At 47.7% G+C, this 98,403-nt stretch carries 94 protein-coding genes and 1 rRNA gene (1 of these 95 cut by a window edge); 28 read left to right on the plus strand and 67 right to left on the minus strand.

Translation table 11 applies throughout. From position 1 onward, the window contains the following. The 5 genes from pheS to thrS form a co-directional block, all read right to left on the minus strand. A protein-coding gene (gene pheS, locus XMD579_RS06695; RefSeq protein WP_173483500.1) for a phenylalanine--tRNA ligase subunit alpha crosses the window boundary here: on the minus strand, positions 1 to 505 show its 5' portion. 479 nt of this gene lie to the left of the window's left edge; the window shows 505 of its 984 coding nt (coding positions 1-505); it begins with the start codon at positions 503 to 505; its stop codon lies beyond the left edge, outside the window. 102 nt (positions 506 to 607) lie between these two features. Next, a complete protein-coding gene (gene rplT / locus XMD579_RS06700; RefSeq protein WP_173482054.1) occupies positions 608 to 964 on the minus strand; it encodes a 50S ribosomal protein L20 in 357 nt (118 codons plus the stop codon). A gap of 32 nt (positions 965 to 996) precedes the next feature. Next, positions 997 to 1,191, minus strand: a complete 195-nt coding sequence (gene rpmI, locus XMD579_RS06705) for a 50S ribosomal protein L35 (RefSeq protein ID WP_173482055.1) — start codon at positions 1,189 to 1,191, stop codon at positions 997 to 999. A gap of 94 nt (positions 1,192 to 1,285) precedes the next feature. After that, complete coding sequence (infC, locus tag XMD579_RS06710) at positions 1,286 to 1,786, minus strand: translation initiation factor IF-3 (protein ID WP_173482056.1); 501 nt, start codon at positions 1,784 to 1,786, stop codon at positions 1,286 to 1,288. Positions 1,787 to 1,842: 56 nt separating this feature from the next. Continuing rightward, positions 1,843 to 3,759 carry a threonine--tRNA ligase gene (thrS, locus tag XMD579_RS06715; RefSeq protein WP_173483499.1) on the minus strand — a complete coding sequence of 639 codons (1,917 nt, stop codon included), beginning with the start codon at positions 3,757 to 3,759 and terminating at the stop codon, positions 1,843 to 1,845. Positions 3,760 to 3,983: 224 nt separating this feature from the next. Here thrS and XMD579_RS06720 point away from each other — a divergent pair, with 224 nt between their 5' ends. Then, positions 3,984 to 5,573, plus strand: a complete 1,590-nt coding sequence (locus XMD579_RS06720; RefSeq protein WP_173506112.1) for a sensor histidine kinase — start codon at positions 3,984 to 3,986, stop codon at positions 5,571 to 5,573. Further along, positions 5,566 to 6,261 carry a response regulator gene (locus XMD579_RS06725; protein WP_173482059.1) on the plus strand — a complete coding sequence of 232 codons (696 nt, stop codon included), beginning with the start codon at positions 5,566 to 5,568 and terminating at the stop codon, positions 6,259 to 6,261. Before XMD579_RS06720 ends, XMD579_RS06725 begins: the two co-directional genes overlap by 8 nt. Positions 6,262 to 6,321: 60 nt before the next feature. Here XMD579_RS06725 and XMD579_RS06730 read toward each other — a convergent pair whose 3' ends face one another. The 4 genes from XMD579_RS06730 to XMD579_RS06745 form a co-directional block, all read right to left on the minus strand. Beyond that, the gene (locus tag XMD579_RS06730; RefSeq protein WP_173482060.1) at positions 6,322 to 7,824 is read right to left on the minus strand and encodes a tripartite tricarboxylate transporter permease; all 1,503 of its coding nucleotides are present in this window, start codon (positions 7,822 to 7,824) and stop codon (positions 6,322 to 6,324) included. A gap of 3 nt (positions 7,825 to 7,827) precedes the next feature. Next, positions 7,828 to 8,265 (minus strand): tripartite tricarboxylate transporter TctB family protein, encoded by a 438-nt coding sequence (locus XMD579_RS06735; RefSeq protein ID WP_173482061.1) that lies wholly within the window; start codon positions 8,263 to 8,265, stop codon positions 7,828 to 7,830. After that, positions 8,265 to 9,236 carry a tripartite tricarboxylate transporter substrate binding protein gene (locus XMD579_RS06740; protein ID WP_217363566.1) on the minus strand — a complete coding sequence of 324 codons (972 nt, stop codon included), beginning with the start codon at positions 9,234 to 9,236 and terminating at the stop codon, positions 8,265 to 8,267. Before XMD579_RS06740 ends, XMD579_RS06735 begins: the two co-directional genes overlap by 1 nt. A gap of 174 nt (positions 9,237 to 9,410) precedes the next feature. After that, entirely contained in the window at positions 9,411 to 10,085 is a 675-nt protein-coding gene (locus XMD579_RS06745) for a FadR/GntR family transcriptional regulator (RefSeq protein ID WP_173483497.1), read from the minus strand. A gap of 83 nt (positions 10,086 to 10,168) precedes the next feature. On the opposite strand from XMD579_RS06745, the gene XMD579_RS06750 reads away from it, so the two are divergent. Further along, positions 10,169 to 11,317 (plus strand): alpha-hydroxy acid oxidase, encoded by a 1,149-nt coding sequence (locus tag XMD579_RS06750; RefSeq protein ID WP_173495475.1) that lies wholly within the window; start codon positions 10,169 to 10,171, stop codon positions 11,315 to 11,317. A gap of 127 nt (positions 11,318 to 11,444) precedes the next feature. On the opposite strand, the gene XMD579_RS06755 is transcribed toward XMD579_RS06750, so the two are convergent. Next, entirely contained in the window at positions 11,445 to 12,860 is a 1,416-nt protein-coding gene (locus XMD579_RS06755; protein WP_173506113.1) for a TolC family outer membrane protein, read from the minus strand. A 203-nt stretch (positions 12,861 to 13,063) separates the two neighbouring features. Between XMD579_RS06755 and XMD579_RS06760 the strand changes: the two genes are divergently transcribed. Next, the gene (locus tag XMD579_RS06760) at positions 13,064 to 13,720 is read left to right on the plus strand and encodes a transglutaminase-like cysteine peptidase (RefSeq protein WP_217364091.1); all 657 of its coding nucleotides are present in this window, start codon (positions 13,064 to 13,066) and stop codon (positions 13,718 to 13,720) included. Between the two features lie 30 nt (positions 13,721 to 13,750). Beyond that, positions 13,751 to 15,676, plus strand: coding sequence for an EAL domain-containing protein (locus XMD579_RS06765; protein WP_173506115.1), 1,926 nt, complete (start codon positions 13,751 to 13,753; stop codon positions 15,674 to 15,676). Positions 15,677 to 15,743: 67 nt separating this feature from the next. On the opposite strand, the gene XMD579_RS06770 is transcribed toward XMD579_RS06765, so the two are convergent. From XMD579_RS06770 to XMD579_RS06920, 31 genes are all read right to left on the minus strand, one after another. Then, on the minus strand, positions 15,744 to 16,082 hold the full coding sequence (locus XMD579_RS06770; RefSeq protein ID WP_173506116.1) for a hypothetical protein: 339 nt from the start codon (positions 16,080 to 16,082) through the stop codon (positions 15,744 to 15,746). Positions 16,083 to 16,093: 11 nt separating this feature from the next. Then, a complete protein-coding gene (locus XMD579_RS06775; RefSeq protein ID WP_173506117.1) occupies positions 16,094 to 21,970 on the minus strand; it encodes a retention module-containing protein in 5,877 nt (1,958 codons plus the stop codon). A 161-nt stretch (positions 21,971 to 22,131) separates the two neighbouring features. Beyond that, a complete protein-coding gene (locus XMD579_RS06780) occupies positions 22,132 to 22,758 on the minus strand; it encodes a response regulator transcription factor (protein WP_173506118.1) in 627 nt (208 codons plus the stop codon). Next, positions 22,758 to 24,095, minus strand: a complete 1,338-nt coding sequence (locus XMD579_RS06785) for an HlyD family type I secretion periplasmic adaptor subunit (protein WP_173506119.1) — start codon at positions 24,093 to 24,095, stop codon at positions 22,758 to 22,760. The genes XMD579_RS06780 and XMD579_RS06785 overlap by 1 nt, the downstream gene beginning before the upstream one ends. Beyond that, positions 24,095 to 26,227 (minus strand): type I secretion system permease/ATPase, encoded by a 2,133-nt coding sequence (locus XMD579_RS06790; protein WP_173506120.1) that lies wholly within the window; start codon positions 26,225 to 26,227, stop codon positions 24,095 to 24,097. The genes XMD579_RS06785 and XMD579_RS06790 overlap by 1 nt, the downstream gene beginning before the upstream one ends. Before the next feature lie 169 nt (positions 26,228 to 26,396). Next, entirely contained in the window at positions 26,397 to 27,728 is a 1,332-nt protein-coding gene (locus XMD579_RS06795) for a hypothetical protein (RefSeq protein ID WP_173506121.1), read from the minus strand. Next, entirely contained in the window at positions 27,722 to 28,453 is a 732-nt protein-coding gene (locus tag XMD579_RS06800) for a hypothetical protein (RefSeq protein ID WP_173482065.1), read from the minus strand. Before XMD579_RS06800 ends, XMD579_RS06795 begins: the two co-directional genes overlap by 7 nt. After that, positions 28,446 to 29,432, minus strand: a complete 987-nt coding sequence (locus tag XMD579_RS06805; protein WP_173482066.1) for a VWA domain-containing protein — start codon at positions 29,430 to 29,432, stop codon at positions 28,446 to 28,448. The genes XMD579_RS06800 and XMD579_RS06805 overlap by 8 nt, the downstream gene beginning before the upstream one ends. Continuing rightward, a complete protein-coding gene (locus XMD579_RS06810) occupies positions 29,432 to 30,406 on the minus strand; it encodes a VWA domain-containing protein (protein WP_173494504.1) in 975 nt (324 codons plus the stop codon). Before XMD579_RS06810 ends, XMD579_RS06805 begins: the two co-directional genes overlap by 1 nt. 7 nt (positions 30,407 to 30,413) lie before the next feature. Continuing rightward, complete coding sequence (locus XMD579_RS06815) at positions 30,414 to 30,740, minus strand: hypothetical protein (protein WP_173483491.1); 327 nt, start codon at positions 30,738 to 30,740, stop codon at positions 30,414 to 30,416. Continuing rightward, positions 30,733 to 31,635: a DUF58 domain-containing protein gene (locus tag XMD579_RS06820; RefSeq protein WP_173482069.1), complete on the minus strand. Its 903-nt coding sequence runs from the start codon at positions 31,633 to 31,635 to the stop codon at positions 30,733 to 30,735. The genes XMD579_RS06815 and XMD579_RS06820 overlap by 8 nt, the downstream gene beginning before the upstream one ends. Before the next feature lie 10 nt (positions 31,636 to 31,645). Then, positions 31,646 to 32,608 (minus strand): MoxR family ATPase, encoded by a 963-nt coding sequence (locus XMD579_RS06825; protein ID WP_173484065.1) that lies wholly within the window; start codon positions 32,606 to 32,608, stop codon positions 31,646 to 31,648. A gap of 118 nt (positions 32,609 to 32,726) precedes the next feature. Next, positions 32,727 to 34,127, minus strand: a complete 1,401-nt coding sequence (gene sthA, locus XMD579_RS06830) for a Si-specific NAD(P)(+) transhydrogenase (protein WP_173482071.1) — start codon at positions 34,125 to 34,127, stop codon at positions 32,727 to 32,729. 39 nt (positions 34,128 to 34,166) lie between these two features. Beyond that, a complete protein-coding gene (gene nqrM, locus XMD579_RS06835; protein WP_173482072.1) occupies positions 34,167 to 34,400 on the minus strand; it encodes a (Na+)-NQR maturation NqrM in 234 nt (77 codons plus the stop codon). A 3-nt stretch (positions 34,401 to 34,403) separates the two neighbouring features. Then, the gene (locus XMD579_RS06840; protein ID WP_173506122.1) at positions 34,404 to 35,450 is read right to left on the minus strand and encodes an FAD:protein FMN transferase; all 1,047 of its coding nucleotides are present in this window, start codon (positions 35,448 to 35,450) and stop codon (positions 34,404 to 34,406) included. Between the two features lie 3 nt (positions 35,451 to 35,453). Continuing rightward, complete coding sequence (nqrF, locus tag XMD579_RS06845; protein ID WP_173482074.1) at positions 35,454 to 36,683, minus strand: NADH:ubiquinone reductase (Na(+)-transporting) subunit F; 1,230 nt, start codon at positions 36,681 to 36,683, stop codon at positions 35,454 to 35,456. A 30-nt stretch (positions 36,684 to 36,713) separates the two neighbouring features. Then, complete coding sequence (gene nqrE / locus XMD579_RS06850) at positions 36,714 to 37,322, minus strand: NADH:ubiquinone reductase (Na(+)-transporting) subunit E (RefSeq protein WP_173483484.1); 609 nt, start codon at positions 37,320 to 37,322, stop codon at positions 36,714 to 36,716. Then, positions 37,322 to 37,981 carry an NADH:ubiquinone reductase (Na(+)-transporting) subunit D gene (locus XMD579_RS06855; RefSeq protein ID WP_173482076.1) on the minus strand — a complete coding sequence of 220 codons (660 nt, stop codon included), beginning with the start codon at positions 37,979 to 37,981 and terminating at the stop codon, positions 37,322 to 37,324. Before XMD579_RS06855 ends, nqrE begins: the two co-directional genes overlap by 1 nt. Positions 37,982 to 37,983: 2 nt before the next feature. Beyond that, the gene (locus tag XMD579_RS06860) at positions 37,984 to 38,766 is read right to left on the minus strand and encodes a Na(+)-translocating NADH-quinone reductase subunit C (protein ID WP_173482077.1); all 783 of its coding nucleotides are present in this window, start codon (positions 38,764 to 38,766) and stop codon (positions 37,984 to 37,986) included. After that, a complete protein-coding gene (locus XMD579_RS06865) occupies positions 38,756 to 39,964 on the minus strand; it encodes an NADH:ubiquinone reductase (Na(+)-transporting) subunit B (protein WP_173482078.1) in 1,209 nt (402 codons plus the stop codon). Before XMD579_RS06865 ends, XMD579_RS06860 begins: the two co-directional genes overlap by 11 nt. Positions 39,965 to 39,977: 13 nt before the next feature. Then, complete coding sequence (locus XMD579_RS06870; protein WP_173482079.1) at positions 39,978 to 41,318, minus strand: Na(+)-translocating NADH-quinone reductase subunit A; 1,341 nt, start codon at positions 41,316 to 41,318, stop codon at positions 39,978 to 39,980. 308 nt (positions 41,319 to 41,626) lie between these two features. Further along, entirely contained in the window at positions 41,627 to 42,937 is a 1,311-nt protein-coding gene (gene tolB / locus XMD579_RS06875; protein ID WP_173482080.1) for a Tol-Pal system beta propeller repeat protein TolB, read from the minus strand. Beyond that, complete coding sequence (gene tolA, locus XMD579_RS06880) at positions 42,931 to 43,878, minus strand: cell envelope integrity protein TolA (RefSeq protein WP_173483482.1); 948 nt, start codon at positions 43,876 to 43,878, stop codon at positions 42,931 to 42,933. The genes tolB and tolA overlap by 7 nt, the downstream gene beginning before the upstream one ends. A gap of 4 nt (positions 43,879 to 43,882) precedes the next feature. Next, positions 43,883 to 44,299 carry a protein TolR gene (gene tolR / locus XMD579_RS06885; protein ID WP_173482082.1) on the minus strand — a complete coding sequence of 139 codons (417 nt, stop codon included), beginning with the start codon at positions 44,297 to 44,299 and terminating at the stop codon, positions 43,883 to 43,885. A gap of 9 nt (positions 44,300 to 44,308) precedes the next feature. Continuing rightward, entirely contained in the window at positions 44,309 to 44,986 is a 678-nt protein-coding gene (gene tolQ / locus XMD579_RS06890) for a protein TolQ (protein WP_173482083.1), read from the minus strand. A gap of 12 nt (positions 44,987 to 44,998) precedes the next feature. Beyond that, the gene (gene ybgC / locus XMD579_RS06895; RefSeq protein ID WP_173482084.1) at positions 44,999 to 45,415 is read right to left on the minus strand and encodes a tol-pal system-associated acyl-CoA thioesterase; all 417 of its coding nucleotides are present in this window, start codon (positions 45,413 to 45,415) and stop codon (positions 44,999 to 45,001) included. 6 nt (positions 45,416 to 45,421) lie between these two features. Continuing rightward, positions 45,422 to 46,435, minus strand: coding sequence for a Holliday junction branch migration DNA helicase RuvB (ruvB, locus tag XMD579_RS06900; protein ID WP_173482085.1), 1,014 nt, complete (start codon positions 46,433 to 46,435; stop codon positions 45,422 to 45,424). 1 nt (position 46,436) lies between these two features. Beyond that, positions 46,437 to 47,069 carry a Holliday junction branch migration protein RuvA gene (gene ruvA / locus XMD579_RS06905; protein ID WP_173482086.1) on the minus strand — a complete coding sequence of 211 codons (633 nt, stop codon included), beginning with the start codon at positions 47,067 to 47,069 and terminating at the stop codon, positions 46,437 to 46,439. Between the two features lie 45 nt (positions 47,070 to 47,114). Next, positions 47,115 to 47,633, minus strand: coding sequence for a crossover junction endodeoxyribonuclease RuvC (ruvC, locus tag XMD579_RS06910; protein ID WP_173484071.1), 519 nt, complete (start codon positions 47,631 to 47,633; stop codon positions 47,115 to 47,117). Positions 47,634 to 47,974: 341 nt separating this feature from the next. Beyond that, positions 47,975 to 49,738 (minus strand): aspartate--tRNA ligase, encoded by a 1,764-nt coding sequence (aspS, locus tag XMD579_RS06915; protein WP_173506123.1) that lies wholly within the window; start codon positions 49,736 to 49,738, stop codon positions 47,975 to 47,977. A gap of 238 nt (positions 49,739 to 49,976) precedes the next feature. After that, positions 49,977 to 50,420 carry an HIT domain-containing protein gene (locus XMD579_RS06920; RefSeq protein WP_173482089.1) on the minus strand — a complete coding sequence of 148 codons (444 nt, stop codon included), beginning with the start codon at positions 50,418 to 50,420 and terminating at the stop codon, positions 49,977 to 49,979. Positions 50,421 to 50,473: 53 nt separating this feature from the next. On the opposite strand from XMD579_RS06920, the gene XMD579_RS06925 reads away from it, so the two are divergent. Both XMD579_RS06925 and XMD579_RS06930 read left to right on the plus strand, forming a co-directional pair. Then, a complete protein-coding gene (locus XMD579_RS06925) occupies positions 50,474 to 51,601 on the plus strand; it encodes a GNAT family N-acetyltransferase (RefSeq protein ID WP_173482090.1) in 1,128 nt (375 codons plus the stop codon). 47 nt (positions 51,602 to 51,648) lie between these two features. Further along, a complete protein-coding gene (locus tag XMD579_RS06930; RefSeq protein ID WP_173482091.1) occupies positions 51,649 to 52,017 on the plus strand; it encodes a hypothetical protein in 369 nt (122 codons plus the stop codon). 8 nt (positions 52,018 to 52,025) lie between these two features. Here XMD579_RS06930 and XMD579_RS06935 read toward each other — a convergent pair whose 3' ends face one another. The 3 genes from XMD579_RS06935 to fabV form a co-directional block, all read right to left on the minus strand. Continuing rightward, on the minus strand, positions 52,026 to 52,211 hold the full coding sequence (locus tag XMD579_RS06935) for a hypothetical protein (protein WP_173482092.1): 186 nt from the start codon (positions 52,209 to 52,211) through the stop codon (positions 52,026 to 52,028). An 85-nt stretch (positions 52,212 to 52,296) separates the two neighbouring features. Then, a complete protein-coding gene (gene hemH, locus XMD579_RS06940; RefSeq protein ID WP_173482093.1) occupies positions 52,297 to 53,382 on the minus strand; it encodes a ferrochelatase in 1,086 nt (361 codons plus the stop codon). Positions 53,383 to 53,550: 168 nt separating this feature from the next. Beyond that, entirely contained in the window at positions 53,551 to 54,744 is a 1,194-nt protein-coding gene (fabV, locus tag XMD579_RS06945) for an enoyl-ACP reductase FabV (RefSeq protein ID WP_173484072.1), read from the minus strand. Between the two features lie 146 nt (positions 54,745 to 54,890). Here fabV and XMD579_RS06950 point away from each other — a divergent pair, with 146 nt between their 5' ends. The 7 genes from XMD579_RS06950 (at position 54,891) to XMD579_RS06980 (ending at position 60,691) form a co-directional block, all read left to right on the plus strand. Continuing rightward, positions 54,891 to 55,325 (plus strand): MaoC family dehydratase, encoded by a 435-nt coding sequence (locus tag XMD579_RS06950; RefSeq protein ID WP_173483480.1) that lies wholly within the window; start codon positions 54,891 to 54,893, stop codon positions 55,323 to 55,325. A 141-nt stretch (positions 55,326 to 55,466) separates the two neighbouring features. Next, positions 55,467 to 55,952: a DUF523 domain-containing protein gene (locus XMD579_RS06955; RefSeq protein WP_173482096.1), complete on the plus strand. Its 486-nt coding sequence runs from the start codon at positions 55,467 to 55,469 to the stop codon at positions 55,950 to 55,952. A gap of 79 nt (positions 55,953 to 56,031) precedes the next feature. Continuing rightward, a complete protein-coding gene (locus XMD579_RS06960; RefSeq protein WP_173482097.1) occupies positions 56,032 to 57,750 on the plus strand; it encodes a proline--tRNA ligase in 1,719 nt (572 codons plus the stop codon). A 12-nt stretch (positions 57,751 to 57,762) separates the two neighbouring features. Then, positions 57,763 to 58,107, plus strand: a complete 345-nt coding sequence (gene arsC / locus XMD579_RS06965; protein ID WP_173482098.1) for an arsenate reductase (glutaredoxin) — start codon at positions 57,763 to 57,765, stop codon at positions 58,105 to 58,107. 1 nt (position 58,108) lies between these two features. After that, positions 58,109 to 58,687, plus strand: coding sequence for an NAD(P)H:quinone oxidoreductase (gene wrbA / locus XMD579_RS06970; protein ID WP_173498708.1), 579 nt, complete (start codon positions 58,109 to 58,111; stop codon positions 58,685 to 58,687). 10 nt (positions 58,688 to 58,697) lie between these two features. Continuing rightward, positions 58,698 to 59,072, plus strand: coding sequence for a DUF2069 domain-containing protein (locus XMD579_RS06975; protein WP_173506124.1), 375 nt, complete (start codon positions 58,698 to 58,700; stop codon positions 59,070 to 59,072). Beyond that, positions 59,072 to 60,691: a SufS family cysteine desulfurase gene (locus XMD579_RS06980; RefSeq protein ID WP_173482101.1), complete on the plus strand. Its 1,620-nt coding sequence runs from the start codon at positions 59,072 to 59,074 to the stop codon at positions 60,689 to 60,691. The genes XMD579_RS06975 and XMD579_RS06980 overlap by 1 nt, the downstream gene beginning before the upstream one ends. Here the strand turns inward: XMD579_RS06980 and dnaQ are convergent. Genes dnaQ through XMD579_RS06995 form a run of 3 tightly spaced genes read right to left on the minus strand, consistent with a single transcriptional unit; the run spans position 60,679 to position 62,596 of the window. Then, positions 60,679 to 61,398, minus strand: a complete 720-nt coding sequence (dnaQ, locus tag XMD579_RS06985; RefSeq protein WP_173482102.1) for a DNA polymerase III subunit epsilon — start codon at positions 61,396 to 61,398, stop codon at positions 60,679 to 60,681. The two genes, XMD579_RS06980 and dnaQ, sit on opposite strands and share 13 nt — an antisense overlap. Beyond that, positions 61,398 to 61,832, minus strand: a complete 435-nt coding sequence (rnhA, locus tag XMD579_RS06990) for a ribonuclease HI (RefSeq protein WP_173483475.1) — start codon at positions 61,830 to 61,832, stop codon at positions 61,398 to 61,400. Before rnhA ends, dnaQ begins: the two co-directional genes overlap by 1 nt. Then, positions 61,829 to 62,596: a class I SAM-dependent methyltransferase gene (locus tag XMD579_RS06995; RefSeq protein WP_173482104.1), complete on the minus strand. Its 768-nt coding sequence runs from the start codon at positions 62,594 to 62,596 to the stop codon at positions 61,829 to 61,831. The genes rnhA and XMD579_RS06995 overlap by 4 nt, the downstream gene beginning before the upstream one ends. A gap of 79 nt (positions 62,597 to 62,675) precedes the next feature. On the opposite strand from XMD579_RS06995, the gene gloB reads away from it, so the two are divergent. The 9 genes from gloB to ahpF all read left to right on the plus strand — a co-directional run bounded on the left by gloB (position 62,676) and on the right by ahpF (position 73,317). Further along, a complete protein-coding gene (gene gloB, locus XMD579_RS07000; RefSeq protein WP_173484074.1) occupies positions 62,676 to 63,449 on the plus strand; it encodes a hydroxyacylglutathione hydrolase in 774 nt (257 codons plus the stop codon). 121 nt (positions 63,450 to 63,570) lie between these two features. Then, complete coding sequence (locus XMD579_RS07005) at positions 63,571 to 65,172, plus strand: LysM peptidoglycan-binding domain-containing protein (protein ID WP_173506125.1); 1,602 nt, start codon at positions 63,571 to 63,573, stop codon at positions 65,170 to 65,172. Further along, positions 65,172 to 65,420, plus strand: a complete 249-nt coding sequence (locus tag XMD579_RS07010; RefSeq protein ID WP_173484076.1) for a hypothetical protein — start codon at positions 65,172 to 65,174, stop codon at positions 65,418 to 65,420. Before XMD579_RS07005 ends, XMD579_RS07010 begins: the two co-directional genes overlap by 1 nt. Before the next feature lie 69 nt (positions 65,421 to 65,489). Then, positions 65,490 to 67,292 carry an extracellular solute-binding protein gene (locus XMD579_RS07015; RefSeq protein WP_371731515.1) on the plus strand — a complete coding sequence of 601 codons (1,803 nt, stop codon included), beginning with the start codon at positions 65,490 to 65,492 and terminating at the stop codon, positions 67,290 to 67,292. Further along, a complete protein-coding gene (locus XMD579_RS07020) occupies positions 67,292 to 68,383 on the plus strand; it encodes a microcin C ABC transporter permease YejB (protein ID WP_173484077.1) in 1,092 nt (363 codons plus the stop codon). The genes XMD579_RS07015 and XMD579_RS07020 overlap by 1 nt, the downstream gene beginning before the upstream one ends. A gap of 3 nt (positions 68,384 to 68,386) precedes the next feature. Continuing rightward, the gene (locus XMD579_RS07025; RefSeq protein WP_173482109.1) at positions 68,387 to 69,412 is read left to right on the plus strand and encodes an ABC transporter permease; all 1,026 of its coding nucleotides are present in this window, start codon (positions 68,387 to 68,389) and stop codon (positions 69,410 to 69,412) included. Beyond that, positions 69,409 to 71,004 (plus strand): ABC transporter ATP-binding protein, encoded by a 1,596-nt coding sequence (locus XMD579_RS07030; RefSeq protein ID WP_173482110.1) that lies wholly within the window; start codon positions 69,409 to 69,411, stop codon positions 71,002 to 71,004. Before XMD579_RS07025 ends, XMD579_RS07030 begins: the two co-directional genes overlap by 4 nt. Before the next feature lie 115 nt (positions 71,005 to 71,119). Beyond that, the gene (gene ahpC, locus XMD579_RS07035) at positions 71,120 to 71,686 is read left to right on the plus strand and encodes an alkyl hydroperoxide reductase subunit C (protein ID WP_173482111.1); all 567 of its coding nucleotides are present in this window, start codon (positions 71,120 to 71,122) and stop codon (positions 71,684 to 71,686) included. Positions 71,687 to 71,769: 83 nt separating this feature from the next. Next, positions 71,770 to 73,317, plus strand: coding sequence for an alkyl hydroperoxide reductase subunit F (gene ahpF, locus XMD579_RS07040; protein WP_173494515.1), 1,548 nt, complete (start codon positions 71,770 to 71,772; stop codon positions 73,315 to 73,317). Positions 73,318 to 73,408: 91 nt separating this feature from the next. Here ahpF and XMD579_RS07045 read toward each other — a convergent pair whose 3' ends face one another. Next, positions 73,409 to 73,993 (minus strand): TetR/AcrR family transcriptional regulator, encoded by a 585-nt coding sequence (locus XMD579_RS07045; RefSeq protein ID WP_173481759.1) that lies wholly within the window; start codon positions 73,991 to 73,993, stop codon positions 73,409 to 73,411. Positions 73,994 to 74,082: 89 nt separating this feature from the next. Between XMD579_RS07045 and XMD579_RS07050 the strand changes: the two genes are divergently transcribed. Genes XMD579_RS07050 through XMD579_RS07065 form a run of 4 tightly spaced genes read left to right on the plus strand, consistent with a single transcriptional unit; the run spans position 74,083 to position 80,161 of the window. After that, on the plus strand, positions 74,083 to 74,565 hold the full coding sequence (locus XMD579_RS07050) for a cytochrome b (RefSeq protein WP_173484099.1): 483 nt from the start codon (positions 74,083 to 74,085) through the stop codon (positions 74,563 to 74,565). 4 nt (positions 74,566 to 74,569) lie between these two features. Continuing rightward, complete coding sequence (locus tag XMD579_RS07055; protein WP_173484098.1) at positions 74,570 to 75,874, plus strand: efflux RND transporter periplasmic adaptor subunit; 1,305 nt, start codon at positions 74,570 to 74,572, stop codon at positions 75,872 to 75,874. Continuing rightward, positions 75,871 to 78,957 (plus strand): efflux RND transporter permease subunit, encoded by a 3,087-nt coding sequence (locus tag XMD579_RS07060; protein ID WP_173495324.1) that lies wholly within the window; start codon positions 75,871 to 75,873, stop codon positions 78,955 to 78,957. The genes XMD579_RS07055 and XMD579_RS07060 overlap by 4 nt, the downstream gene beginning before the upstream one ends. A gap of 10 nt (positions 78,958 to 78,967) precedes the next feature. After that, positions 78,968 to 80,161 carry an NnrS family protein gene (locus tag XMD579_RS07065; RefSeq protein ID WP_217364092.1) on the plus strand — a complete coding sequence of 398 codons (1,194 nt, stop codon included), beginning with the start codon at positions 78,968 to 78,970 and terminating at the stop codon, positions 80,159 to 80,161. Between the two features lie 177 nt (positions 80,162 to 80,338). On the opposite strand, the gene adk is transcribed toward XMD579_RS07065, so the two are convergent. The 16 genes from adk to rpoE all read right to left on the minus strand — a co-directional run bounded on the left by adk (position 80,339) and on the right by rpoE (position 95,176). Beyond that, positions 80,339 to 80,992, minus strand: coding sequence for an adenylate kinase (gene adk / locus XMD579_RS07070; RefSeq protein WP_173482113.1), 654 nt, complete (start codon positions 80,990 to 80,992; stop codon positions 80,339 to 80,341). 260 nt (positions 80,993 to 81,252) lie between these two features. After that, positions 81,253 to 82,074: a nucleoside triphosphate pyrophosphohydrolase gene (gene mazG, locus XMD579_RS07075; protein ID WP_173506126.1), complete on the minus strand. Its 822-nt coding sequence runs from the start codon at positions 82,072 to 82,074 to the stop codon at positions 81,253 to 81,255. Further along, a complete protein-coding gene (relA, locus tag XMD579_RS07080; protein ID WP_173506127.1) occupies positions 82,074 to 84,338 on the minus strand; it encodes a GTP diphosphokinase in 2,265 nt (754 codons plus the stop codon). The genes mazG and relA overlap by 1 nt, the downstream gene beginning before the upstream one ends. Before the next feature lie 90 nt (positions 84,339 to 84,428). After that, complete coding sequence (cysM, locus tag XMD579_RS07085; protein ID WP_173482116.1) at positions 84,429 to 85,334, minus strand: cysteine synthase CysM; 906 nt, start codon at positions 85,332 to 85,334, stop codon at positions 84,429 to 84,431. 71 nt (positions 85,335 to 85,405) lie between these two features. Further along, complete coding sequence (gene acpS / locus XMD579_RS07090) at positions 85,406 to 85,780, minus strand: holo-ACP synthase (protein ID WP_173482117.1); 375 nt, start codon at positions 85,778 to 85,780, stop codon at positions 85,406 to 85,408. Further along, complete coding sequence (pdxJ, locus tag XMD579_RS07095; protein WP_371731474.1) at positions 85,781 to 86,524, minus strand: pyridoxine 5'-phosphate synthase; 744 nt, start codon at positions 86,522 to 86,524, stop codon at positions 85,781 to 85,783. It lies immediately after the preceding gene. Continuing rightward, on the minus strand, positions 86,524 to 87,228 hold the full coding sequence (gene recO / locus XMD579_RS07100; protein WP_173484079.1) for a DNA repair protein RecO: 705 nt from the start codon (positions 87,226 to 87,228) through the stop codon (positions 86,524 to 86,526). Before recO ends, pdxJ begins: the two co-directional genes overlap by 1 nt. Continuing rightward, entirely contained in the window at positions 87,229 to 88,131 is a 903-nt protein-coding gene (gene era, locus XMD579_RS07105; protein ID WP_173482120.1) for a GTPase Era, read from the minus strand. It abuts the gene before it with no gap. A 2-nt stretch (positions 88,132 to 88,133) separates the two neighbouring features. Next, complete coding sequence (gene rnc, locus XMD579_RS07110) at positions 88,134 to 88,811, minus strand: ribonuclease III (protein ID WP_173482121.1); 678 nt, start codon at positions 88,809 to 88,811, stop codon at positions 88,134 to 88,136. Beyond that, positions 88,808 to 89,182, minus strand: a complete 375-nt coding sequence (locus XMD579_RS07115) for a DUF4845 domain-containing protein (protein ID WP_173482122.1) — start codon at positions 89,180 to 89,182, stop codon at positions 88,808 to 88,810. Before XMD579_RS07115 ends, rnc begins: the two co-directional genes overlap by 4 nt. An 18-nt stretch (positions 89,183 to 89,200) precedes the next feature. Continuing rightward, on the minus strand, positions 89,201 to 89,992 hold the full coding sequence (gene lepB / locus XMD579_RS07120) for a signal peptidase I (protein WP_173482123.1): 792 nt from the start codon (positions 89,990 to 89,992) through the stop codon (positions 89,201 to 89,203). Positions 89,993 to 89,999: 7 nt separating this feature from the next. Next, positions 90,000 to 91,799 carry a translation elongation factor 4 gene (gene lepA, locus XMD579_RS07125; protein WP_173482124.1) on the minus strand — a complete coding sequence of 600 codons (1,800 nt, stop codon included), beginning with the start codon at positions 91,797 to 91,799 and terminating at the stop codon, positions 90,000 to 90,002. A 133-nt stretch (positions 91,800 to 91,932) separates the two neighbouring features. Further along, complete coding sequence (locus XMD579_RS07130; RefSeq protein ID WP_173489137.1) at positions 91,933 to 93,330, minus strand: DegQ family serine endoprotease; 1,398 nt, start codon at positions 93,328 to 93,330, stop codon at positions 91,933 to 91,935. Positions 93,331 to 93,352: 22 nt separating this feature from the next. Continuing rightward, positions 93,353 to 93,781: a SoxR reducing system RseC family protein gene (locus XMD579_RS07135; protein ID WP_173482126.1), complete on the minus strand. Its 429-nt coding sequence runs from the start codon at positions 93,779 to 93,781 to the stop codon at positions 93,353 to 93,355. A 3-nt stretch (positions 93,782 to 93,784) separates the two neighbouring features. Further along, positions 93,785 to 94,579, minus strand: a complete 795-nt coding sequence (locus tag XMD579_RS07140; RefSeq protein ID WP_173506128.1) for a MucB/RseB C-terminal domain-containing protein — start codon at positions 94,577 to 94,579, stop codon at positions 93,785 to 93,787. A gap of 18 nt (positions 94,580 to 94,597) precedes the next feature. After that, entirely contained in the window at positions 94,598 to 95,176 is a 579-nt protein-coding gene (rpoE, locus tag XMD579_RS07145; protein WP_371731473.1) for an RNA polymerase sigma factor RpoE, read from the minus strand. Between the two features lie 215 nt (positions 95,177 to 95,391). Here rpoE and nadB point away from each other — a divergent pair, with 215 nt between their 5' ends. Further along, positions 95,392 to 96,999, plus strand: a complete 1,608-nt coding sequence (nadB, locus tag XMD579_RS07150; protein ID WP_173498713.1) for an L-aspartate oxidase — start codon at positions 95,392 to 95,394, stop codon at positions 96,997 to 96,999. Here the strand turns inward: nadB and XMD579_RS07155 are convergent. The 3 genes from XMD579_RS07155 to rrf all read right to left on the minus strand — a co-directional run bounded on the left by XMD579_RS07155 (position 96,989) and on the right by rrf (position 98,398). Further along, on the minus strand, positions 96,989 to 97,408 hold the full coding sequence (locus XMD579_RS07155) for a hypothetical protein (protein ID WP_173506129.1): 420 nt from the start codon (positions 97,406 to 97,408) through the stop codon (positions 96,989 to 96,991). The two genes, nadB and XMD579_RS07155, sit on opposite strands and share 11 nt — an antisense overlap. Continuing rightward, positions 97,386 to 97,646, minus strand: coding sequence for a succinate dehydrogenase assembly factor 2 (locus XMD579_RS07160; RefSeq protein ID WP_173506130.1), 261 nt, complete (start codon positions 97,644 to 97,646; stop codon positions 97,386 to 97,388). The genes XMD579_RS07155 and XMD579_RS07160 overlap by 23 nt, the downstream gene beginning before the upstream one ends. Before the next feature lie 636 nt (positions 97,647 to 98,282). After that, positions 98,283 to 98,398 (minus strand): 5S ribosomal RNA (rrf, locus tag XMD579_RS07165). Positions 98,399 to 98,403 lie beyond the last annotated feature (5 nt).

Consider the following 98,403-nt stretch of genomic DNA (forward strand, 5'->3'; position numbering starts at 1 on the left):
GGGTTCTTAACAGACGGTGAGCGTCAAAATAGAAGGTATCGTGCATCGCACGCGCTGGGTGGTGCGATGGAATGTTGAGCGCTTCGAAGTTGTGGTAATCATCTTCGATCTCAGGCCCCTCTTCTACCGAGTAACCGATGCGACTGAAGAAAGCTTCAATACGATCCATCGTTTTTGTCACTGGGTGCAGGCCACCCAACTCTGGCTGACGACCAGGAAGCGTGACATCCACCTTCTCTGCAGCCAACTTCGCTTCAAGTGCAGCATTTTCGAGTAGGCTCTTACGCGCATTCAGCACATCGGACAGCGCCTCTTTGGCCACGTTGATGCGTGCACCTGCAGCAGGACGCTCTTCGTTAGATAGTTTACCAAGCCCTTTCAATAGCTGGGTAAGGTGCCCCTTCTTACCTAGGTACTGAACACGAACTTCGTCTAAAGTTTTTACATCGCTCGCTGCTTCAGCAGCGGCTTTTCCTTCCGCCAACAGGGCGTCAAGATTTTCCATTTACGGCTCCACTCTCTGGGTCCAAATACAAAAATAGGGGAAGAGCGAGCACCCTTCCCCTATCTGAGTCGATCAATTCATCACCCTAGGGTGACGATTGTCTTAGGCTAGTGCTGCTTTTGCTTTTTCAACAACAGCGGTAAACGCTGTTTGCTGATGCACTGCCAGATCAGCCAGTACCTTACGGTCGATCTCAACGTTAGCCTTTTTAAGGCCAGCGATCAGACGGCTGTACGACAAACCATTGATGCGAGCTGCTGCGTTAATACGAGCAATCCACAGAGCACGGAACTGACGTTTGCGCTGACGGCGGTCACGGTAAGCGTACTGACCCGCTTTGATGACAGCTTGTTTGGCTACGCGGAATACACGACTACGAGCGCCGTAGTAACCTTTAGCCTGTTTCAATACTTTTTTATGACGTGCACGAGCTTGTACACCACGTTTTACGCGAGGCATGGTAACTCCTTCTTAATCCTATTCGTAACCAATTAAATGTATGGAAGCATGCGCTTAACCAGAGCCTGGTCAGCTGCATGTACCTGAAGCATTGGGCGTAGCTGACGCTTACGCTTAGTAGTCTTCTTGGTCAGAATGTGACTTTTGAAGGCTTGCTTGTGCTTGAAGCCATTAGCAGTCTTCTTGAAACGCTTTGCCGCACCGCGGACAGATTTAATCTTTGGCATTTACTTTCTCCACGCATTCGTTAGTTATCTGTTGGAACGAACAAAACCTGCAACACCATACTGGATGGCACGGCAGGTCTTAGTTTGGAACCAACTACTTTTTCTTAGGAGCTATGACCATGACCATCTGACGACCTTCAAGTTTAGGACGAGCTTCAACAGTACCGTAGTCTGCCAAATCCGTTTCAACTCGATTAAGAAGCTCCATTCCGAGCTCTTGGTGCGCCATCTCACGACCGCGGAAGCGAATCGTAATCTTGGTCTTATCTCCACCTTCTAGGAAACGTATCAGGTTGCGTAGTTTTACCTGATAATCCCCCACATCAGTCCCTGGACGGAACTTAATCTCTTTAACCTGCATCTGAGTCTGTTTCTTCTTAGCCTCATTTGCACGTTTTTTCTGGTCGTAAAGGTGTTTACCGTAGTCCATCACCTTACAGACGATTGGGTCGGAATCGGAGATCTGTACTAGATCCAATCCTGCCTCTTCAGCCGCACGAAGCGCTTCATTAAGGCTTACAACACCAACCTGCTCTCCGTCAGCGCCGATTAAACGACACTCACGAGCTCGAATATTTTCATTAATTGGCGGCAAATTCTTTTGACCGCGCTTGTTATCACGCTTGATAGCTAGTTTCTCCTAAAGCGTTTTTATTCGCTGCGACCTTTGCGATTATTCTCTTGAATCAACAAGTTAGCAAAGTCTTCAACACTAAATACACCCATATCTTCACCTGTGCGTGTGCGTACAGCAACGCTGCCAGATTCAACTTCTTTATCGCCGATTACTAGAAGATAAGGGATTTTCTGTAGAGTGCGCTCGCGGATTTTAAAGCCGATCTTCTCATTTCTCAAGTCCGAAATTGCTCTAATGCCGCTATTTTGCAGCTTAGACACCACTTCATTGACAAAATCTGACTGTTTATCGGTGATATTCATGACGGCAACCTGCACTGGAGACAACCAAGTCGGCAGCGCCCCCGCGTAGTGCTCAATCAAAATACCGATAAATCGCTCAAACGAACCTAGAATCGCACGGTGCAACATAACCGGTGTTTCACGATCGCCCTTCTCGTTAACAAACTGAGCATCGAGTCGACCCGGCATCGAGAAGTCGACCTGAATCGTTCCACACTGCCAAACACGACCCAGACAGTCACGTAGTGAGAATTCAATCTTAGGACCGTAGAAGGCACCTTCACCAGGAAGCTCTTCCCAATCCAGACCCGCTGCATCCAATGCGTCAGCCAACGCCTTTTCGGCTTTATCCCATACTTCATCAGAACCTACGCGCTGCTCAGGGCGAGTAGAGAGCTTGTAGATAATGTCGCTGAATCCAAAATCAGTGTAGACCTCATGAAGGAAGTCGATGAATTCAGCCACCTCAGATTGAATAGAGTCCTCAGCACAGAAAGTGTGACCATCATCTTGAACGAAGCCACGAACACGCATGATACCGTGCAGTGCACCAGATGGCTCATTGCGGTGACACGAGCCAAATTCAGCCATACGCAAAGGTAGGTCACGGTATGAACGCAATCCCTGGTTGAATACTTGAATGTGACATGGGCAGTTCATCGGCTTAACGGCAAAGTCACGGCTCTCAGAGTGGGTCGTGAACATCTGCTCTTGGAACTTATCCCAGTGACCTGATTTTTCCCACAGAGTACGTTCAACCACCTGCGGTGTCTTGATCTCTTGGTAGCCACGTTTGCGCTGCTGTTCACGCATGTACTGTTCCACTGCCTGCCAAAGAGTCCAGCCATTCGGATGCCAAAACACCATACCTGGTGCTTCTTCCTGAAGATGGAACAGATTCAACTGCTTACCGAGTTTACGGTGGTCACGCTTCTCTGCCTCTTCAAGGCGGTGCAAGTAGGCTTTAAGGTCTTTCTTGTCACCCCAAGCTGTGCCGTAGATACGAGTTAGCTGCTCGTTTTTAACGTCACCGCGCCAGTAAGCGCCAGCCACTTTCATCAGTTTGAAAACTTTTAGGTGGCCCGTATTAGGCACGTGTGGGCCACGACATAGATCGATGAAATCACCCTGCTTGTAGAACGAGAGATCCTCTTCACCAGGAATCGATTCAATGATCTCAACCTTGTACTTCTCGCCCATCGCTTCAAACATTTTCACTGCGTCAGGACGGCTCATAACTGAGCGCTCAACAGGAAGATTCGACTTAGCCAGTTCCGCCATGCGCTTTTCGATCTTCTCTAGATCTTCTGGCGTAAATGGACGCTCATAAGCAAAATCGTAGTAGAAACCGTCATCGATCGTTGGACCAATCGTCACTTGAGCACCAGGAAAAAGATCTTGAACGGCCATCGCCATCAAGTGCGCAGTTGAGTGACGAATGATATCGACACCCTCTTCATCGCGCGCCGTGATAAGAGAGACGTCTGCATCCGCCTCGATGACAAAAGAGGTATCAACCAATTCACCATTCACTCGACCAGCAAGGGTAGCTTTCGCTAGACCTGGGCCGATATCAGACGCCAGATCAAAGACAGACAGTGGCTGATCGAATTCACGTTTACTTGAATCAGGAAGAGTAATAACAGGCATTTATAGATCCTAGTGCTCAGTGGTGACCCATACGACAGGCCACGTAAGTTATGTGCGAACGACTCAGTCGAAGCGCGTTTCAATTGAAGGGCAGTATTATACAGATCTAACCAACCAGTCTCCACCCTGATCCGGCTTAAAACCCAATGGTTAGCCACGAAGTGACTGATTTTTATCAAGCATCGTGGCATCATTGCGACAACAAAAATGATAAGAGCACAGGGATGAAAGCACCTCGCCTTAAAATCAGCACCCGCTTAACACTACTGGTCAGTCTATTGATCCTGACGCAGGCGATTGTGTTGGGAATTTTCACCCTAAGATATCTAGCGGATTCACTCGAAGATCAGATCGGTCAACGCGCCCTGCAGCTCTCGTCAATGATCTCTCAAACCCCCTCTATTCGCGACGCTGTCAGTCGCAGTGATAGTGACGCTGTCCAAGCCATTGTAGCGGACCTCAGATTAGCAACCGACGCCAGTTTCATCTCTATTGGCGACATTGACGGCATACGTCTCGTTCACCCAAAACCAGAACGCATCGGAAAACCGATGGTGGGTGGTGATAACTATCGCGCACTGGAACTCGGTGAGAGCTACATCTCTAAAGCCGTTGGCAGCCTTGGGGAGTCAATCCGAGGCAAGACACCGGTGCTGGATGATCAGGGTAAGATCGTCGGCGTGGTTTCGGTCGGTTATTTAACCAAAACCATCGACCAGACCATCTTTAACTATCAAGGCACCGTCATCGTAGGCACCTTTGCCCTACTCTTGGTATCGATTATGTTGGCCATGTGGATTGCACGCCGTTTTAGGTCTGCCATTTTTGACCTTGAACCTCACGAGATCGCTGCCCTATTCCTAGAGCGAAACGCCACGCTAGAGTCGGTTCGAGAAGGGATCATCTCCATTAACTCAAAAGGTGAAATCACCACCTTTAACCGAGCAGCCTTGAGAACACTGGGGATTGATGATCAAGATGTTTCAGGACGCCCACTCAGTGAGGTGCTTCCCGATTCAAGAATGCCCATGCTGCTTGAGACCGGTGAAGCCGAGTACGACCGAGAGACTCTCGTCAACGGCCGACAGCTGATCATTAACCGATTACCCATCGTTAAAGAGGACCAGGTGGTGGGTGTGGTTGCCAGCTTCCGCCCGAAAGATGAGTTGACGGAGGTGAGCCGAAAGCTAACCCGCATTCGCCAGTATGCTGAAGCACTTCGTTCACAAGCACATGAATACGCCAATAAACTGCACACCATTGCAGGTCTTATCAGCTTAGATGCCAAGCAGGAAGCGCTCGATCTTATTGGGCAGGAGACTAAGGAGCACCAGGAGCTATTAACCTGGCTAAAAGAGTCGGTGGCAGATCCGGTCGTAGCAGGCTGTATACTCGGAAAATTCAATCGCGCGAATGAACTAGGGCTGACACTTGAGATTGATGAGGGTTCACAGCTTCACCAACTTCCGTCTCATATTGAATCACAGCAGATGGTGACGTTAATCGGCAACCTCATTGATAACGCTTTTGATGCCTCACTTTCGGCCCACTCCGGAGAGGTACGTCTATCAATGACCGATATGGGCTCGGATATCATTATTGAGGTCGAAGATGACGGTGAGGGTATTGATCCCAACAAGATCAACAACCTATTTACCTCAGGCGTCAGCAGCAAAGGCGAAGGTCGCGGCATAGGACTATTTTTAGTGCAAGAGACCATAGAGGCCCTAGGTGGCCACATTACTGTTGAGGCCTCACACTCAGGCGGAAGCCGTTTTACCCTCTATCTACCAAGGAGTGGCAAGGATGTCTGATACATTGAAAATACTGATCGCTGAAGATGATCCACAGATTGCTGAAATTCAACGACGTTTTGTGGAGCGCATCGATGGCTTTGACGTCATAGGCATTAGCCACTCAACCCGAGACGCACAAGATATGCTCGACGTTTTCCAGCCGGATCTTGTGCTGTTAGACATCCACTTCCCTGACGGAAGCGGTTTAGATCTTCTTAAAACCCTGCGTTCAGGGGACTCACAAACCGACGTCATCATGATTACAGCCGCTAAAGAGGTCGATAGCCTATCCGAGGCTCTGCGCCTGGGTGTGTTTGACTATGTTCTGAAACCCTTAGTTTTTGATCGACTCTCTGGCGCCTTAAACCAGTACAGATCACATAAAACCACCCTTACCAATCAAGCTAACGAGCTGTCTCAGCAAGATGTTGATCAACTGCTCTCGCGTCACAGAGAGAGCAAAAACAGCAGCCTTAAACTTGAAGCTCTACCCAAGGGGATCGACCAGATTACACTGGATAAAATCGTTGCGGTGTTCAGGGAGAGTCATGACTCTTTAAGTGCAGAACAGGTAGGCGAGCGCATTGGCTCTAGCCGCACCACCGCGAGACGCTATTTGGAATATCTAGTGGGACAAGAGCGACTCAATGCCGATATTAACTATGGCACGGTCGGCCGACCTGAACGGCGCTACAAAGGGCTATAAACAAAAAAACGCTGAGTCTTATCAGCGTTTTTTATTAGAGCATCTACCAACCTGTCGTGGTTAGCTACTCTGCGTAGGTGGTTTCAATTTGCCACGGAAGATGAACGGCGCTAGGAAGCCAAGAACAGCAGCAATCCATAGACCGACTGAGATGTTACTGCTGAACAGATAGGTCCAGTCACCATCAGAAAGCACCATCGCACGGCGCAGGTTCACTTCCATGTGACCACCCAACAGGATACCCAGAATCACCGGTACTGAAGGAATGTCCATCTTGCGAAGCAGGTAACCCAGCACACCAAAGCCAATCATCAATAGTAGATCGAAGTAGCTACCGGTCAGTGAGTAGATACCGACAAAGGCAACCAGGGTCACACCTGGCAGCAGAATCGCAGGGGATACCTGTAGCACTCGGCTGAACATCTTCACCATTGGGACGTTAAGCACCAACAGTACAACGTTGGCAATCAGTAGTGAGGCGATCAAACCCCAAACCACCTCAGGTCGATCGTTAAACAACGTGGGACCTGGGGTGATATTCAACGTCATCAACAGTGCTAGCAGAACGGCTGTTGTACCTGAACCCGGAACACCTAGCGTCAACATAGGTACTAACGCACCCCCTGCCGCCGCATTGTTACCGGCCTCTGGTGCAGCGATACCACGTGGATCACCTTTACCGAACTGCGAGTTGTCACGTACCGATGACTTCTCTTGCATATACGCCAAGAAACTACCCAAGGAAGCACCTGCACCCGGCAATAGACCTGCAATAAAGCCGATCACTGTTGCCTTTAGCATGGTCCATTTAGTGCGAGCAATGTCAGCCCAAGGAATACGTACTTTCTCTAGTTTCACGCCTATGGCAGAGTCTTTACCGTGTGACTCAATAAACACCAGTACTTCAGAGACCGCAAAAAGACCAACGATGGCTACCAAGAAGTCGATACCATCAAACAGGTGCATGTTATCGCCGGTAAAGCGAGTCATACCCGTTGAAGCATCCACACCAATAGTCGCGATTCCCAGACCGATACAGACGGCTAATGCTGCCTTAGCCTGGTTGTTAGAACCGATACCACCTAAGGTGGCAAAGGCCAGCATGTAGAGCGCAAAGTACTCGGCCGGGCCGAACTGGTAAGCCACACGAGCCAACAACGGCGCAAGCAGCATTAAACCAATGGTCGCCAACAGTGCACCGACAAACGAAGCGACACCTGAGAGTACCAACGCATCTCCGGCGCGACCTGCTTTGGCCATTGGATACCCATCAAGACAGGTCATCATAGCCGGCTCATCACCCGGGATATTCAGAAGAATCGAAGAGATACGACCGCCGTACATGGCGCCGTAGTAAACACTCGTCATTAACACCAGTGCCTGAGTTGCATCTAGACCAAATGAGAATGTTAAAGGAATTAGTATCGCAACACCGTTCGATGGACCTAGACCCGGCAGAGAGCCGATCATCGTTCCAAGGATACAGCCTGCTATAGCAAGGGCCAGGGTAAATGGCGAGAGCGCCACATCAAAACCAATGGCCAAATTTGCAAAGATATCCATACCCTACCCCATCAACCAGCGCGGTAGCGCGAAAAGACTTAAACCGAAGATGAACTTAAAGATCAGGAACAGCGCTCCTGAGAAAAGCACTCCAGTCACCACAGCATTTTTTGCTCTAGCTTCAATCAGATAGGATACAGCGGTACCGGCTATCGCGGTTGAAACTAAGAAACCCAGCGGTTTAAGTGTGTAGGCATAGAAAACCAGCGCTACAACTGCAAAGCCAATGTGCATAAAGGTTGTTAAACCTGGCCACTCTGGCTCTTGATCCGGTTTCATGATCATCACAAGACCACAGATTACCGCTACCGACGCAATCATCATCGGGAAGGCTTTTGGGCCGAGAGGATCAGAGAAAAAAGGCTCTTGCAGTTGAGTGGCGCCCGCGAAATACGCGAGCGCCAGCACAACGACGATCAACCCCGTTATGCGATCTGTCATTACTTGATTACACCAAGCTCTTTAGACATATCTTGTACTTCCTGCATCACACCGTTTAGGTAGTTCTGGAAGTCTGGGCCCACTTTCGTGAACTTAACAAGACCGTTTGCTTCCATAGCGTCCGCCCACTCTTTAGAGGCTGCAACCTGAGCTAGCGCATCAGACCACTGCTTGTAAGAAGCTTCAGACGCACCTTTTGGAGTGTACAGACCACGCCAGTTAACCGCGACAACATCGATACCCTGCTCTTTAGCCGTTGGAATCACAGCATCTAGACCTGGAATTTCGATACGCTCGTCAGTGAATGAAGCCAGTACGCGAACGTCGCCGTTTTTGATGAAGCTTACAACACCTGAGATGTCACCTGTCATTGCTGACGTAAAGCCACCAACTGTCTGAGTGATCGCATCAGCGTCACCATCAACAGCAATGTACTTAACCTTACGGATATCCGTGAAGCCTTTACGTTTCAGTGCCATTAGGACTTTAAGGTGATCGTAACCGCCTGCAGCTGATCCACCGGCAAAGGCGTGCTTACCTGGGTTCGCAATAACATCATCAAGAAGCTCATTCAGAGTCTGGTATGGCGAGTCTTTAGCAACCACGATAACGCCAGGGTCAGCACCGATAGCACCTAGGAAACGAACCTGATCAGACGTCATACCTGAGTAAGCGTTTTGAGCTAGACGCGTTGCAGTAGCTGTTGAAGCAGCAACAATAAGATCACCGTCGTCGTTACGCTCGTTAACCACGTGCGCGTACGCTAGACCACCGCCTGCACCGGCCATGTTAGTGACTTGAACGGGATCTTTAACGGCACCGATGTCATGCATGATTTTGCCGATTTGACGACAAGTGAAGTCCCAACCACCGCCTGGGTTAGCAGGTGCAATACACTCAGCCGCCATTGCAGAAGAGGCAACGCTCATTGCAACGCCTGCTGCTAGAAATTTAATTTTTGCTAGTTTCATTTTCTTCTCCTTGTTATGAACACTGACATCGCAGTTTGATGAACAGTTAACGGGAATTTAAAAAAATCAACTCTTAAGAAAAAGCTTGTGGCGATAAGGATTATTAATTCTATAAACAGCATTTTGTTCATAAAGTTCACAAGAAAGCTTAACAGTATGGAATAAAAGAATTGTCTATTGACGGGCGAACGCTAACAAAGAGCGTGTGTAAAGCACATGCTCTCTTGCCGCCTCCTGCGCGGCTAACCGATCCCCTTGTTCAAGAGCCGAGAATATCTGCTGATGCTGTGGATTAATCCTCTCAGGATATCGCCCATATCGTTTAAGTGTTAGATCTAAGGCCTTGTAAATAGAAGAAAAATAACGGTTGTAGAAGAGCTCGCTTAAACTAGCGACTACGAGGTTGTGGCTGTATTTAGCGATCAGCATATGAAACTGAAGATCCGCTTTTGCACGAATCAATGTCGTGTTCTTTTGACTCCGCAGCTGCATCTTCTCGAACTCAGATCGAATGATTGCAATCTGCTTTTTCGAAGCGTTTTCAGCACAACATCCAGCGGCCACAGATTCAATAAAAGCTCTTAACTCAAGCACATCCCTAACGTCATTCAATGTCGGCTCCGCTTTCACCGGTAAATTAAGAACCACACTCTCTAAGGGGTTAACCAGACGAGTAAGACGTCCCTGCTGTTTAATGAGCAGACCGGCGGCAAGCAACTCTGACATAGCCTCCCTGATCGCACTTCGTGATACTGAAAAGTGAGCGGCCAACCTTGACTCAGACGGAAGGGTTTCGCCTGCTCGAGTGGTATCCATCAATAGCGATAACAGAGAAGAAGTGATCGACATAACTGGTCTGACAAGTGGTGTTTATTTTCTGCAAGAGTACTCTGCAACAGGATAGAGTGCAAAAAAAGTTAAGGAGCCCTTCAATGAGTATCATTTGCGAACTATCTGATCTACGTCGTCTCTACCACAAACGTGTCCCTAAAATGTTCCAAGGCTACTGTGAGTCTGGATCATGGACGCAACAGACGTTGGCAATGAACGACTCTGACTTTAACAAAATTCTGTTCCGTCAACGGGTGGCGCGTGATCTTGCACCCCGCACTCTAGCGACTCAGATGGTAGGACAAGATGTCTCCATGCCGGTTGCGATGGCTCCGGTTGGACTTCTGGGTATGCAGCACGCTGATGGTGAGATCAAAGCGGCACAAGCTGCCGAGGCATTTGGTGTCCCTTTTACTCTGTCTACCATGAGCATCTGTTCTATTGAAAAGGTCGCTGAAGCAACCACCAAGCCTTTCTGGTTCCAGCTCTACGTTCAGAAAGATCGTGAATTCACTAAGAAGCTGATCGAACGTGCCAAAGCGGCAGGCTGCTCCGCTCTGGTTGTTACACTGGATCTGCAGATGATAGGTAAGCGCCACGCAGACCACCGCAACGGTATGACCGCACCTCCCCGCCTGACTATCCCTAACATTTTAGATATTTCACGTCGTCCACGCTGGGCATTCGGCATGTTGGGGACTAAAAATCGTGAGTTTGGCAACATCCAAGGCTGTGCGACCGGCGTTGATGACATGAACGATCTAATGAAATGGACCGCTGGATCCTTTGATCCCAACCTAGATTGGGACGACTTGAAGTTCTTCCGTGAACTTTGGGATGGCCCTTTGATCATCAAAGGCATTCTAGAAGCTGAAGATGCGAAGAAGTGTATCGAACTAGGTGCCGACGCCATTGTCGTCTCTAACCACGGTGGCCGTCAGCTTGACGGTGCTCGCTCATCGATCAGCGTACTACCTGAGATCGTTGATGCTGTAGGCGATCAAATTGAGGTCTGGATGGATGGTGGTATTCGCTCTGGCCAAGATGTGATACGTGCTCGCGCACTGGGCGCTAAAGGCGTATTGGTCGGTCGTCCTATGGTCTATGGCCTTGGTGCTATGGGTAAAGCCGGTGTGACAAGGATGTTAGAGATTTTCCATGAAGAGGCAGAATTGACCATGGCCTTTATGGGGCATCGTGACATTGCCTCCGTTTCAAAAGATGACATTGTCATCAAAGGCGAACTTTAAGCGTTTTCAATCGCATCCTAGAGGCTAGGATAGCCGCGTTAACCTAACCTCTTTTACCAATCAAAAGCAGCCCTTGGGCTGCTTTTCTGCATTTTTAGTGATAAAAGAGCCTCTTCACTTTTTAAAGCTATTGGCCACTCATAACCTCCGTTAGAAGCGCTTCACGATCGATCGAATATTGTCGTGAAGGCTGTTCAGGGCAAAGGCTATAACCCTCATTGGACGGCGCCTGAACATCATCTGCAACACGTAAAAAAGATCGGTCATCAAACGATCTTACCAGCAAACCCATTGCAGAAAGTGTTCTTGCCTTAGCAATCGTCAGGTCGCTCTGTGCATTAACTAATGCTCGACGCGTTTCGAAGTACTCATTCTCAGTATCAAGAAGGTCAAGCAATGTGCGCTGACCAATATCAAACTGCCCTCGATAGGCGACGCGTGCTTTGCTTATGGACAGGGTGTTCTGCTCTAGCAGGCTTATCTGGCTTTGCAAATTATTAACTGCATTGAAGGCAACCATTGCTTCCTGACGAATGTCATAACAGGCGGCAAGACGTTCAGTCTCTGCACTGACCGCTGCCTTTTGGTACTGGCGAATAGCTGCTGCATCGCCCCCACCGTTGTATAAGTTGAAGCTGAGTACAAGCTCAACCGCCATATCCCGATAATTTCCAGAGTTCCCGGAGCGGTTTCTCTCGTGCTGATCGCGTACGCGCAGATCCAATTTAGGTTGGTTTGCCGCTTCACGCACTCGCTTATCAGCCTGAGCCGCCATGACTGATTCAGTACTGGCCATTAAGAAGGGGTGTTCTTGATAGGCCGTTTTTAGGACGCTATTAGCATCCGAACCTATCAGATCTGTATTCAGGGTAATATCTTCAAGGTTATCCTCTGGCTGTAGGTTAGTCATGCGCTGGTAACGAGCAGACACATCATGCAAATTAGCAACTTCTGTCAATAAGTTAGTCTCTGCCAAAGCTAATCGACCATTGGCTTGCTCTAAATCCACGCCACGACCAACGCCCTGCTCTACGCGCTCTAAGATCTGATCGTAAATCTTACGGTGCTCTACGTAGTTCTCTTTGGTTAGCGCTAAGAGTTTTTGTTCGCGTGCGACATCAACATAAGCATTAACCGCCTGAAAAGCCGCTTGCTCAGTTTCATATTTGAATTCAAAGTAACGGGCGCGGCGTTCATGACTTAAACGAGCCACCTGATTACGTGTCTCGTTACCGTCATATATCATCTGTGTCAGCGTAAGCGTTGCTGTTGAATGATGGTAATCATCCAAATCCGCTCCAGGACTTTTCGACCAGCGAGTACCCGCATCCATATCTAAATCGATACTAGGGTAGTAACCACCCTCAGCCGAACGTTGCTCTTCTGCTGCTGCTTCAAAGTTATACCAAGCGGCGTTCACACTTGGATTATTTAACAGTGCTTCACTGATTACTTTGTCAAAAGTGCTGTTCGCATTAGCGGTTAAGGCAAAGGATAAGGATAAGGAGCTAAATAATAAGGAGATCGCTATTATTTGACGCATTCTAGGTACCTGTTCAATTAATGGTCTTGCTGCATTGGTATAAATGTCACACAGCGTCTATATTGGATGTATAGAAGTCTTGTAATACCAATGCAAATTACAGGCCAACTTTTAGCAAATTGCTAACATTTATACTAAAGGGCATCAGACCAAGTTTTATGACTCTTACGCGCCCAATTTTCTATTCGAACTGGACAAGCAATTTGCTTAAGCAATTTGCAGGCGTGTTATGTGCAGTAACACTTACCACCGCTCTGGCCAATACAGACTATGATGGGATTCTAACTATCGCCAAAGTGCGCTACGGCGACCAAGCCGTTGCAACGGTCCAAGACTGGCAGGATCTCATTAATGAGTTAACCCCTCTAAAAAATGAAGCAAAGCTAGAGGCGGTCAACGACTTTTTTAACGAACGCGTGCTGTTTGTTGATGACATCTATAACTGGAAAGAGAGTGATTACTGGGCTACCCCTTTAGAAACCATGGGAGTTTTAAAAGGTGATTGCGAAGATTTTACGATTGCTAAATACATCACGCTTTTATTAGCTGGGATGCCCATGGAGCATCTACGCTTGTTCTACGTAAAAGCCAAAATAGGCGGCACCAATAGCCCAATTAGCCAAGCTCACATGGTGTTGAGCTATTACGAGAAATCCACTTCAGAGCCACTGATTCTGGATAACTTAATACCCGATATAAAAGCGGCCAGTAACCGCTCAGACCTCACTCCTGTGTTTAGTTTTAATTCTGCGGGCATTTGGGTCGGCACCTCTACTTCGGCCGCGTCAAATGATCCAGCCTCTAAATTATCGCGCTGGAGCGATTTAATTGAACGAATGCAAAAAGAGGGAATTCAGTAATGCCCTCTTATAACCCAATGGAGCTTGGCTATGTCATTAGTTAAACAGTTATGGATTGGCATCATCCTGCTTATGGCCATAGCATTTGGCGGCAGTTTTGTGGTGAGTAGTATGTCTGCAAAAAACTATTTAGAGAAACAACTCACGATTAAAAACTCAGACAACGCCAACGCCCTTGCGCTGTCTTTGAGCCGATCACAAGCGGATCCTGTCATGCTTGAGCTGACTTTGGCTGCGCAGTTCGATACCGGCTTTTATAGGGAAATTAAAATAACAGGAGCAGATGGCATTACTCTGCTAGAGCGCACAGATAACTCCAGCGTAACGGAAGCGCCTGAATGGTTTATTGAATTTTTTCCCATTAATGCACAGCCAGGGGTAGCAGCGATTCAAGATGGATGGACACAAATAGGCATGTTGACGTTAGAGAGTCATAACCGCTTTGCGTACACTGAACTCTGGTCTAGCACCCAAAAACTGATTGGCTATTTTGTCATTGCCGCTGCGGTCGCTGGAATCTTAGGCAGCCTATTATTGCGCGTTATTACTCAACCGTTAACAAGCGTTGTCAACCAAGCAAAAGCCATAAGCGAACGTCGTTTCATCACAACGCCCGAGCCTAAAACGCGTGAATTCAAGTCCGTAGTTTCATCAATGAATAGCCTATCTCAACGTATTCAAGAGATGCTAAGACAAGAGACAGAACGCTTGGAACAGTGGCGTAAACATGCACAGTTAGATGGCGTCACCAAGACACTCAATCGCGAGCCGTTTATGAACAAATTATCGGCAGCATTAAGCCATGATGACGAAACGTCTAACGGGGCAGTAATACTGTTCCGAATAGCAAAACTACAAGAGATAAACCACGAAGTCGGTCGCATACAGGCTGACAAACTGCTTGCTAACATCGGTGAGGTTCTTGGTGATTATGTTGTGAAAAATAACCAATGGGCTGCAGGCCGACTAAACGGGTCCGACTTTGCATTCTTAGCCACTGGTAATGAAAACCTGGGCCATTTAGCCACTGAGCTAAAGCAAAAACTTGAAGATTTAGTACGTAAACTTGATCTACGTAGCCTAGACACTATTCCCATGAGCGCTGCACAGTACTCGCCTAGGAACACACTAGCGGAACTTATGACTTTACTGGATACCAAACTCCAAGAGGCACAAATAAAATCCCTTCAAGACCCCTTAATCATAGAGGCGTTTAGTCACAGCGATGAACAGAGTAATAACAGTGTTGGGCACTGGAGTGAACTGATAAACGATGCCTTCAATAAGAATTCATTTAGTCTAGCTCAGTTCCCTGTCGTATCAGTGCATGGCAATTTAGTACATCACGAGACCGCCGCTCGCCTTAACGTACAAGGTTCACTTATCCAAGCCGGTGAATTTATTCCATGGCTACAACGATTAAAACGTACCACTGAATTTGACCGAGCACTCATTGAGCAAGCCATCAAAACACTTGAAAGCAGCGACCATACTTTGGCTGTAAATTTGATGCCCACATCCATAGATGATACTCATTTCAGACAATGGCTTACCAATACACTCAAAGCATCCCCCAAAGCAGCTAGTCGATTGTCTATTGAGATACCAGAACGCGGGGCTCATCAACGAATGGCCGCTTTTAAAGAGTTTATTAACACACTAAAACCCATGGGTGTTCGTGTAGGTATAAAACAAGCAGGACAAGATATAGAGCGGATCAGTGCACTTCATGATCTAGGTCTAGATTATGTGAAGATAGATGCCTCTTTGATTCATAATATCGATAAAGACACCCAGAACCAGACACTGATTCGCGCCCTATGTTTGGTAGTTCATTCAATAGGCTTAACGGCCATAGCTGCTATGGTTGAAACAGCTGAGGAGTGGAATATCCTTAACGAACTCGGGCTTGATGCAGGTGCAGGTCCAGAAGCAAAAAACCACCTTAGCGAATAAGCTAAGGTGGCTATCATAAGCGTTTAGATTGAAGATTCCCTTCTCACGTAAACTCGCAAAATGCGAATCATTTTAGAAACAGTTTTTCATCAGCCGGTAAGATGTCTAGCGTGTTATCTAAACCATCACGCAAGCGACGACGCATCAACATCTTCGCTTGGGACGCATCAGGCAACTCTGTAAACTGAATCACATTCTTCGCCATCAATAGCTCAATCACGTCATCCAACACACGAACAAAGTCTAGATCCGAGCGGCTAAGCTCAACATGCTCTTGCCCTGCGATAGAGGAGCTGAATGCCAAAACCTCACTGTCATCCGACGCAGTAGACTCGATAAACCCAGGCAGTACCTCTTGAGACACAGCCACCAGGTCACCACGTTCATTTCGCTTAATGTAGGGCATTATCGGGTTCCTTAATCGATGATGAGTTTGCCGGAATTCACTAGATCATTAATGACATTTTCCAGATCGTTAGATTCATTGTAAGAACCAAAATTACCGGAAGTTATGTCATCAACAGACAGCCCAGATAGGACAATATCTTGAGTATTACCATTAGAAGCACTAACGGAAATAACAGCATCCCCATCACTATTTTCAGAGATAGAAAGATCATTGTTACCATCTCCATTCAGAAGTTCGGCCAACGATGAGCTGTTATCGCTATCAAACAGATCTGCAATATTGATGACGTCACTACCTGTACCGAAGTCAGTAATGGTGTCAGTGCTACCATCAGCATCGGCTAAATTCCAAGCAAAGACATCGTCGCCAATACCGCCAGTTAAAGTATCTTCGCCTTTGCCGCCAATGATAGTGTCATTACCTGCACCACCATCAATATTGTCACCATTATCAGAGCCCACAAATGTTGAGTTACCCGTGCCGCCAAGTATTGAGCGCGCATCAGTAACGCCACTTTCTGAAGTAGAGACAATGAAATCTGGAATGAAATTAGGATCTAATGCTTCAGGGGTATTAATGAAAAGCTTGTCTGCAAATGAATCACTAACTGCGTCAAATGAGTTATCCAAAATAGCATCGTAGACAGTAGAATCAATCAAGAACTCTTCACCCGTATTACCAGTAGATGCTATTTCTACTGCTACATCGTTTGTATCAAGGTAATAAAGAATACTACCTTCAGGGAAGCCACTTAAGATAACCGGACCCGTCCAACTCTCATCCACTGATTCAACCAATTGTGCACTGATATCAATCGCATAGGTTTTACTGTAATAAGTACCCGGGCTGAATATCAAGTCATCAATCTGATAGCCATCGCCTGAATTTCCAAACTCATCGGTATTAGTAATAACCATAGTAGCTAGAGTCTGATCATCGAAATTTAGACCGAAGTTATCACCCCCCTGATTTAATTTCACATTAGTGCCATCAATATCAATGCTTACGACAACGCTGGTTATAGTGCCGACAGTGGCTGAAATATCTCGTGTACTCAGTGACCACGAATTATCACTGTGATCAAAAACCAACTCCTCATCTGCCTGATCGACACCAAAGCCAGCATCAAAGGTTACTTCACCTGAGGATCCGGTTACAGTCACTTCTATTTTAAAATATTCGGTATTTCCGTTCGAAGAAAGAAAATCTAACGTCTGGGGAGCCATTGAGCCTGATAAACTAAAGTCACTCGAATCCATATCTGTCGTATTTAAACCTACATCAAATGACAAAGTGTCTTTGTTAGTGTTCTTAGTGAATACCGTGAATGAACTCATTGGCGCTTGAACATTATCAAAATTCACATGAACGGTTTCGCCAATATCTATCCTGTTTTTGTCCGCGCTGCCGTTACTAGAATCAACACCCACACCTAGTCCACCACTGATATTGAGAGATGTTCCATCACCCGGCGAGAAAATAACACCTGAATCGGTCACATAATCCGATCCGTCAAATTCGCCTGTAATATCGTAAGTTAGCTCACTGCCTATCTTGACCTGCATTGAACCCGTGACATAGTCAGCAACAGGATCAACAGTGATATCCAAGATAGAGCTAATGCCCGTATTAGTTGTATACGTGACTTGTGGAACTGAACCATTCCAGTTGGTTGAAGGAGTGAAAATGTAACTACCGTCTGCAGCAAGATTTAATACACCAATACCAGAAATAGAATAATCTGAGCCGAGGGTAAACGTACCGCTTTCACCCGAAATTGAGAAAGAAGCGACAGATAATACGTCGTCTTCATCAGAGTCATTTTCTAGAACATTTCCAGATACGGCGACGTCTTCTTTGGTTGTGGCTGTGTCTGCAGTAAGTACGGATGGATCATTCTGTGCTGTGTACGTTGGTGTCGCATTAGCATTGGCTGTCTTACTGCCGCTGTCCGTCGCCGTTAGATCAACCGCTGGTAGCGTCGTGCCTGCATTGATTGCATTCACACCCGCCTGGGTTAGAACAACGTTCTCACCATCGAACGCGTAGTAACCTGCACTGTTCGTCGTACCGGTGAACGTCACGTCTCCAGCAGCAACCGTCAACGTGCCATCTTCTTCATCGCTCGCACTGAACGTCGCAACCGTTTGACCTACAACCGCATCGTTTTCGTTGAACGTCGCTTCAGCTGTCACGGTGATGGTTGGACCATCGTTCTGTGCTGTGTACGTTGGTGTCGCATTAGCATTGGCTGTCTTACTGCCGCTGTCCGTCGCCGTTAGATCAACCGCTGGTAGCGTCGTGCCTGCATTGATTGCATTCACACCCGCCTGGGTTAGAACAACGTTCTCACCATCGAACGCGTAGTAACCTGCACTGTTCGTCGTACCGGTGAACGTCACGTCTCCAGCAGCAACCGTCAACGTGCCATCTTCTTCATCGCTCGCACTGAACGTCGCAACCGTTTGACCTACAACCGCATCGTTTTCGTTGAACGTCGCAGCCGCTGTTACGTCGATTGTAGGACGATCATTGACTGGCGTGACCTTGATCGTTGCCGTTGCTGGTTCTGAATCCAACTCACCATCATTTGCGGTGAAATTAAAGTTAGTTTCGCCGTTCCAATTCTCATCTGGTACAAAATATAGAGTTAGCTCATCATCACTCGCAGCGTAGCTCGTATCTGCAACAGCTAATGTGGTCAGTGTTGCATCAGTATACAAAGTACCGTTTGCAGGCAAGTTGTCTAGAGTGAAGGTTTCAATACTGTCATTGAGGTCGATATCGCTGCCGACGAGTGTGATGGTGATGAAAGAATCATCTTCGCCCCCTGTCACTTCAACCGAATCTGCTTCAGGTGAATTAGCATCCAAAATAGTAGCTTCACCCAGCCCAGTGACTGTTAATGTTTCAGGGCCACTTTGGTATTCAACTTGCACTTGTAAACGTGCGAACTCATCGCGAGGTGTGTCAGCGCCACCATCGGGTGTGTTATCAAAAACCGTTGAGTAAGATGCTTGAAAAGTAGTCACCGCGTCAGGGAGAGTAAATGAACCATCACTGTTGGCTGAGATGGTTTGGGTATTCAGATCGCCATCTGTATAGGTGACAGACACTGGGGTTAACGAATAGTCGTCATGTACGGAGGCGGTTGCACCTGAATTGGTTGGGGTTAGGGTGATGGTCTTTTCACCCGATGGTAGCTCTGATGGTAGAACGACCGTGTAGGTAATGTTTGTACCTTCTTGTTGCGCATCACCTGTGATGGTCATGCCATCATTATCGTAAATACGGACTGAGGCTTCAGGATCACCCAGTACGGCATTGTCTGAAACCGATAGAACGTCAATTTTGAAAAACTCGGTTTGCTCAATTATTGAATCGTCAATAATTGGCACTTGAATAGTAACCGTCGATTCTCCCGCAATGATCAACGCTGTTCCTGTGTCGCCATCATTCGGAATAGCGGTGTAATCCAATCCTGCTTTGGCACTCAAATCAGCTGTTTGATAGGTGATCGTCGTATCGGATGTATCGGTTACTAAATTACCGTCTTGATCGACTAGGCTGAACGTTAGGGTCGCGTAACCGTCATCTTCATTGACCACTGCAAAGTTTACTTCAACGATAGGTGTTGTGTTGGCCGTATCGTTATCTATGATTTTTGCTTGGATGTTCTCTGAATAGAAGTTGTCACCCTCTACCAACATATCGATAATTTCAGTGCTTTCGATGTAGGGATCATCGAAGACGGGAATTCGAATTTCTACAGCGGTTGAGCCTGCAGCCAGTTCAAATTCAAAGATTGGTAGTGGTTTATCATAGTCTGCACGAGTGTAGGTTTCGTCCAGAACCTGCATATCCACCCACTCGCCATCACCATTACGATATTGAATAGGGACTGAGAAGTCGTCTGAGTACTCTGCAAAATCAGTCCCACTCCCTTCTGGAGAGAACTTAACCGTCAGTTTTTGCGCCTCATCAAAAGCGAGTGTGCTATTCACCACAAATTGACTGTAAACACCATCCTCTACAATATCAGCAGGATTAGCTGATAGGTGTGACTTGTAAGCGTCTATAGCGCCAGCGCCTTCAACTTTTACGGGTACTGTCCAATCCCATATGGTGTAATCAAAGGCTAGGTTCTCTAGGAGACCGTCTTCCACTTCAGCCGCTAAGTCATCAAGGCTCGTCTCATCATCTGCGGAAAGTGTAACGACACCTGTTTTGGTTTCGGCATCAAACTCAATTGACAGGCTTCTGTTTGCGATGGGAGCACCATCGTTATCGAGCAGGCGAACACTAACATCAGACAGCTCCATGTTATTCATCATGGAGTCGTCGTTAATCTGTTTAGGTACGTAGCCATAAGCGAGCATTGAAGCATCTACAACGAACTTGATTCCAGAGTCATCAATCTCAAGTGTTTCAGGCGCTGTGCTGTAATTTACAACCCGGTCAGACTCTGTGCCTTCCTCAAACCATCCCCAGGTATCTTCGGTACGAGCGTCCATGGTTTCGGGATCGCGTTCACCGGCTAGTTCGCTGATAGTGTCCACTACGTGCTGCATGGCAAGCGTCTCGAAGCTGTTCATGCGCACACTGCCTGTTAATGTATCTGTGTCAGATAGATTAACTACTCGCGTCATCTCGAAAGTATCCCCCGAGTTGTTAGTGACGGTATAAGCGAATGCCTGCTCGCCGCTTAATTCACCATTTGGCGTGAAAGTGAAGTTTCCATCTTCGTCGATTACAACCGTTCCGCCATTGGCGCTGTTTACTTCATAAGAGACGCCTTCCATCTCTGACTTAGCAGTAAATTCGACACCGGCTTTGGATAGCGCATCTGAAACCTGCCCCTTACCTGAGTTCATCAAGTTGAGTGCCTGACCTGTTGCTGGATCGACATAGTTTTCGAACAGGGTGCGAATCGCGGCGGTAATCTCAATATAATTAGAGAAAGCAACTGAAGCTTCTTCAGCACTAATGTCTTGAGTCTGAAGCCCATCTATGTTGTTGCCATCATCAAGGTCTGAATCTAATGCCTGAAGAAAAATAGCGACGTTCTCGACAAACTGATCATTAGTTTCTGAAAGCGATAGACCTTTTAAGTCCTGAATAAACAGGTAGGGTCCTTGAATGAGGTCTGCTGAGAATTCAGCAATGATGACAGCACCTATTGAGAAGGTAATGGTATCGCCATCGTTGTAACGAAACGAACCAGGTTCACCCGCATCACCCGTTAATCCCGTTAGTCCAGACGAGGTAGTGTAGCTCACGCCATTGACAAAATTGTCGGTAAATTGAGCAATGTTCGGCGCAACATCACTCTCAGTGGTTAGATTAAAGCTTGCGCTTTGCACTCCTTCGAACGGCTCTTGCTCTTCTGTGACAATAAAAGGAGTGGTTGTGGTGAGTGCTAACTCTATTTGCTCATCAATTCGATCTAAGATGACGAAAGAGTGGCCTTCCCCTTCGCCCTCACCTGTCAAACCTGCTGCGGTCTCTTCGAGCAAGTCATCTAAGGGTCCATCCCCTTGCAGCGCGGCTAGGATTTGATCCGCTTCTGGCGTGTTAGTAGCTACTTGATCGCGAACCTCGTTAATGAGCTGATCTAGGCTAGCTTCGCTAATAACAGCCTCTTCCGCAGAACTCGCTGTGGTTGCCATAAGATCATTTGAAACGAGTGTCTCTTTAGCACCCGTTAAGGTGACAACCGTGCCATCGGTCATTAGCAAATTAGCTGCCTGTCCACTTTCAGTGAGCACTAAATCACCAAGGCGAAGTTGATCACCGACACTCAGTTGACGAAGAGAACCCGCCTCATCGCGAACAGAAATAGGCGCTGTAACTGATTGAACGGTAGCAATAACTGGGTTGGCCATAATGTAATCCTACTAAGAGAGCTATATAGAGTTCTTTAAGCTCATACTAGGTTGAGCAGGGATTCTCTACATCGTACTTTTGGGCAGAAATAAACTTCTGATTTGAGTAGGGCTAGCAGGAAACGTGCCAATGTATTGTTTGGATGATTAGTTCTAAAACACTAACTGGCGTGCTCTGTTTTAAAAGGCAAGCCATTCATGAGCAAGGCGAGCTGAACGCGGTCGCGCAGGTTGAGCTTGTGAAATATTGACGTAAGATGAGACTTCACAGTTCGTTCTGACATAAAGCGCTTTTCAGCGACCTCTTTATTGTTTAACCCTACAGCCACATCTGCCGCCACTTCTAGCTCTTTAGGGGTTAAAACCGATAAAGCCGGGTGAAGCGATGGTTTATTTGATCTTAGTGAGGCTACTTTATTAGAAACACCTATGATGCGTTGTAAAACGCCTGGTCCAACCCAAAGACCATCTTTTCTAACGACATCAGCGACCTCTTGTAACTGACTAGCCGCTGCCAGTGCATGACAATATCCAGAAGCTCCGATACTCATCATACTATAGGCCTGTTGATCGTTGGGTGAAGAGCTCAGCACGATAACTTTACGACCTTCACCAACAAACGAAGCTACCCAGGGGGCTGCATCTTGGTTTTCAAAGGCGCTAATATCCAACCAAACCAAGGCTGATGGCAAACTAACCGTCGTATCGATTCCAAATTGAGCATTCGGAAAAGCGGTTTTCCAATTTTCACGAAGGCCATTGCGGTAGCCGAAAAAAAGACTATCCATTAGCGCTCCGTAAGGGCGTACTGTTTGGCACGCAAAATAGGTTTAGCAAGGTAGTTAAGTACTGACTTTTTGCCCGTTAACACGTCCACTTCAGCCACCATGCCCGGAATGATTGGCATGTCATCTCGGTTAAACGACTCTGTTGTTCTAACCGTTACGTTGTAAAAGGCGTTACCCTCCTCATCGATAATGCTGTCGGCACCTATCTGATCAACGACCCCTTTTAGACCGCCGTAAATAACGAAATCATAAGCGGTAAACTTAACGATCGTCTCTTGGCCGGGGCGTAAGAAGGCGATATCACGTGGCTGAATTTTGACCTCCAGCAACATGCGATCATCCAACGGTACAATCTCTGCTATCTCTTGGCCCGGGCTAATAACACCCCCTCGCGTATTGAAATAGAGTTGTTTTACCGTACCGGCAACAGGTGAATAGATCTGAGTCTGGTTGACTCGGTCTGACAGTGCGTTATCGGTTTCAGTAAGGGCATTTACTCGGGCAGTTGTCCTTGCCAGCTCTTCTTGAATTTCATTGAAGAACGAGAGTTCAACATCACGTAAATTGTTTTCAGATTCAGTAATGGCATATTGAGAACGTTGAATCTGTGATTTTGTTTGTTCTAATTCACCACTGAACTGATTTACCTCACGCTGCAAACGAAGTAACTCCACTTCTGACACTGCACCGGTTTTGACTAGGGGGCGCGTTACTTCTAATTCACGCTTAGCCAGTTTTAGCGATTCTACTAACTGATTACGGCGTGCTGTCAGCTCATCAACTTCCTGCCGACGTTGATTCAGCTGCTCACTCGCAATTGTCTTTATCGTCTCTAAACGATTGATATTCGATGTGAATAACTGTTTTTCTTGTTGAACGATGGTTGGCACTTGTTTGATTAACGTTTCGGTCGGCGAAAAATCTGTACCGTTCGCAACAGCCGTTAAACGCTCAGCTTTTACAAGCAGTGCTAGGAGTTCTGCGCGACTTTCACGTAACTGAGATCCGGTGCGGGTTTGATCTAAGCTGATTAAAAGCTGACCTTTTTCAACCACATCCCCCTCTTTAATGTGAATGTCTTGTACTAAACCGCCATCTTGCGATTGGATAATCTGAACTTGTTGAGCGGGGATGACTCGAGCTTCCCCCCTCGTTACTTCGTCTACTTTTGCATAGTGCGCCCAAGTAACTAACACAATCACAATCAGCATCAATAGGTATAGCAAACCACGTAACCGTAAAGGAGACTGATCAGCATAGGCTCGGGTTACATCAGCTCCCCAGTTAAACTGTTCATCTATCGCTTCAAGTTGGCTTTCCGTTTTTCGATCATTCATTAAGAAGCCCTCCCGACTTTGCCTTGTCTCAGTGCTTCGATCACGTTGTCGCGCGGACCATTCGCAACCACTTTGCCGCTGTCTAACACAACGATTCGATCAGCCAAGTCGAGTAGTGAAGTTCGGTGAGTAATCAGGAAAAGTGTTCTACCTTTACGATACTCCGTTAGATTTTTCACCACAGTGGCTTCTGTTGAATGATCCATTGAACCTGTCGGTTCATCCATGAACAGGACATTAGGCCGATGGACGAGAGCACGGGCCAAAACAACGCCTTTTCGTTGACCACCGGATAACGCTTCACCGCGCTCACCAACCTCCATATCGAGGCCCTTGGGATGGTGTTTTATAAACTCATCAATACCGGCCATTTCAGCCGCCTGCATGAGGTCTGCATCGGTTACATGCAACTGAGCGAGCATCAAGTTTTCTCGCAGGGTGCCACGAAATAACACGGCGTCTTGCGGAACATACCCAACACGAGTTCGAAGATCGGCGGGATCTAGCTGGCGAAGGTCAATACCATCGATAGTGACAGCCCCCTCACTTGGGGTGTAGAGGCCCATCGCCATTTTAAGCAGGGTTGATTTGCCGCTACCAACGCGCCCTAACAAAACAACCGTTTCACCCTGATTGACGCTGAATGAAGCATCCCTCAAAGCACCAACCTCTGAATCTGGATAAGCAAAACTCACATGGCTGAATACCAAGTCACCCTTAAGGTGATCACGCGTAAGCAGTTGACGATCTTCCGTTCGTTCAACCGGTTTCGACATAATCTCTTCTAGCGAATCCAGAGCAGTCGCTGCATTGTGGTATTGCAGTATGAGACCTGCCATCTGCGCGAATGGGGCCAGAGCACGGGACGCAAGCATATTAACTGCAATTAACCCCCCCATACTCAGCTCTGCAGCCGTTATTAAATAGACACCATAAACGATGACAGCTACGACACAGGCCTGTTGTGCCCACTGAGTAAATGAGATGCTAGAGGTGGACAGTTTGCGCAGCTGAATACCCACTCGTGCAATATAAGAGGTGGTGCTTTCCCATTTTCGCTGCATACGCCCCTCTGCACCCATTGATTTTAGGGTCTCCAGGCCGACCAGGGATTCAACCAGTGTCGAGTTCCGCATGGCGCTGGCTACGTGCATGGTTTCAGTTAAACGGCGTAAACGTGATTGCGTGATTAACGCATACAGAACAACTAAACCAATCGCGACTACGACAGGAATAACAATAGGCGGTGCAATCCAGGCAATGACCATTAGAAATATAATCGAAAATGGCAGATCTATTAGGGTATTTACTGAAGCAGAGGTAATGAATTCTCGCACCGATTCAAATGAGCGCAAGTTAGAGGCAAAAGAGCCCACTGAGTTGGGTTTAGCGTCTAAGCGTAAGCCTAAAACACGTTCCATTATCAGTGCGGATAGGCGCACATCAACACGCCTAGATGCCAAATCCAAGAAGTGAGAGCGGATCGTTTTCAAAAAGGCATCAGCAACCAATACAACCCCTACTCCGGCCGCCAACATCCACAGCGTCTCAACGGCGTGGTTTGGTACAACGCGGTCGTAGACGTTCATGGTAAATATTGGAACAACTAATGCGAAGAGATTAATAAACAGGGCTGCCAACAGGACATCACGGTAGACTGCTCTATTTTCGCGAATAGCTGACCAGAACCAGTGTCCTTTTTGCTGTTTAAGACGATTTGATTTTAGATTGTTATCTATTTGAAACACGGGACGCGCCAAAATGGCGTGGCCCGTGTAAATGGCATTTAGTTCAGATCGGCTGATCGTCGATTTGGCATGACCTAGTTCAGGAAGGATCACCTCTACTTCATCTTCATCCTGACTCCAACCAAGCAATACGAGTGCTTTATTATCTTTTGTTAACAGAATAGCCGGCAAAAGATGGTTAGTTGTCATCTCCTCCAAGGTTTTATTAACGATACGTGTCGTCAATTTGGCACGTTCAGCTGCACGAGGGAAAACTGACGGTGTTAACCGATCATCCACTAGAGGTAGACCCGCTGTTAGAGTCTCTTCAGTCGCGGTGATGCCATAAATACGCGCTAAAGCCAGTAAAGACTCTAGTAGTGGATCAACATCATTTGGATGCATTTAAAAACCTCAATTGCTATTTCAGTCATAAATCTCGAAATTGAAGACTGTTTGTAATTAACAATGCAGGTTTTGTGCCAATTGATATGGCAATTTAGAAATAAATTGGGATATAGAAATGCTAAGAGCAGAGGGTGAACTTTAAAATTGTGATCAACCGGTTAACAAACTAGAGAGTTAATCGATTGATCAATGTTCGTTTTATCTCTTCAAGAGGCGCTTGATCGCTTTTAGAAAAAGCCAATTGGTTAATGCTGTGAGCTAGCCAAGTCGCCTCTTGATCACCTTGCGCATCGGCCCAGTGTTGAAGGGTTTTATAACGCTCGCTACGCTCTGCCCCAGCACAACCACAGGCTAACACGAGTGATCTAAGCTGATCAGCCGTCGTTGCTGAGTAGATCGCACGTTTAAACGCCTGCACTCTTTCTCTTCTTTGCCTAAATGCTCCCGCTAAAAGAGTCACTTTAATGAGGATAGCGACAGCGACTAACGATAAGAGCACAATGGCGGTCATTGGTAATTTCCAGGGCGCTTTAAGCAGCAGATCAACTGTGTCTAATCGCCCCGTTAGTGTATTAAAAAAAGGGAGTTTTACTGTGACAATCTGGCCAAACGACCAGCGCTTATATGGGACAAAAAATTCACCCTCAGAATCTATGATTTGATCTGTAGAAATAGCCATCGCTCTGGCTAGCGCACTTCTTACACCCCATAAGGTTTGCGCCGAAGACCCTGCAACCACCTGGACACTGATTCGCCAACCAAGCTCACCCTGCTGTACCTCAATATTCGGCTTGCCGATACTGATGCTGTTTGGCAGATAGCTTGGCAGAGGTAAGACTTCAATAACCTGAGCTGGTAGATAGAAAGTCCACCGGCCACGCCCTCGTTGGATAATGGGTGGTAACTCAATGAGGTAATTTCCAGACTGTTGGGCAGAGAAGCGCCAACACCGTTTTGCGATGAGCTGCTCCTCAAATAAACCTGTTCTGGATAGTGTCTGCACTGTAGAGATTCCCGGAATTTCCAGCGACTCAATCTTAATACGGTTGCGTTGCTCAGATAACGGCATACTCACACAACTCTCAATGGATTCGCCTTGCCAGATCTGTTCCGGCAGTGTGTCCCAGATAGGTGTAATGTCTACATTATTAACCACCGCAGGTGTCACCATCAGATTAAAACGCTGCGATTTAGCCCCACCCAATGCTAGGGGGCCCAAGGTTAGCAGACCTGATTGTCTTGGAAAGAGTGTAAGGCGCTGCTTTACTTCTACCTGCCCATCGGGCAATTCTCTCTCTTTACGATAACCTTTTTCTGTAAACACCTGAGTTTGCCAACGCTTAACATTCAACTCATCTGGCGAGGTGGGGCCAACATAGAGGATATTGACTATCACAGAGCGGCCCTGCTCGATCTGATCTTTTTCAGGCAGGATAGACAAGTTGGCAGCATGAAGCTGCCCGATGCTGAAGACGAGCATCAATAACAGTTTTACCACGGCCGTTCCCCCTCCACTTTGATAGGAGTTGGATCGATGCTATTAGGTAAATCTAACTCAAGGCGCATCACACGACTCAATAACTCTGCAGTCGTTCCGGAGTCGGTCGATTCAGTTCTGATCCAGCGTGGCTGGTACTCCAGCTCGCTCTGCCTGCCTAAATGCTGATCGATGGAGGCCATTAACAGGGGTTTGACCTGATCGGCCGATAGGTTAAGTATATTTTCCGGAAGCTCCTGACTGACACCAAGGTAGACACCTTCGGCCACCTGATCCAAAAGGTCGATCGGTAGGTTACCTGAAGCGTTATGCCAATCGGCTTTATCGGCACTCTTTTGAATATCCAATAACAGCTGCTTCATTGATGCTTCGAGTGAACGCGCAAAGGCTAGGTTCACCGCTATTTTTTTCGCATCCACCCCAAACTCTTCTGCCTCTTGGTAGAGCAACTTAGCTTGTGTGTATTCGCCTCGGTAGAAGTGAGTATTCGCCAGGTTAAACAGTGCAATCCCACGATCAATATTCGATTCAGAGGACCAGACAGCCGACGCAAAATTGAGCTGCGCGCACTCCCAATCTTGCTGACGATAGCAGGCTTCTGCTTGCTGAAACTGTGATTCATATTTCGAAGGTTCAATAAACTGCGGAACCACCCAATAGGTCAGCATCACTAACAGCAAAAGTAAGCCATAACCGAATAGCGCAGCTCGTTTTAGACTAACCATTCGACCACCTCGTTGGTGAACGATGAATGAGAACGACTATGAGCAGAAGTGCTATCAATAGCGGTATCGAAAACCACTCAGACCAGACAACTCGGGCGTAGTTCTCTGGAGTGATACGCCTAGACTCAATATTTAGCCACTTTAGCAAGGGCTGCCCTAACAAGGATTCCGGTGTCCTGTAGCTAAAATCAGGATGCAGTGACGCCAGCGATTTAAGAAAGGTGATGTTCATTTGAGTGTTTGCCGAAGGGTGACCGGGTACTTGAGTAGGCTCTCCACCGCCCAACCCGATTAGATTCAGTGTCATCGGCATAGAGGCATGCAGGGATACTAGAGCGGACTCTATGCTCTCGCTGTTTTCCAGAGCCACATCTCCATCCGTTAAAAGCACTATATGGCTTTTTGTATCAGGCCCCCTTGGCAGAGACCGAATGGCCGACAATGCCTCAACTAGGTTACTCCCAAGAGTGGGCAGATAAAACTCATCACCTTGAGCTAGAAAATGTTGGATTAGATGACTGTCCATGGTCGGTTTTAATAGCCAGTGTGCACTGCCAGAAAAAGCTAATAGACCTGTCTCAACGATCTGTACATCAGGGTCCAGCCAAGAGTTTGCCAGCTCGGTGGCTGCAGTTATGCGAGGCACCACACCCTGAAGACCTCGCGCATCTATCGCTCGCATGGAGTCTGAATAATCCAACAGGATAATGACTCGATCCTGCGCTGATGTAAGATCATTTGGTATGAATTGGGGGGTTCTAGGTCCCGCTAATGAGAGGATCAAAAGCGCCCAAACCGATGACAATAAGAGCGGCTTTAACCCCTCCTGTCCAGAGCGACTGGGTGGCTGAACCCAAGGGAGCAGCTCATCATCGACCAGCTGTGTCAGTCTCCTTTTTTCTCTAACAGTAGAGATAACGAGAATCGCCAATGGCAATAGCATTAGCCATAGCAGAAGAGGTTCGCGCCAATAAACCATCAGACGCTCCTCCTAACAAAGATCAGTATCAGCAGCGTGAGTCCAGACAGAATAAACCAGGGGTAGAGCGGCTCCACCAAGGGCAATGTATTAATCGATCGATTCTGAGTCGTCTGCTCACGTGAAATGGTTTGCAGAGCCTCTTCAAAAGCATCGATGTTCAGAGCGTGAAACATCTTGCCGGCGCCCGCTTTAGCCACTTCATCCAACAGAGCGAGGTCCACGGGATCATAGACAAATCCGGCACGCGCTTTCTGTTCCTGAGAGAGCTCAGTCGAGCCTATCGCAATGACATAGAGAGTATAGCCGGCATCAGCTAGGGCTTTCGCAGCAGCTTGTGGAGAGGTTTCACCCAACTGCATACCGCTGTCGGTCACCATCACAACGACAGGATTAAGATCCGTTGGATAGTTGTCACTGACCAGCTTGAGTGAAGCCGACATGTCGCTTAAACGCCCGCCGAGTGTCACCCTAATACGAGCAATGGCTTGTGTCACGGCGTCTCGATCATCGGTAAACGGCAACCAATGATAGGGAGGGTTACCCATAATACTTAGGCCAATACGATTACCCTGAAAGCCATTAACGAACTCTGATAAGAGCTCTTTGGTAAGGCTCATTCTTTCAATCGACTGTTGACCGTCAAAATAGTCTTTCAGCACCATCGTGATGTTAGTATCCACCAATAGCACTAGGTCTACAGGATCTTTCTGATCTGGTAGCTCAATGGTGTCACGGTAGACAACGGGTTGCGCCAAAGCCAATACGAATAATGTCATCGACATCAACAATAGCCGTTCACGACGAGGCTGGTATTGCGATGCTTCCGGCTGTTCATTAGTCAGTTCGCCATAAAGAGGGTAACGAACTCTCTCTCTTTGCAGTAGGTCTGGCCAGGGCGCATCAGAGTCTCTTCGACGCCAAAAGAGAATCAAAATCAGAGGCGTTAGTAACAACCAAAGAGGTTGTAACATTCCCCAATCAGAGAACATGTCGCGCCCTCTTGATCAATGTTTGAACTTCATCAAGTGTCGGTTCAACAGGTTGAAACCGCAACCTGTTCAGTTCCTGTAGTAAGGCAGTGTCAATGACCATGATTCCCGCTAATTGATGACAGCCCTGACGCGGCGTCATTGACTGATTTGATAGTGCGCGCTGCAACTTTGCCAGCGGTGTAAAAAAGCGGTACCAAATTGCAATAAATAGGGTAAATAGTACTGTCAGAGAGAGTATAGCCGTCAGTGCCAGATTGGATGAGTGGTCAACCATTGGCAAAATATCGAACAGCCTTAACGGTGCTTCATTCATGATACTCACCACCTAACAGGCTCAGGGTAAACTGATCGAGCGAACTACAGACCTCAATCAGTGGGATGCCTGATTGTGACATTAGATCCTGAATCTCTAACAACCGATTCAAGTAGGCTTGATGAATACGAGCGATGGACTCTTGGTCATCGACACAGAACCTCTTAGGACCCCAGATCAAATCACGACCTAACAGCGCCTTTGGATCTCTCTCCATGGGGTCTGAAATGAGGAACGCGCTCAATGATCTCTTTTCTGATAGTTCAGTTAAAAGCGCTCGGTGATCTGAGTTCAACGATCTAAAATCTGAAATCAAAATGACTTTAGCACCGGTGGGTGTATCAGAAACAAGTTGCGTTAAAACAGCATCCCAGTTGATCGCTGAATTCTGCGAAGGCGGTGCAGGCGAGACCAAAGCCTCACAGAGAAGGTTGAGCCAGTCATCCCCCACCCTAGAGTCAAACACAGTGGCATTCTGCTCTAATAAAAACGCACCCAGTGCATAATCTTGCTGATGGTAAATACCTGCTAACCAGAGTGACAATCTAGCCGCTTGAGTGACTTTCAGACGCTTCTTTGTGCCAAACCGCATGGTTGAGTTGCGATCAACGACCAACTGAAGAGGTTGCTGAAATTCACTGCGGTAGGATCTAACTAACCACTCTTGAGATCGAGCAGAGGCGCGCCAATCGATCTTTCGAGGGTCATCCCCAAACTGAAACACCCTTAGGTCATCAAATTCCGTACCACTGCCTAATAATGCTGCTTTATTAGCACCACTGTTTAGACGTTGATTAATCTGACCTACTACCTGTGAAGCCAAGGCAGCGCCAGAGGCAATCAGTTGTGCTATCTCATCAGGAGTCAGCAGTGGTTGGTCAACTAAGCTGTTCACAACAGACCTGTTAAACCGCGGGGAGCGTCTCTAAAAGACGATGAATCACTGCCTCTTCAGTTACCCCGTCGGCCTTAGCCGAGAAGCTGAGTACCAAGCGATGACGAAGTACATCAACGGCAAGCGCATGAATATCCTCAGGTAACACAAAATCACGCTGATTCAGTAGTGCTCTTGCGGTCGCCGCCTGAAGCAGAGCAATCGACGCGCGGGGCGACGCACCCGCTTTCACATAACCACACCACTCTGGGATGTATTGATTTAATCGACGAGTGGCAGAGACCAACTCTATCGCAAACCGCTCTACCCTTTCTTCAATAAAGACACTGTTTAACGACTCTCTCAGGGCAAGAAGCTCACTGGGTGTCAGTAGGGCCTGCATGTCGGCCTCGACATGCCCCTCCTGGGCGGCACGAGCTCGACGAGTGATCTCGATCTCTTCATCGATGCTTGGGTAGTCCAATACGATCTTGAATAGGAAACGATCCAGTTGAGCTTCAGGCAGAGGGTAGGTACCCGATTGTTCTAGGGGGTTTTGAGTTGCCAACACCATAAAGACAGGAGGCAGAGGATAGGTTTTACCGGCCACCGTGATTTGATGCTCGGCCATGGCTTCCAACAGTGCAGATTGCACCTTAGGTGGCGCACGGTTGATCTCATCAGCCAGTAACACCTCATGAAACAGTGGTCCTTCGATAAAACGGAAGCTGCCACTATTGGCATCGAACACTTCACTGCCAGTCAAATCGGCTGGCATAAGATCCGGTGTAAATTGAACACGCTGAAAACGGGCATTCATTCCCGCGGCGAGAGAATGAACCAGAGTTGTCTTAGCTAGACCCGGTGGGCCTTCAAGGAGCACGTGCCCGCCACTGAGTAACGCAATAAGAAGACGATCGATCACAGACTCTTGGCCGACGATGATCTCTTCGATTTTAGACCTTAACTCATGCAGTGGTGTCAGCTCGCTCACGGTTCAAACCCCTTCGGTGAAGTAATGAACCATTGTAGCTAATTTAGTTATACCGTTATAGATCTTTGGCTTAAACAAAAAGAGCGCCCTAAGGCGCTCTTAACAACCATAGAATAGTTTATTTACTCTCTAATCGGTTTAGGCCCGCAAGAGCAGCAACACGGTAGGCTTCAGCCATGGTTGGGTAGTTGAAGGTGGTGTTTACAAAGTACTTCACAGTATTCGCTTCACCCTCTTGTGCCATGATCGCTTGGCCGATGTGGATGATCTCGGATGCTTGGTCACCAAAGCAGTGGATACCCAGAATTTCCAGAGATTCACGGTGGAACAAGATTTTCAGCATACCAACGGGTTCACCGGAAATCTGAGCACGCGCAGTATCTTTAAAGAAGGCTTGACCCACTTCGTAGGGTACCGCTGCCGAGGTAAGCTCCTCTTCGGTTTTACCGATCGAGCTGATCTCTGGAATGGTATAGATACCTGAAGGCACTTCACTGACAAAACGAAAATCATCGGCATCCAACATATCTTCTGAAGCGGCACGCCCTTGATCAAGCGCTGCTGATGCCAGGCCAGGCCAGCCGATCACATCACCTACAGCGTAGATACCATCGACTTCCGTACGGTAGTGATCATCAACATCCAACTGTCCGCGACCGTTGGCTTTCAAACCGACCTTATCAAGATCAAGTTGTGCGGTATTGCCGGTACGACCGTTACACCATAGGAAGGCATCCGTACGAAGGACCTTACCAGACTTCATGGTGATTACGACACCGTTCTCTGTCCCTTCAATCTTGTCATACTCTTCGTTGTGACGAATCATGACGCCGTTGTTGCGTAGGTGGTAACTCAACGCATCAGAGATCTCGCCATCTAGAAAAGATAGAAGACGATCACGATTGTCGATCAAATCCACTTTCACCCCTAACCCACTGAAGATAGAGGCGTATTCACAACCGATAACACCGGCACCGTAGATCACCATATTGCGTGGTGTATGGCAGAGTTTAAGCACAGTGTCTGAGTTGTAGATACGTGGGTGGTTAAAATCAACATCCGGTGGACAGTATGGGCTGGAGCCCGTTGCGATGATGATGTTTTTCGCTTTGAGCGTATCAGCACTGCCGTTATTACCTACAATACTGACTTCACTGTTTGAAACCAGCTTGGCTTCACCAAAGAAGAGATCAACACGATTGCGCGCATAGAAGTTAGTGCGTAGCATGACCTGATTAGAGATCACCTTCTCGGCACGACTTAACACTTTAGGAAATGAGAACCAGCGTGGTTCACCGATATCACGGAACATTGGGTTGGTGTTGAACTCGATGATCTGTTTAACGGAGTGACGCAGCGCTTTAGAAGGGATGGTACCTTTATGAGTACAGTTACCGCCGACTGTGGACTGCTCTTCGATCACCGCTACACGGCGACCTTTTTTAGCTGCATTCATTGCAGCACCCTCACCCGCAGGACCCGAGCCAATTACCACTACATCGTATTCGTAGGCTGCCATTTAGTACCTCAACTTTCCTTGTCGTTATCGTCGATCGATCTACTTAACTTCGTAAGCTAGATCGTCTTTATTAATCTCTTTCTTTTGGACCGCGTCTTGCTCGCCATCACAATCTTCGGGACGACCGCCACAGATATCACAAACTGTATCCATGCCAAGTGCACTCATGCCACCACAAGAGCCCTTAATTGGCTTATTCGAGAAGATCACGCCTACTGACATACCAACGATGACAACCAGTAGAACAATAAATGTAATGACCATAATTTCCATGGCTTACTCTCCTTCTTGAACAAAGGCTTCAAACTCTGCTGTTGCCTGTTCGATAAATGTATCACCCTGCTCTGACTTATATAAGAAGTAGGCTGCTATCCCCTCTTCTTTGGCGAACTCAAAGCCTCTGTTTTCGCCCATGACCATCAGGGTCGTTGCTAATGCATCCGCCTCAGCACAGGTCGGCATTAATACGGTTACTGACGCTAAGCGGTGAGTAATCGGTTTACCCGTCTCAGGATTAATGGTGTGCGAAAAACGGACACCGCCTTCCTCAAAGTAGTTTCGGTAATCACCGGATGTAGCAATCGCCGTATCCTTAACATTAATGATTCGTCCGATACTGCGCTCCATCGATGCCGGTGACTCAATGGCAATGCGCCAGTGTGAACCATCTGGCTTCAAGCCTTTAGCGCGAAGCTCACCGCCGATCTCAACCAAATAGTTGTAAATACCTTCGGCTTCGAGAGTCTCAGCCAGTTGATCAACGCCGTAGCCTTTAGCGATGGCCGACAGATCAACATACTGCTGTCCTAATTTTCGCAAACGAGTGGGGTCTTTTAAAACCTCGACTTTTTGGTAACCAATACGTTCCTTCAACGAAGCGATCTCTGCCTCGGTAGGTGCCTTTTCGATACGGCCATTGGGCCCAAAGCCCCAAAGGTTAACCAACGGACCCACTGTGACATCAAACGCCCCGCCGGATCGTTCACTGATCGTCAATGACTGCTCTACAACCGCTGCCAGCGCGTCTGAGACTTCCATCTCACTGCCTGCAGGAAGCTTATTAAAGGTCGAGAGTTCACTATTAGGAATGTAGGTCGACATCTGCTGATTAACGGTTGCTAGAACCTTACCGGCACGATTGCGAATATCGTTGATTCGATCTTCATTAAGGTCAACCCAGCGCATACTGAAGGTAGTGCCCATGGTTTGACCATCAATGCCAACCACCTTCTCATTTTCAAAAAAGTTACAGCCCGTTAGAACAAAAACGGCCAGTAGCATAGCTACCGGCCATTTAATAAGGCTTTGAAAACCTGAAATCATCTATTAGCCACCGAAGTCGTCAAGCATGATGTTCTCACGTTCAACACCTAGGTTGAGTAGCATGTCGATCACCGCTGCGTTCATCATTGGTGGCCCACACATGTAGTACTCACAATCCTCTGGTGCTTCATGATCCTTCAAGTAGTTCTCTAGAAGGACGTTGTGGATGAAGCCAGTCAGACCTTCCCAGTTATCTTCTGGAAGTGGATCAGACAGTGCTAGGTGCCATTCGAAGTTCTCATTCTCTTCAGCCAACTTATCGAACTCTTCTGTGTAGAACGCTTCACGAACAGAGCGTGCACCGTACCAGAAAGAGATCTTACGCTTAGAGTTTAGACGCTTAAGCTGATCGAAGATGTGTGAGCGCATTGGCGCCATACCTGCACCACCGCCGATGAAGACCATCTCATTGTCAGTCTCGCGAGCGAAGAACTCACCGAATGGTCCGTAAACATCAATAGTATCACCTGGTTTCAGGCTAAATACGTACGATGACATGATGCCTGGTGGCACATCGTCACGACCTGGAGGTGGCGTTGCAATACGGATATTGAACTTAACCACACCGCGCTCTTCAGGGTAGTTCGCCATCGAGTAAGCACGAATCGTTGTCTCGTCGACTTTAGAGACGTAACGCCAAATATCGAACTTATCCCAATCTGGGTGATACTCTTCCTCGATTGCGAAGTCTTTGTAGTTTACGGTGTGTGGTGGACACTCTAGCTGAACGTAACCCCCTGCGCGGAAGTCGACGTTCTCGCCTTCAGGCAGACGCAACGTCAGCTCTTTGATGAAGGTAGCAACGTTCGGGTTAGAGTCAACCGTACAGGTCCACTTCTTAACGCCGAAGACATCATCTTCAACATGAATCTTCATATCCTGTTTAACAGGCACCTGACAGCTTAGACGCCAGCCCTCTTTTGCTTCACGCATTGTGAAGTGTGACTCTTCAGTAGGCAACATAGAACCGCCACCTTCATGAACTTCACACTTACACTGGGCACAGGTACCGCCACCACCACAAGCAGAGGCAAGGAATACACCCTTGTCCGCTAGAGTCTGCAGCAATTTACCGCCTGCAGGCACTGTGATTGTTTTTTCAGGATCACCGTTAATTTCAATTGTTACGTTGCCGGAGCTAACCAGCTTAGCGCGGGCAGCCAAGATAATAGCAACCAGTGCTAATACCACGACTGTAAACATCACCACGCCTAGGATGATTTCTGCATTCATAGCTAATTCATTCCTCTCCTAGAAGACCACTTACAGCTGTACGCCAGAGAACGACATGAAGCCCAGTGACATCAGACCTACAGTGATGAAGGTGATACCTAGACCACGTAGACCCTCTGGTACATCTGAGTACTTCAGCTTCTCACGAATACCAGCCAAGGCTGTGATCGCAAGTGCCCAACCGATACCTGCGCTCGTGCCGTAAACAACACTCTCACCAAAGGTGTAGTCACGCTCAACCATGAACAGCGCAGCACCCATGATTGCACAGTTAACTGTGATCAGTGGTAGGAAGACACCCAACGCGTTGTAAAGCGCTGGAACGAATTTATCTAGGAACATCTCTAGGATCTGAACGATCGCAGCGATAACGCCGATGTAAGAGATGTAACCTAGGAAGCTAAGGTCAACTTCTGGGTAACCCGCCCAAGCCAATGCCCCTTCACGAAGCAATAGGTTGAAGATCAGGTTGTTTACTGGAGTCGTAATCGCCAATACAACGATAACGGCTACACCTAAACCAAAGGCTGTTTGAACCTTCTTAGAGATCGCCAAGAAGGTACACATTCCCAAGAAGAATGCGAGCGCCATGTTCTCAACGAAGATCGCCTTAACGGCAAGACTGATCATCTGTTCCATTAGTGAGAACCTCCTTTAGTGTTAGCCGCCATTTCAAAATCTGGCGCCTCAACTTGTTTTGGATCCCAAGAGCGGATGATCCAGATGAAGATACCGATTAGGAAGAAGGCACTTGGAGGAAGCAACAATAGACCGTTGCTCTGGTACCAACCACCATTAGTGACTAGCGGAAGAATCTCGATACCGAACAGTGAACCTGCACCAAAGAGTTCGCGGAAGAAACCGACAAACATCAATACAGCGCCGTAACCAAGACCGTTACCAATACCATCTAAGAAGCTTGGTAGTGGTGGGTTCTTCATCGCGAAGGCTTCTGCACGACCCATTACGATACAGTTAGTGATGATCAAACCAACGAATACCGAAAGCTGCTTAGAGATATCGTAAGCGTAGGCTTTCAGGAACTGGTCAACAACGATTACCAAGGATGCAATGATCGTCATCTGAACGATGATACGGATGTTACCCGGGATATGGTTACGAATAATCGACACGAACATGTTCGAGAATGCGGTAACCACAATAACAGCCAACGACATAACCAGTGCCGTTGCCATGTTTGACGTAACCGCTAGTGCAGAACATACACCCAAGATTTGCAGTGCAATTGGGTTGTCCTTAAAGATAGGGGTCGTCAAGATCTCTTTTGACTTAGCCATGATTAAGCGTCTCCTGCACGAAGGTTAGCCAAGAACGGAGCGTAGCCGTTTTTGCCCATCCAGAATTGAACAAGGTTAGTGACACCGTTACCCGTCAACGTTGCACCTGAAAGGCCGTCAACTTTGTACTCAGCGTTAACTGTCGATGCATCAACCTTACCTTTGATCAGCTGAAGCTCTGGCTTCTGCATGTCATTGGCGTAGACTTTTTTGCCCGGCCAGATCGCTTTCCAAGCTGGGTTGTCCACCTCACCACCAAGACCCGGAGTCTCTGCGTGTGAGTAGAAGCCTAGACCGACCACTGTATTTAGATCACCTTCCAATGCTAGGAAGCCGTACAGCGTTGACCAAAGACCGTATCCGTGAACAGGCAGGATGATCTTATCCAGTGCACCGTTATTGCCTTCTACAACGTAGACTGGCATGAAGTTAGGCTGACGCTTGATCGACGCTTTATCATCTTCACGCGACAGTGATTTTGATAGAGCAGGGTCTTTAGCCGCCTTCTGGATATCGAACTTAGCACCGTCTACTGCATCAGTGAACTTGCCTGTTTCCATATCAACAACTTTGGTTGTGATCTGTGCGAACAGCTCATCAACCGATTTGCCTGGTTGAAGAAGACCCGCTGCCGCAAGAATGTTTGTCTTACGGTCAAGATCTTTGTTAGCAACCTGTTTGGGTTTAAGGATGACAGCTGCTGCTGACACCACTACCGAACAGATTACACATAGCAGAACGGTTACCGTAACCGTTTTGCTAATCGTATCGTTATTAGCCGACATTACGTGCGATCCTCCGTTTGATGTTCGCTTGCACCACGAAATTATCGATGAGCGGCGCAAAGAGGTTCGCGAATAGGATCGCGAGCATCATACCTTCTGGGAATGCTGGGTTAACCACGCGGATAAGAACAACCATCACGCCGATTAGAGCACCAAAAACCCACTTACCTTTATCCGTCATTGAGCCAGAAACTGGGTCGGTCGCCATAAAGAACATACCGAACGCGAATCCACCCATAACAAGATGCCAGTAGAAAGGAACGCTGAACATTGGATTGGTTTCAGAACCGATCGCATTGAACAGTAACGTGGTCGCAACCATGCCGAGGAAAACACCGGCAACAATTCGCCACGCGGCAACACGAGCAAACAGCAACACTGCACCACCAATCATGATCGCCAATGTTGAGGTTTCACCCACTGAACCTTGAATCGAGCCTAGGAAAGCATCCATCCAAGTCACGTTTGCAGCAAGAACGCCCTCGATACCACCGGCAGCGGCTAGACCAAGCGGTGTTGCACCTGAGAAGCCATCAACTGCGGTCCAGATCGCATCACCTGACATCTGTGCTGGGTAAGCAAAGAATAGGAATGCACGGCCTGTCAGTGCTGGGTTAAGGAAGTTTTTACCAGTACCACCGAACACCTCTTTACCGATAACAACACCAAAGCTGATGCCCAGTGCGACCTGCCATAGCGGAACAGTCGGAGGAAGAATCAGTGAGAAAAGGATCGAAGTTACGAAGAAACCTTCGTTCACTTCATGGCCACGCTTCATTGCAAATAGGACTTCCCAGAAGCCACCTACAATAAAGGTCGTTGCATAGATGGGTAGCCAGTACATGGCACCATGTAGGATGTTATCCCAGGCGCTTGTTGCGTCGTAACCTGCAAGAGCAGAAATTACAGCACCCCGCCAGCCTTCCGCTTCGGTCAGGCCAAGCACTTCCATTGCGCTGTTTGCTTGGAAGCCAACATTGTACAGGCCAGCAAATACCGCAGGGAAGGTACACATCCAAACCAGGATCATCATACGTTTTAGGTCAACCGCATCACGAACGTGTGAGGCTGTCTTAGTCACGGCACCTGGCGTGTAGAAAATGGTATCTACCGCTTCGTAGAGTGCGTACCAGTTCTCGTACTTACCACCTTTGTGGAAGTGAGGTTCTAAAGAATCAAAAAAACCACGTAAGCTCATAATCTTCTCCTCCTTAGGCTTCTTTCTCTATACGAGAAAGGTTGTCACGAAGGATCTCGCCGTACTCATATTTACCTGGGCAGGCAAAAGTACAGAGCGCCAGATCTTCCTCTTCCAGCTCAAGACAACCAAGGTCCATAGCAACAGCGATATCGCCGACAACCAGTGAACGAAGCAGTTGAGTTGGAAGAATATCTAGGGGCATCAAACGTTCAAACTGACCAGTAGGAACCATGGCACGTTCTGAACCGTTTGTTGTTGTAGTAAAGGCAAACTTTTTACCCGGCTTGAACATAGATACAAACATGTTCATCACAGAGAATTTCTCTGTGCCTGGTGCTACCCAACCCATGAATTCACGTTCTGTGCCTTCACGAAGAACGCTTACCTGGTTGGCGTAACGCGCAAGGTAAGCGGTTGGACCAGACGCTTTAGCACCATTCCAAACAGAGCCATTGATCACACGGTTATCGCCAGCTTTAAGCTGACCAGCCGTCAACTCATCAAGTGACGCACCAACACGTGTTTTAAGCAGCGTAGGCACCTCAACTTGGGGACCCGCTAAAGATAGGTAACGCTCAGTGCTCAAACGACCCGTTGTAAATAACTTACCGATCGCGATCACATCTTGGTAACCCAAGTACCATACCTGCTTGTTACGGTGAACAGGATCAAGGAAGTGAATGTGTGTACCTACGTTGCCGGCAGGGTGAGTACCTTCAAAGGTTTCTGTTGTAACACCAGATACGGAAGGTAGCTCTGTACCTGGAGCTGCACAGAGATAAACGTTGTTGGCTTGGATGCGAGTCAGAACGGTTAGACCCTGTTCAAACGCCTCTTTTTCGGCACTTAGAACAACGCTAGGGTCCATCGCTAATGGATTGGTGTCCATCGCAGTCACAAAGATCGAACTTGGTACCGCATCGACTGCTGGTACCTTACCGAAAGGACGAGTTCTTAGAGAAGCCCACAACCCTGAAGCAATTAGGTTTTCACGAACCTGAGACTCTTCCAAAGAGGCAAGCTCAGAAGCTGCGTAACTAGAAAACTCAACTGCGTCTTCGTCTGAATCCAATTCAATGACGACTGACTGTAGCACTCGACGTTCACCGCGATTAATCGCAGTAACAACCCCTGCACCAGGAGCTGTGAATTGAACGCCATCATTCTTCTTATCAGTAAAGATCACCTGACCGAGTTTTACTCGATCCCCTTCCCGAACCATCATTGTTGGTTTTAGACCAACGTAATCGGCTCCTAGAAGCGCCACAGTTTTAACATCAGCTGAAGGGGATACCTTCTGTTCTGGTGCACCTGTGATAGGCAGATCTAGACCCTTTCTGATCTTGATCATTCGCTTTATTCCAATCCGCTAAAAATTTTTAAAGCCTCGTACTGAAACCATCTCGCTCTTTTGAAGCTCAATCGTACAGACGGACCTTTCCCAAAATCGCGCAAATTATACCTGACAGAGGTTTATTGCCGCTACAGAGGGAGAGGGGCTTTCAGTGATTATGTAGTTAATTTACAGGACAAACAGCTAACTAATTTTGAATAAACAGTTAACGGTTTGTTATATAGATGCTTTTTAAAACCGAAGGCGGGGGTGTTTATGACGGACAGGAATAACCTGTCCGGTTATGTGGAATTATACTACCAACATTAATAAAGGTAGGGACTCCATGCAGGAGCGCGAACATCACCACGAGTATTCGGCATTCTAAATCGTACCTGACCATCCAAAGAGACTGCTGATAGCACACCTTGATTACCCTCTTGCGTTGCATAAAGGACTACGCTGGCATTAGGCGCAATGGTGGGAGACTCTTCCAAACCGGTCTCTGTCAGAATATCGAGTCGATCAGTCTTTAGATCCAATACCGCAACAGAGAAGCGATTACCTGACCCACCTGAGCGGTGAATCAACGCTAGGAAGCGACCGTCAGGGGTCATGCTGGCACGGGCGTTGTAGTTTCCTTCGTAGGTTACTCGAGTCATTTGACGTGTCGCCAAGAATAGACGATAGATCTGTGGCGACCCTCCTCGGTCAGAGGTGAAGAAGAGCGACTCACCATCGGGCGCCCAGCTTGGCTCGGTATCGATCCCATAGTGATTAGTCACTCGTTGCAACTGACCCGAGGTCACATCCAACACATAGATCTCGGCATTACCGTCTTTAGAGAGCACCAGTGCTAGCTTATTGCCATCAGGTGACCAAGCCGGCGCACCATTCAAGCCGGAGAATGATTGGATTCGTTCGCGTTTCCCGGTTGCCAGGTACTGAACATAGATTGATGGACGACCCGTTTCAAACGAAACGTAAGCGATCTTCTTGCCATCCGCGGACCAGCTCGGTGACATGATCGGTTCGCGTGACTCTAAAATTACACGCGGACGGTTGCCATCCCAGTCAGCCATCTCAAGACGGTAGCGAGAGGTTTGACTGGTCAACTGTTCAGCGGTGACGTAGACGATGCGAGTTGAAAAAGCACCACGATTGCCTGTCAGTGCCTGATAGATCTGATCCGCAATAAAGTGAGCCGCATCTCTAAGTTGGTTAATGTCACTCTCTAAAGGCTGGATCATGATGTTCTCCTCTTTAAGAACATCATAAAGTTCATAGCGAAGGCTGACGCGTGTCGCGGAGATCGGCTCGATTTTACCGACCACAAGGAAGTCACTCTTCGTCATTCGCCAATCACGGAAGAAGACCTGGCTGCGCTCAGAAGGCAGGCTTAACATCGCTGATCTTGGTAAAGTAGTGAATAGACCTGAACGTGATAGATCTTGATCGACAATCTGCGCCACATCTTCTGGGAGCGCACCCTGCCCTGTCCACTTAAAAGGGACAACCGCTACCGGTGTTGGCTCAGAAAGACCCTGTGTCACTTCGACAACCAATTCAGCTTTAACGATTAGTGGCGCCCACAACAGAACAAATATCAGGCTTTTAAATTGGTTAAGATTTACCATCTCAATCCCTCAGGTCTAAATTCAATTAACACTCTACGCAAATTACGCTCAAACGTAATCGGGTCGACGCTTGCAATCAACTCATACTGCCCTACACGCTCAATCGCCTGAAGTACTGATCGATCGTAAGCCATGTCACCACTGCTTTTAATAATCTCTGCCAGATCCACTTCACCCGATGGGAAGAAGTGAATCCGCACGGTCGCTGTCATCCCGTTACGTGCTGTAGAGGGCAGACGCCAGTTATCTTCTGTTAGCGTTCGAATGTAGGCACCTACATCAGCGACCGTTTGTGCTGCTCTTTCAGCTGCTGCGGCACGCTGCCTTGCCAGCTCTTCGCGACGTTTTGCTTCAGCCTGCTCCTGGGCTTTACGCTCTGCATCCGCTTTTCGTTTGGCCTCTTCTGCAGCTTTGCGTTTAGCCTCTTCCGCTTGACGCTTCTTAGCTTCCGCCTTTTTCTTAGCCTCTTCAGCGGCTTTTAATTTGGCTTTTTTAGCCTCTGCATCAGCTTTTTTCTTAGCCGCTTCAGCTTTTTTACGCTCTGCAGCTTTACGTTCAGCCTCTGCTCTCTTTTTCTCTTCAGCCGCTTTTTTGCGCTTAGCGTCATCGGCTTTTTTCTTATCAGCGGCTTTTTTAGCATCCGCTTTACGTTTAGCGTCCGCTGCTTTCTTGCGCTTTGCCTCATCGGCTTTGGCTTTCTTGGCTCGTTCCGCGGCTTTTTTCTTCGCAGCCTCTGCAGCTGCTTTATCTTTCATCAATTTCTCTTCAGCGGCTTTCTTTTCAGCCAGAGCCGAAAGATCGACCATTCGAGCCTCGATATGTCGCGGCTGCGCTTTACGATCCACCTCTTGACCGATCCAAACCCCTGAAATAACCACCAACACCAGTGCATGAACCAGTGCAGCAAAAAGGGTTGGCAGAAGATAACTACGATCGAACAAGGATCTACTCCGTCACCAAACCGACTCGTTCAGCTCCAGCACCCTGTAACAGCACCATTAACTGAACCACCTGATCATAGCTCGCTTGACGATCACCTCGAACCAACATCATTTTTCCAGGGTTAACCGAGAGTATCTGCCTGATCTGACCCGCTATCTGTTCGGCACTTTTAGGAACCGTCTCATCTTCACCCAAATTGATGTAGTAAAGTCCTTCTGCATCAACCGTCACGATCAATGGCTCTTCATCTTGAGTCTCTACAGGCTCAGAGGAGGCTTTCGGGAGTTCCACATCAACGCCTTGAGTCAACATAGGAGCTGTCACCATAAAGATAATCAGCAGAACCAAGGTCACATCGATATAGGGTACGACGTTAATCTCTGCATTCAATTTGCGCTTTGTGCGCTGACGCCTAATCATCTTTTACCCTTAACGAGCATGAACGCGACGGTAAAGAATGCTAGAGAACTCATCGGCAAAGGTTTCGTAACTGTTCAACAGAGAATCCACCGATGCTGAGTAACGGTTGTAGGCCACCACGGCCGGAATCGCCGCAAACAGACCTATAGCCGTCGCGACCAAGGCTTCTGAAATACCCGGCGCTACCGAGGCAAGGGTCGCCTGCTGAACGTTAGCCAGACCACGAAACGCATTCATGATACCCCACACGGTTCCAAACAGACCGACATAGGGGCTGGTAGAACCCACCGTTGCAAGGAAAGGAAGGTGCGCTTCGAGCTTCTCCTCTTCACGTGCCATTGCGACACGCATGGCTCGCTGCACACCGTTCATCACCATATCCGGATCAGCATTTGACTGCTGTGTCAGACGTGTAAACTCTTTGAGTCCAGCACGGAAAATATTTTCAGCTCCGCTCTCTGAATTAGGTTCAGCATTGGCTTCGCGGTAGAGCTGACCTAAATCAGCACCCGACCAAAAACGCTCTTCAAATGCTTTAAACGCTTTTTGTGCACCGCTAATGACGCGGCGACGTTGAAAGATAACAACCCAAGATAAAAACGAAGCCGCCAAAAGCGACAACATAACTAACTGGACGACGAAACTCGCACCAAATACGAGACTCCAAATCGACAGCTGATCTTCCACACTCAACTCCTGTTAATCCCAAGCTTCCGGATGCGCTTGGGTGATTGATGTAATTAACTCTTTTGGCCAGCGTTTCGGACGCATGGCTCCAGTGACGGATATCACTTCAACTTCTGCTTGGCAGAGGACTCTATCAGATCCCTCCTTAACAACAGCTTGCAGAAATTTAACACGTGCACCTTGCGGTTTTTTGACGGTTGTTCTGACAATTAACGAATCATCAAGCCTAGCCGGCGCTAAATATTGCGCCTCCACCGAACCAACCACAAAAATCAAATTTTGCTGTGACAGTTCGTGCTGCGACCAACCCGCCGAACGCAACAACTCCGTCCGAGCACGCTCCATAAATTTTAGATAATTAACGTAGTAAACAATACCGCCAAAATCGGTATCTTCTATGTAGACTCTGACAGGCCACTGAAACGCCATAATAAACTAGTTTCCTTCAGGCTTATCGACACCAAAGTATCGGTAAGCATGGTCGGTTAGCACCCGCCCTCTTGGCGTGCGCATGACAAAACCTTGCTGAATCAAATAGGGCTCGAGAACGTCTTCGATGGTGTCACGCTCTTCGCTAATGGCTGCCGCAAGACTGTCCACACCAACAGGACCACCACCAAACTTTTCTAGCATGGCGAGCAGCATTCGACGGTCCATGTGATCAAAACCATGTTGATCGACATTGAGCATATTCAATGCCAGATCAGCCATCTCTTCGGTGATACGCCCATCCCCTTTCACTTCAGAGAAGTCACGTGCACGGCGCAGGAGCCGGTTGGCAATACGAGGAGTACCGCGAGAACGACGTGCAATCTCGTGCGCACCACCCTCATCGATTTCAGAACCACTTAAACGTGCCGTTCGCATGACAATATTGGTCAGATCGGCAATCGAATAGAACTCTAACCGCTGCACAATACCGAAACGATCACGCAGTGGTGACGTCAATAAGCCGGCACGTGTCGTAGCACCGACTAACGTAAAGGGGGGCAGTTCCAGTTTGATCGATCGTGCAGCTGGGCCTTCACCGATCATGATATCGAGCTGGTAGTCCTCCATCGCGGGATAGAGTACCTCTTCGACACTGGCACTGAGTCGATGAATCTCGTCTATGAAGAGCACATCTCCCGGCTCAAGATTGGTCAGAAGAGCTGCAATATCACCCGCTTTCTCTAAAACAGGGCCAGAGGTGGTTTTAATTTCACTGCCCATCTCATTGGCAATAATATTGGCCAGTGTGGTTTTACCCAATCCTGGCGGGCCAAAGATCAGAGTATGATCCAGTGCTTCATTACGCTTGCGAGCGGCATGGATGAAGATCTCCATCTGCTCTCGAACTTGCGGCTGACCTTCATAGTCTTGAAGTGTCTTAGGGCGAACCGCGCGATCATGCACCTCTTCATTGGGTGTCTTAACCGGCGATATAAAACGATCAGGTTCAATCTGCATCTTAGCTTGCCACCATCATCTTAAGTGCCTGACGAATCAACGATTCTGTATCGGCCGTCTCACCCAATTCGGTGACCGCTTTTTCAATCGCCTTAGTTGCTTGCAGCGGTTTATAACCCAATGCGACCAGTGCCGTCTCTGCATCTGCTCTGTAATCGACGGTAGGCTTCGCATCCACGATGGGCATTGCAAAATCACTCAGTTCCGCTTCAACACGGGTCGGTAGCTCAAGTCGATCCAGCTTATCCTTCATCTCGATGATTAAACGCTCAGCGGTTTTTTTACCGACACCCGGCAGACGTACCAGGGCTGTACTGTCCTCATGCTGAACCGTTCGAATGAACTCTTGGACGGAGATACCCGAAAGAATGGTCAACGCCAACTTAGGCCCCACCCCATTCACCTTGATCAGGGTTCGAAACAGAGTGCGTTCGTTTTTGTCGGCAAATCCATAAAGAAGCTGTGCATCTTCACGCACAACGAAGTGTGTATACAGCGTTACAAAGGTGCCGACATCCGGCAATTTGTAGAAGGTATTCATGGACGCTTCCAGTTCATAACCGACACCGGAAACATCTATCAGCAATTCAGGAGGTGACTTCTCTACCAATTCACCTGTTAAACGACCTATCACAATCTGACCTCAATAAAGTAACGCATTGATATTATTCGAAAGCATCTACAATCTCCATCGCCCTTTTACTGAACGACGAGTTCCCGCTGTCGCTATTAAGCCTTGACGGGTATAGGCATGACAAAGTGCGATGGCCAACCCATCAGCCGCATCGATCTGTGGCAACCCCGGAAGTGACAAAATACGTTGCACCATCATCTGGACCTGCCCCTTATCCGCAGCGCCAGTTCCAGCTACTGCCTGCTTCACCAGGCGTGCCGCATATTCATGAACCTCTACGCCTCGATTGACGGCCGCTACGATAGCTGCCCCTCTAGCCTGCCCGAGCTTAAGCGCAGAGTCAGCGTTACGAGACATAAAGACCTGCTCTATCGCACACTCTTGAGGCTGGTAGCGCTCAATCAGTTCAGAGACACCGCTAAAGACTTGGTTTAACTTATCAGGAAGGGTCGCATCTGCGATTTTGATACAACCACTGGCAACGTACTCAGCCTTATTACCCTGAGCATTGATGATGCCGTATCCGGTAATTCTTGAACCTGGGTCGATTCCCAATATCAGCATCGGTCGCCTGTCGTAGAGATTGTTGTAATGCTGTATATACTAACAGTAGTTGTGATTGAGACCAATACCTTAAACAGACAGCGGTTGACAGGCTAAAGCCAGTCACCGGAGCATTAAATTCGATTAGCAAGTCCAATCGATCGCGGTTTGGCGCGGGGCGCCAATACGCTCCTATAGTAGGACTTTGCAACGATCTCTCTGCGTAGCTCGACTGTAGGAGCGAATTTGAGCGCAGCGAAAAACCGCGATCAACTCGCATCTGCGAGTTGTAAGTCTTTCAGCATTTTCCAGAGACACAAAAAAACCGGCTTACCGCCGGTTTTTTTTAATCAAACACTCGATTAAGGTGTTTTACGCAACTTGATGTTTAGATCACGCAGTTGAGCCGCGCTCACTTCTCCCGGTGCTTCAGTCATTGGACAAGCCGCTGACTGAGTTTTAGGGAAGGCGATCACTTCACGAATCGAAGTAGAACCCGTCATCAGCATAATCAGACGGTCAAGACCAAATGCCAGACCCGCGTGTGGTGGCGCACCAAACTTAAGCGCGTTCAATAGGAATCCAAACTTCTCGTCCGCCTCTTCATCACTGATACCCAGTACTTTGAAGACCGCTTTCTGCATCTCTTGATCGTGGATACGAACCGAACCACCACCAAGCTCACAACCGTTAAGAACCATGTCGTAGGCACGTGACAGCTGACCTTCAGGCTGAGCAATCAACTCTTCTGGTGAACAGCTCGGTGCTGTGAATGGGTGGTGAAGCGCTGTCATGCTGCCATCGGAGTTCTCTTCGAACATTGGGAAGTCGACAACCCATAGTGGCGCCCACTCACGCTCAAGCATGTTAAGGTCTTCACCCACTTTGATACGCAGCGCACCCAAGGCTTCGTTAACGATGTTGGCTTTATCCGCACCGAAGAAGACAAGATCACCATCTTTCGCTTCAAGGCGCTCCATAATCTGCAGCGCAATCTCTGCACCCAAGAACTTAACGATTGGAGACTGAAGGCCTTCAGCGCCAGCCGCTAGATCATTCACTTTGATCCACGCCAAACCTTTCGCACCGTAGATTGATACATACTTAGTGTACTCATCAATCTGCTTACGAGTCAGCTCAGAACCGCCCGGTACTTTAAGAGCCGCGACGCGACCTTTTGGATCCGTTGCTGGGCCAGCAAACACTTTAAAGTCGACAGTTGCGACCAGATCTGCAACATCAACCAGCTCCATAGGAATACGCAGGTCTGGCTTATCAGAACCAAAACACTGCATCGCCTCAGAGTATGGCATGTGCGGGAACTCTCCTAGATCGATGTTCAATTGATCTTTGAACAGGCCACGGATCATATTTTCAGTGATTGCCATCACCTCGTGCTCATCAAGGAATGAGGTCTCGATATCGATCTGAGTGAACTCTGGCTGACGATCAGCACGCAGGTCTTCATCACGGAAACACTTAGCAATTTGGTAGTAGCGATCAAAGCCAGAGACCATCAGCAGTTGTTTAAACAGCTGTGGTGACTGAGGCAGTGCGAAGAAGCTACCTTCATGAGTACGGCTTGGGACTAGGTAGTCACGTGCACCCTCTGGTGTAGCACGAGTCAGAATCGGCGTTTCGATATCTAGGAAACCTTGATCTTCAAGGTAAGCACGAACCTGGTGAGTCACTTTAGAGCGGAAACGAAGCTTCTCTTGAATCTCTGGACGGCGGAGATCGACGTAGCGGTGACGAAGACGAACATCTTCACCCACTTGCTGGTGCTCATCCAACTGAAAAGGAGGAGTTTCAGCCTTGTTCAGGATGATCAGCTCTTTACCCAGCACCTCGATAGCACCCGTTGGCATATCCGGGTTGGAAGTACCCTCTGGCCGAGCACGAACAAGGCCTTTAACCTCAACTACGAACTCGTTACGGCAGCTATCCGCCAACGCGAAACTCTCTTCGCGATCTGGATCAAACACAACCTGTGTCAAACCCTCACGATCACGAAGATCTAGGAAGATTACGCCACCGTGGTCACGACGACGGTGCACCCAACCTGCCAGGGTAATTTCTTGTCCAATATGTTCTTCACGAAGATCGCCGCAATAGTGGCTGCGCATAACTCTGCTGTCCTATCTACTAAAACCCGCTGAAACGAGTATTAACTAAAATGGTTAGGCCTATGGCCGAAAGGCGAGAATTATACCTGAATTAACAGGCTATTACAGGGCAATTTTTGGTATTTCAAAGAGTATCTTGTGGATTCTAGAGCGGGTGACAGGCTTAAGGCCTGTCACCTTTGGGACGTCAAACTATCTACGAAGAGCGGTAACTGGTTTTCAACCTGTCAAACGCTGATTATACCGCTCTAAACTCAACTTCACCGGTTAACAAGGCATCCAAACGCTCTTTGACAGAGGCTAGCTCATCTGAGCTGTAAGGCTGTGCTGGCACTTTCCCCCAGACTGGTCCTGGCCAAGCAGGATCACTCTCTAACCGGGCGATAACATGTATATGCAATTGGGAAACCATGTTACCTAGATTCGCAACATTCATCTTTTTGGCCGCGAAGATATCGGATAACGCTTGAGCCAGTGCACTGGTCTCCAGCAGCATCTGCTGTTGATCCTCTGCACTGAGATGGTAGATCTCTGTCATACCCGCACGACGAGGTACAAGAATCAGCCAAGGATATTGGCTATCATTCATCAGCAAAACCGAAGAGAGCGGGAAATCACCCAACTTAATCGTATCCGCAGCAAGTTGAGCATCTAGCTGAAATTCGAGTTCTAGTTCATCCATTTCTATATACTCCTCGTAACGACCTAACCTTTTCTTAAATATAGACCAAGCAGATGGAAATTAGGACTCATCAATCCATTAATAGTATTGATAAGCATCGTTGGAATGAACTTAAGGATTCCGACTATCCCTTTCTGCGTCATGAATTCTTGGCCGCGATGGAACATTCAGGGTCTGTTTCGACGGAACAGGGTTGGCAACCCTGTCACTTAGAATTAATTGAGGAGGGTGAGACGATTATCTATCTCCCTCTCTATATTAAATACCACTCTTGGGGTGAGTATGTTTTTGATCAGAGTTGGGCAAACGCTTTCCATCAATCCGGCTTAAACTACTATCCAAAGCTTCTAAGCGCAGTCCCTTTTACGCCATCAACCGGCCCGAGATGGGTAGGTAAACTGAAAGCTGAAGAGTCTCTACAGAGAATATCCCAAGCGATTAAAACCTTTGCTAGCGAGTACAAATTAGAGAGCTGGCACCTTCTCTTTCCAAACGACTCATCGATAAAAAGCGCTCTGCCTAGGGATTTGTTAATCAGAAGCGGACTGCAGTATCAGTGGTTTAATAGAGATTATCGTGACTTTAACCACTTCCTAGAAGGGCTCACTTCTCGAAAACGCAAAGAGCTGCGTAAAGAGCGCGAAAAAACCGAGGCGTTTAAATTCATTCACCTCTCAGGTTCAGATATTACCCAAGATCAACTTCAGCAGTTTTACGAACTCTACTCACTCACCTACCTTAAACGGGGACGTGAGCCCTACCTAAATGAGAGTTTCTTTACCGAATTAGTGCACACCATGCCCGAGCAGATGCTGTTTGTCTTTGCACAACTTGACGGAAAAATCGTTGCGGGCGCCCTATCCTTCCATGACAGCAGTACGCTCTATGGTCGCTATTGGGGCTGTTATGAAGAGTATGACGCGCTGCACTTCGAGACCTGCTACTACCAGGGGATCGACTACTGCATTGCACGACAGCTCAAGCGCTTTGACTCAGGTGCACAGGGAGAACATAAGATTAAGCGCGGTTTTGAACCTATATTTACTCACTCTGTACATTGGGTTAATCACCCAGAATTTCACAAAGCGATCGCTAACTTCGTTGATGAGGAGCGGGACTATCTGTCATCACAAAAATCTTACTTATCTGAAAGACTTCCGTTTAAGAACACAGATTTATAGTCTACTCTTATGAAAAGATTCCAGACAATCCATTTAACGGACTAAACATGACACTGCTCAACCAGCTCAAAGACGCTTATCTTATTCGTGACCTTGTAGAAGGAAAGATACGTTACTTTTGGGAATTCCCCTCTGGAGAGCGCGCCAGCGAACTACTGGTCTCTTATGATGCGGCTTATGACTGGTGGCGACAGGCGATTCATGATGCCTATGAAGGCCCCGAACGTCGTACTTCACCTTTTGATCGACGCGCTAACAGTGTTAAACGCGCCAGCGAGGTCAAACATGGGCAAGTGACCGTTCAGTCTTACGGTGGGCGACGCACAACTGATACGCCACCGAAAATTAGAGAGGATCGAGCTGAAGCTAAAATTGAGAGGTTAAAGTCCCAGCTGTCGCATTGGAGTGATCAATAAACGAGCAATCAGTGCAGTGGGGTTTCGTACTTTTTCTGAATCGCAATCAATTGAGGCTGAATATCGAGTGGGGCGTACTTGATCGCTTGATCAAACAGCTCTTTGTTCGCCTCTGATAATCGCTCATCTTCGTCCATCTGTGACAACTGACTCATCGCTTCAAGAAATTTAGGGTGCGGTTTCGTAGCAGACATCACAGACCTCCTGATCCAATAGATTAGATTCTATTGTGGCCTAAAGTATTCACTAGGCAAAGTGCTTTTTAGCGCAGAACAAACTCTACTGTTCCGCGCCTTTAGCTTTGGCTTCGGATGCTCGTAATTGATAATCATCTTCAGGTTTGGAGATCCACCCTTGAAGTTCACGATCAATCAATCCACACAGCATGTTAATGTGTGATGCATCAGAGTTTAGCGCTTCAATGTATTCATAACGCTCACCACCCGCCTCTTCGAAATATTCGCGGTTCTCTTCACCGATCTCTTCAATGGTCTCAAGACAATCAGACGAAAACCCAGGGCAGACCACCTGAACAGATTTCACACCCTGGCCAGGTAGGGATTTAAGCGTCTCATCAGTATATGGCTTCAACCACTCTTCGCGACCAAATCGAGACTGGAAGCAGGTCATGTACTCCCCCTCTTCTAACCCCAAACGATCGGCAATCAGTCGTGTCGTTTTATGACACTGACAGTGGTACGGATCGCCATTTAAAAGGTATCGTTTTGGTACACCATGATAAGAGAGAATGAGTTTATCCGCTCGCCCATGCTCAGCCCAATGAGCTTGGATCTTCTCTGCTACCGCCTCAATGTAAGCAGGTTCATCAGCGTACTGCTGAATAAAACGGAAATCTGGAATCAGACGGCGTTTTTGAAAATCACTCGCTACCGCATCAAAGGTAGAAGCGGTCGTTGAAGCGCTGTATTGCGGATAGAGTGGCAACACTACTAACTTTCGAACACCCGCTTCTTGCATGCGATCTAGCACTGATTCAATCGATGGATTGCCATAACGCATCGCAAAATCAACCACGACGCGATCGCCATACAGCGATTCAAAATGGTTACGGATAGCTTCTGTCTGATTTTTAGTATGAGTAAGAAGCGGTGAGCCTTCGTCCGTCCACACGGTTGAGTAGGCTTCAGCAGAACGCTTCGGGCGTATATTTAAGATGATAAGATTGAGAACCATCCACCAAATTGGACGCGGAACTTCCACGACACGAGGATCCCAAAGAAACTCCTTAAGGTAGCGTTTAAGCGCTTTGGGAGTCGGTGCATCCGGTGTACCCAGATTGGTCACAAGGACGCCGATTTTATCTTTCTGGCTATGAGAAAATTTTGGAAAGCCTTTGTATTTCATCTAAAAAACGCTCTAAATGTTTGATGGTGACAGTGTAGCCAATCTTATGTGAGTGCACCAAGACTGAAATCAGAAAAATCCATACGCACTCTATGGGCTTTACGATCACCTGTAGCAACTGACAATAAAAAACCGGCACATAGCCGGTTTTTTTTGAGTTGACTTGTATTAAGACAATTCGAGTGGCTTGAACGGAACCAAAGTATCCACTTCAGCGTCGTAATCAACACCGTCAATACCGAAGCCGAACAGCTTCAAGAACTCATCTTTGTAGAGTTGGTAATCGGTCAATTCAAACAGATTTTCAGAAGTGACATCTGGCCATAGGGCTTTACACGCCGTTTGAATACTGCCACGAAGCTCCCAATCATCTAGACGGAAGCGGTTGCCTTCGTCCATTTCGCAGCTGTCACCGTAGAGACCGGTGCGGAATAGTCGGTCAATCTGCTCTTGGCACCCTTCATGAACACCTTCAGCACGCATGATTTTGAACACCATAGCTAGATAGAGTGGCATCACAGGAATAGCAGACGAGGCCTGTGTCACAACGGACTTAAGAACCCCTACGTTTGCTTGACCACCCTTTTTCGACAAGCGCGCATTCAATTCAGAGGCAGCACGATCCAAATCCTGCTTCGCTTTACCAAGGGTACCGTGCCAGTAGATCGGCCAAGTGATATCGGTACCAATGTAGCTGTAAGCAACGGTTTTAGCACCGTCAGCCAAAACTCCTGCTTCATCCAGAGCTTCGATCCAAAGCTCCCAATCCTGACCGCCCATCACTTTGACGGTTGCGTCGATCTCTTCTTGATTGGCTGGTTCGACTTCCGCTTCGATGATGACATCTTTGTTAGTATCGATCGCTGTTGAACGGTAGACCTCACCGATCGGCTTCAAGGCAGAACGAATCACCTCACCAGAGTCTGGCATTTTACGAACAGGAGACGCCAGCGAATAGACCACAAGATCAATTTGACCTAAGTCCTCTTTGATCATCTCAATGGTTTTCGCTTTCGCTTCATGAGAGAAAGCGTCGCCGTTAATCGATTTAGCGTAAAGCCCTGCTTCGTGGGCCAGCTTTTCAAAACTCGCCGAGTTATACCAACCCGCGGTACCTGGTTTCTTCTCGGTTCCCTCTTTTTCAAAGAAGACACCAATGGTAGAAGCACCCGCACCAAAGGCTGCTGTTATACGTGAACTCAAACCATAACCCGATGATGCACCTACAATAAGTACACGCTTAGGACCATCAATCGTTCCTTGCGCTTGAGTCTTCGCAATTTGCTCGCGAACGTTTGCTTCACAGCCTGTTGGGTGAGTTGTTGTGCAGATGAAACCGCGAATTTTTGGTTTAATGATCATGGTAGAAAGTTTAGTCCATTCAATATAACGAAACGCAAAGATACCTGATTTATCCCCACTGGGGAATCTTGCGACCTCTCTTGCACCCCATGAAAAAGTGAGTAACCTGTTGCAAAAACCCAATTCCACACTGTTTAGGATGATTTATGGATAATTTACACGGCTACTACTTAGAAGACCTTGAAGTTGGTATGAGCGACAGTTTTGCAAAGACCATTTCTGAGGCAGATGTCTATGGCTTTGCAGGCATTTCGGGTGACACCAATCCTGTACACATCAACGAAGAGTATGCGGCGACAACTCCATTCGGCCAGCGCATTGCCCACGGCATGCTAAGTGCGGCATTAATCTCTACTGTGGCCGGTACGAAACTTCCTGGACCTGGAGCGATCTATGTTGATCAGCAGATTAAGTTCAAGGCACCCCTTTTTATCGGGCAAACAGCGAGAGCAGAAATCACCGTTAAAGAGATCAATGAACGCCGTCGTCGTGTCCTTTGTGACACCAACGTTTATGTTGGCGACAAGGTAATCGCAACGGGTGAAGCAACCTTTATGGTGGACGCCCGTCCAGAGGCTTAAAGAGCCTAACAGCCTGTGTAAGACCATTGATTGAGACTCACAGGCTGACTTCCCCTTTCCACTTCTGTATGATCGCCAACCACTAAATCGTCGTACAGCGACATCTACGACACAATAATAAAAAAACACGGTCACACATTTATGAATAAAGTGCTTATCAGCGCCTGTCTTTTGGGCGAAAACGTTCGATACGATGGACGTCACAACCTCATTAATCACCCCCTGCTAGAGAGGCTACAAAACGAAGATCGCCTCGTTAGGATCTGTCCCGAGGTCGCCGGTGGTCTCACTGTCCCTCGCCCCTACGCCACTATTGCTCGTCGTATTCCGGTTGAAGTCATCACAGATGAAGGCGAAGACGTTACTCCGCAGTTTGTTCTTGGCGCCGAGCTCACAGCAGAACTGGCAAAGCGAGAGGGGTGCGTTGCGGCTTTGATGAAAGCAGATAGCCCAGCCTGTGGTAATCGCGACATCTCAGGCGCTGCCTTCAGTGGTAAAGAGGCGTCTGGCGCTGGTATTGCAGCGCAAGAGGTCATTGAGTCTGGCATCCCAGTCTTTAATGAGACGGAAATTGATCGCTTAGAAGCGATGTTAGAAGAGCTAGATTTAGTATCTGAAACCGCATAATTGTTTTTAAAACTTGTAGCCGAAAGAGCCCATCCTTAAACTATGGGCTCTTTTTATTTGAGCTGGAAACAATTTCACCATGCGTGCTAGTCAATTTCTTATTGCGACCGTCAAAGAGACTCCTGCTGATGCAGAGGTTATCAGTCATCAGTTAATGCTTCGTGCGGGCCTCATCCGCAAACTGGCATCAGGCCTATACACCTGGCTACCGATGGGTCTTAAAACACTGCGCAAGGTTGAAAAGATCATTCGCGAAGAGCTCGATGCTTCGGGTGCTCAGGAGCTACTGATGCCTGCGATTCAGCCGGCTGAATTGTGGCAAGAGTCAGGCCGCTGGGAACAGTACGGACCTGAACTGCTCCGTTTGAAAGATCGTCACCAGCGTGATTTCTGTGTTGGACCGACTCACGAAGAGGTGATTACCGATCTGGTTCGCAACCAGCTTAAGAGTTACAAACAGCTACCGGCTAACTTTTACCAAATTCAAACCAAATTCCGTGATGAGATTCGTCCGCGTTTCGGTGTAATGCGCTCACGTGAATTTGTTATGAAGGATGGCTACTCCTTCCACATCAACCAAGAGTCACTACAGAAGACGTACGACGACTACTTTGATGCTTACGTTCGCATCTTCGACCGCCTTAACCTAGATTACCGTCCAGTCATTGCCGATAACGGTTCTATTGGGGGTACCGGCTCTCATGAGTTTCACGTTCTTGCCGCTTCTGGTGAAGATGATATCGCCTTCTCTGACAGCAGCGATTACGCAGCCAATGTTGAAATGGCGGAAGCAATCGCACCTAAAGCCGCTCCGGATGCACCTACAGAAGAGATGCGTTTGGTTGACACGCCTGATGCTAAAACCATTGCCGCGCTCGTTGAACAGCACAACCTACCGATCGAGAAGACGATTAAAACCTTAATGGTCAAAGCGTCGGACGAGGTTGATTCAGAGATCGTTGCCCTTCTGGTTCGTGGCGACCATGAGTTAAATGAGATTAAGGCGGAGAAGCAGCCTGAAGTTGCCTCTCCTCTGACTATGGCGACTGAAGAAGAGATTCGCGCGATTGTGGGCGCTGGTCCAGGCTCCCTTGGTCCAGTCAACCTTCCTATTCCGATCGTTATTGATCGTGCAGTGGCGTGCGCGTCGGACTTTGGTGCCGGTGCTAACATCGATGGTAAACACTATTTCGGAATTAACTGGGAGCGTGATCTTCCAACCCCACGCGTTGCAGACCTTCGCAACGTGCAGGTTGGCGATCCAAGTCCAGACGGCAAAGGTACGCTGAACATTCGTCGCGGTATCGAAGTGGGACACATTTTCCAGTTGGGCTTGAAGTACTCCGAAGCGATGAATGCAACGGTATTGGATGAAAACGGCAAAGCGGTGCCAATGACCATGGGTTGTTACGGTATCGGTGTTACTCGTGTCGTTGCAGCTGCCATTGAGCAGAATCACGATGAGAACGGCATCATCTGGCCAGAATCTCTAGCACCTTTCACCGTTGCTCTAGTACCACTGAACTACGATAAATCTGATGACGTAAAAGCGCTATCGGACAAACTCTACTCAGAACTGAAGGCAAAAGGTGTTGATGTACTACTAGACGACCGAAAAGAGCGCCCAGGGGTTAAATTTGCCGACATGGAGCTAACAGGCATTCCACACCGCCTAGTGATCTCAGACCGAGGCATTGCAGCCGGTCAACTTGAGTACAAAGGTCGACGTGATGCTGAAGCCTCGGATCTTCCACTGGATAACGCAGTGGACGCGCTGATCGCGAAACTGGGCCAATAAGGAACTATTTCAATGAGCATCACTATTCTTCACAACCCTCGCTGCTCTAAATCACGTCAAACTTTGGCACTGGTTGAAGAGCAAGGGGCTGAACTCACCGTTCGTGAGTATTTAAAAGAGCCTCTATCCGCTGATGAGCTTCGTCAATTGATTGCCGCACTGGGTGTAACACCAATCGACCTAGTGCGCACCAAAGAGGATGAGTTCAAGTTGGCCGGTCTGACTAAAGAGTCCTCAGCTGATGCATTGATCGACGCTATGGTTGAGTACCCAAAACTGATGGAGCGTCCCGTTGTGATCAACGGTGACAAGGCGCGCATTGGCCGCCCTCCTGAGCAAGTATTAGAGATTCTGTAATATGTCTGCGCCGTACGTACTGGTTCTATTCTACAGTCGTCATGGCGCGACCCGTGCGCTGGCTGAATCGATCGCACTGGGCATTGAACAATCTGGTATTAACGCTCAAATAAGAACCGTTCCGGCTGCAGAAACGTCTGACCTCGCAGATAGTGAAGGGACACTCTATGTCACACAGGACGATTTAAGAGAGTGCTCAGGCCTAGCATTAGGAAGTCCAACCCGGTTTGGTCATATGGCCAGTGCGTTAAGCGCATTTATCGAGACGACCACGTCAGAGTGGCTGTCTGGCTCGCTGATCGATAAACCGGCAACACTGTTCACCTCATCCAGCTCACTGCATGGCGGTCAAGAGAGTACGCTGCTCTCTATGGCTCTGCCTTTGATCCATCAAGGAATGCTGTTAGTCGGTGTTCCCTATAATGTTGCTGAACTGCACTCAACCACCCGTGGTGGCACACCTTACGGTGCCAGTCAGGTATCGCAAAACAGTCACCGCCTATCACAAGACGAACAGAGAATTGCCGTCGCTCAGGGTAAACGTTTGGGTACCCTAGCGCAGCGTTTGAGCAGTCGTTAAAGGAGTTAACATGTCTCTACAACGCAAAGCGTCAATCAGTGGTTTAATTACCCGTGTCAGCTTTATCGCCCTTTTAATCTTCTACACTCTACGTTTCTTATGGTTAGCACCGAGTTCTGGAGATAACCCTTGGGTGATTTGGCTGGTTCACTTACTGCCACTGATCGGTTTTACACCCGCTATATTAAAGGGCACACCGCGTCCTCACGCTTGGCTCTGCTTCGTATTGCTGCTCTATTTCTTGGGCAGTGTACTGACGGCTATCCAACCCCATTTAGCCCTCTATGGTGTGATTGAAGTGTTGTTGATTTCGACTCTGTTTACCGCTGCGATGATGTATACACGCTGGCAGAGTCGCTGGCTGCGTGAGCTAACCAGTCACTGATGGACAGCCAAACCCTGCGACGAATACGTTCGAGCTTTCCTATCCTCAATACACGAGTTGATGGGAAACCCCTGATCTACTTCGATAACGGGGCTACCACTCAAAAACCGCGCGAAGTGATCGATGCAATAACTCAGTTTTATCGGAAAGAGAATGCCAATGTTCACCGTGCGGCTCACCACCTGAGCAGCCTAGCAACCGCACACTTTGAACAGGCTCGAGGTCAATTAGCACAGTTCATTAATGCTAAACCCAATGAAATTGTCTGGACTCGAGGTGCAACCGAAGGTCTCAATCTCGTCGCCGAGAGTTACCTAAGACCCATTCTCAAGGCAGGTGATCGCATTGTTATCGCTATCTCTGCTCATCACGCTGCGATTCTTCCGTTTCAGCGATTAGCGCAGCAGGTTGGCGCCCACTTAGACGTCATCGAACTGACAGCGTCAGGTGAACTCAATTCAGATCAGTACCAAAGCTACCTTAAACTCAATCCAAAACTGGTGGTACTACCCCACGCCTCCAATGTCCTAGGCACCGTCTACCCCATTAAAGAGATGGTAAAACTGGCCAAGAGAGAGGGCCTAACGACTCTGATCGATGGGGCTCAAGCGGCACCGCACCTGGTCTTGGACATGCAGGATCTTGACGCTGATTTTTATGCGTTTTCGGGTCACAAGATGTTTGGTCCGACCGGTATTGGGGTTCTTTACGGGAAAGAGGCTCTGCTTAATGCGATGCCCCCTTGGCAAGTTGGCGGCGAGATGATTGAGTCGGTCAGCTTAACTGAGACCCAGTATGCCGAGGCGCCGCTGCGCTTTGAAGCGGGCACGCCCGATATTGCCGGCGCCATTGGATTGGCAGCTGCCGCTGAGTACCTAAACAATCTAGACCGTGCAGAGATAGAAGAGCACGAGCAGCAACTGACCAGTCACCTCTTGCAGGGACTCAAATCCATAGAGGGGATTAAAATACTCCCTGCTGGAGAGTTCAGCTTACCCATTGTGAGTTTCTATCATGAGACGATCAATGCCGACGACATAGCCGCTCAACTCGATGCACAGGGCATCGCTGTTCGTGCCGGTAGCCACTGCGCGCAACCGCTCATGCAGTCATTTGGATTGCACTCTTCTGTGCGCATCTCTTTAGCGTTTTATAACACAATTGAAGAGCTAGACACTTGTATCGCCCTTTTGCGTTCACTCTGTAGCCATCAACCTGTGACGAGTGATGAGACATCGAATAGCGATTCAGCAAAGCTTTGGATAGAACAGGTTGAGCAAGCGAAAGATTGGCCAACACGACTGAATGCACTGATGAGTTTGGGATCAGTCTCAATAGACCCAAGCCTAAAGCGACCAGAAAATCTCGTCACCGGTTGTGCCAGTCAGACTTGGCTAAAACTGAGTAGTGAAAAGGGTTTTATTCAGTTCGATGGGTGCTCAGAGAGCCGTCAGATTACTGCTCTGATTCAGCTTTTTAAGCACCAGATTGATCAGGGATCCACTGTCGAACAGATCAAGACTTACCTAACGGACCTTGGCTTGGAAAGGCAGTTGAGTCGCACGCGTGGCAACGCCATTCAACGTTTGATTGAATGGCTAGAGTCTCACGACTCCTGAGAAAGGTTTCGCCACACAGCGCCGTCTGATTTCTTATCCAGCATATCCAAAAAACGTTCGTGCTCAGTGAGGTCATCTTCACTCGCTTTCAACACTTTAAGACCAGAAACCTGTTCAGGAGTAAGGCGTCTGATTCGCTGTCCACCACCCTCTTCATCTTGCCCATCCACCGATAGACTCAAGGCGGTTTGACCACCCGTAATCGCCAAATAGACATCGGCTAGGATTTCAGAGTCGAGCAAGGCGCCGTGCAATTCACGGTGCGAGTTATCTATAAAGTACCGACGACAGAGAGCATCTAGGTTGTTCTTCTGACCAGGGTGTTTTTTACGCGCTAAGGCTAAGCTGTCGGTAATCGTACAGAACTCTTCGATGCGCTCTTTAATCCCGTTGCGCTCAAACTCCTTATTAATGAAGCCGACATCGAACGACGCGTTATGGATGATCAGTTCGGCACCACGCACATATTCAATGAATTCGTGCATCACAACATTGAACTTAGGCTTGTCTGCCAAAAATTCATTGGTAATGCCGTGGACCTGCATCGCCTCAGCATCAACCTCACGATCGGGCAGAATGTATTGATGGTAGTTGTTACCGGTTAAGCGGCGTGCCACCATCTCCACACAACCGATCTCGATGATGTTGTGACCCTCTTCGGGCTCAAGACCGGTGGTTTCAGTATCGAGTACAATTTGACGACTCATTAGAGCTGTTCCTCATATCCGCGATTAGCCAACTGATCGGCTCGTTCATTACCTGGATCACCACTATGGCCCTTAACCCATCGCCACTCAATGTCATGTTGTTGTGTCGCCTGATGAAGTCGCTGCCAAAGCTCGGCATTTTTAACCGGCTTGCCCTGGGAGTTTTTCCAATTTCGCTTCATCCAGCCGTGGATCCACTCTGTGATCCCTTTGCGCAGGTATTCCGAATCTGTGTAGAGAATTACCTTAGAGGGTCGTTTTAAACACTCTAGCGATTCGATAGCCGCCATGATCTCCATGCGATTATTGGTGGTTTCATGCTCCCCACCCCACATCTCTTTCTCAGCACCGCCATAACTTAATAGCGCACCCCAACCACCAGGCCCAGGATTACCTTTACAGGCCCCGTCGGTATATATCGTGACTACTTTCAACTCTTATTTCGCCTTACACCAGCACTTGTTGCTTTAGATTCTATCACTTGTAACTTGCCAAGTAGACGACGATTCCACTGCGGTTGCAGTGGTGTGAGACCCGCTACATCTTTTCTTGCTGTTATTGTGAATAGATTGCCGGATTTAAACGGCAACGCCTTAATCACCTTGGCCACAGGCCTGATCCGTTGCCGCCACTGGTTACTCTCCAGAGGGTAGTTGAACTCTTTAGAGTCCCCACCTAAGGATGAGAGCTGCAGCAACTTAAACCAATCGCCTAAACGGTGTTGCGAGATAAATTGGGCACGCCAAGGGGCGCCCTGATTTCTCTTAAACTGTGAGTGCAACCCTAACCAGGAGGTCGGATTAAAACCCAACAAAATCAGATGACCACCAGGGCGAAGGATACGGGCCGCTTCACGAATAACTTGGTGTGGATCCGCAGAAAACTCATGAGCATGGTGCAATACCAAAATATCAATGACCGCCGACTGCACGGGCAGCTCTTCTGGCGTTGCAATTAGGGTTCGTTCTTCCATCCCTAGCTCAACTCTAGGAGCAACCAATACAGCGTGCTGAGCTCTGGCTGTATCACAGAGCCACTGACGACCGTCCAAAGTAACCTGTAATAGACGACTGCCCTGCACGGAGAGCAATGCACGCTCGATCATCTGGCGCTCTTGTGCCAAAAACTGCTGCCCCAACTCTGAGTCGTACCAGGCTTGCAGTTCGCTGACTGCGTTCAAATCAGTCACACTACTCATCGTTTTCACCTTCAAATGAGGTTCTCATTGATCTCTATTCTAGGTAACCTGAGGGGAAATTTCAGCCTCGGAGTTCAGGATGTTTAAGCTAACCCCATTACCCGCATTTGACGATAACTATATCTGGGTCATCGAATCACCTGATGACTCATCCATTGCCGTTGTCGATCCAGGTGATGCGGATGTGGTTGAACAGCATCTGACTCAATCCAACAAAACATTGGCTGCTATCCTAGTCACCCATCACCACCGAGATCATACTGGCGGTGTTGACGCCTTGAATGCGCGATACTCAGTGCCTGTTTACGGCTCATCTGAGTCAAAGTTTCCTGGTGTAACACACCCTCTATCTGACGGAGACTCCATTGAGCTGTTTGGGGCGTCTCTATGTATCAAAGCTGTCCCTGCACACACTCTGGATCATATCGCCTACTTAGTTAACGGCGATACACCACAGCTGTTCTGTGGCGATACACTGTTTTTAGCTGGCTGCGGTCGCCTGTTTGAGGGAAGTGCAGATCAGATGCAACAAGCAATGGACTACTTTGCAAGCCTACCGGATGCGACCGAGGTCTACTGTACGCATGAGTACTCTCTAGCCAACCTGGCCTTTGCCAAAGCCGCTGACCCAGAAAATAGTGACATCGACCAAGCGATCACTCGATGCGAACAGCTAAGATCCGATAACAGACCGACACTGCCAAGCAGCATCGGATTAGAACGCCAGATAAACCCCTACATGCGAACGCGTGAAGCGGCATTAATTCAGAGCGCCAGCCACTATTCCAACCAAACACTCTGTGCTGGAGTCGAGACCTTGGCGGCACTGCGAGAATGGAAGAACAGCTTCTAAATAGTGATCTATGAAGTGGACTTTTTATTCCTTAACAGAAAATTAATGAAATTGACCCAATAGCCCCTCACAGGTAGAATTGCGGCTTTAAATTTTCGGTATAAATGTCCAGAAAGGCACTATGGCAAAGTTGAAATCGACACTGATGGTTGGCGCCCTTGCGATCACACTCGCAGGCTGTCAGACCGTCGCGACACAACAGAGCGCACAGCAGAGTCCAACCGAGCCTGTCCAGGTGCTTGAGAGCGAGCCTGTTCTTGTTCAGCGTACCGAACCCAAAGTGAAGCCAGAGTGGGATGAAGCCCCGATTAAATCGGTACTTCTAGAACTTGAGAAAGATCCAAAGAAAGCAGACTTGTGGGAAATAACCCGCAACAACATGCGACTCAACCACAACCTGGACAAAAAGGTCGTTCAACAGCATATCGATTGGTATGTTGAGCACGACAAATATTTGAACCGCTTAACAGGCCGCGCCTCTCGTTACTACCACTTTGTACTGCATGAAGTGATCAAACGTGGCATGCCGGCAGAGATCGCTCTAATACCAGCAGTAGAGTCCTCTTACGACCCATTTGCCAAATCACCGGCTAAAGCGTCTGGAGCATGGCAGTTCATGCCAGCAACCGGCGATCATTTCGGTCTTAAGCGTAACTGGTGGTACGACGGTCGACGCGACATTGTTGCATCAACGCATGCGGCATTGGACTACCTAGAGTATCTGCACGACTACCTCGATGGGGATTGGTTGTTGGCCATGGCCGCTTACAACGCCGGTGAGGGAACCGTAGGTCGTGCAGTTAAACGCAATAAAAAAGCCGGCAAGCCAACCGATTTTTGGAATCTAAAACTGCCGCGTGAGACTCGCCACTACGTCCCTAAAATTCTAGCGATCTCTGAGGTGTTCAAAAACCCAGACAAGCATGGTCTTGCTTTAGCGCCTCTTGCAGACAAACCCTATTTTGAAATCGTCGATACTGGGGGGCAGATCGATCTGTCACGCGCTGCTGAGTTGAGCGGAGTGGAACTGGATGAGATCTACAAGCTCAACGCGGGATTTTCACAATGGGCTACGGACCCAGAGGGCCCGCACCAGCTATTGGTTCCAGTTGATAACGCGGCGCGCTTTAAAACCGAACTAGCATCACTCGCCCCTTCAGACAGAATCAACTGGGCTCGTTACGAAGTTAAGCCTGGCGATAGCTTATCGGTCATCGCTAAGCGCTTTAACACAAACATTTCGACCATTCAGACCTCGAATGATTTGAAAAGTTCTCTGATTCGCGTTGGCCAATCTCTATTGATCCCATCAGCGCTGGTTGATGCCAGCCAGTACCGCTTGAGTGATACGCAACGTCGCACCGCCAGTATCCGCAAGAGCGCACCCGCAGGCAGTAAAAAGATTCTTCACACGGTTAAATCCGGTGATTCGCTCTGGAAAATTGCGAAAATCTACGGCGTTGATCATAAGTCGATCGCTCGCTGGAACAACTTTGGCATCTCTAAGACGCTTAAAATTGGTGAGCGTTTAGCGATTTTCAAAGCCGATGCTCAAGCCTCTTCAACTGCACAGTACTTGGTCCGCAAGGGTGATAACCTCAGCGTCATTGCGCAGCGCCACAACATCAGTGTTCAGCAACTGCTTAAATGGAACGACATCAGCATCGATACCCTATTGATGCCAGGCCAACCCCTTCGCGTTAAACAACCTGAGCAGGGCTAATGGATACTTTAGGCATTGCAATCATCGTCATCTCGGTGGTTCTAGCTGTGGTCTTCAAAGTAGTTGTGATGAAACGCATCCGCGAATGGGTTGATCAAGACCTCATTCGCAGTCTCTCGATGGGCGATCAAATCAAGCTGACTAAGCTGATGGAGTTGGATCAGCAGCTTAAAAGCCAAGAGACGCCTCGTGGCGAACGTCATCAGCAACTGGAAAAGCTTGCTGAGTCACTCAATTCAACAAAATAAGTTGAATTTTTAACCCTAGCACCCTATTTCTAACGTATAGTTTTATAAACTGTTTCGTTGGAGGTTTCCGTGGCTTTGGGTTCTATTCAAAAAAATTCCATAAAAAAAATAGGCGCCATTCTCTCATTCGCCGTTGCACTGACGGCTCATGCCAGTGTCGAGTCTTCGCACGGGATCGCGATGCACGGCGACCTGAAATACGATGCAGGGTTTAGTCATTTTGAGTACGTTAACCCAGAAGCACCTAAAGGCGGAGTTTTTAAACAGGCCGCCAACGGCACTTTTGATAGCTTTAACCCTTTTATTATCAAAGGCACAGCAGCGGATGGTACCGGATTAACCTTTGACACCCTGATGGCTCGCTCTTACGACGAACCCTTCACTCAGTACGGCTTACTAGCCGAAGCGGTCCGTATGCCTGAATCCAGAGCCTGGGTTGAGTTTGATCTTCGTAAGCAGGCACGTTTCAGCGATGGTACCCCTGTGACAGCAATCGATGTCATCGAGACCTTCAGACTATTGCGTGAACAGGGCTCACCCTTCTACAAAGCTTACTACCGCGACATCCGTTCAATCACCGCTATTACAGACCATACTGTCCGTTTTGAGTTTGGCAGTGAAGAGAACCGCGAATTGCCATTGATCATTGGCGAGGTCCCTATTCTCTCTGCGAACTATTGGAAAGAACGAGACTTCACCAAGCCTTCGCTGGACCCTATCTTGGGTTCAGGGCCCTACGTTGTAGACTCTTTTGAAGCGGGTAGAACCATTACCTACAAGCGCAACCCAGATTATTGGGGAACCGACCTTCCGGTTAACCGCGGTCGCTACAACTTTGATGCCATGCAGTTTGATTACTACCGTGACAGCACCGTCGCACTGGAGGCATTCAAAGCTGAAGAGTATGACTTTAGAGAGGAGAACTCCTCTAAAAACTGGGCGACCAGCTATACGGGCCCGGCATTTGATGAGGGTCGTATTAAGAAGGAGCTGATTGCTGATGCCAACCCGGCTGGTATGCAAGCCTTTATCATGAATACGCGCCTCGACAAGTTCAGTGATCCTCGTGTTCGATCAGCCATCGCACACGGCTTCGATTTTGAGTGGACCAATGCCAACCTGTTTTACAGCGCATACACTCGCAGTCACAGTTTCTTCTCTAATTCAGAGATGGCCGCCACTGAACTACCCAGTGAAAAAGAGTTGGCCATTTTAGAGCCGTTCAGAGGCCAGATTCCGGATGAGGTGTTTACAACCGTTTACCAAGCGCCAACCACCAAAGGGGATGGGCGCAACCGAACTCAACTTCGCACAGCACTTAAACTTTTAAAAGAGGCTGGCTGGACACTAAAAGATGGCAAATTGGTTAATGATGCCGGAGATTCATTCAATTTCGAAATACTACTGGTGCAAAAGGATTTTGAACGCGTCGTTGCACCCTTTATTCAAAATCTAGAGAAACTGGGGATGCAGGTCAGCATCCGCATCGTTGATGTATCCCAGTATATTAATCGTCTTCGTTCAACTGACTTCGACATGATCGTCGGCAGCTTTGGACAGAGCAGCTCACCAGGCAATGAGCAGCGCGAATTTTGGGGATCGGAAGCCGCCGATCAACCCGGTAGCAGAAATCTAATCGGCATCAAAGATCCCGCGATTGATCAGTTAGTGGAGCTTCTGATTCAAGCTCCGGATCGTGAGCAGCTTGTGCTGCGTGCTCGAGCACTGGATCGAGTATTGCAGTGGAACCATTTTGTGGTGCCTCAGTTCCACATCGACTCACACCGTGTCGCCTACTGGGATAAATTTGAGTTACCTGCGATTCGCCCCACCTACACCATTGGACTGGATACCTGGTGGGCTAAGCCATAATGGCAGCGTACATTGTTCGACGATTACTGCTCATGATACCGACGCTGTTCGGTATCTTGCTGTTGAACTTCCTAATTATTCAACTGGCGCCTGGTGGACCGGTTGAACAAGCTCTCGCTCACCTACAGGGTTTTTCGGTTGATGCGACCAGTCGTATTGGTTCAGGAGAGCGTTCAGATATCAGCGCCGATGCACAAGGCGGCGATTCAAAATATCGGGGTGCCCAAGGCATGGACCCCGCACTGGTTGCTGAGATCGAACAACTCTATGGCTTTGACAAGCCGGCCCATGAGCGGTTTTTTAAGATGCTGACAGACTATCTAACCTTCGATTTTGGCCGTAGTTTTTTCAGTGATAAACCGGTGGTTGATCTGATTATCGAAAAGATGCCTGTCTCGATCTCTCTTGGGCTATGGACCACACTGATCACCTACCTAGTCTCCATTCCTTTAGGCATTCGAAAAGCGGTTCGAGATGGCTCCCCTTTTGATATCTGGAGTTCCAGCATCATCATTGTTGGCTACGCGATCCCAAACTTCTTGTTTGCTATTTTACTGATCGTACTATTTGCCGGCGGCACCTACTTTGAGTGGTTTCCGTTGCGAGGCTTAACTTCACCCGGATTTGAAGAGATGACTCTGATCGAAAAAATCGGGGATTACTTCTGGCACCTTGCTCTACCAATCCTAGCGTCCGTTATTTCCAGCTTCGCAACGCTGACCATGCTGACTAAAAACACCTTCCTTGATGAGATCCATAAGCAGTATGCACTGACCGCTCGGGCTAAGGGTTTAACCGAGCATCAGGTTCTTTACGGCCATGTATTCCGAAATGCCATGCTACTGATCATAGCGGGTATGCCTGCTGCATTGATTGGTATTTTCTTCACAGGATCGATGTTGATTGAGGTGATCTTCTCACTGGATGGTTTAGGGCTGCTTGGCTATGAGGCGGTTATCAACCGAGATTACCCTGTTATTTTCGGTACGCTCTACATCTTCACCCTAGTGGGGCTTCTATTAAAGCTGGTATCAGACATCACCTATACCCTTGTCGATCCTCGTATCGATTTTGAGAGTCGAGAGGGTTAAACGATGGCATCACCCATTACTCAACGACGCATTGCACAGTTTAAAAGCAACCGACGAGCCTACTACTCGTTTTGGATCTTTATGTTGCTGTTTACCCTGTCGCTCTTTGCTGAATTGATCGCAAATGACAAACCGATCCTAATCAAAACGGATCAAGGGCTGTTCTATCCGTTAATGGAAAACTATACAGAGACCGATTTTGGCGGTGACTTTGATGCACCGGTCGACTACCGCGATCCCTATATTACTGAACTGATTGAGGAGCAAAACGGCACTCTATGGTGGCCCGTTATCCCGTTCAGCTACGACACAATCAATTTTAACTTGGACCAACCGGCCCCCTCTCCGCCTACTACCGACAACTGGTTAGGCACTGATGACCAGGGGCGTGATGTCGCGGCAAGATTGATCTACGGTTTTCGTATCTCGATACTGTTTGCCACGGTCCTGACCCTTGCCAGCTCAGTTATTGGCGTTGTGGCGGGTGCTTTACAGGGGTATTACGGAGGCAAGGTCGATCTATTGATGCAGCGTTTCATTGAGATCTGGTCCGGTCTGCCGGTTCTCTTCCTATTGATCATTCTAGCCAGCCTAGTGGAGCCTAATTTCTGGTGGTTGCTAGGGATTATGTTGCTCTTCTCATGGATGAATTTGGTGGATGTGGTGCGCGCTGAATTCTTGCGTGCACGCAACCTAGAGTATGTCAGAGCAGCAAGGGCTCTAGGGCAACCGAACTCAGTCATCATGTTTAAGCATGTCCTTCCCAATGCTATGGTTGCGACTCTGACGTTTATGCCCTTCATCTTTAATGGTGCACTGGTGACATTAACCGCGCTCGACTTTCTTGGCTTTGGCCTACCACCCGGTTCGCCATCCTTAGGTGAACTTGTGGCACAGGGCAAAGAGAATCTTCATGCACCTTGGTTAGGTGTGACCGCTTTCTTATCACTCTCTATCATGCTGACGTTACTGATCTTTATTGGTGAAGGTGTTCGTGACGCGTTTGATCCCAGGAAACAGAGCCGATGAAACCGATTCTAGACGTAAAACATTTATCGATTCGATTTCCTGATCAGCCTGAAGCAGCTGTAGAGAATCTAAGTTTTTCTCTACACGCAGGTGAAACACTGGCGATTGTTGGCGAATCGGGTTCAGGCAAATCGGTCTCAGCCCTGTCGCTATTGAAACTGCTGCCTGAGCAGACAGAGATACAAGCAGACTCGATCGTTTTCCAGGGGAAAGATCTTCAGGACGCAACAGAAGCCGAACTTCGATCAATAAGAGGCCACCGAATCAGCTACATTTTTCAGGAGCCGATGACCTCTCTTAATCCGCTTCATAGCATCGAGAAACAGATAGCTGAATCGCTTAAACTGCATAAGGGATTATCGGGCTCTAAGGCCCGTACACGAGTGATAGAGCTTCTAGAGCTGGTGGGTATCCCATCACCTGAATCCCGTTTGAAAAGTTACCCCCACGAGCTATCAGGCGGTCAGCGCCAGCGTGTCATGATTGCGATGGCATTAGCCAACGAACCCGAGATTCTAATTGCCGACGAACCCACCACTGCGTTGGATGTCACGATACAGAAGCAGATATTAGATCTGCTGATGGCACTGCAACAAAAATTGGGAATGGCCATACTGATCATCACTCACGATCTGAATGTTGTGCAGCGTTACGCCGATCGAATTCTCGTCATGCAACAGGGAAAGGTCGTTGAGCAGGGCGATACTCTTACACTGTTTAATGCACCCAACCACCCCTACACAAACACACTGCTCAATGCAGAACCTGTGCGCGACCTCGCTGCTGTTGAAGCAGACGCTAACACCTTGTTAGAAGCTAAAAACATTCGAGTCTGGTTTCCTAAAACTCAGGGCCTTCTAAAACGCGTTTATGATCACATTAAAGCGGTTGACGGCATCGATCTGCAGATCAAAAAGGGCGAGACATTGGGTATTGTCGGTGAATCAGGGTCAGGTAAATCAACCCTGGCCTTTGCCCTTCTGAAACTGACCAAAAGCGAAGGTGAGATATGGCTAGATGGCAGACGTGTTGATTCGCTCAACCAAAAGGAGATGCGACCTCATCGCCGTGTTGCCCAGATCGTTTTCCAAGATCCCTTCGGTAGCCTCAGCCCGAGAATGACTGTGGCAGAGATCATTAGTGAGGGGCTGGAAGTACAACAGAGTTTCTCACCTGAACAGAGAGAAGCCGCTGTCATTCAAGCCCTTCTGGATGTGCAGCTAGATCCAGAATCTAGACATCGCTACCCGCATGAGTTCTCAGGTGGCCAGCGACAACGAATCGCCATCGCGCGAGCACTGGTATTAAAGCCTAAATTAATCGTGTTAGATGAGCCGACCTCTGCCCTCGACAGAACGGTTCAAAAACAGGTCATTGATCTACTTCAATCCCTGCAACGCCAATATAAACTAAGCTATCTTTTTATTAGCCACGATCTCGCTGTCATAAAAGCGTTAAGTCACCGCGTTATGGTGATGAAAGGTGGCAAAGTGGTTGAATCTGGCACTGCAGAGGCTATTTTTAATGCCCCTTCGACGGATTACACCCGCGAATTAATTTCTGCATCAGCCCTTGAAAAAGAGACTGCCTGATAGCATTTATTAATAACATCATTAGTTACAATTAATTTTACCTTTTTGTCGGCGAACTTTAAGATTCGTCGCATTCTTGAAACATGACAATTTAACCAACCAAGGAGAAGACAGAATGTCTGCTTACATTAACCAGGAAGTTAAACCATTTAACGCAACAGCATTCCACGCTGGCGAATTCGTAGAAGTTTCAGAAGCTGACCTTAAAGGTAAGTGGTCTGTTGTTTTCTTCTACCCAGCAGATTTCACGTTCATCTGCCCAACAGAGCTAGGTGACCTTGCAGACAGCTACGCTGAGTTCCAGAAGATCGGTGTTGAGATCTACGCAGTATCAACTGATACTCACTTCACTCACAAAGCATGGCACGACTCTTCTGAGACGATCGGTAAAATCACTTACCCAATGATCGGCGATCCAACTGGCCAGATCTCTCGCAACTTCGACGTAATGATCGAGGAAGCAGGTCTTGCTGAGCGCGGTACTTTCGTTATCGATCCAGAAGGTAAAATTCAGATCGTTGAGATCAACTCTGGTTCTGTAGGCCGTGACGCATCAGAACTTCTTCGCAAGATCAAAGCTGCACAGTACGTTGCTGCTCACCCAGGCGAAGTATGTCCTGCTAAATGGAAAGAAGGCGCTGAGACTCTAGCACCATCTTTGGATCTTGTTGGTAAGATCTAATCGGACCTAAGTCCTTTCCCGAGGCTGCACTCGCAGCCTCGTTTCTCTCTAAAGCTTAGTTATTTTTTATTCATGAGGTCATCATGCTAGAGCCAAATATTGTCCAACAGTTGGACCAGTACCTTAGCTACATCAAACAACCGATTGAGCTTAAGTTAGCTGCTGACGACTCAGCAAAAGGTAACGAACTTAGAGAGCTCGCGACAACGCTCGCTGAGCGTAGCGACAAAATTACGCTAACTGATTGGGATCATCACCGAGTGCCAAGCATGGCCATTCTTGGTGAAGCCGATGCTGAACCACGTGTTGTGTTCTCCGGTATTCCAATGGGTCACGAATTTACAACTCTGATTCTTGCTCTTCTTCAAGCCGGTGGACACCCAAGCAAAGAGCCTGAAGAGGTTCAGAGTCAGATTAAGAGCCTTGAGGGTGAGTTCCATTTTGAAACTTACATCTCGCTCTCTTGTCAAAACTGTCCGGATTTGGTGCAAGCTCTAAACCTGATGGCACGCCTAAATCCAAACATCACCAGCACGATGATCGATGGCGCACTCTACCAATCTGAAGTAGAAGAGCGTGAGGTGATGGCCGTACCCGCTGTATTCCTGAACGGTGAACTATTTACCCAAGGGCGTACTGAGCTCAAAGAGATTCTAGCGAAGCTTGATACTGCCGGTGCTGAGCGCGAAGCAGAAGCGCTATCGGAACGCGACCCATACGATGTACTCGTTGTAGGTGGCGGTCCTGCAGGTGCAGCCGCTGCTATCTATGCAGCTCGCAAAGGGATTCGCACCGGTTTAGTCGCCGAGCGATTTGGTGGTCAGGTTCAAGACACCATGGGCATTGAGAACCTAATCTCAGTTCCCTACACAGAGGGACCAAAACTGGTCTCTAACATGGAACAGCACGTTAAAGAGTACAACGTAGATATCATCACGGCGCAACGCGCAGCGGGCCTCTCTGAAGCCGATGGCCTACATCAACTGAACTTAGAGAGCGGTGCAAACCTACAGTCGAAAACCATTATTATGGCGACGGGCGCCCGCTGGCGTGAGATGGGTGTCCCAGGTGAAGCGGAATACAAAGGCAAAGGCGTTGCCTACTGTCCACACTGTGATGGCCCACTGTTTAAAGGTAAGCGCGTAGCTGTTATTGGTGGCGGCAACTCAGGCATCGAAGCAGCTATCGATCTTGCCGGTGTGGTCAGTGAAGTAACCGTTTTAGAATTTGGTGACACACTTCGTGCAGACCAAGTGTTGCAAGACAAAGCAAACTCGCTCTCTAATGTCACCATTATCAAGAACGCGCAAACCACAGAGATCACTGGAGCGAATGGTAAGGTTAACGGCTTGATCTATACCGACCGCACCTCTGGCGAATCTCACAGCGTTGAGCTAGAAGGTGTATTTGTTCAGATCGGCTTAGTGCCAAATACTGAGTGGTTAAAAGAGAGTGCCGTTGAGCTAACCAAATTTGGTGAGATCCAGATCGATGATCGCGGTGCTACCAATGTACCAGGCGTATTCGCAGCGGGTGATGCAACCACCGTGCCTTACAAACAGATCATCATCTCGATGGGTGCCGGTGCTACAGCCTCTCTATCCGCCTTTGATCACCTGATTCGAAACTAAGTCGAAGAGGCTAGCAAATAAAAAAAGGAGAGTTTAATGCTCTCCTTTTTTGTCTCTTAACGGCACATAGCCGCCGCTCACATTTGATGGGCTAGCTCAGTAAGACATCAATCAATTTGAGGGATAATTGATTGCCACTAGTTACTAAATCGAAGCTTTTATCACTCAATCCCCATCGTACCGCCTGCCCCTGTATTAACGATGTTAAATATTTGGCTATATCAGGCACTGTAATTTCCGATTGGTCACGACCAATGAGTGCCTCTTCAATCAAGGATGTGAGATGGCTATCAAACACAAACAGTGTTTCTCTGATAATCGTTCGCAGCTCTTCATTCTCAGTGTTTAACTCACGTGAAAAGAGGATCAAGGGCAATGCGGGTGTATTCTGAATAAGTTCAAGCTGGCAACGGACTAATCGAGCAACTCGCTGTTTAGCATCCACCTCTTTGGACAGGAGTAAGTTTTCAGTCCATGCGCTCTTCAGACCATCAGTAACTTTGCGAATTGCTGCTACCCACAACTCATCTTTATTTTTGAAATGGCGGAAAACCGTTCCCTGCGTGACTCCAATTCGCGCTGCGATATCACTGGTAGTAAGGCGGTCTGGACCGATTTCATAAGCCAACTCTAGAAGCGCATTGATAAGTTCATCTTTGCGCTTTGTTGCGGACATTCTTTTTAGCAAAACGTTTTCTCTTGTAAGTAATTAAATACTAACATAACATTAGAACTATCTAATTAATAGTTAAAGGACCCAAAACCATGTCCAATCAATTACGCTGGTATAGCAAAACTCAAATCGTACTCCATTGGATTACAGTAGCCCTAGTTATAGCTCAATACGTGCTTCATGACTCTATTGTAAACGCTTGGGAATTCATCCAATCAGGCAAGTCTGTTTCATTTGATCCGCTGGTGCTATCACACGTAGCTGGCGGTATTTTTATAGCAGTGATTGTACTCATACGATTGCGTTTGAGGTCAATAAACACCCATGAAACAAAAGACTTACTGGGCAACAGATTATCGAACATAGCGCATAAGCTTCTCTATGCAATTTTACTCATGATGGTACTTAGCGGCGGAGTGGCATGGTTCTTCAATATTGAAGCTGCGGCCAATGCACATAACCTTTTCAAAGTATTACTTTTAATAACAGTTCTTGGGCATGTTTTAGCTGCCCTTTACCATCATTTCATAATGAAAGATGGTTTATTGAATCGAATGTTTCTTGCAAGGAAGTAACAAGATGCAGTGGACTCGTTACTTAAAGTTTGGAATTCCTATTGTTGTGGGAATTGCTGGAACTGCATTACTACTCAACGGTGTCAAACCACCAGAAAAGAGTGCATCGTTAATAGAACTCAAAGCGGTTAAATACCTAGTTGTTCAGCCCGAGGAAGCATTCTCAGAGATGTCGATTTCGGGAACAATTGAGGCAAGCGACAAATGGTCGGCTGTTGCACAGGTTAAAGGGGAAATTTACCGATCAAATGACTCAATCGTTGAAGGGCTTTGGGTTGACGCTGGTGATGTCATTCTCAAGATAGATCCTTTGGACTATGAGCTTGCTATTTCTCAAATTAGTGCAGAGTTGTCTGGAATTGAGTATGAGCTTTCACTTCTGAATGCCGAGTCAGAAAACACTCAGCGGATCTTAGATTTAGAACAGCGACAGCTTACCTATGCAAAAGCAGATCTAGATCGAATCCAAAAACTATATGCCAGCGGATCCGCAACACGTAAGCAATTGGATGATGTCCAAAGGGCCACTCTGACTTCGGAGAAGATAGTTACAGATATTAAAAATGGCTTGTTACTTGTAGAACCTAAGAAGCAGAAGCTGTTAGCTCAAAAGCAGGCGTTAAGTATCTCACTAGACCGTGCACATAGAGATTTAGCTAGAACAGATATTATTGCGCCTTACCCACTTAGGATCTCTAAACTACTTGTTGAAGACTATCAAGCTGTTAATGTTGGACAGCCTTTAATTGAAGGGATAGGCATTAAATCAGCCGATGTTACTGCACAAGTAAACATTGATAAGTTCAGAGATTTAATCGGTATAAATACGCCACCTTCCACACTTAATAATGAATTTGTAACAGATACATTAAACAAACTGGTTTCTGCTGAAGTGCGAACAGTTGGAAGCATAAGCGAATCTTGGAAGGCAGAGGTGATATCTGTTCGCTCTGAGTTAGATAACCGAGCAAGAACACTTCAAATCGTAGTAAGGGTAGATGATCCATATTCGAGCCATTCAGCAGCTCAGAACTTCCCGCTGTTACCAAATCAACCCATTGAGTTGGTATTTAGAACGATTCAGCCCTCAAGTGTAATTACGATTCCATTATCTGCGATCCACCAAGATCAAGTTCTATTGCTAAATGAAGAGAATGAAATTGAGTTTCGAGAAGTCCAGCTTGGTCTCATGCAAGAGAACCAAGTGAAAATTATGAGCGGGCTCAATTCGGGTGACAAATTGATACTCGACTCTCTGATAACTGCGATACCAGGACAAAAGTTTACTGGGATTGAGGTAGCGAAATGATTCGATGGTTTACATCCCATCCCACTGCAGCCAACTTACTTCTTTTAGTGTTTATAGCCGTTGGATCGTTTTCAGCACCGACACTTCTACGAGAGACATTTCCAGACTTTCGCCCTGTCGAGGCAGAGGTATCTGTCGTTTATCGTGGCGCAACACCTTCAGATGTTGAAAAGAAAATATGTGAGCCCCTATGGGATGCCGTTCAATCAGTTGAATCACTGAGTGAATTTGTCTGTACTGCACAAAACAATCTGGCTCACGCTGTAGCGACAATGCAGCCAAGTGGAGATGCTGTTAGGTTTGTTAGCAATCTGAAAACTGAAATCTCGGCAATAGATTCATTTCCAACATTAGCTGAAGCTCCTGTTATTCGTGAACTTCATCGCACAGATTTAGTGGCCTCTGTCGCTGTATCTGGTGAGCTACCACTGGAACAACTTGATCACTACTCAAAGTATCTACAAGACCAATTAGCTTCACTAGATACTGTAGCGAAAGTTATTCGTTCTGGTGTTGGGGAAAGAACCTGGTCAATACAGGCTGATCCTCGTGTTTTAAAAGAGTACGGTTTAACAACTTCCTCTATTGCTAATGCACTTAAGCAACAAAGCATCAATCTTCCAGCTGGTACGCTTGAAGGAGAAAGCGGTGAGTACAACATCAGATTTGACACCGAAGCGCTATCTAAGAATGCACTATTAAATCTGCCTATTGTCACGTTAACCAATGGTGCCGTGATCAATCTGAGTGATATCGCTAGGGTAGATGAAAAATATGAGCCATCGAGTAATGCAGCTTTTTTAGATGGTGTTCCTGTCATTCTACTTGAAGTACACAAACCCCTAGATGCTGACGCATTAAGATCTCTCGACGACTTAACAAATGCGGTGAAAGCCGAGCAAAGCAGAGGAATTGGTTCGATTCACCTTGAAGTCGTTCAAGATGTAACTTCAATAATACGTGATCGTTTAACAATGCTTGTTCAAAACGGTGTCGTTGGTCTTGTACTGGTTGTACTTGTAATGAGCCTATTCTTCAGACCTGCTTATGCAGCATGGGCAGCAATGGGATTGCCTGTAGCGTTTCTAGGCGCCTTTGCATGGATGTCATTGACAGGTGAAAGTTTAAATATGATCACCGTAGTTGCGTTGCTTATGGCCATAGGGATTGTCATGGACGATTCCATTGTATTATCCGACTCCATAGCTGTGCACTCACACGGCAACGTCACTTTGAATTCAGTAGTTCAGGGCGTTGTCGCGGTAGCTCCAGGTGTGGTTTCTTCATTCCTTACAACCGTATCTGTATTTTTGCCGTTATCCTTTTTGGCGGGTGAGCTTGGCGCTGTTCTTGAGGTGCTTCCAGTCGTTCTTTTGGCTGCACTAACAGCAAGCTTAGTAGAAGCATTTTTCATACTTCCTCACCATCTTAAACATAGCCTAACTCAATCTAATTTTTCACCCAACAAATTCAAAGTTCGCTTCGAGGAGATCTTTAATGCATTTAAAGAGCGCGGCGTTGGCAGATTAGCAGACTGGGCTATTGATCATCGATGGTTAGTTGTTGGAGTCGCCGTTGGATTGTTGATCATTACTATTGGAGCCTTAGGTTCTGGCGTAGTGAAGCGTGAAGCAATGCCTGAAATTGATGGTGATGTAATTGAAGCACGAATTTTGCTACCCATGGGTGTATCGCTTGCTAGAACAGAAGAAGCTGTCCGCCAGGTGGAAGACGCCCTTGAGCGTGTGAATGTCGAGCTAAAGTCTAAACAGCCGCAACAGCAGGATCTTGTTAAACGTGTGATAACTCGATTCGGAAAAAATCTATCTGTCGGAGAGAGCGGAAGTCATGTGGCAACGGTTTCAGCGGATCTCTTATCTGCAGAGATCCGAGATACAACGCTCGATGAACTCATAGAAATATGGAAGCGTGAAATTGGTGTATTACCAGGAATCACATCTTTAATTCTTACAGAGCCAGGTATCGGTCCACAGGGCATAGCTGTTGAGCTAAGATTATTCCATGAGGATTTAGATTTGCTTTCTAGGGCTTCGCAAGATCTATTAAGTGAAGTAGAAAAGTACCAAGGTGTATTAAACGCCAAACATGATTTAAATGTTGGCAAGCCTCAACTTGGTATGCAGATAACCTCTGACGGACAAGCATTAGGATTAACGCCATTAGCTATTGCTAATCAGTTGCGCGGAGCGTTTCTTGGCGAAACCCTTGATGATATTCGCGTTGGTGAACTCCAATACGCGATTGAAGTGAAGTTTGCAGATAACAGCACACAAGACATCGACGATCTGTTGGCGTTTGAACTACTATTGAATGATGGTTCAACTGTTCTCTTACCTAATGTTGTAAAGCTTTATGAAACTAGAGAGTGGAGTTCAGTTACGCAACGAAATGGCAAAAGATCTGTAACAATTCAAGCAGATGTGGATGGCCGCATAGCCAATGCAGATGCCATTACAGCTGACGTAAAGAAAACCTTGCTTCCAAATATCCAATCAAATTACTCGGGTATTACTTTTGAGATTGCTGGACAAGCAGCGAATTCGGCTGAAACTGTTGCCTCTATTCTTCGTGGCTTCTTGATTGGAATAGTAGGGGTATATCTCATTCTTTCATTCCAATTTAGAAGCTATGTTGAACCCTTAATAGTGCTTCTAACTATCCCGATGGCATTTCTTGGTGTTGTATGGGGACACTATTTAATGGGTTACAACATATCTATGCCATCCCTTGTCGGTGCTGCATCGCTCTCGGGTATCGTTGTAAACAACGCTATATTGTTAATCGGCGTCATAAAGGAGAGAGCATCTGATACCAAGACGGTAATAGATGCCGCTAGTGAAGCTGTTCGCTCTAGATTTCGCCCTATTTTTGTTTCAGTTTCAACTACCATAATGGGAATGGCGCCATTACTCACGGAAACATCGACTCAAGCACAAACCCTTAAACCATTGGTGATTTCTGTTGTGTTCGGTTTACTTGCTTCGACAGTATTGGTCATGATTGTTGTTCCTTCACTGTATGCAATTGTTAATGACCTAAAATCTAAGTCATCGACAAACTAAGAGGCTATTTGTGGCGCTATTACAAATTGATGGATCCATTACTGAAGAAAACAACACGAAAAAGCATCACCCAGCTTTTCTAAATGCAGCATTCAGGCCATTCTTTTTGCTTGGAGCTGCGTTTGCTGCCTTAAGCATACCTGCTTGGGCACTCAGTTTTCTGGGCTTAATTGAGTTTAAATTCTATGGCGGTGCCTATGCGTGGCACCTACATGAAATGCTATTCGGTTTTTTTCCAGCAATCATGGTTGGGTTTCTTCTAACAGCAGTTCAAACCTGGACAAAACGTAAATGCATTGAAGGATGGTGGTTAGCTGCCCTTGTACTGACATGGCTTCTAGGTCGTATAACACTTGCCTTTCAACCCGTCTTTTTTCGTGATTACACTATCGTCATAGATCTTCTCTTCTTGCCAGCCTGCGCGGTCTTTTTAGCGCGCCCGATCCTGCAAGCCAAGATGTGGAGGAATCTCTTTTTTGTACCTATCCTACTTGTGATGGCGATGATGAATACTGTCTTTCATTTTTCATTGTCGAGTGACTCTATCGTTGATATCACCACTATTTCGCACGCCATGGTCATCCTTGCAGCGCTAGTAATGAGCATAATGGGGGGGCGAGTCTTTCCCATGTTCACAGCCAACGGAACAAAGACACCTCGGGTTAACTCGATTGGGTGGTTAGAGCAACTTTCGATTCTAAGCATTGTGATTGTGTTTATTACAACGTTGACTCAAAACTTTGTACCGAACACTCTTAGCATTGCCGTTCTATTCGTGGCGGGGATTTCAAATCTAGTTAGGGCTTTGCGATGGAGACTATGGGTGACGTTTAAGGTCCCACTAGTATGGTCTTTACATCTTAGTTACTTAGCTATGAGTCTAGGTTTTATTCTACTCGCCTTAGCAAAAATGCATTTAATTCCAAGTGTTTCAATTGGTTTTCATTCGATCACGGTTGGCGGGATGGGGCTTATGATCTTATCGATGATATCGAGAGTTTCATTAGGCCATACTGGACTACTAATTAAGGCTAATATTTGGGTTATTTGTTCCTTATTAGCCCTTAGTTTAGCTGCGATTGACCGCGTTACAGGGTCATTATTCGGCATGGAATATTCAATAGTTATAGCGTCATCAGCTCTACTTTGGAGTATAGGCTTTTTGATTTTTGTGTTTGCCTATACAAAAATTGTATTCACATGAAAACATGTCACGATAATGCTGAAATGACCTTTGAAACGTGGGGTGTAAATTTAACTTGAGTGTCTCAAATGGGTCGAATGCTGCCTTTAAAGAGACTTTTAGAATGAGAATAAAACCCCCTGTAGGCATAAAAAAACCGCACTAATAAGTGCGGTTTAATTTACCGTAGCTCTGATATCAAGCTAGGCCTTCGAATACCCGATCACGGATCTGGTCAACGCTACCCACACCCTCTACGTATACGTATTTTGGTGCAGTTGCAGCATCTTCATCAGCCCAACCACGGTAATAACCGATTAGAGGTTTAGTCTGATCATGGTAGACGTTTAGGCGAGCACGAACAGTCTCTTCTTGATCATCTTCACGCTGAACAAGATCTTCACCAGTTACGTCGTCTTTACCCTCTGTTTTAGGTGGGTTAAATACGACGTGATAAGTACGACCTGAACCCGGGTGTACACGGCGACCCGACATACGCTTGATGATCTCTTCATCTGCAACGTCAATTTCAACGACTGCATCTAGAGCAACGCCAGCTTCTTTCAGAGCGTCTGCTTGAGGAATGGTGCGTGGGAAGCCGTCGAATAGGAAACCGTTAGCACAATCTGATTCTGCAATGCGCTCTTTAACTAGGCCGATGATGATGTCATCTGATACCAGACCACCTGCGTCCATAACCTTCTTGGCTTCAACACCTAGAGGCGTACCCGCTTTTACGGCTGCACGTAGCATGTCCCCAGTAGAGATCTGTGGGATACCGTATTTCTCAGTGATGTACTGAGCCTGAGTACCCTTGCCGGCACCTGGTGCACCGAGAAGTATCATTCGCATTAATTTTCTCCTTAAAAAAATACGCTGCGCCTGGGCGCAGCATTAAAATTCTTACCGCTGACATTAATTTAGGTGTGGCTATTACACAATTCGACCATAGCCGTGCGGTGTCACCTTTAGCACTTTATAAAGCAGTTTAAAGTGCGCTCAAGGGAGTCAAATATCCCGAGCAAGCCACGCATATTAGCATGGCTGTATAGAGCTTGAGAACTGAATCACTATTAGGCTTTAAGCGAATAGTGCCAAAGACTCTATCAAACCTATTTTTTAGATTTCTCGATCTTTTTGGCTTCATCCCACCAAGCGTCTAACTCTTCTAGCGAAAACTCTCTCCAATCCTTACCACTGGCTAGTACCCTATCCTCGACATGGTTGAAGCGACGTTCAAATTTAAGGTTGGTATTACGAACAGCCTGCTCGGGATCGACTGATAATTTTCGTGCAAGATTGGCGTTAACAAATAGTAGGTCACCTAACTCTTCGCGAACCGCACCCAAATCACCTTGCTGCATCGCTTCGCGGAGCTCTTGGATCTCCTCTTCAATCTTATCCAGCACACCGGTAGCATCATCCCAATCAAACCCCACCTTAGAGGCACGTTTGGTTAGCTTTACGGCACGACTCATAGCCGGCAGTGTCGTTGGTACCTCATCTAAAACACGGGCACGATCTTTACTTTCGCGCTCCTGCTCTTTGATGCGCTCCCACTGTGCATTCACAGTTTGCTGATCTATTTCAACCGACTCAGCACTGTCACGTAACTGACCTGTTGGAAAGACGTGAGGATGGCGACGCACCAGCTTACTGCAGAGTTGATCAACCACTTCATGAAGATCAAATAGGGATTGCTCTTTACCCAGTTGCGAATAGAAGATGACCTGAAACAGTAGATCACCCAACTCATCTTTTAGATGAGGCCAATCCTGTCGTTCGATGGTATCAGCTACTTCGTAAGCCTCTTCAAGGGTATGAGGTACGATTGAAGCAAAGGTCTGCTCCAGATCCCATGGACAACCGGTTTTAGGGTCACGCAAACGCTCCATCAGGTAGATGAGGTCATCCAGGGTATAGCGATCACTCATTAATGAACCCCTGAGCGTTCACGGCGAACGTCACTGACATTCGGAATTTGATTGATCTTATCCATAACTTTGCCAAGCTTATCGAGTCGACCTATCTCAAGGGTCAGCGCCAAATTCGCTTCATTACTGCTCTTATCCGTCAGCGTGTTAGCCGACAATATATTGATTCGCTCGTTCGCTAAGATGGTCATAACATCGCGCAACAGTCCTGATCGGTCAAAGGCCTCTATGACAATATCGACTGGGTAGGTGGCTTCAGCCTCCTCTTCCCAAGCCACTTGAACAATTTTACTGGGCTCTACCTCGCGCAGGTGTTGCAGCTCTTTACAATCTTCACGGTGGATCGAGACACCCCGACCCTGAGTCACGAAACCAGCAATGGCATCGCCGTGAATCGGCTTACAACAACTAGCAAACTGTGTCATCAAGCTGCCGACGCCAACCACATGGACACCAGAGTCACTCGACTTACTCTGTTTTGGTGACGAAGCTGGAACATCCAGATCCAATTGTGAATCACGTTCGGCCTGCTCTTCACGCGCTTGTGCAGCTGAGATCACTTGCGAGATTCTTAAATCACCAGCACCGAGGGCCGCAAACATGTTCTCATTGGAAAGGAACTTAAGACGTTGTGCGATATCCGATAGGTCTACCTCAGTGGCGTCTAATGCCAATCGCTTAAACTCACGCTGAATCATCTCTTTACCCGCATCCACATTTTGATCACGAGCCTGAGTCTTAAACCAATGAGCAATCTTAGCTCTACCCTTAGAGGTTTTTACATAACCTAGGTTGGTGTTGAGCCAATCACGACTTGGGCGCTCTTCTGGGCCTGTCATGATCTCAACTTGATCACCCGTCTGCAGCGCGCGGTTGAGCGGAACAATACGACCCGAGACACGTGCACCTCGACAGCGGTGACCGATTTCCGTGTGCACACGGTAAGCAAAATCAACTGGGGTAGCGCCAGCAGGAAGATCAATGACGTGCCCTTCTGGCGTGAATACATAGACACGATCCTGGGTCACATCGGAGTGGAGAATATCACCCAATGATTCAGTATCGCCCAGTTCGTCATGCCACTCGAGAACCTGGCGTAACCAAGAGATCTTCTCTTCATAGCCATCGGCGCGACTCGCTGTATCTGTCCCTTTGTAGAGGTGGTGAGCACAGACACCTAGCTCAGCCTCTTCATGCATGTCAAAGGTGCGAATCTGAATCTCTACCGCCTGTGATTCAGGACCGAATACCGCGGTATGCAGTGAACGATAACCGTTGGGTTTTGGTGATGCGATGTAGTCATCAAATTCGTGCGGGATATTTCGCCATGCGCCATGAACTATGCCCAGCACGGTGTAACAATCACGAATTTCTGGCACCAATATACGCAGGGCACGGACATCGTAAACCTGATTGAATTCGATATTCTTACGCTGCATCTTTCGCCAGATACTGTAGATGTGTTTAGCGCGGCCAGAAACCTGACCATCAATACCTACCTCTACAAGTTTCTCTTCGAGCAGCTTAATGACACTGTCGATGTACTCTTGACGCGCAAGACGCTTTTCAGCAAGTAGCTTTGCTATGTGTTTGTAATCATTAGGTTTTAGATATCGAAATGAGAGATCTTCTAATTCCCATTTGATGTGGCCGATACCCAACCGATGCGCTAATGGGGCGTAAATATCGAACACTTCACGTGCAACGATGTAGCGTTTACGTCGATCCGCATCTTTTACTGCACGAATCGCGCAGGTCCGCTCAGCCAGTTTGATGAGTGCAACGCGAACATCGTCCACCATGGCGACCAGCATCTTACGAACGTTGTCGACCTGACTGCCGCCAGTGCCTAACACGCCCTCTTCATCACGTGGATTTTTGCGACTGCCAATTGCAGCCATCTGCAAGACACCGCGCAGAAGACGAGCGATTTCAGCACCGAATTTAGCCTTAACGCGATCGATTGATAGTCGCTCTTCTCGCACTGCACGGTAAAGCACACCGGCTACCAGAGCCTCTTCTGTCTGCTGCAGGTCAACGAGAATCTGGACCATCTCCAGACCAGTAAGATAGGCGTTTTGCCCCAGTGACCAGACATCATGAGTTGAGCTCTCTTCATTCAAGGAGGCTTCAACTAATTCGCATGCCTGACGGAAACGCGCTTCATCTTCGAATGTATAACGGTTAGATAGAATCTCTAACCAACGATCCAGATCAACGGATCCATCTTCACGGACCGGTTGATCGTCACGAACCTTAACCAATGTAGGCTACTCCTGTATTGCGAGTAGCGAGCTGATACCCTAGCTCAAACTCATAAAAACGGCGTCAATATAAGAACGACGGGGCTTAACCTAGGATGACTTAGAGAAGACACCTGTCGAAAGATAACGATCGCCTCTATCACAAATAATGGCGACGATTACTGCATTTTCAACCTCTTGAGCCAATCTTAGCGCGCCAGCAACGGAACCACCTGACGAAACACCACAGAAAATACCCTCTTCGGTCGCTAAACGACGCATCATGACTTCAGCATCCGCCTGATCAACATCCAATACACGATCGACACGACTCTCTTCGAATATCGTTGGTAGATACTCTTTTGGCCAACGACGTATGCCAGGGATTTGAGACCCTTCAGAGGGTTGAAGACCAACAATTTGAACGCTTGGATTCTGCTCTTTAAGGTAGCGCGAGGTCCCCATGATGGTACCTGTAGTTCCCATAGAGCTGACAAAGTGTGTGATAGTTCCTGAGGTTTGTTGCCAGATTTCAGGCCCTGTTGTGCGGTAGTGCGCTTCAGGATTATCTAAGTTACCAAACTGATTTAGAACCTTGCCTTCACCACGCGCTTGCATTGCCTCGGCCAAGTCTCGAGCACCTTCCATGCCCTCCTCTTTTGTCACCTCAATCAACTCTGCACCATAAGCACTCATAGCCGATTTACGCTCTTCGCTCATGTTATTCGGCATGATCAGTTTAAGCGTATACCCCTTGATTGCAGCGGCCATCGCCAACGCGATACCGGTATTGCCAGAAGTCGCCTCGATCAATGTATCACCTGGTGCGATCTCGCCTCGCTCTTCGGCTAGAGTGATCATACTCAAGGCAGGACGATCCTTAACGGAGCCCGCAGGGTTATTACCCTCTAATTTACAGAGAATGGTGTTGTTATTTGGCGCTTCGATACGTTGCAGTCTGACTAGCGGTGTATTGCCAACCAGCTCAGCGATAGTAGGGTATTGAGTTGAGCTCATCTCTAATCCGTTATAAGAATTGATTTTATTATTCGATTATATCAGGGGAATTCCACCATCGAAATGGTGAATTAAGCCTGAGCGATTACTTGAGCAACCACATAGTGCTGCTCATCACTGTAGCTTAAAAACCACCGGGTAATGCCAAGCACCTCGGCGTGTTCTAGAGCTTTGTCAGTCACCAACAGATCAGGGCGACCTGCACTGTTCTTAACCACCTCGAGGTGCTGCCAGCTAACGCCTTTAGCGATACCTGTACCCAAGGCTTTAACGGCCGCTTCCTTCGCTGCAAAGCGTTTAGCTAAAAAACGCGCGGGTTGGCTAGATTGGTTGAACGCTTCCAACTCAGTGGGGGTCAATATTCTCTCAGCAAAACCGGGAGTTCGCTCAAGTGCGCGCTCCACTCTAGAGATTTCAAGAATATCGACACCGGTTCCAACAAGCATTTAACTGGCCATCGCTCTGGCATTAAGCATCAGATCACGCATTTCACGAACCGCTTGATCCAAGCCGACAAAGAGTGAACGGGCGATGATCGCATGACCAATGTTTAGCTCATTGAACTCTGGAATTTCAGCAATCGGCTCTACGTTATGGTAGTGCAGACCATGACCAGCGTTGACCACCAGACCTATTGAGTGAGCATAGGTTGCTGCCTCTTTAAGTCGTTCAAGCTCGTCTAACTGCTCTTGGCCTTCTGCCTCAGCGTAAGCACCAGTATGCAGTTCAATCACTGGAGCTCCCACACGTTTAGCCGCATCAATTTGTGCCTGATCAGGATCGATAAAGAGTGAGACTTCTACTCCGGCTCTCGCCAAGCGCTGACACGCCGACTGAATGTGAATTTCATGACCAAGTACATCCAGACCGCCTTCAGTCGTTAACTCTTCGCGTTTCTCTGGCACTAAACAGGCGTGTGCAGGTTTGATCTCTTCAGCAAAACTGACCATCTCATCAGTAACCGCCATCTCAAAATTCATACGAGTCTGAAGCGTTTGCGCCAATAGACGAATGTCACGATCTTGAATGTGGCGACGGTCCTCACGAAGGTGCACCGTAATACCATCGGCGCCAGCGTGCTCAGCAATAGACGCTGCATAGACAGGGTCTGGGTATTGAGTACCACGAGCTTGACGAAGAGTCGCAATGTGATCGATGTTCACACCTAATAAAATACGATTTGGCTGGATCACTCACTCTCTCCTTTTCTCTCTTTAGATCTCGGTTGAAACAACTCTCTTGATCGCAACGGCTTGTCACCTAACTGCTCTTTTAAGAGCTCTCTCATTAAATACTTTGCCGCTTTCTTAACGCTGGGATCAGTATACTCACCTTGTTCAATGGAACGAAGCTGATCACCTGTGAAATGCGCCGAGGCAACCTCATCTACCGCACTTATCCCCTGCACAACATCATAACGGTAGTACGGCTGATGACAGCCTGACAGATCGCTCCAACTCCCTAACTCCTTCAGTAGCGCCTGCTCAAATAGCCGTAAACTCACCTCGTGATCTTGAGATTGAAGCAGATCATTAAGCAGCACTTTGTAATTGAGGAATAACTTAGGTGTCGCCTCTAAGGGTTGAAGCAAACGCTCCAGTAGTTCATTGGCGTACAAGCCACACATTAACGCTTTGCCAGTCAACGTGGGGAGTAGTTCTGCCAATTCGGCTTGATGAAGCGTTTTAAGCTCTGACTGGCCTGCAAATCGAACGGCCAATACTGTAAAGGGTTGAAGCGTATGGCGTAACTTTGAGCCTGGCCTGCGCACACCTCGAGCAACTACTGATACTTTGCCATACTCGAGTGTAAATAGATCGACAAGTGCACTGGTTTCACGATAGGGACGCGAGTGAAGAACAAACGCTGCGACCTGTTCAGTGCGACTGTTCATTTAGTCGTGATGATATCCAAGGCTTGCTAGGGCACGTTCGTTGTCTGCCCAGCCGCGTTTCACTTTAACCCAAAGGTTCAGCATGACCTTGGCATCAAACATGCGTTCCATATCGATGCGAGCGTCACGACCGATCACTTTAATTCGCTCACCCTTATCACCGATAACAATACGTTTTTGCCCCTCTCGCTCAACAAGAATCAGTGCACTGATGGTCAACAGACCACGTTCATCTTGAGTAAACTCTTCGATCTCAACCGTGGTTCCGTAAGGGACTTCATCCCCTAGATTACGCATCAGTTTTTCACGCACAAGCTCTGCCGCGACAAAACGGGAGCTACGGTCGGTGATCTGATCTTCAGGGTAGAAGTGCATCCCTTCCGGCATGTAGGATTCAACGGCACGCTCTAGTTGATCGACGTTATGCCCTTTGTGAGCAGAGATAGGCACGATCTGATCAAAATGGCGTTTGCTATTGAGCGTTTCGATCCAAGGGAGAAGCGACTCTTTATCCTTGAGTAGATCCACTTTATTAACCGCCAATATGACTGGGCAACGAAGCTTCTCCAACTTAGAGAGTACGATCTCATCCTCTTCGGTCCAAGCGGTACGATCGACAATAAAGACGACTAGATCGACATGACGCAGCGCCTCAGAGGCGGCTTTGTTCATGTAACGGTTCAGTGCTTTACCTGTAGCGTCGTTGTGTAGCCCGGGTGTATCAACGTAGATAACCTGCAGATCCTCTTCGGTTTTAATACCAAGAATCTGATGACGAGTCGTTTGAGGTTTTTTTGAGGTGATGCTCAGCTTTTGACCAAGGATATGGTTGAGCAGTGTGCTCTTACCCACATTCGGTCGGCCAACAATAGCAACATAGCCACAGCGTGTATTCGCTTCCATGATTACTCCTGCCCTAGTGCAATCAGTGCAGCACGAGCGGCTTCTTGTTCTGCCTGGCGGCGGCTGGATCCAACACCCTTGCAGCTTTGATCCAACAGTTGAACCTGACAAGAGATATAGAAGGTCTGATCATGCGCTTCACCAACGACTTTATCCAGTTGGTAATCAGGTAGCGGCTTACGTCGTGACTGCATAAACTCTTGAAGGCGCGTTTTAGAGTCTTTGACTGACTTTTTAAGATCGATCGCTGCTAAACGCTCTTTGAACAACCCTAATATGAACTGTTTAGACGTCTCAAAATCACTGTCCAAGTGAATGGAACCAATGATCGCCTCTACCGCATCAGCCAAAATTGAGTCGCGACGGAAACCACCACTCTTTAACTCACCCGAACCAAGGCGAAGATAATCACCCAAACCTAGCTCACGACCGATCTCTGCAAGAGTTTCACCTTTCACCAACTTTGCTCTAAGACGGCTCATTTCACCCTCTTTAGCCTGTTCAAACTGCTCAAACAGCGCATTAGCTATGACAAAGTTTAGGATTGAATCGCCCAAAAATTCCAGGCGTTCATTGTTGCGCTTACCACAGCTTCGGTGCGTTAACGCCAATTCAAGCAGGGATTCATCTTGGTAGGTGTGGCCAAGCTTTCTAGCCAACTCTGAGACAGGTCGTATCAAGGTTTTATCGCTTTAAATTCATCTTTAAAAACAACGACAGCATCAATGTTGCCGTACAGTGGGACGCGCTCTTCATAGTCCAGCGTGAATATCAGTTCACCAGTATCCTGAGTGATCTGCAAAGCGTCACGTCCAGGCAGAGCTACTTGATTAATCGTAAATCGACGCTCGATATCACGACGAATCTCGGCGCGACTTTTTGAGAGTTCAGCCGGGTCAGCAATAATATCTTCAATAATGCTGACCACGGTTGTATGGGTTGAGTAAGGCGCTAGCAGTTTAAACCCAAGGCTAAAGCCAACTGAGCCAACAATAAGCAGTAACAGTATCGATAGTGTACTGATGCCCTTTTGTCGAATGTGCTTATCCATACTCAACCTCAGTATTATTTACTGAATGGATCGCATCGCCGTGAAATCTGGAATGCTCAATAGTTGAGCCCAATGCATCCAAACACTCACCGCTTTACCGACGATCAATTCATCAGGAACAAAACCCCAATAACGGCTGTCATTACTGTTATCGCGGTTATCGCCCATCATAAAGTAGTGACCCTCTGGCACACGCCAGCCACCATTCATTACACGTGCATTTACATCGCGATAGATCTCGTGCGCAACATCGCCTAGCTGCTCTTCAACTTGAAGACGCTTGGGGTTGATCGCTGGTATTTGAGCAATCAACGTTTGATTCTGCGGCTCACCGTTCACAAAGAGCATCTTATCTTTGTAAACAATCTCGTCACCCGGAAGACCTATCACACGTTTAATATAGTACACGCTTGGGTTTTGAGGGTATTTAAATACCATAACGTCGCCACGTTGCGGCTCGTTATTATCAACAAACTTGATGTTTCCAACCGGTGTACGAAGACCGTAGTGGTATTTATTCACCAAAATGAAGTCACCAACTTTCAGCGTCGGCAGCATCGAACCTGAAGGGATTTGAAAGGGTTCGTATAGAAATGAACGAAGAATCAAAACAGCCGCTAATACCGGAAAGATAGAGCTAGAGAGTTCAGCCCAGTAGGGTTTATTAACCTTAGGTTCTTCGAAACCCTCTTCCACCATTTGCGACTCTTGGCGTTTTCTAGAGGGCGCAAAAAAGGCGATATCCAATAACCATAGCAGGCCTGTAACTAATGTAACTACGACCAGAATCAGTGCAAAATCTAAGTTCATATTAGCCTCAGCTGTCTACCTTCAGTACGGCTAGGAATGCATCTTGCGGGATCTCAACTCGACCCACCTGCTTCATGCGCTTCTTACCCTCTTTCTGCTTAGCGAGCAGTTTCTTCTTACGGCTCACGTCACCACCGTAACATTTTGCTAAAACGTTCTTGCGCAGAGCTTTAACCGTTGTACGAGCAATGATCTTACCACCCAGAGCCGCTTGAATAGCGACATCGAACATCTGACGTGGAATAAGGTCTTTCATCTTTTCACAGAGCAGACGGCCGCGGTACATTGAGTTATCGCGGTGAAGGATAACGGCCAAAGCATCCACTTTCTCACCGTTAATGAGAATATCCATTCGAACCAGCTTAGCGGCCTCGAAACGGGTGAAGTTGTACTCAAGGGAAGCGTATCCACGTGATACCGATTTCAAACGGTCAAAGAAGTCCAATACCACTTCGGCCATTGGCAGTTCATAACTTAACTGAACCTGCTTACCAACAAACTGCATGTTCTTCTGAATACCGCGCTTCTCCACACACAAGCCAATGACTTGGCCAAGGTAGTCCTGAGGCACAAGGATATTCGCTGTCACGATCGGCTCACGCATCTCACGAATGCCGCCTGGGTCTGGCAGTTTCGATGGGCTGTCAATGTAGATGATATCGCCGTTGTTCATCTCCACTTCGTAGACAACCGTTGGGGCTGTTGTAATCAGATCGAGATCGTATTCGCGCTCAAGACGCTCTTGGATGATCTCCATGTGAAGCATACCCAAGAAGCCACAACGGAAACCAAAGCCAAGTGCATCCGATGTTTCAGGCTCGAAGAAGAGAGAGGCATCATTAAGCGTTAGCTTGTCGAGCGCTTCACGGAAGTCTTCATAGTCATCAGAACTCGTTGGGAATAGACCGGCATAAACCTGTGGTTGAACTTTTTGGAAACCTGGCAGTGCATCAACATCAGGTGTCTTTTGATGCGTCAAGGTATCACCCACCGGTGCACCGTGAATATCTTTGATGCCGGCAACAACGAAGCCTACTTCACCTGCTTGTAAGATGTCAGTTTTCACCTGTTTTGGTGTAAAGATACCGACCATCTCAGCCTGGTAGTTCATGCCAGTCGATTTAACCATGATGCGATCTTTACGACGCAAGGTTCCTTGAGTCACACGAACCAGTGAGACGACCCCTAGGTAGTTATCAAACCAGGAGTCGATAATTAGGGCTTGAAGTGGTGCTTCGCGGTCACCTTGTGGTGGTGGGATTACATCGATCAGCGCCTCTAGAACATCTTCAACGCCCATACCCGTTTTAGCTGAACAAGGGACCGCAGCTGAAGCGTCGATACCGATCACCTCTTCAATCTCCTGACGAACCACTTCGGGTTCAGCCTGAGGTAGATCCATTTTGTTCAAGACAGGTAGAACCTCAAGGCCCTGCTCTATCGCGGTGTAACAGTTGGCTACCGACTGCGCTTCAACACCTTGCGCGGCATCGACAACAAGAAGTGCACCTTCACATGCATAGAGTGAGCGTGAAACTTCATAAGAGAAGTCGACGTGTCCCGGCGTATCGATGAAGTTCAACTGGTAAGTTTCACCGTTGCGCGCTTTGTAGTCCAAGGTGACACTTTGAGCTTTGATGGTGATGCCACGTTCGCGCTCGATATCCATTGAATCGAGGACCTGTTCAGCCATTTCACGATCAGACAGACCGCCACAAATTTGAATAATGCGATCGGCTAACGTCGACTTACCGTGGTCGATGTGTGCAATGATACTGAAGTTACGAATGTGATCTAGTTCACTCACTCTGTGTAAAACCTATACTCTTGGAACGACAAAGAAAATTTAGCGCACAATTCTACTCGAATTCATGCCCTATAGATAGAAAACAGGGGCCATTAAGGCCCCTGCAGAGGATCTTTTCAACGATCCACTAGGTTCACTCGAGACGCATTGCTAAAAAGACTGGATTACCGCCACGAATCACTCGAAGTGGCACCGCTTTGTCATCTGGCAAGTCGGCCACTATATCGGCCAGTTGCTCCACTGAGCTAATTGACTGACCGGCTAGCATAGTGATCACATCACCCTGACGTACGCCGGCATTGGCCGCAGGACCTTGTCCAACTGATTCAACATAGACCCCTGCATCAACACCGGTACGCTCTTTGATTTCAGACGTCATATCTTGAACCACCAAGCCCAGAGACTTTCTCTCTTTAGGCTCAGGTTGTGCTCGGTTAGCGGCTAACTCTTCATTTGAGGGAAGCTCACCAATCGTCACTTTCAAGTTGACTGATCTACCTGAACGGAACACCTCGACATCCGCTGTTTCGCCCGGTGCAATACGACCAACCTGAGCAGGTAGCTCGGCTGACAAACCGATCTCACGGCCATTAAATTTAACGATGACATCACCCGCTTCAAACCCTGCCTCTTCTGCAGGACTATCACTTAACACCTGTGCAACCAGCGCACCTGATGGTTTATCTAAGCCGAATGATTCAGCAAGGTCACGTGTAACCTCTTGAATAATCACACCCAACCAACCTCGAGAGACGCTACCCTTCTCTTTAAGCTGATTGGCAACCTCCATAGCCACATCGATGGGAATGGAGAAAGAGACCCCCATGAAGCCACCTGAGCGGGTATATATCTGCGAGTTGATACCGACCACTTCGCCATCTAGATTGAATAGCGGGCCTCCGGAGTTGCCTGGGTTGATCGCCACATCGGTTTGAATAAAAGGAACATAAGAGTCACCTGGAAGGGCTCTCTCCTTAGCGCTGACAATACCGGCAGTGACGGTTGAGTCAAAACCAAAAGGACTGCCAATAGCCAGTACCCACTCACCCACTTCAAGCTCAGAAGAGCTACCGATCTCCAGTGCCGGTAGATCTTTAGCATCGACCTTGAGTAGCGCCACATCTGAACGTTGATCAGAACCAATAATCTCTGCCTCAATTTCGCGTCGATCATTCAGTCTAACCAGAACTTTCTCAGCTTTATCGATCACATGGTGATTGGTCAAAATGTAGCCATCATCCGAAATAATAAAGCCCGAGCCCAGCGATTGTGGATGCATACGAGGCTGCTGCCCAGGTGGCTGCTGAAAACCCCTGAAGAAGTCGCGGAAGATCTCTGGCACTTCCTGGTCGTTGAAGTTGTGGGGCATAGCCGAACGAGAACTCTGTTTCTGTTCTTGAATCGTGCTTATATTGACGACCGATGGCGACAGCGTTTTCACTAAATCCGTGAAATCGGGTAACTGCTTGGCCATCGCCAAGGATGAAATAGCGATACCCGCTACGAAGGTAATTGATCGAAGAAAGGTCATATTTACTCCTTAGGTAAAAACCTTAGCGAAGCAAACGTGGCTGATACTGCCCTGATGCTACGCCTCTTAAACCCATATTACGGCCAATGAACAAGCCGACTATGAATCCAAGGATAGCGCCAACTATCTGAAAAAATTCTGAAAAGTTTAAAAATCTCGCCAAAATTGGCAGAAGGATCATACCGACCAGCGGTATAAGGTAGACGGTAACAGAGGCACCTACCAAGGCACCCTCTTCCAATCCAACCCAAACCTCTTGGCCTGGCGATACAATAAGTCGACTGGGGTTATCGATTAGAACTTCAACGCGTTTGGTTGGGAACCAATCGCTGAGGCGTTTCTGGCCACAAGTCGATGAGCTTGCACAGGATGCACAAGCACTTTGGCGACTCACCTCTACCCAAACCTGATCGGCCTCAGAACGGAGAACCGTCGCACGCTCTTCGATCATGAATTAATTGCTAGCGACCACCACGCTTGCAGCCACTTTATCAGCATCCGTCAGTGACAAATCACCCACTACCGAGACAAAACGATCATCAACTAAACGACCGACAGCCACAAAACCTTGTGCGCTTAAGGCGCCTTCCGATGCAGAGACTGCTTCAGCCGGTTTAATCACCACACTTAGCACCTGATCACCCTTTTTGTAGAGCTTAGATTGACTGTTACCAGTCACTCGTTCTGATACTTCAGCAAAACCATCGGGTAGCCAGTTAACCTGCCAGTCAGTCCCAGTGCTGTTTAACAGTGCAATATGCTCATCGATCTGACCGCGAAGACCTTCAGATAGACGAATCACTTCGAGAGTTGGTTTACTCTCTTGCACCGCTTCAACGCCTGAAGCAAGGGATGTGCGCATAAGATCTGAAGAACCTTGATTACGCTCTAGGTAGCCACTGGATGCCAATGCGCTCGGCTCACCCAGCTGAGCGCTGTTCAAACCAATCATGACAGCTAGGGTAAGGGATGCAGCAATAGCCATACTACCTACCGCACTCCAACTAGAGGTTTTTGTCTCTTCAACCTGAGTTGATTGCTCTTCTGAAATAGAGGCCATGACTTGAGAGGAGATATCAACAGTAGAGTTGATGCTCTGTTCACGCATCAAGGTTCGAGCGAGGTGGTAACGACGCCATACTTGAGCGTCTTCACTGTTCTCGTCGTAATGTTTAAGAGCACGACGCAACTCAAATTCAGTTGCCTCCGAGTCCATCAATGCAGAAAGACTTTCTCTATTGCTCGACATATTTGATCCTCATTTGCTCTAGTTAGAGAGCATTGGTTTCAACTCATTATCAATCGCTTCACGAGCTCGATGGATCCTTGATCTGACGGTGCCAATTGGACACCCCATTACTTCGGAGATCTCATCGTAGCTCATCCCTTCAAGCTCTCTCAGTGTTAACGCCACTCGAAGCTCTTCAGGAAGTTGCTCGAGCGTTCGGGTCATCACCTCGAACATCTCATCTCGATGCAAACTATTTTCTGGTGTTTCAAGATCTCTAAGCTCTGTGTCGCTCTCTAGATCTTGAAAATCTAAATCTCTATCAGGCGGTCTTTTACTTCTTGCGACTAAATAGTTCTTCGCAGTGTTAATGGCTATACGATACAGCCAAGTGTAAAAGGCACTTTCACCTCTAAAGTTCTTAAGAGCCTTATAAGCCTTAATGAACGTCTCTTGTGCAACATCCAACGACTCTGATTGATCGTGAATGTAACGCCCTACCAGTGCAATAATCTTATGCTGATAACGCTTCACGAGCAGATCAAACGCACGCTGATCACCTGCCTGTACACGCTCAACAAGCATCTGATCGGTTATCTTGTGGTTGGTATCGTTCACTCTCTATCCTAGTCAACGCCAAAGGGCTTCGGAGGATGACAGTATGATTGTTACACCAACCTAATATCAAGCCGATCAATCTCTTACACAGACTAAGATTCAAAAAATGTCGAAAAGTTCCCCAATTATTGAAGTTTTTTTACAAACCCCTTACCAAGAGCTAAACACACTCGCATAATAGAGCTCTTTTTTACGGTCTCAATAAGTCAAAACAGATGGCACGATTTGAAGCAGATGTACTGATCATTGGCAGTGGCGCAGCCGGTTTAACAGCCGCACTAAATTTACCGTCTAACCTGAAGGCACACGTCTTGAGCAAGGGTAAATTAGAGCATGGTGCTACCTGGTGGGCACAGGGTGGAATTGCCGGTGTTTTTGATCCAAAAGATCAAACCGAAAACCACATCAACGACACCCTGGTTGCTGGTGCCAACCTTGGACACTTAGACTCTGTTCAACACACCGTAAAAGATGGCCCCAAAGGCATTCAATGGCTAATTGATCAGGGTGTACCTTTCACACGACAGGAAGAGCAGTATCATTTAACACGAGAAGGCGGCCACTCACATCGCCGTGTACTTCACTCGGCCGATGCAACAGGCAAAGCGATTCAACAAACTCTAATCAGCCAAGCAAGGTCGGCCAGCAACATTGAGCTGTTTGAAGATCGAATTGCGATCGACCTGATCACCCGTCGTAAATTAGGCTTAGGTGAAGATGCGTGTGTAGGTGCCTATGTCTACAACCAAGAGACAGAGAGCGTTGATCTGTTTCTTGCTCGAACCGTCATATTAGCAACTGGCGGTGCCTCTAAGGCTTACCTCTATAACACCAACCCGAACGGCGTCGCATCCGGCGATGGTATTGCAATGGCTTGGCGAGCAGGCTGCCGAGTTGCAAACCTAGAGTTTAATCAGTTTCACCCTACCTACCTTTATCACCCTAAGGCACAGAGCTTTTTGGTCACCGAAGCGATCCGTGGCGAAGGCGGTATTCTGAAACTACCTAACGGCACCCGTTTCATGCACCGTTTCGATGAGAGAGCCGAACTGGCACCACGCGATATCGTCGCCCGCGCCATCGACTTTGAGATGAAACGTGTTGGTTGTGAATATGTTCACTTGGATATTTCTCACAAACCCGCAGATTTCATTAAAGAGCACTTCCCAACCATTTATGAGCGCTGTTTAGAACTTGGGATCGACATTACTAAGGAACCGATACCCGTAGTACCAGCTGCACACTACACCTGTGGCGGTGTCATGACCGACATAAATGGCCAGACCGATATCAAAGGACTCTTTGCCATTGGTGAGACCGCATTTACAGGCCTTCATGGCGCAAACCGATTAGCATCAAACTCGCTACTTGAGTGTGTCGTGTATGGTAAATCCGCGGCTGAACAGGTGGCATCACTACTACAAAAGAGTGGAGAGGCCTTCCCAGAGGTCCCTAACTGGGATGATTCACAGGTAGTTAACTCAGACGAAGATGTCATCATCTCGCACAACTGGGATGAACTGCGCCGTTTTATGTGGGACTACGTGGGTATTGTACGTACTGATAAACGCCTACAGCGAGCACAGCACCGTATCGATCTATTGAACGATGAGATCAATGAGTACTACAGCAATTATAAAGTGAGTAAGTATCTGATCGAGCTTCGTAATCTAGTGACCGTCTCAGAATTGATTATCCGCTGTGCTATGAAACGCACTGAATCACGTGGCCTTCACTACACGCTCGACTACCCAGAACAGTCACCTGATCTTTATGACACCGTTCTGGTACCGGAAAACTACTTCTGGGGCGTTAACGCTTAGCACCAATAGGCGCGTATTGAGAAATAACCGATAAGCGCCGCCACTCACACTCTGGTATTTGGTCAAACCAGACACAAATCCAAACAGGTAATGCACGCTCTAATGGTTGCACTTTAATAAAGAGAACTAACCTTAAGTTTAAAATTTGAACAGGTGGAGCTGTCTCTAACATCTTCTCATCTATAAACAGGCAAAACCTATCTTTATCGGCATTCCAAACAAAGCCGGTGAAGCGCTCAAATGGAGCCAAAGCACGATAGACCCATAGTGAGAAGGCAAGTAACAGAAGATACACCGCAGTCGATGCACCGGTGAGTAAAGGGGTTAAAGCAACTAAAACAAAAAAGCCAAACGTAAACAGACGTTTGGCTTTAGATTCAATAAGATCAAACCTTACTGGCGCGAACACAATCCAAAACCACAGTGACCGCCCTCTCCATATCTGGGTCAACAGGCTTTTCACGCTGCATGAACCAGAGAAAAAGCTCCTGATCCTCACAATCAAGAAGCTTCACAAAGCGATCTTGATCCTCAACTGATTGGTCCCGAAAATGATTCTCCATGAACGGAACAAACAGCAGATCCAGTTCCCACATACCACGACGAGACTGCCAAGTAAGACGACGAATGTCTTCTTCAGAATACACGCTATACCACTCCAAAACGCGTTGATTAGATGAGAGTAAATATAGCATTAAATGGGCATGGTAGGGGGAGAAAGTTGAGACGTTGGAGCGGTCTTGCAAAGGCTGCGAAGGTTGGGAGCGTGATTGGAGAGCAGGTGACAGGCTAAAGCCTGTCACTGGTGTGCTTAACTCGCTACGGAACTACGGTGACAGGTCTTCAGCCTGTCACTGGTGTGCTTAACTCACTACGAAGCTACGGTGACTGGCTTTCAGCCTGTCATCCGCTGTTGACGTTGGCAGAGATCTTTTTTAAAACCGTTGGAGCGGTCTTGCAAAGGCCGCGATGGTTGGGTGCGAAATTAGAAAGCAGGTGACAGGCTAAAGCCAGTCACTGGTGTGCTTAACTCCTACGGAGCTGCGGTGACTGGCTTTCAGCCTGTCATCCGCTATAGACGTTGGCAGTGGATCTCTTACGAAGCGAGCAATGACCTACAATAGGTGCCGAGCGTTGCTCGTCATCGCTTCGCGACGCTTGCAGCGCCTCCCCGCCGCACTTTCAGTGCATGCGTGGTCACATGGGCATTCGCTCAGAAGTCTCCTTGCTCCAAACATAAAAAAAGGGCCATCCGAACGGATGACCCTTTTTCTATGTTAGGTGCCTGGCAATGACCTACTCTCACATGGGGAAACCCCACACTACCATCGGCGATGACGCGTTTCACGACTGAGTTCGGTAAGGGATCAGGTGGTTCCACGTCTCTATTGTCACCAGGCAAAA

It is taken from the genome of Marinobacterium sp. xm-d-579, from assembly GCF_013282935.1.
GTDB lineage: Bacteria > Pseudomonadota > Gammaproteobacteria > Pseudomonadales > Balneatricaceae > Marinobacterium_E.

What these genes read in the sequence shown, in the direction of transcription:
- rplT (WP_173482054.1), bottom strand. Translation starts at nt 964, where the DNA reads ATGCCTCGCGTAAAACGTGGTGTACAAGCTCGTGCACGTCATAAAAAA.
- rpmI (WP_173482055.1), bottom strand. Translation starts at nt 1,191, where the DNA reads ATGCCAAAGATTAAATCTGTCCGCGGTGCGGCAAAGCGTTTCAAGAAG.
- thrS (WP_173483499.1), bottom strand. Translation starts at nt 3,759, where the DNA reads ATGCCTGTTATTACTCTTCCTGATTCAAGTAAACGTGAATTCGATCAG.
- XMD579_RS06720 (WP_173506112.1), top strand. Translation starts at nt 3,984, where the DNA reads ATGAAAGCACCTCGCCTTAAAATCAGCACCCGCTTAACACTACTGGTC.
- XMD579_RS06725 (WP_173482059.1), top strand. Translation starts at nt 5,566, where the DNA reads ATGTCTGATACATTGAAAATACTGATCGCTGAAGATGATCCACAGATT.
- XMD579_RS06730 (WP_173482060.1), bottom strand. Translation starts at nt 7,824, where the DNA reads ATGGATATCTTTGCAAATTTGGCCATTGGTTTTGATGTGGCGCTCTCG.
- XMD579_RS06735 (WP_173482061.1), bottom strand. Translation starts at nt 8,265, where the DNA reads ATGACAGATCGCATAACGGGGTTGATCGTCGTTGTGCTGGCGCTCGCG.
- XMD579_RS06740 (WP_217363566.1), bottom strand. Translation starts at nt 9,236, where the DNA reads ATGAAACTAGCAAAAATTAAATTTCTAGCAGCAGGCGTTGCAATGAGC.
- XMD579_RS06745 (WP_173483497.1), bottom strand. Translation starts at nt 10,085, where the DNA reads ATGTCGATCACTTCTTCTCTGTTATCGCTATTGATGGATACCACTCGA.
- XMD579_RS06750 (WP_173495475.1), top strand. Translation starts at nt 10,169, where the DNA reads ATGAGTATCATTTGCGAACTATCTGATCTACGTCGTCTCTACCACAAA.
- XMD579_RS06755 (WP_173506113.1), bottom strand. Translation starts at nt 12,860, where the DNA reads ATGCGTCAAATAATAGCGATCTCCTTATTATTTAGCTCCTTATCCTTA.
- XMD579_RS06765 (WP_173506115.1), top strand. Translation starts at nt 13,751, where the DNA reads ATGTCATTAGTTAAACAGTTATGGATTGGCATCATCCTGCTTATGGCC.
- XMD579_RS06770 (WP_173506116.1), bottom strand. Translation starts at nt 16,082, where the DNA reads ATGCCCTACATTAAGCGAAATGAACGTGGTGACCTGGTGGCTGTGTCT.
- XMD579_RS06775 (WP_173506117.1), bottom strand. Translation starts at nt 21,970, where the DNA reads ATGGCCAACCCAGTTATTGCTACCGTTCAATCAGTTACAGCGCCTATT.
- XMD579_RS06780 (WP_173506118.1), bottom strand. Translation starts at nt 22,758, where the DNA reads ATGGATAGTCTTTTTTTCGGCTACCGCAATGGCCTTCGTGAAAATTGG.
- XMD579_RS06785 (WP_173506119.1), bottom strand. Translation starts at nt 24,095, where the DNA reads ATGAATGATCGAAAAACGGAAAGCCAACTTGAAGCGATAGATGAACAG.
- XMD579_RS06790 (WP_173506120.1), bottom strand. Translation starts at nt 26,227, where the DNA reads ATGCATCCAAATGATGTTGATCCACTACTAGAGTCTTTACTGGCTTTA.
- XMD579_RS06800 (WP_173482065.1), bottom strand. Translation starts at nt 28,453, where the DNA reads ATGGTTAGTCTAAAACGAGCTGCGCTATTCGGTTATGGCTTACTTTTG.
- XMD579_RS06805 (WP_173482066.1), bottom strand. Translation starts at nt 29,432, where the DNA reads ATGGTTTATTGGCGCGAACCTCTTCTGCTATGGCTAATGCTATTGCCA.
- XMD579_RS06810 (WP_173494504.1), bottom strand. Translation starts at nt 30,406, where the DNA reads ATGTTACAACCTCTTTGGTTGTTACTAACGCCTCTGATTTTGATTCTC.
- XMD579_RS06815 (WP_173483491.1), bottom strand. Translation starts at nt 30,740, where the DNA reads ATGAATGAAGCACCGTTAAGGCTGTTCGATATTTTGCCAATGGTTGAC.
- sthA (WP_173482071.1), bottom strand. Translation starts at nt 34,127, where the DNA reads ATGGCAGCCTACGAATACGATGTAGTGGTAATTGGCTCGGGTCCTGCG.
- nqrM (WP_173482072.1), bottom strand. Translation starts at nt 34,400, where the DNA reads ATGGAAATTATGGTCATTACATTTATTGTTCTACTGGTTGTCATCGTT.
- XMD579_RS06840 (WP_173506122.1), bottom strand. Translation starts at nt 35,450, where the DNA reads ATGATTTCAGGTTTTCAAAGCCTTATTAAATGGCCGGTAGCTATGCTA.
- nqrF (WP_173482074.1), bottom strand. Translation starts at nt 36,683, where the DNA reads ATGAATGCAGAAATCATCCTAGGCGTGGTGATGTTTACAGTCGTGGTA.
- nqrE (WP_173483484.1), bottom strand. Translation starts at nt 37,322, where the DNA reads ATGGAACAGATGATCAGTCTTGCCGTTAAGGCGATCTTCGTTGAGAAC.
- XMD579_RS06855 (WP_173482076.1), bottom strand. Translation starts at nt 37,981, where the DNA reads ATGGCTAAGTCAAAAGAGATCTTGACGACCCCTATCTTTAAGGACAAC.
- XMD579_RS06860 (WP_173482077.1), bottom strand. Translation starts at nt 38,766, where the DNA reads ATGTCGGCTAATAACGATACGATTAGCAAAACGGTTACGGTAACCGTT.
- XMD579_RS06865 (WP_173482078.1), bottom strand. Translation starts at nt 39,964, where the DNA reads ATGAGCTTACGTGGTTTTTTTGATTCTTTAGAACCTCACTTCCACAAA.
- XMD579_RS06870 (WP_173482079.1), bottom strand. Translation starts at nt 41,318, where the DNA reads ATGATCAAGATCAGAAAGGGTCTAGATCTGCCTATCACAGGTGCACCA.
- tolB (WP_173482080.1), bottom strand. Translation starts at nt 42,937, where the DNA reads ATGGTAAATCTTAACCAATTTAAAAGCCTGATATTTGTTCTGTTGTGG.
- tolR (WP_173482082.1), bottom strand. Translation starts at nt 44,299, where the DNA reads ATGATTAGGCGTCAGCGCACAAAGCGCAAATTGAATGCAGAGATTAAC.
- ybgC (WP_173482084.1), bottom strand. Translation starts at nt 45,415, where the DNA reads ATGGCGTTTCAGTGGCCTGTCAGAGTCTACATAGAAGATACCGATTTT.
- ruvB (WP_173482085.1), bottom strand. Translation starts at nt 46,435, where the DNA reads ATGCAGATTGAACCTGATCGTTTTATATCGCCGGTTAAGACACCCAAT.
- ruvC (WP_173484071.1), bottom strand. Translation starts at nt 47,633, where the DNA reads ATGCTGATATTGGGAATCGACCCAGGTTCAAGAATTACCGGATACGGC.
- aspS (WP_173506123.1), bottom strand. Translation starts at nt 49,738, where the DNA reads ATGCGCAGCCACTATTGCGGCGATCTTCGTGAAGAACATATTGGACAA.
- XMD579_RS06920 (WP_173482089.1), bottom strand. Translation starts at nt 50,420, where the DNA reads ATGGATGAACTAGAACTCGAATTTCAGCTAGATGCTCAACTTGCTGCG.
- XMD579_RS06925 (WP_173482090.1), top strand. Translation starts at nt 50,474, where the DNA reads ATGGAAATTAGGACTCATCAATCCATTAATAGTATTGATAAGCATCGT.
- XMD579_RS06930 (WP_173482091.1), top strand. Translation starts at nt 51,649, where the DNA reads ATGACACTGCTCAACCAGCTCAAAGACGCTTATCTTATTCGTGACCTT.
- XMD579_RS06935 (WP_173482092.1), bottom strand. Translation starts at nt 52,211, where the DNA reads ATGTCTGCTACGAAACCGCACCCTAAATTTCTTGAAGCGATGAGTCAG.
- hemH (WP_173482093.1), bottom strand. Translation starts at nt 53,382, where the DNA reads ATGAAATACAAAGGCTTTCCAAAATTTTCTCATAGCCAGAAAGATAAA.
- fabV (WP_173484072.1), bottom strand. Translation starts at nt 54,744, where the DNA reads ATGATCATTAAACCAAAAATTCGCGGTTTCATCTGCACAACAACTCAC.
- XMD579_RS06950 (WP_173483480.1), top strand. Translation starts at nt 54,891, where the DNA reads ATGGATAATTTACACGGCTACTACTTAGAAGACCTTGAAGTTGGTATG.
- XMD579_RS06955 (WP_173482096.1), top strand. Translation starts at nt 55,467, where the DNA reads ATGAATAAAGTGCTTATCAGCGCCTGTCTTTTGGGCGAAAACGTTCGA.
- XMD579_RS06960 (WP_173482097.1), top strand. Translation starts at nt 56,032, where the DNA reads ATGCGTGCTAGTCAATTTCTTATTGCGACCGTCAAAGAGACTCCTGCT.
- arsC (WP_173482098.1), top strand. Translation starts at nt 57,763, where the DNA reads ATGAGCATCACTATTCTTCACAACCCTCGCTGCTCTAAATCACGTCAA.
- wrbA (WP_173498708.1), top strand. Translation starts at nt 58,109, where the DNA reads ATGTCTGCGCCGTACGTACTGGTTCTATTCTACAGTCGTCATGGCGCG.
- XMD579_RS06975 (WP_173506124.1), top strand. Translation starts at nt 58,698, where the DNA reads ATGTCTCTACAACGCAAAGCGTCAATCAGTGGTTTAATTACCCGTGTC.
- XMD579_RS06980 (WP_173482101.1), top strand. Translation starts at nt 59,072, where the DNA reads ATGGACAGCCAAACCCTGCGACGAATACGTTCGAGCTTTCCTATCCTC.
- dnaQ (WP_173482102.1), bottom strand. Translation starts at nt 61,398, where the DNA reads ATGAGTCGTCAAATTGTACTCGATACTGAAACCACCGGTCTTGAGCCC.
- XMD579_RS06995 (WP_173482104.1), bottom strand. Translation starts at nt 62,596, where the DNA reads ATGAGTAGTGTGACTGATTTGAACGCAGTCAGCGAACTGCAAGCCTGG.
- gloB (WP_173484074.1), top strand. Translation starts at nt 62,676, where the DNA reads ATGTTTAAGCTAACCCCATTACCCGCATTTGACGATAACTATATCTGG.
- XMD579_RS07005 (WP_173506125.1), top strand. Translation starts at nt 63,571, where the DNA reads ATGGCAAAGTTGAAATCGACACTGATGGTTGGCGCCCTTGCGATCACA.
- XMD579_RS07010 (WP_173484076.1), top strand. Translation starts at nt 65,172, where the DNA reads ATGGATACTTTAGGCATTGCAATCATCGTCATCTCGGTGGTTCTAGCT.
- XMD579_RS07020 (WP_173484077.1), top strand. Translation starts at nt 67,292, where the DNA reads ATGGCAGCGTACATTGTTCGACGATTACTGCTCATGATACCGACGCTG.
- XMD579_RS07025 (WP_173482109.1), top strand. Translation starts at nt 68,387, where the DNA reads ATGGCATCACCCATTACTCAACGACGCATTGCACAGTTTAAAAGCAAC.
- XMD579_RS07030 (WP_173482110.1), top strand. Translation starts at nt 69,409, where the DNA reads ATGAAACCGATTCTAGACGTAAAACATTTATCGATTCGATTTCCTGAT.
- ahpC (WP_173482111.1), top strand. Translation starts at nt 71,120, where the DNA reads ATGTCTGCTTACATTAACCAGGAAGTTAAACCATTTAACGCAACAGCA.
- ahpF (WP_173494515.1), top strand. Translation starts at nt 71,770, where the DNA reads ATGCTAGAGCCAAATATTGTCCAACAGTTGGACCAGTACCTTAGCTAC.
- XMD579_RS07045 (WP_173481759.1), bottom strand. Translation starts at nt 73,993, where the DNA reads ATGTCCGCAACAAAGCGCAAAGATGAACTTATCAATGCGCTTCTAGAG.
- XMD579_RS07050 (WP_173484099.1), top strand. Translation starts at nt 74,083, where the DNA reads ATGTCCAATCAATTACGCTGGTATAGCAAAACTCAAATCGTACTCCAT.
- XMD579_RS07055 (WP_173484098.1), top strand. Translation starts at nt 74,570, where the DNA reads ATGCAGTGGACTCGTTACTTAAAGTTTGGAATTCCTATTGTTGTGGGA.
- XMD579_RS07060 (WP_173495324.1), top strand. Translation starts at nt 75,871, where the DNA reads ATGATTCGATGGTTTACATCCCATCCCACTGCAGCCAACTTACTTCTT.
- adk (WP_173482113.1), bottom strand. Translation starts at nt 80,992, where the DNA reads ATGCGAATGATACTTCTCGGTGCACCAGGTGCCGGCAAGGGTACTCAG.
- mazG (WP_173506126.1), bottom strand. Translation starts at nt 82,074, where the DNA reads ATGAGTGATCGCTATACCCTGGATGACCTCATCTACCTGATGGAGCGT.
- cysM (WP_173482116.1), bottom strand. Translation starts at nt 85,334, where the DNA reads ATGAGCTCAACTCAATACCCTACTATCGCTGAGCTGGTTGGCAATACA.
- acpS (WP_173482117.1), bottom strand. Translation starts at nt 85,780, where the DNA reads ATGCTTGTTGGAACCGGTGTCGATATTCTTGAAATCTCTAGAGTGGAG.
- recO (WP_173484079.1), bottom strand. Translation starts at nt 87,228, where the DNA reads ATGAACAGTCGCACTGAACAGGTCGCAGCGTTTGTTCTTCACTCGCGT.
- era (WP_173482120.1), bottom strand. Translation starts at nt 88,131, where the DNA reads ATGGAAGCGAATACACGCTGTGGCTATGTTGCTATTGTTGGCCGACCG.
- XMD579_RS07115 (WP_173482122.1), bottom strand. Translation starts at nt 89,182, where the DNA reads ATGGATAAGCACATTCGACAAAAGGGCATCAGTACACTATCGATACTG.
- lepB (WP_173482123.1), bottom strand. Translation starts at nt 89,992, where the DNA reads ATGAACTTAGATTTTGCACTGATTCTGGTCGTAGTTACATTAGTTACA.
- XMD579_RS07130 (WP_173489137.1), bottom strand. Translation starts at nt 93,330, where the DNA reads ATGACCTTTCTTCGATCAATTACCTTCGTAGCGGGTATCGCTATTTCA.
- XMD579_RS07135 (WP_173482126.1), bottom strand. Translation starts at nt 93,781, where the DNA reads ATGATCGAAGAGCGTGCGACGGTTCTCCGTTCTGAGGCCGATCAGGTT.
- XMD579_RS07140 (WP_173506128.1), bottom strand. Translation starts at nt 94,579, where the DNA reads ATGTCGAGCAATAGAGAAAGTCTTTCTGCATTGATGGACTCGGAGGCA.
- nadB (WP_173498713.1), top strand. Translation starts at nt 95,392, where the DNA reads ATGGCACGATTTGAAGCAGATGTACTGATCATTGGCAGTGGCGCAGCC.